Annotated in this window: 73 protein-coding genes and 4 pseudogenes; 46 read left to right on the top strand and 31 right to left on the bottom strand. The window is 41.9% G+C overall.

Annotation, left to right across the window (positions count from 1 at the left end; translation table 11 throughout):
• Nucleotides 1–145 precede the first annotated feature (145 nt).
• Both LKE01_RS04760 and LKE01_RS04755 read right to left on the bottom strand, forming a co-directional pair.
• On the bottom strand, nt 146–1132 hold the full coding sequence (locus tag LKE01_RS04760; RefSeq protein ID WP_056981815.1) for an ADP-ribosyltransferase: 987 nt from the start codon (nt 1130–1132) through the stop codon (nt 146–148).
• 191 nt (nt 1133–1323) lie between these two features.
• Nucleotides 1324–2193, bottom strand: coding sequence for an aldo/keto reductase (locus LKE01_RS04755; RefSeq protein WP_054769221.1), 870 nt, complete (start codon nt 2191–2193; stop codon nt 1324–1326).
• Between the two features lie 210 nt (nt 2194–2403).
• Here LKE01_RS04755 and LKE01_RS04750 point away from each other — a divergent pair, with 210 nt between their 5' ends.
• The 3 genes from LKE01_RS04750 to ppx are packed head-to-tail and all read left to right on the top strand — an operon-like array spanning nt 2404 to nt 7081.
• Nucleotides 2404–3948: a Ppx/GppA phosphatase family protein gene (locus LKE01_RS04750; protein ID WP_056981817.1), complete on the top strand. Its 1545-nt coding sequence runs from the start codon at nt 2404–2406 to the stop codon at nt 3946–3948.
• A complete protein-coding gene (locus LKE01_RS04745; RefSeq protein WP_056981819.1) occupies nt 3945–6122 on the top strand; it encodes an RNA degradosome polyphosphate kinase in 2178 nt (725 codons plus the stop codon). The genes LKE01_RS04750 and LKE01_RS04745 overlap by 4 nt, the downstream gene beginning before the upstream one ends.
• Entirely contained in the window at nt 6122–7081 is a 960-nt protein-coding gene (ppx, locus tag LKE01_RS04740) for an exopolyphosphatase (RefSeq protein ID WP_054769220.1), read from the top strand. Before LKE01_RS04745 ends, ppx begins: the two co-directional genes overlap by 1 nt.
• A gap of 81 nt (nt 7082–7162) precedes the next feature.
• On the opposite strand, the gene LKE01_RS04735 is transcribed toward ppx, so the two are convergent.
• From LKE01_RS04735 to LKE01_RS04695, 9 genes and pseudogenes are all read right to left on the bottom strand, one after another.
• Complete coding sequence (locus tag LKE01_RS04735; protein WP_054769219.1) at nt 7163–8263, bottom strand: VanZ family protein; 1101 nt, start codon at nt 8261–8263, stop codon at nt 7163–7165.
• Nucleotides 8264–8280: 17 nt separating this feature from the next.
• Nucleotides 8281–9357, bottom strand: coding sequence for a YdcF family protein (locus LKE01_RS04730; RefSeq protein ID WP_483403604.1), 1077 nt, complete (start codon nt 9355–9357; stop codon nt 8281–8283).
• A 128-nt stretch (nt 9358–9485) separates the two neighbouring features.
• A complete protein-coding gene (gene spx, locus LKE01_RS04725) occupies nt 9486–9896 on the bottom strand; it encodes a transcriptional regulator Spx (RefSeq protein ID WP_054769218.1) in 411 nt (136 codons plus the stop codon).
• A gap of 634 nt (nt 9897–10530) precedes the next feature.
• Nucleotides 10531–11427, bottom strand: a complete 897-nt coding sequence (metF, locus tag LKE01_RS04720) for a methylenetetrahydrofolate reductase [NAD(P)H] (RefSeq protein ID WP_054769216.1) — start codon at nt 11425–11427, stop codon at nt 10531–10533.
• Complete coding sequence (gene metE, locus LKE01_RS04715) at nt 11405–13690, bottom strand: 5-methyltetrahydropteroyltriglutamate--homocysteine S-methyltransferase (protein ID WP_056981821.1); 2286 nt, start codon at nt 13688–13690, stop codon at nt 11405–11407. The genes metF and metE overlap by 23 nt, the downstream gene beginning before the upstream one ends.
• A gap of 185 nt (nt 13691–13875) precedes the next feature.
• Nucleotides 13876–14349: an S-ribosylhomocysteine lyase gene (locus LKE01_RS04710; protein ID WP_056981823.1), complete on the bottom strand. Its 474-nt coding sequence runs from the start codon at nt 14347–14349 to the stop codon at nt 13876–13878.
• Between the two features lie 419 nt (nt 14350–14768).
• Nucleotides 14769–15419 carry a TetR/AcrR family transcriptional regulator gene (locus tag LKE01_RS04705; RefSeq protein WP_056981825.1) on the bottom strand — a complete coding sequence of 217 codons (651 nt, stop codon included), beginning with the start codon at nt 15417–15419 and terminating at the stop codon, nt 14769–14771.
• Between the two features lie 9 nt (nt 15420–15428).
• Nucleotides 15429–16597 (bottom strand): annotated as a pseudogene (locus LKE01_RS04700) (ABC transporter permease).
• Nucleotides 16575–17312: an ABC transporter ATP-binding protein gene (locus LKE01_RS04695; protein WP_054769215.1), complete on the bottom strand. Its 738-nt coding sequence runs from the start codon at nt 17310–17312 to the stop codon at nt 16575–16577. The pseudogene LKE01_RS04700 and the gene LKE01_RS04695 overlap by 23 nt, the downstream one beginning before the upstream one ends.
• 320 nt (nt 17313–17632) lie before the next feature.
• On the opposite strand from LKE01_RS04695, the gene LKE01_RS04690 reads away from it, so the two are divergent.
• The 7 genes from LKE01_RS04690 to LKE01_RS04660 all read left to right on the top strand — a co-directional run bounded on the left by LKE01_RS04690 (nt 17633) and on the right by LKE01_RS04660 (nt 24759).
• Nucleotides 17633–19006 carry a cytosine permease gene (locus tag LKE01_RS04690; protein ID WP_056981827.1) on the top strand — a complete coding sequence of 458 codons (1374 nt, stop codon included), beginning with the start codon at nt 17633–17635 and terminating at the stop codon, nt 19004–19006.
• Nucleotide 19007: 1 nt separating this feature from the next.
• Nucleotides 19008–19607 (top strand): pentapeptide repeat-containing protein, encoded by a 600-nt coding sequence (locus LKE01_RS04685; protein ID WP_054769214.1) that lies wholly within the window; start codon nt 19008–19010, stop codon nt 19605–19607.
• Nucleotides 19608–19703: 96 nt separating this feature from the next.
• Entirely contained in the window at nt 19704–20603 is a 900-nt protein-coding gene (locus LKE01_RS04680; RefSeq protein ID WP_225364663.1) for an energy-coupling factor transporter transmembrane component T, read from the top strand.
• On the top strand, nt 20591–22255 hold the full coding sequence (locus LKE01_RS04675; protein ID WP_054769213.1) for an ABC transporter ATP-binding protein: 1665 nt from the start codon (nt 20591–20593) through the stop codon (nt 22253–22255). Before LKE01_RS04680 ends, LKE01_RS04675 begins: the two co-directional genes overlap by 13 nt.
• Nucleotides 22245–22967 (top strand): ECF transporter S component, encoded by a 723-nt coding sequence (locus LKE01_RS04670; protein ID WP_056981830.1) that lies wholly within the window; start codon nt 22245–22247, stop codon nt 22965–22967. The genes LKE01_RS04675 and LKE01_RS04670 overlap by 11 nt, the downstream gene beginning before the upstream one ends.
• 2 nt (nt 22968–22969) lie before the next feature.
• Nucleotides 22970–24016 (top strand): prenyltransferase/squalene oxidase repeat-containing protein, encoded by a 1047-nt coding sequence (locus LKE01_RS04665; RefSeq protein WP_054769212.1) that lies wholly within the window; start codon nt 22970–22972, stop codon nt 24014–24016.
• Nucleotides 24017–24033: 17 nt separating this feature from the next.
• Entirely contained in the window at nt 24034–24759 is a 726-nt protein-coding gene (locus LKE01_RS04660) for a DUF4430 domain-containing protein (protein WP_056981831.1), read from the top strand.
• Nucleotides 24760–24850: 91 nt separating this feature from the next.
• Here LKE01_RS04660 and LKE01_RS04655 read toward each other — a convergent pair whose 3' ends face one another.
• The 3 genes from LKE01_RS04655 to LKE01_RS04645 are packed head-to-tail and all read right to left on the bottom strand — an operon-like array spanning nt 24851 to nt 27735.
• Nucleotides 24851–25816: an electron transfer flavoprotein subunit alpha/FixB family protein gene (locus LKE01_RS04655; protein ID WP_054769211.1), complete on the bottom strand. Its 966-nt coding sequence runs from the start codon at nt 25814–25816 to the stop codon at nt 24851–24853.
• Between the two features lie 13 nt (nt 25817–25829).
• Nucleotides 25830–26603, bottom strand: coding sequence for an electron transfer flavoprotein subunit beta/FixA family protein (locus LKE01_RS04650; RefSeq protein WP_054769210.1), 774 nt, complete (start codon nt 26601–26603; stop codon nt 25830–25832).
• A 13-nt stretch (nt 26604–26616) separates the two neighbouring features.
• Complete coding sequence (locus LKE01_RS04645) at nt 26617–27735, bottom strand: acyl-CoA dehydrogenase family protein (RefSeq protein ID WP_056981833.1); 1119 nt, start codon at nt 27733–27735, stop codon at nt 26617–26619.
• Between the two features lie 177 nt (nt 27736–27912).
• On the opposite strand from LKE01_RS04645, the gene LKE01_RS04640 reads away from it, so the two are divergent.
• Entirely contained in the window at nt 27913–28767 is an 855-nt protein-coding gene (locus LKE01_RS04640) for a helix-turn-helix domain-containing protein (RefSeq protein ID WP_056981835.1), read from the top strand.
• Between the two features lie 50 nt (nt 28768–28817).
• Here LKE01_RS04640 and LKE01_RS04635 read toward each other — a convergent pair whose 3' ends face one another.
• Complete coding sequence (locus LKE01_RS04635; RefSeq protein ID WP_095344838.1) at nt 28818–29681, bottom strand: tyrosine-protein phosphatase; 864 nt, start codon at nt 29679–29681, stop codon at nt 28818–28820.
• 173 nt (nt 29682–29854) lie between these two features.
• On the opposite strand from LKE01_RS04635, the gene LKE01_RS04630 reads away from it, so the two are divergent.
• From LKE01_RS04630 to LKE01_RS04610, 5 genes are all read left to right on the top strand, one after another.
• Nucleotides 29855–30340 (top strand): MarR family winged helix-turn-helix transcriptional regulator, encoded by a 486-nt coding sequence (locus LKE01_RS04630; RefSeq protein ID WP_056981837.1) that lies wholly within the window; start codon nt 29855–29857, stop codon nt 30338–30340.
• Nucleotides 30341–30475: 135 nt separating this feature from the next.
• Nucleotides 30476–32077, top strand: a complete 1602-nt coding sequence (locus LKE01_RS04625) for an Nramp family divalent metal transporter (protein ID WP_056981840.1) — start codon at nt 30476–30478, stop codon at nt 32075–32077.
• 28 nt (nt 32078–32105) lie between these two features.
• Complete coding sequence (locus LKE01_RS04620) at nt 32106–32555, top strand: universal stress protein (RefSeq protein ID WP_054769208.1); 450 nt, start codon at nt 32106–32108, stop codon at nt 32553–32555.
• Between the two features lie 110 nt (nt 32556–32665).
• The gene (locus LKE01_RS04615) at nt 32666–34018 is read left to right on the top strand and encodes an MFS transporter (protein ID WP_056981842.1); all 1353 of its coding nucleotides are present in this window, start codon (nt 32666–32668) and stop codon (nt 34016–34018) included.
• Nucleotides 34019–34207: 189 nt separating this feature from the next.
• A complete protein-coding gene (locus LKE01_RS04610; protein WP_054769207.1) occupies nt 34208–35632 on the top strand; it encodes an NAD-dependent succinate-semialdehyde dehydrogenase in 1425 nt (474 codons plus the stop codon).
• A 71-nt stretch (nt 35633–35703) separates the two neighbouring features.
• Here LKE01_RS04610 and LKE01_RS04605 read toward each other — a convergent pair whose 3' ends face one another.
• The 4 genes from LKE01_RS04605 to LKE01_RS04595 all read right to left on the bottom strand — a co-directional run bounded on the left by LKE01_RS04605 (nt 35704) and on the right by LKE01_RS04595 (nt 38604).
• Entirely contained in the window at nt 35704–36342 is a 639-nt protein-coding gene (locus LKE01_RS04605) for a diacylglycerol/lipid kinase family protein (RefSeq protein ID WP_280541956.1), read from the bottom strand.
• Between the two features lie 55 nt (nt 36343–36397).
• Nucleotides 36398–36583, bottom strand: a complete 186-nt coding sequence (locus LKE01_RS12345; RefSeq protein WP_280541959.1) for a diacylglycerol kinase family protein — start codon at nt 36581–36583, stop codon at nt 36398–36400.
• A gap of 46 nt (nt 36584–36629) precedes the next feature.
• A complete protein-coding gene (locus LKE01_RS04600) occupies nt 36630–37121 on the bottom strand; it encodes an 8-oxo-dGTP diphosphatase (RefSeq protein ID WP_056981844.1) in 492 nt (163 codons plus the stop codon).
• Between the two features lie 148 nt (nt 37122–37269).
• Nucleotides 37270–38604: an ammonium transporter gene (locus LKE01_RS04595; RefSeq protein ID WP_054769206.1), complete on the bottom strand. Its 1335-nt coding sequence runs from the start codon at nt 38602–38604 to the stop codon at nt 37270–37272.
• Between the two features lie 491 nt (nt 38605–39095).
• On the opposite strand from LKE01_RS04595, the pseudogene LKE01_RS04590 reads away from it, so the two are divergent.
• Nucleotides 39096–41582 (top strand): annotated as a pseudogene (locus tag LKE01_RS04590) (DUF5695 domain-containing protein).
• A gap of 78 nt (nt 41583–41660) precedes the next feature.
• Here LKE01_RS04590 and LKE01_RS04585 read toward each other — a convergent pair.
• Entirely contained in the window at nt 41661–42293 is a 633-nt protein-coding gene (locus LKE01_RS04585) for an SDR family oxidoreductase (protein ID WP_054769203.1), read from the bottom strand.
• 151 nt (nt 42294–42444) lie between these two features.
• Between LKE01_RS04585 and LKE01_RS04580 the strand changes: the two genes are divergently transcribed.
• Genes LKE01_RS04580 through LKE01_RS04570 form a run of 3 tightly spaced genes read left to right on the top strand, consistent with a single transcriptional unit; the run spans nt 42445 to nt 45164 of the window.
• On the top strand, nt 42445–44364 hold the full coding sequence (locus tag LKE01_RS04580; RefSeq protein ID WP_056981848.1) for a heavy metal translocating P-type ATPase: 1920 nt from the start codon (nt 42445–42447) through the stop codon (nt 44362–44364).
• A 20-nt stretch (nt 44365–44384) separates the two neighbouring features.
• Nucleotides 44385–44606, top strand: coding sequence for a heavy-metal-associated domain-containing protein (locus LKE01_RS04575; RefSeq protein WP_003582479.1), 222 nt, complete (start codon nt 44385–44387; stop codon nt 44604–44606).
• 9 nt (nt 44607–44615) lie between these two features.
• Nucleotides 44616–45164, top strand: a complete 549-nt coding sequence (locus LKE01_RS04570) for a ferritin-like domain-containing protein (RefSeq protein WP_056981849.1) — start codon at nt 44616–44618, stop codon at nt 45162–45164.
• Between the two features lie 152 nt (nt 45165–45316).
• On the opposite strand, the gene LKE01_RS04565 is transcribed toward LKE01_RS04570, so the two are convergent.
• Nucleotides 45317–46294 carry an aldo/keto reductase gene (locus LKE01_RS04565; protein WP_054769202.1) on the bottom strand — a complete coding sequence of 326 codons (978 nt, stop codon included), beginning with the start codon at nt 46292–46294 and terminating at the stop codon, nt 45317–45319.
• A 266-nt stretch (nt 46295–46560) separates the two neighbouring features.
• Here LKE01_RS04565 and purE point away from each other — a divergent pair, with 266 nt between their 5' ends.
• The 12 genes from purE (at nt 46561) to LKE01_RS04505 (ending at nt 60483) form a co-directional block, all read left to right on the top strand.
• Complete coding sequence (purE, locus tag LKE01_RS04560) at nt 46561–47049, top strand: 5-(carboxyamino)imidazole ribonucleotide mutase (protein ID WP_056981851.1); 489 nt, start codon at nt 46561–46563, stop codon at nt 47047–47049.
• A complete protein-coding gene (gene purK, locus LKE01_RS04555; RefSeq protein ID WP_056981853.1) occupies nt 47030–48163 on the top strand; it encodes a 5-(carboxyamino)imidazole ribonucleotide synthase in 1134 nt (377 codons plus the stop codon). The genes purE and purK overlap by 20 nt, the downstream gene beginning before the upstream one ends.
• Nucleotide 48164: 1 nt before the next feature.
• A complete protein-coding gene (gene purC / locus LKE01_RS04550; protein WP_054769201.1) occupies nt 48165–48896 on the top strand; it encodes a phosphoribosylaminoimidazolesuccinocarboxamide synthase in 732 nt (243 codons plus the stop codon).
• A complete protein-coding gene (gene purS / locus LKE01_RS04545; RefSeq protein ID WP_054769200.1) occupies nt 48896–49159 on the top strand; it encodes a phosphoribosylformylglycinamidine synthase subunit PurS in 264 nt (87 codons plus the stop codon). The genes purC and purS overlap by 1 nt, the downstream gene beginning before the upstream one ends.
• The gene (gene purQ, locus LKE01_RS04540) at nt 49156–49839 is read left to right on the top strand and encodes a phosphoribosylformylglycinamidine synthase subunit PurQ (RefSeq protein WP_056981855.1); all 684 of its coding nucleotides are present in this window, start codon (nt 49156–49158) and stop codon (nt 49837–49839) included. Before purS ends, purQ begins: the two co-directional genes overlap by 4 nt.
• Nucleotides 49832–52066, top strand: coding sequence for a phosphoribosylformylglycinamidine synthase subunit PurL (purL, locus tag LKE01_RS04535; RefSeq protein ID WP_056981857.1), 2235 nt, complete (start codon nt 49832–49834; stop codon nt 52064–52066). The genes purQ and purL overlap by 8 nt, the downstream gene beginning before the upstream one ends.
• On the top strand, nt 52051–53493 hold the full coding sequence (purF, locus tag LKE01_RS04530; RefSeq protein ID WP_054769199.1) for an amidophosphoribosyltransferase: 1443 nt from the start codon (nt 52051–52053) through the stop codon (nt 53491–53493). Before purL ends, purF begins: the two co-directional genes overlap by 16 nt.
• Before the next feature lie 10 nt (nt 53494–53503).
• Nucleotides 53504–54520, top strand: a complete 1017-nt coding sequence (purM, locus tag LKE01_RS04525) for a phosphoribosylformylglycinamidine cyclo-ligase (protein WP_056981859.1) — start codon at nt 53504–53506, stop codon at nt 54518–54520.
• Nucleotides 54517–55104, top strand: coding sequence for a phosphoribosylglycinamide formyltransferase (purN, locus tag LKE01_RS04520; RefSeq protein ID WP_056981861.1), 588 nt, complete (start codon nt 54517–54519; stop codon nt 55102–55104). Before purM ends, purN begins: the two co-directional genes overlap by 4 nt.
• Complete coding sequence (gene purH / locus LKE01_RS04515; protein WP_054769197.1) at nt 55104–56633, top strand: bifunctional phosphoribosylaminoimidazolecarboxamide formyltransferase/IMP cyclohydrolase; 1530 nt, start codon at nt 55104–55106, stop codon at nt 56631–56633. The genes purN and purH overlap by 1 nt, the downstream gene beginning before the upstream one ends.
• A gap of 241 nt (nt 56634–56874) precedes the next feature.
• Nucleotides 56875–58107 (top strand): phosphoribosylamine--glycine ligase, encoded by a 1233-nt coding sequence (purD, locus tag LKE01_RS04510; RefSeq protein WP_056981863.1) that lies wholly within the window; start codon nt 56875–56877, stop codon nt 58105–58107.
• A 246-nt stretch (nt 58108–58353) separates the two neighbouring features.
• The gene (locus LKE01_RS04505) at nt 58354–60483 is read left to right on the top strand and encodes a polymer-forming cytoskeletal protein (protein WP_056981865.1); all 2130 of its coding nucleotides are present in this window, start codon (nt 58354–58356) and stop codon (nt 60481–60483) included.
• 92 nt (nt 60484–60575) lie between these two features.
• Here the strand turns inward: LKE01_RS04505 and yaaA are convergent, their stop codons facing one another.
• The 4 genes from yaaA to LKE01_RS04485 form a co-directional block, all read right to left on the bottom strand.
• Nucleotides 60576–61319, bottom strand: coding sequence for a peroxide stress protein YaaA (gene yaaA / locus LKE01_RS04500; RefSeq protein WP_056981896.1), 744 nt, complete (start codon nt 61317–61319; stop codon nt 60576–60578).
• Nucleotides 61320–61321: 2 nt separating this feature from the next.
• Entirely contained in the window at nt 61322–62200 is an 879-nt protein-coding gene (gene pepI / locus LKE01_RS04495; RefSeq protein ID WP_054769452.1) for a proline iminopeptidase, read from the bottom strand.
• A gap of 145 nt (nt 62201–62345) precedes the next feature.
• Nucleotides 62346–62981, bottom strand: a complete 636-nt coding sequence (locus LKE01_RS04490; RefSeq protein ID WP_179286789.1) for an HAD family hydrolase — start codon at nt 62979–62981, stop codon at nt 62346–62348.
• A gap of 178 nt (nt 62982–63159) precedes the next feature.
• Entirely contained in the window at nt 63160–64407 is a 1248-nt protein-coding gene (locus LKE01_RS04485) for an MFS transporter (RefSeq protein WP_056981867.1), read from the bottom strand.
• A gap of 340 nt (nt 64408–64747) precedes the next feature.
• Between LKE01_RS04485 and pyrF the strand changes: the two genes are divergently transcribed.
• The 6 genes and pseudogenes from pyrF (at nt 64748) to LKE01_RS04455 (ending at nt 71667) form a co-directional block, all read left to right on the top strand.
• Nucleotides 64748–65467 carry an orotidine-5'-phosphate decarboxylase gene (gene pyrF / locus LKE01_RS04480; RefSeq protein ID WP_054769454.1) on the top strand — a complete coding sequence of 240 codons (720 nt, stop codon included), beginning with the start codon at nt 64748–64750 and terminating at the stop codon, nt 65465–65467.
• Complete coding sequence (gene pyrE / locus LKE01_RS04475) at nt 65457–66104, top strand: orotate phosphoribosyltransferase (protein ID WP_054769455.1); 648 nt, start codon at nt 65457–65459, stop codon at nt 66102–66104. Before pyrF ends, pyrE begins: the two co-directional genes overlap by 11 nt.
• Nucleotides 66094–66958, top strand: a pseudogene (locus LKE01_RS04470) (dihydroorotate oxidase). Before pyrE ends, LKE01_RS04470 begins: the two are co-directional and overlap by 11 nt.
• 105 nt (nt 66959–67063) lie before the next feature.
• Complete coding sequence (locus LKE01_RS04465; protein ID WP_056981868.1) at nt 67064–69592, top strand: excinuclease ABC subunit UvrA; 2529 nt, start codon at nt 67064–67066, stop codon at nt 69590–69592.
• Between the two features lie 28 nt (nt 69593–69620).
• Nucleotides 69621–71131 (top strand): annotated as a pseudogene (gene xylB / locus LKE01_RS04460) (xylulokinase).
• A 152-nt stretch (nt 71132–71283) separates the two neighbouring features.
• On the top strand, nt 71284–71667 hold the full coding sequence (locus LKE01_RS04455) for an HsmA family protein (RefSeq protein ID WP_054769459.1): 384 nt from the start codon (nt 71284–71286) through the stop codon (nt 71665–71667).
• A 58-nt stretch (nt 71668–71725) separates the two neighbouring features.
• Here the strand turns inward: LKE01_RS04455 and LKE01_RS04450 are convergent, their stop codons facing one another.
• From LKE01_RS04450 to LKE01_RS04440, 3 genes are all read right to left on the bottom strand, one after another.
• Nucleotides 71726–72148: a hypothetical protein gene (locus LKE01_RS04450; RefSeq protein ID WP_056981871.1), complete on the bottom strand. Its 423-nt coding sequence runs from the start codon at nt 72146–72148 to the stop codon at nt 71726–71728.
• A gap of 109 nt (nt 72149–72257) precedes the next feature.
• The gene (locus LKE01_RS04445; RefSeq protein ID WP_056981873.1) at nt 72258–73658 is read right to left on the bottom strand and encodes an amino acid permease; all 1401 of its coding nucleotides are present in this window, start codon (nt 73656–73658) and stop codon (nt 72258–72260) included.
• Between the two features lie 203 nt (nt 73659–73861).
• A complete protein-coding gene (locus LKE01_RS04440) occupies nt 73862–74308 on the bottom strand; it encodes an Lrp/AsnC family transcriptional regulator (protein WP_056981875.1) in 447 nt (148 codons plus the stop codon).
• A gap of 294 nt (nt 74309–74602) precedes the next feature.
• Here LKE01_RS04440 and LKE01_RS04435 point away from each other — a divergent pair, with 294 nt between their 5' ends.
• From LKE01_RS04435 to LKE01_RS04405, 7 genes are all read left to right on the top strand, one after another.
• Nucleotides 74603–75253, top strand: coding sequence for a hypothetical protein (locus tag LKE01_RS04435; protein WP_056981877.1), 651 nt, complete (start codon nt 74603–74605; stop codon nt 75251–75253).
• Nucleotides 75254–75408: 155 nt separating this feature from the next.
• Nucleotides 75409–76632 carry an MFS transporter gene (locus LKE01_RS04430; protein ID WP_056981879.1) on the top strand — a complete coding sequence of 408 codons (1224 nt, stop codon included), beginning with the start codon at nt 75409–75411 and terminating at the stop codon, nt 76630–76632.
• A gap of 138 nt (nt 76633–76770) precedes the next feature.
• On the top strand, nt 76771–78729 hold the full coding sequence (locus tag LKE01_RS12035) for a DUF5776 domain-containing protein (RefSeq protein WP_082619725.1): 1959 nt from the start codon (nt 76771–76773) through the stop codon (nt 78727–78729).
• A 162-nt stretch (nt 78730–78891) separates the two neighbouring features.
• Nucleotides 78892–80199, top strand: coding sequence for a hypothetical protein (locus LKE01_RS04420; RefSeq protein ID WP_056981881.1), 1308 nt, complete (start codon nt 78892–78894; stop codon nt 80197–80199).
• A gap of 137 nt (nt 80200–80336) precedes the next feature.
• The gene (locus LKE01_RS04415; protein ID WP_056981883.1) at nt 80337–81161 is read left to right on the top strand and encodes an aldo/keto reductase; all 825 of its coding nucleotides are present in this window, start codon (nt 80337–80339) and stop codon (nt 81159–81161) included.
• A gap of 92 nt (nt 81162–81253) precedes the next feature.
• Nucleotides 81254–81895 (top strand): SDR family oxidoreductase, encoded by a 642-nt coding sequence (locus LKE01_RS04410; protein WP_054769464.1) that lies wholly within the window; start codon nt 81254–81256, stop codon nt 81893–81895.
• Nucleotides 81896–82191: 296 nt separating this feature from the next.
• A complete protein-coding gene (locus tag LKE01_RS04405; protein WP_054769465.1) occupies nt 82192–82626 on the top strand; it encodes a hypothetical protein in 435 nt (144 codons plus the stop codon).
• Nucleotides 82627–83460: 834 nt separating this feature from the next.
• On the opposite strand, the gene LKE01_RS04400 is transcribed toward LKE01_RS04405, so the two are convergent.
• The 3 genes from LKE01_RS04400 to LKE01_RS04390 all read right to left on the bottom strand — a co-directional run bounded on the left by LKE01_RS04400 (nt 83461) and on the right by LKE01_RS04390 (nt 85414).
• Nucleotides 83461–84261 carry a spore germination YkwD domain-containing protein gene (locus tag LKE01_RS04400; RefSeq protein ID WP_054769466.1) on the bottom strand — a complete coding sequence of 267 codons (801 nt, stop codon included), beginning with the start codon at nt 84259–84261 and terminating at the stop codon, nt 83461–83463.
• Nucleotides 84262–84430: 169 nt separating this feature from the next.
• Nucleotides 84431–84847: a hypothetical protein gene (locus tag LKE01_RS04395; protein WP_056981885.1), complete on the bottom strand. Its 417-nt coding sequence runs from the start codon at nt 84845–84847 to the stop codon at nt 84431–84433.
• Nucleotides 84848–85000: 153 nt separating this feature from the next.
• Nucleotides 85001–85414 (bottom strand): hypothetical protein, encoded by a 414-nt coding sequence (locus tag LKE01_RS04390; protein WP_056981887.1) that lies wholly within the window; start codon nt 85412–85414, stop codon nt 85001–85003.
• 289 nt (nt 85415–85703) lie between these two features.
• On the opposite strand from LKE01_RS04390, the gene LKE01_RS04385 reads away from it, so the two are divergent.
• Entirely contained in the window at nt 85704–87503 is a 1800-nt protein-coding gene (locus LKE01_RS04385; protein ID WP_082619726.1) for a DUF5776 domain-containing protein, read from the top strand.
• Nucleotides 87504–87528 lie beyond the last annotated feature (25 nt).

The raw sequence follows: 87528 nt of genomic DNA, 5'->3' as shown, positions 1-87528 counted from the left end.
TATAGTACGCCTCCAATCAGAAATCTATTCTATCTAGATTATAACAGTTCTAAACTGTAAAAGCGAATAACAGCTACATCCATTGGTACATAAGGGATTAATCAAAAAAGGATTTTTGAAATCTACCTTCAAAAATCCTTTTTGTTTATTGTTTTAAATTCAACGTGACCATTGTGTAATTGGTCCGAACGTTGCTGATTTGATGTTTTGCTGAATGACCGTGTTTCTTAACGGTAATGACAGTGTGAACCGTTGATTGGGCCTTTTGGTAATTGGTCACAATCAACTTTGAGCCGCTTTTAAGCAGGTATTCCTTTTCGCCCACATTGGTTGAAATTGGATCGATATAGGCGCCGTGATGTCCAGCGGGTAAGTTGATCTTTAAGACAACGTGTTGAGACGAGAATCCCAAAGCGATCATTTGACTAAGGGTACAGGAAGAATAGGCAGCATCCCGATAAGAGTCACCGACTTTAACCGATTTGCTTCCCAAGGATTTCTGTAAACCGGTCAATGAAGTGCCCCGATAAACGGTCAGTGGTTTTGATAAATTAAAAGTTGCGATGGCGGAATTAATCTTAGAAATACTACCATCTACTTTGTTGGAAGCTGCCTGATCAGGAAATCTCAAAGCAGAGTTGATTTTGCTGTAGCCTTTGTCGGTATAATAACGGATCGCTTTAACTTGAGACTTGGTCAATCCCTTTGACCATTTCTTGGATGCAGCGGCCAGACGCTTGGCGGTTTGTTTGTTGTTTTTAAAACCTGCAGCATTATAAACGTAACTTTTTGGCTTAGCCAGCAGATACTGCTGAGTGTTACCGGGAACCTTGACGACACTGCCCTTCTTGGAATAAACCTTGTTTTGAACGGTTAGGGCAGTGTTCTTCGAAACAGTGAGTGGCTTATGCCGGCTGATTTTGCCGGACGAAAAGCGATAAAGTTTGGCTGTCCTTTTGGTGACCAGTTGTTGATGGCCAATGGTTTTAAACTTTACCCGATAAGATTTCGAAACCTTGGTAGATGTATTGCCTTGAATCTCCGTTTCGACAGAGTCGGCACTTACCGGGAGCTGAATTGACAGTCCAAGAATTGCAGCTGCTAATAGCGCTGACCTTTTAATTGATAGCATCGGTGCTCATCCCCTCCAAATAATATGCATCATTCTACACTGATCAGAATGTATTTCAAGTCATGACATAAATTGATTGCAAATTGGTAATGATCAATTCAGTATGCAGGGCAGAATAAAAGGTCACAAAAAAACCGGATCATTACCCGGCATTGCCGAAATAATCCAGTTTTTAAATTTTATATTCGTTATTATTTGGAAAGGTTGGTTAATGCTTCAAAGTCGTCATCGCTTAATTTGACGTTTGCAGCAGCCACGTTGTCTTCCAAATGAGCAATTGAACTGGTTCCTGGAATTGGCAGAATGTTTGGTGAACGCTTCAACAACCATGCCAATGCAATTTGAGCTTCGGAAACATTGTATTTCTTGGCAATTGCACTAAGTGGACTGTTTGCGCCGACTAATTTACCAGTGTCCAGTGGGAACCATGGTACAAAGGCCATATGTTGGCTCTCAGCGTAGTCAACGACATCATCGTCACCGTGGTTACCTACATTGTATAAGTTCTCTACAGCGTCAATTTTGGCGTATTTCTGAGCTTCCTTAATTTGGTCAACAGTTACTTGGCTCAAACCAATGTGCTTGATTTTTCCTTCGTCCTGCATCTTCTTTAGTTCACCAACTTGGTCGGCAACTGGGAAGTGGCTGTCAATTCGGTGAAGAAAGACCAAGTCTTCGTGGTCAAGCCCTAAAGTCATCATTGAAACCTCGACTTGCTGACGGAGATAGTTGGGTTCACCATGTGGTGTCCAGACATTTGGGCCTTGGCGGGTCTGACCAACTTTATCAGAGATAAAAATCTTGTCACGGTTGGCGGCGCCCTTCAAGCCTTCTGCCAAATAACGGTCCGCAAACCATGGGCCATATGAATCAGCCGTATCAAAGAAATTGATTCCAAGTTGGGTTGCTCGGGTAACGACATCTGCTGCCTTTGCAGGATCTGGGTATGGACCCCAGGTACCTTTGCCAGTCAGTTGCATTGTGCCGTAACCTAATCGATTCACAATAAACTGATCATCAAATTTATAAGTTCCAGAATTTGCTGCATTAAGTTCAGTCATCAATTCCACTTCTTTCTGGTGAATAAAATTTGGTACGTTTATATTTTCAATCGTGAAGGAATTGATGTCAATCAAACTGTTTAGAAATATAAGTATGCAAATTAATGATACGAACTGTAAAAATTCCGGCAAAGAATATTGTATACTTACATTGTTAGAATGAAGTATTATTGAAAATTTATAATGAGAATTCATACAGAAGGTGAAGAAATGGCAGCAAAATATTATGGCGTTATGATGGTCAACGTTCAAGGATTGGAACTGTTGATCGTGAATCTAAAGAACTTAAAGCCTTTAGAGCACGTCAAAAAAGATATCAATTTGGGCGATGATGTCTATCAAGACCAACCGGTTAAGTATGAATCAGTGAACAAAGTATCCGAAGCCTTGACCGGTTTTGTCCAGATCTTAAATGATTATGGTGTTGATAATTACAAATTATTTGGAAGCAGTGCCTTACACCAGGCCATTAATTCAGACTTTATTGCGGACCAACTATTTCTACATACTGGTCTTAATATTGAGTGGCTTTCAAGCAGTGAAGAAACATTTTATCGCAATCAAAATATTACTACCGAGCTGCGCAAAGATGGTGTGGATGATAAGCAAACTGTCTTTTTGGTGGGAATTACTTCTGGGAATACGGCAATTACCGAGTTCAACGATGGTAAATTTATCGGGTCAACCAGTTTTGCCTTAGGACCAATTAAGATTGCCGAAGATCTTCAAAGTTTGCGGGAAACCGCGCCAAATTCAATTGGACTGTTAAATGATTATATCGATTCCAAGTTGAATGATTTTTATATTGGTAATCCTGCCAGTGTGGTATCCAACAAGGTCCCAACAAAGATTATTTTACTTGGGTCGTTACCGATGCAGCGGCTGGTTGAAAACTACAATCATTCAGAAGTTGGCGAAACAATTACTGCTGCCCGCTTCGATGATATGGTTGATGATTTAGTGGATGCTTCAGACCAATACCTGATTGAAAGATTGCAAGTCGAACCGGACTATATTCCATTGGTTCTTCCAGAGCTTTTACTTACACGAAGAATTTTACGATTAACCAATGCCGTTGAAATCGGCTTTTCAGATTCTGGTGTGGTTGATGGGCTTGTTAATCAGGAAGCACTTGAACGTGGTTATTCAAAGCTTGATTTCACATCTGAAATTGTTCGACTGGCACTTAACTTGTCGGAACATTATGATGTTGAGCCGGTCCACCGGGATTTGGTCACCAAATTTTGCCTGCATCTATTCGATCAATTGAAGCCGCTTCACCAATTGGGACGTCATGAACGACTCCTTTTGGAAATTGCTTCAATTTTGCATGATTCCGGTAATTATATTGGGATCCATGAACATTATCTGCATTCGGAATACATCATTCTTCATTCAGAAATTATTGGTTTGTCAAAGGATGACATTCGGGTTATTGCCGCAATTGCCCGGTATCACAGCTCAACGACGCCTAACGAAGATTTGATTCACTTCCAGCATATTTCAGCTGATAGCCGACGTTTGATTGCCAAGTTAGCCGCAATTCTGCGTTTGGCTGATGCTTTGGACGACGATCGTCAGCAAAAGATTAAGAAGATTTCAGTTTCAATTAAAGAAACCAAAGTTGTTATTACCGTCTTCAGCAATGCAAACTTGGCTTATGAAAATTGGATTTTTAATACCAAAAGTCATTTCTTCACGGAAGCATATGGCTATAACGCGGTTCTCAAACAAAGGGGAGTTAAAGCGAAATGACAGAACAAATTGATTTTAAAAACCCGGCATACTTTGATAACCGGGAACTCAGTTGGCTAGATTTTAACGAACGTGTTTTGGAAGAAGCACGTGACAAGAATAATCCGTTGCTTGAACGGGCAAAGTTCTTGGGAATTACTCAAAGCAACCTTGATGAATGGGTCATGGTCCGAGTGGCTTCACTGGCAAAACTGGTCGAAGTTAAGTGGGATGGCCGGGATTCATCCGGACGAACACCTGAGGAACAATTGCGGGATGTAAACGCCAAGGCGCATAAGATGCTGATTCGTCAATACAGCACTTTGAACCGTTCATTGCTCCCGGCACTGAGCCAAGTTGGTATCCGACTGCTCAAGATAGAAGACCTCAATGCGGAACAGTATCAGTTCATCAAAGGGTACTTCCATGATGAACTTTATCCTGTTTTGACACCAATGGCGGACGACAGTTCACGACCATTTCCGTTCATTAACAACGATTCACTTAATTTATCACTTCGATTAAATAAAAAAGATGATGAAGGCGGCAAGACATTGTATGCCACCCTTCAAGTTCCAAGTATTTTCTCACGGGTGGTTAAGCTGCCTGGCGGTGAAAACGACTTTATTTTGATTGAAGATATTATCAAGGAATTTGTTGATCAGCTGTTTATCAACTATAAAATTAAAGAAGTCTCAGTCTTCCGGGTTATCCGTGATATGGATTTGGATGTTGCTGAAGAAGATACTTCCGATCTGCTTAAGAAAGTGCAACAACAACTTAAGCTCCGTGAACACGGCCAGGTCATTCGACTGGAAGTCGACTCAACCATCAGTAACAAGCTTCGCAAGCGTTTGGTTAAAGAGCTCCAGACCGCTGAAGATTCTGTCTATGAAGTCAACGGTCCTCTGGATCTGACCTTCATGACCAAGTTGGCCAGCAAGGTTGTTAACCATGACGACTTGAAATATCAACCATACGAACCTTATCAACCTGCTGCTTTGAATTCAGATCATAATATTTTTGAAGCTATTCAAAAACATGACTGGTTGATGCAGCACCCATACGATAAATTTGATTCAGTTGTTGAATTTATCCGTCAGGCATCAATTGACAGTGAAGTTCTTGCCATTAAGATGACCTTGTACCGGGTTTCCGGTGATTCACCAATCATCAAGTACTTGGGACGAGCCGCTCAAAATGGTAAGCAGGTTACTGTATTAGTTGAAGTTAAAGCTCGGTTTGACGAGGAAAATAACGTTCACTGGGCCCGTCAACTTGAAAAGATGGGTTGTCATGTAATTTATGGCCTGGTTGGTCTGAAGACCCACTCCAAGCTGTCGTTAGTTGTTCGTCGTGAAGAAAATGGGATTCGCCGTTATGTTCACATGGGAACTGGTAACTATAACGATGTTACCGCCCACTTCTACACTGATTTGGCATTATTAACCTGCAACACAGATATCGGTATTGATGTCACAAATATCTTTAATATGCTTTCAGGATATTCACGGCCACCATACTTCCATCAACTTCACATTTCACCAAATGGAATCCGTGAGTTTATCACTGATCGACTTGATGAAGCAATTAAATACGCCAAAGACGGCCGGCCAGCTCATGTTCAAATGAAGATGAACTCACTGTCAGACCAAGAAATGATTTCCAAATTGTATGAAGCATCTCATGCCGGCGTTAAAATTGATCTGATTGTTCGTGGAATTTGCTGCTTAAGAACCGGTATCAAAGATGTCAGTGAAAACATCACGGTTCATTCAATCGTTGGCCGTTTCCTCGAACACAGCCGAATTTACATGTTTAATTATGATGGTGAACAGTCAGTTTATCTGTCCAGTGCCGACTTAATGACCCGGAACTTGAACCGACGAGTTGAGCAGTTGTTCCCAGTTCTCCAGCCTGATTTGGCAAAGAGAGTGGTAGACATCTACACAACAATGTGGAATGATAATGTTAAGACCAGAACATTGGATAAAGATGGTGTTTACAAACGAGTCGACCGAAGAGGCCGTGAACCATTGGACTGCCAGGAATACTTTGCAGCTCAAGCAACTAAATTATCAAAGGCTCAACAACGCGAAGCCCGTCCAAAGAGCGATACGCATTTTCAACCAATGATGAGTCCGCAGAATCAACCTGATCCGTTAAACGATGAAGATGGGAGAGACAAGGACTAATGGAAAATCTAGCAGTAATTGATTTGGGATCCAACTCAGTTCGAATGACAATCAATCGAATCAGTAACGATGGCTCTTATGAGACGGTTACCGAAGAAAAGGAATACGTTCGTTTGTCTGAGAATATGGGTGTCAAAAAAATTCTTCAACCAGAAGCAATCGAGAGAACAATCTCCGCTTTGAAAGGTTTCAAAGCGATCTATTCGAAACTTAATCACTTGAAAATTGTTGCAGTTGCAACTGCGGCTGTTCGACAGGCGACTAACCAGAAACAATTTTTGAAGCGGGTCAAAAACGATATTGGCATTAGTTTGAATGTCATTTCCGGAACTCGCGAAGCTTATTTGGATTATGTCGGTGTCAGTGAAACTTTACCTGCTACCAACGCGGTGATTCTTGATACCGGTGGTGCCAGCGCGGAGATTGTCCTGGTTCAAAATGGTAAAGTCAGCAATTTGATTAGTATCCCAATCGGTTCTGTTACTTTATCTTCTAAGTTCGACTTAGCTGATGAGATTTCACCAGCAGAGGTTTTCAAAGCAATGATCTTTGTAAATAAGATTTTTCAAAGTGTTTGGTGGCTGCGTAACGGCTTGAACCTGCCAATTATTGGGTTGGGCGGAAGCAACCGCACACTTGCCAAAATTAATCGGCGCTTTAATAACCTGTTGGATACCAACGATATTCACGGCTATCAGCTTAGGGATGATTCCATTAATCAAACCTTTGAAAAGATCATTGGAATGAATCTTGTGGAACGCAAAAAGGTTCCCGGCATCAATAAAGAACGGGCCGACATTATTGTTGGCGGCTTAATTCCCGTTATTTTGTTGATGAACTACTTGGATTCGGACCGGATTATGTTTTCAAAGAGTGGTTTGCGTGAAGGAATTCTATCTGAAAGACTTCATGAAATTATTCAGGAAAATATTAAAGAACAAGAGAAACAACAAAGTTGAGTTCGGACTTGTTCAAAACGACATTTAAAAAGGACTTCCAGCAAAATCTGCATTTTGTTGGAAGTCCTTTTTGGTTAGCAATTATTTAGTTGTTTTAGTATCGGTGCCACTCAGTCTTTCAAAGAATAACAAATGCTTCTTAGAGAACCAGTCGATGAGTAAATCAACGAAAACGAGAAGGAGCAGAAATGACATGATCAAAAGCCAATGCATAATGTCAGTTAATTGAGGAGTGGGTGCGGTACCTGTCATGTTCAAGAGTCGGATCACGGTGGCAAACAAACCGCCGATGATGCCGTAACCAAAGAAATTCCGAATTAATAGCCTGAACCAACCGGCTTTTTGTCCCTGAAGGTTGACAATCTTGAGGCCAACCAGCCGCATTCCGATTGTTCGTTGAGTGAGGAATTCAAATCCTAGAATAAAGATGACGAAACAAATCAGGGTGCTTATCCAGTCAACTTTGATAACCGTATCCAAAATGCCACTGATGATACCAATAATGATCCAGTCAACCAGCAGGGCGGCCGTTCTCCTAATCGGTGAAACATTCTTGCTGAGGGCCATGGTTCGCGCTGTAACGGCTTGTTTGGTAGGTAAAAAGCGGCCAAGCAGCTGGGCACCCCAGGCTCCGATAATCCCACCAGTCGTGTTTAACAGCAGATCATCGACATCGAATAAACGGTATGGCCGTGGGTAGATGCCATAAAGACCAGTTATTTGAGTAACTTCAAAGAACAGTGAGAGGCAAAAACTCAGCAGAATGGTCTGCTTCCATGAACGTTGGAAATAGTAATGCAGATAAAAACCGAATGGAACCGTCAGAAAAATATTAAAGACCGGTTGAATGACCGTGGGTGCCTTTAAGGCCGCAACCCAAGTTCCGGGATGCGTTAAAGAGAACGGATTGTATTTCATGAATTCTCTAACAAATGTAAATGGAACAAAATTATGTGTTGGTGTCGTCAAGTGAGCCACATACGACTGAGAAGGCAGTGGTAAAATCGTTAAAAAGTAGGCACACATCATGTAGAAAACAAATGTATAAAGCATGAAGATACTCCACTTTGGTAAGGCACCATATTTGTGATAATTAATCAGTAACATGGGTAAGGTAATAAAAATGGCTAATATTGGAAAAAGAATTGCAGCAGTATAAATAACGTTAATATATGATGACATAAAAATCTCCTGAACTTTTATTTAATTGGGCTGATTGGTGAAAACGCAGCAGTGACTCCCATGAGAATTGCGATTATGATGATTAAGCTAAAAATGGCAATGTTCCAACGCTTGTTCATCACAAGAAATGCCAAGTGTTCCCGGATGACGGCATTGGGAAGAAAGTAAAACGGTGTTGGAGCGCCAACCCCAAAAGCCGGGAACTTAAGCTTCCGAGCATAAATTCCGGCACGCAAAGTGTGGTAATTGTTGCTGACAAAAATGACTTTACTGTTCTTTTTACCGGAGTCTTTCTCGATGATTTCCCGTGAGAACTTGAGGTTTTGCAGGGTATTGACCGATTTGGCTTCAATCAGCGTATCACTTTCGGGAATTCCGTGATCCAAGGCATACTTTTGCATTGCTTCACCCTCAGGCAACAGTTCGTCACCGCCTTGGCCACCGGAAAAGACAAGCTTGGGGTGTTTGCCGGTTTCTTTAATTTCTTGTTGATAAAACTGAATTGCTTTATCGATTCGGTTTCCCAACAGTCGACCGACTTTGTAGCCGTCAATTAAGCCGGCACCCAAAACGATGATGTAATCCTTGTCTTTCTTAGGAAAATACAGTCGGTACAATAAAATTGATGTGATCGTATTCCACACTGTCAATAAAACATAACCAATCAACAGTGTTAAGAAGGTTGTCATAAAGGCTTGTAATGGAGCTGGTCCAAATGAGGGATAAAACAGTAAAAGGGCATCTACACCGACAACCCCGATGCCGGCGATTAAGGTCAGGGAACTGCTAAGACTGTGGCCTTCACGTTTCCAGACGATAAAAGCGTTGATAAAGAAAAAAATAAAACTTAACGTCAGTCCTAAAAAGACAGCCAGGCCAACGACAATAATCACGGTACTGAAGACCACAACCCAGAACCAATTGTTATTATACAAAGAAATCAGTTGCACCAGGGCAATTAACAGGACCAGCAAGGTCAGGTTGGCAAGTGCACCCAACATTAAGGAATTCCTTCGTTTAATTAAATATGTACAGAATAGTCCAATCAATACAGCCAGAACAACCAACGTTGGCAATAGGATCGACATTGACATTAGAGACACCTCGTTTTTACGGTGTAATGAAACCCACCATTTTTGCTACACAATAATAACATATTATCTATAATAACAGAAAAAAACACCAGGCACTCAATTAAGGTGCTTGGTGAATGTGTATCCGATTATGCTGTTATGTCTGTGTTCCGCTGTTCAAGTAAGTCGGTAAGCAGCGTCTTTCTGGCTTCTCTTGGTAGGAAGCTGCGGATTCCCTCTTCACTAAAGCCGACCTGCAGCTGCCGATCGTCAAAGATCAACGGCCGTCTAATGAGATCAGGATATTTGACCATTAAGTCAATTAGTTGAGACACACGTAAATTATCAAAGTTGATCTTAAGCTTCTTAAAGCTGTGACAGCGTTTGGAAATCAGATCATCACTGCCGTTTTCAGATAGTCGTAGAATTTGCTTCAAGTCTTCAGCGCTTAACGGTCGTTTTGAGATATCCCGTTTCTTAAACTGAATATCATGACTCTTCAGCCACTTTTCTGCTCGTCTGCTTGAAGAACTACTGGGTGCTACATATAAATTTAGCATTGTTGTCAACTCCTTTAAATGCTGTGACGACAATTCGATTCATCCATCGGTTCATGAACCTATCCCCACTTTAATTATATCATATACATAATTAAAGTCAAATGCACACTATAAGATATTAATTAAATTAGTATTGTCAAAGATTAGGCTTCAATCATGAAATATTTCCGGCGTTTTACAAAATAGTAGCGTTTTTCTTAAGACTCAGCAGCGAATTGGAAAGATTGATTCAATTTAAGCTTGAGTTAAGTTGGCGACAGTAATCTATAAACAATCAAATGAGAAGGAAGGGATGCAGGCATCATTACCAGTCATTAAGGATAAAGTGAATGACATCTCAATTGAATTTGAGAATATCGAAGAAAGTCTCCTCCAAGATTTCTTTCTTCAAGTAAATAGTTACCTAAAAATATCGTTGAAAGGAAGGATTTAAATGAATCGAAAAAGGATTTATTATACGTCGGGGATTACCGCTGCTGCGGTTGTGATGGTTATTGCAGGTAGGATGATGCGTCGCCCACGTTTAAATGCTCATGCTAACTAAGCCCACTCTTCTCCCCCAAGTTGAATGGCCACAGAAAAAGCGCTGTGTCACTTAATTGTTCAAGCCAATTAAATGATGCAGCGCTTTTAATTATGCATTTTCAGTCTGCTTTGATAAGTTTGATGCTTCAAAGACTGATTGGGTTTCGTCCCAGATTCGTTTGGCAATTTTAGATTTATTCATGGTGTAAAGATGAATTCCGTCAACACCTTGAGAGACCAAATCAATTATTTGATCAACTGCGAAGGCAATACCGGCGTCAAGCATTGCTTCTTTACTATTCTGGTAGCGATCCATGATTGCAGCGAATTTTTTAGGAATCGGAACGCCTGAAATTTGAGTAATCCGTTCGATTTGATTCTTATTCGTACAGGGCATAATGCCGGCTTCAATTGGAACGTGAATTCCAGCAATCTCGGTTTTTTCTTTGAAATCATAGAAAGCTTGGTTATCAAAGAAGAGTTGGCTGATCAAGTGATCGGCTCCGGCATCAACCTTTTCCTTTAAATGGGTGATGTCGTCGACAAAGTCGGGGGCTTCAGTATGGCAGTTGGGATAACACGCACTGGCAATGCTGAAGTCGGGACGATTTTCATGGACAAATTTAACCAGTTCATTGGCGTGATTGAAAACACCAACCGGTTCTTTGCCGGGAATCTTATCCCCGCGAAGGGCAAGAATGTTCTTCACGTTGATACTGTCCAAACGGTCCAGTAATGCCAAAACTTGCTCTTGGGTCTGATAAAGGCCTGGTACATGGGCAACTGCCGGAATATCCAGCTTATTTTGAATCAGGTTGGCAATTTCAACAGTTCCATCACAATGGGCAGTACCCCCCGCACCCAAAGTTACCGATATAAAATCCGGGTTAATTGATTGGAGACGCTTGAGGGTTGGAAGAATTGCCTCGGTTGGCGAACTTTTCTTTGGTGGAAAGACTTCCAGTGAAAAGACGGTTTTAGTTTTAAATAACTCCGTTAGGCTCATTGATTTCACTCCTAACCTTCTTAGTCGCATCAACAATATTTTTAAGGCTTTCAAACGATTCTTCCTCTGAACGGGTCTTCAAGCCACAATCAGGGTTGATCCAAACTTTATCAACCGGCAGCTTGGCGACTAATTGTTTGATCAGTCCTTCAATCTCTTGCTCTGATGGAATTCGAGGTGAGTGAATATCGTAAACGCCGGGACCAACTTCTGTCTGGAACTTGGCTGCGACTAATTGGTCGATCAGGGTAAAGTCGGCACGAGAGGCTTCAAACGAGATAACATCGGCGTCTAAAGCATCAATGGCTTTAATAATATCGCCAAATTCGCTGTAGCACATATGGGTATGAATTTGGGTACTTGCCTGAACTTTACTGTGAACAAGTCGGAATGCCGGAACTGCCCAATCCAAGTATTCAGAATACCAGTTGGATTTTCTAAGTGGCAGATTTTCTCGTAATGCAGGTTCATCGATTTGAATAATCTTGATGTCATGCTTTTCCAAATCAAGGACTTCATCTTGAAGAGCCAAGGCAATTTGAGTAACTGATTCTTTTGGTGTGACGTCTTCACGTGGGAACGACCAGTTGAAAATCGTCACTGGTCCGGTCAGCATGCCCTTCATTGGCTTATCAGTCAGGTTCTTTGCGAACACTGAAGCGGCAACGGTGATTGGCGCAGTTCGACTAATATCGCCCCAAATAATTGGTGGTTTAACACCACGAGTACCGTAAGATTGAACCCAGCCGTTTTGAGTGAAGACAAAGCCGTCGAGTTTTTCTCCGAAGTATTCAACCATGTCGTTACGTTCGTATTCACCATGAACCAGAACGTCCAAACCAATTTCTTCTTGGATTTTAACGATCCGGCGAATTTTATCTTCATTAAACTTGTCGTATTGTTCCTTGGTGATTTCACCTTTACGTAATTTGGAACGATTTTGACGAACATCTTTTGTCTGTGGGAATGAACCAATTGTGGTTGTTGGCAGGATTGGCAGATTGAATTCCTTCTTTTGGATCTTTTCCCGTTCTGCTCGTTCCGGAAGGCGGGTGTAGTCAGATTCGGTCAGGCCGGCAATTCTGTCACGAACGGCTTCATTGAATGGATGTTTGACGCTGCGGAATAAAGTGTCGTTCTTTTCCAAAGCGGCCTTGCCATCTGCTTCATCGCGGTAGATGTTATCGAGTTCCTTGATTTCATCAAGCTTTTCAATCGCAAAAGCCAAATGCTGTTTAACGTCTGAAGGAACCTTGGTTTCATCTGCTGCACTATAAGGAACGTGAAGAAGAGAAGCCGAACTGCTCAGGATAACTTGGGCTTTGGTATTCAAGCCGTTAAGTAATTTAATGGTCTTTTCATAATGGTTGCGCCAAATATTTTTACCATTTACAACACCGGCAAAGAGAACTTTGTCAGCGGGGAAGCCGTTTTGTTTAACGAGTTCCAAGTTATATTTGCCTTCAACAAAATCCAATCCAATTCCATCAAAATCAAGGCTGGTAACATCGTTATAAACATCGCGAATATCGCCAAAGTAGTTTTGTAAAAGAATTTTGGCTGATCCCTTGCTGGCTAAAATGCCTTTGTATAATTTGTCAAAGATGGTCTTTTCAGCAGAATCAACATCAAAGCTGAGAGCCGGCTCATCGATTTGAATCCAAGCAACCCCTTGTTGGTTGAGATGCTTAATAACGTCAGAGTATGCAGAAATGAGGGCATCAACAAAATCTTTAGGTGTTGGACCGTCAATAAAACGGCTTAACTTGAGAAGTGTGTATGGACCTGTGATGACGGCCTTGGCGTTGATCCCAAGCTTGAGGGCTTCGTCAACTTCGTCAAATAGTTTGCTGCCAACCAACTTAATGTCAGTGGCTTTGGAGAATTCCGGCACAATGTAGTGATAGTTGGTATTGAACCATTTTTTCATTGGGAGTGCTTTAACTGTTTCGGAACCATTTTGGTATCCACGGGCTTGGGCAAAGTATTCGTCGAGCGGTGATAAATTAAGTTCCTTGTATCGTTCCGGGATGATGTTTAAAAGATTGGCAGTATCTAAAACGCCGTCAAAGAATGAAAAATCACCTACTGGAATCAAGTCGATGCCGGCAGCTTGTTGTGCCTGCCAGTGATTCTTGCGGATGCCGTAAGCTGTTTTGAGTAACTCAACTTGGTCAATCTTGTTTTTCCAATAGTGTTCTGTAGCAAATTTTAATTCACGGTGATGGCCGATACGTGGAAATCCAATAATTGTAGTTGTCATGTGGGTAGCCTCCTAAGCTTTAGAGTGCGAGCCAAGCCGGTTAGTTCCTGAGCATTTATTTAACAATGAGTTTTGATGCGTTTCTTGCATCGTGGGCTCATTGTTGGATAAAGCGGAGGGGGCTGGTTTGGGGAGCACGTTTTGTTAGTAATAGTAAGAAACGAAAAAACAAAGCACTGAAAAATCTAGATAACATGTCTTTCGTAAGGATCATTTGAAATTCCCTCATCGAGAATCTTCTTGCTCCATTCTTTGGCTGAGAATAAAGAGTGGTCACGATAATTTCCGCAGCTGTATTTATCCACGCCCGGAACATCTTTCCATTCCACTTTATTGGCAATTTCATCAAGGGATCCCTTTAAGGCCTTGGCAACTTCGGTGGTGCTGTGTTCGCCCCAGGTAATCAAGTGAAATCCAGTCCGACAGCCAAATGGTGAACAGTCAATCACGCCATCGAGGCGATCTCTGAGCAGGCTTGCCAATAAATGTTCGATGGTATGCAACCCGGCAGTTGGAACAGCAGTTTCGTTGGGCTGAGTTAACCGCAAGTCGAAGTTGGAAACGACATCGCCTTTAGGACCGGTTTCTGTTTTAATTAAACGAACGTAAGGTGCTTTAACCTTTGTGTGATCCAATGTAAAACTTTCTACTTTTGCCATAAATAATCTATCTCCTCATCCAATATTGTTTTCATTTATTCTTAATGCCAGCATTGTTTTTTAATTTATAGAAACAAAAAAACATTCGTCCCTCGTGTCAGAATTAATCTGACCGAGGGGCGAATGTTTCGCTTTACCACCCTGAATTTGTATTGATTTCGCAACCAACACCTCTGAAAGTACCAGACTTCGATACTCGGCGATGTAACGGTCGCACCCGGGTTTCAAGCGTTAACTTGAAATCGCTATTCAGAGTTCATCTTCATTAACTTATGAACCATCCTTTTTCACCAACCGGATTCTCTAAGGGTTCATTCGCCAACTACTCTTCTCTTCAGAGCTTTAATTTACTAGCATTAAAATTTAATGATAATAATAGTCGCAGTTCTAATGTTTGTCAACCGCATATCAAAATTAAATTATTTTTCGGGCGAAAGTCCTTTGACCAAAAACTCGACTGCCTGGTCAATGACCGTATCCAAATCGAGTTTTCGATCGAATAAAACAATTTGGGCACCATAGCCCGCTCCAATTGATAAAACGTACTCCATGATTCTTGCAGTATCCCAGTCGACGAGTAGGTGTTCTTCTTTCAACTTGTCGATCACTTTTGGGATTGTATTTGTCAGCACGGATTTGACAGATTTGACTAATTCAGCCAGTAACTGGGGATCGCTTATCGCCTGCATGAACAAGATTTTGATAATTTGCTTGTTCTCGGTGGCAAATGTCAATCGGTTTCGTAGAGTTGGTTTTAAAAATTCGGCCAAGTTGTCATATTGAAAATGATTAATATCGTAGGAGAATTCCTTGGCTGCTCTTGGAATGGTTTTCGAAAATAATGGTTGAACAACTGCCTGTAAAAGCTGTTCCTTAGTATTGAAACGCTTGTAGACCGTTCCCTGACTGACACCGGCTTTTTTGGCAATGTCAGCTGTCGTTGTGGCTTCGAATCCCTTTGAGGCAAATAGTTCCAGGCAGGCTTTAAGAACCTGCTTTTGCTTTTGTGGTAAATCCTTTGTGGAATCAATGTCTTCTGAATAAAATGACTCAATTGAAGTTGATGCCATATCTTTCACCTACACTTTCCGATATTTCCGCATGCCAATCATGTTCAACACGATGAAGACAAGTAAGAATATGAGTATAGCAGAGAATTGGGGGATGATTGCCGAAAAGCTGGCCTGTTTTTGAATAACGTCGGTTAGGGCACTGGCACCATAATAAAGCGGCATGATGTGGGCAATGACCTGCAGCCATCCGGCCATGTTGGCAACTGGAATCAAACCTGAGAAGAAAATTTGTGGATGACGACGATCGGGATGAATTGCACCATCTGAAATTCCGATGCTGCAAACGTTGAAACAAATAATCCCATCGAAAGGGCAACCATCGCCAAAGCAAAACAAATCAACAGGACGATTGCAATGTTGCCTAAAATCTCAATTCCTAATACATAAATACAGAAGAGAACGATAATGGCGGTTTGAATGATCGCAACTGCACCGTAACCAGTCAGGTAGCCATAGATAATTTCACTTCGCTTAACCGGCGTTGCAAGTAAGCGATCCAACGTTCTTGAATTTCGTTCGTTTAAAAGCGAGATGCCTGATATTAGGAAAACAAAGAAGAAGACCATGAATCCCAAGAATACCGGCAGCATCGTCGTAAAGAACGAAGAGTTGCTCTTGCCGTAAAGATAATGCTGACTCAGCTTGAGACTGCTTGGCTTTTGCATATTCTTTGGGGTTGAAGGAGCTGGAATTCGACCACTGATGGTTGACGGTAGTTGCTTTTTGATCTGCTGCAACTGAGCTTGCATCTTCATCAAACCGGCTTTCGATTTTTTAGTAGCAGCTGCCAGTTGTTTGATTTGAGTTTTGATTAACGCCATCTGAACGGATTTCTTGATAATTGCCATTTTATTTTGGTCGGCATTTTGGTAGGTCACAATTAATTTGCCGTTGGTCTTTTTGATGAAGCCAGCGTAATCCTTATCACGAATTGTTTGTTTTGCCGAAGCATTTGCGGACATCTTATGAATTGTGATGTGCTTGTTATCAATTGCTTTGATCAGTGAGCTGGAGACGTTGTTTGTCCCAATGTCTGCCACCGTATTGGTGTTTGATTGAAATAGAAAATACATTAATGACAAAATAAATAGGGGAGCAATGAACATTAACGCCAGTGTCCGCTTATCACGAAACATCTCAACGAAGATTCGTTTAGTTATTGTCAGTATTCTCATTTGATTTCCCCGCTTTCAAAAAGACTTGTTCCAAATTATCAACCTGATACTTTTTCTCCAAACTATCGGGAGAGCCGTGGGTAATGATGTGGCCATCACGAATCATTAGAAGCTCGTCACATTCGGCGGCATCCTCCATCACGTGGGTTGTGATGATAATTGATTTGCCGTCCTTGGCGTACTTCCTCAATTCGTCCCAGATTTGCCGACGCAGTTCAGGATCGATTCCAACAGTCGGTTCGTCCAGAACCAGTAAGTCAGGATCTTGAATCAAACTGATTGCTAAGGACAAACGGCGCTTCATTCCACCTGAGTAATTGCTGACCCGTTTATCCAAATCCTGGTTGAGGTTAACGACTCCGGCGGTGTATTCGATCCGCTCATTTAGCTGATCTTTTTTCACACCAAACAGTTGAGCAAAGAACTTGAGATTCTCACGACCGGTCAAACTTTCATATAGTGCATCGTCCTGAGCCATAAATCCGATTCTTTGCAGGACTTGTCGGTTAGGCATTTCTTTGCCGAAAATGGTCACTTTACCGTCATCTGGCTGTTCCATCCCCATGATATTTTTAATAATGGTGGTCTTACCCGCACCGGAAGGGCCAATCAGGCCTAATATTTCGTGACCTGATGCCGTTAAATTCACATCGTGCAGGATTCGCTTTTTATTAAAGCTTTTATCAACGTGTGTCACTGTTACGACTGCATCCATCATGATTCCTCCCCTTGTGAGTGAGTACTAACTCACTTATGCCTTTAGTATACGTCATCTGAGGTGAGTGTCAACTCACAAATTGCAATTTTCCCTTGCCTCACGTATAATGACATTAAAATTTAGTCCTTTAAATAGTCCAGCGAGTCTGTCAAGGAAGCCATTAATGAATGTTGTTTTTACCGGTAATTACACCGGGAAAAATGCACTTCGACTCTGTCTGAGACGAAGTGCATTTTTCTTTGTCGACAACTCATTTCAACTTAAAAATCAATTGAGACGACACGACAACTTTAAAGGATGATCAGAGGAGATTAATTATGGAAGATAAGAGTTTTGGTCGCGTTGAATCAATCCCCAAGGAACATCGTCATCAATCATATTGGGATATGTTTGCGACTTGGGTTGGTGCTAATGCGAATAACGGAACTTGGTACGTTGGTGGGGTGATTGCAGCCTGTGGTTTCGTAACCGCATCGACCACGCTCATTATTGTTGGCGTCATTACATATTTTTTACTGGCCTTATCAGGTTACATGGGCTACAAGACCGGATTACCGGCAATGGCATTGACTCGGGCATCCTTTGGACTCAAGGGCAGTTATTTGCCTTCTGTCATTAACGTGGTGCAGTTCATCGGCTGGGCAGCCGTGAACACGTTTATTGCCGCCACCTCTATCAGTTATATTCTTCACGATGTTCTGGGTTGGCCGGTTTATGGTAAACCGGGCGGACTTAAAGGCCTGGTGTCTGGAATCGTTGTGATGAGCATTTTACATTTACTGAGTATTTCAATGGGTGAAAAATCAGTTCGGATCATTGAACGAATTGGTATTATTCTGGTCTTTATCCTGGTTATCTGGGAATCGATTGTCGTTTTCCAAAATGTTTCGTTATCAGAAATCGTTTCCTGGCACGCACCGGCTGCTCTTAAGATGACCCCGGGGCAGGCGGTTGACGTTCTGGCTGCTTTTAATCTAGCTTGGGTGACAGCTGCCAGTGACTTTACCCGCTTTTCCAAAAAGCGTTCCAGTTCAACTTGGGCACCGTTTTTTGGCGCTAACCTGGGGTTGATTTGGTTTGCCATGATTGGTATTATCTCAACAATTGCGACCGCGATTACCCTGAATCACTTTGATGCCAACAATTCAGATCCTTCGACTATTGCCAGCAAGTTGGGGCTGGGAGTTCTGGCAATGCTGGTCATTATCATTACCAGTACGACGGCCAACGCGGTTAACCTGATGTCGGCCGGATCCGCTTTGACCAACATGACCAAGCGGCTGTCATTAACATTCAGCATCGTTTCGGTCACGCTGGTTGCGGTGGTTGTCACCTTTATTCCGATTTTTTATTCCACTTTTCTCAATGTTTTTACAGCGTTTCTGGATGGAATCGGCATGTTCTTGGGACCTGAAATTGCCATTTTCTTGGTTGATTTCTATGTTGTTGCCAAACGAAAATATAACGCTGCTCATTTTGCCTCACGAACCGGGAAATATTGGTATACTGGTGGCATTAACTGGATTGCAATCGCTTCGTGGCTGATTGCGGTTCTGGCATATGGATATATTAAAACCGTGGCCGTCGTTGCAGACTCCGTTGGTGCAACCTTTATTTCGATGCTCATCGCCGCAATCATTTATTTGGCCGGCAGTTCGTTGATCTCACGCGGCCACATTCAGGAGGATTAGCTTGGCAACAATTACAAAGCAAACGTTGAGTTTGGACGATGTCGAACCGGATAATACGTATTCAAATTGTACGTTCACGGTTTCAAATGAACTGATTCGGATTAACGATGTGGTTTTTGATCACTGTCAATTTGAGCAAAGTAACTTTGACCGCAGTGACTGGGGATACGTGGAATTCAAGGGATGCGACTTATTGAACGCAACTTTTCATAAAAGCTACTTATCGAACTGTAAGTTCACCAACGTGCAACTGATGAGGGCCGACTTTTCGATGGAAACGTTAATCAAGAAGTGTCAATTTCACGACTCTAACCTTCACTATGCGAATTTTAGTGAAACCAAGATGGAAGATAGTTTCTTTGTTGACTCTAATTTGGTGGAAAGCAGTTTTCAGGCTGTGACCGTCAAAAAAGATTTGTCATTTAACAACTGTGAAATCAATCAAATTGATTTTCTGGATACCCACATGAAAGGGATCGACTTATCAAAGGCAACTTTTGATGATTTGATTGTTAATCCGGAACTGATCAAAGGGTTAAAAATTAATCCCTGGCAGGCCGGACAGATTGTCGCAATGCTGGGCGTGATTGTCGAAGATTAAGGCACCTAAAATGTTTTTTGAATCCACCAAATTTCAAACGGTTGCTGATGATATAATAATCATTCAGGGAATTTTAGATTTGAAAGGAGTGGTGCAATGATGAATAAATTACCGATTCGAATGACCTTCTTTTATCAGGCTCATCCGGTTGTTGCGGCAATTTATTTTTTGGAAGTTATTATTGCACTGCTTCTTTTTAATCATCCCGCCGTTGCGATATTTGGATTTGTTGGATTGACGGTCACGTCAATTCTTTATTTGGGATCGACAGCGGTGTGGCGCCAATTTAAAATGAGCCTGTTTTTATTTATCACGATTGTGTTGTTCAACTGCCTGTTAAATCAGCGATTTGGTCCCATATTGTGGCAATTTTCAGTTGCCGGCGCAACCTTTAAGTTAACGGCTCCGGCACTGCTATATGGTGCGGTAATGGGCCTTATGCTTGTTCAAATGCTAATGGCTTTTGGACTGCTGAACGTGATTCTGCCACCCAATAAATTAGTCTATGTATTTTCTTCAGTGACACCTCGAATCGGCTTATTGGTGGTTATCTCGGCCAATTTGGTTAAGGCGTTTGTCCGCAACTTTCATCAGCTGTCGATGCTTCAAAAAACACGCAACGTTGATTTGACCAAAGGGTCACTCTTGAGCCGCATTAAAAGTGGTGGGCATCTGCTGCAGATTTTACTGGAAGATTCGTTGGCATCAGGGATGGAAACAGCCAGACTGATGGATGCCAGGGGATTTGGAGCTGCCAAACGAACTCATTATCATACATATCGTTGGCACCCCACAGATTGGGCCTTTTTGTGTTCGGCAACCGTTCTGTTTTCAGTTATCGTCATTGCGCGATTGAATCAAATTGGTTGGTCGGGCTCGGTTGCCCAATATACAAATTTTTGGATGAATGGTGATATTTTGGGGGTTACGTTGCTGATGGGGATGCTGATTTTGCCGATGATTGCCGAAGGAGTTTATCACTTATGCACGAATTAATAAGAGTCGATCACCTGACATTTAAATACCCCGTGCAAAAATCGCCAGTTATAAGCGATATCAATCTAAAAATCAGCCAGGGCCAGTTCGTTGTCATTGCCGGTGCAACCGGGAGCGGCAAAACCACCTTGATGAATCACTTTAAGAAGGAACTGACGCCCAATGGCCACCGGCAGGGGCAGGTTTTAATTAACCAGAAGCCCATTAACGAATTATCAAAACTTGAAAGTGCCAAAACAATTGGATACGTTGGCCAGGATCCAACCGTACAGCCGATTATGTCGACGGTTATCGATGAACTGGCTTTTTCCTTGGAAAATGTGGGCGAACCCAGTGCGGAAATTGAACGACGAATTGCTGAACTGGCCAATTACTTGGGCCTTGATCAGTTGCTGCATAAAAGTATTGATGCCCTTTCGGGTGGCCAGTTGCAGTTGGTCAATCTGGCCTCAGTACTGATTCTACGGCCAAAAGTGATTCTGCTGGATGAGCCGGCTGCGCAATTGGATCCGTTATCAACGCAACACTTCTTTGAAGTTCTTAACCGGGTTCATGAAGAATTGGGAATCACAATTGTGCTGACAGAACACAACTTGGATGGGGTATTGTCCTTGGCGGACCGGTTGATTTTATTACAAAACCAAGGGATATCTTTTGATGGTCGTCCACGAAATGGACTGGAAACCATGACGGCAGATCCAAAACTAAAATATTTTGTTCCACAAGTTTCACAAGTATTTTTGAAGAAGGATCGCCACTTTCCAGATCTGCCAATCTCAGTTGCCGAAGGGCAGCGACTCATTTCAAATCAACAGTTAAAGTTTACTTATGTAGGAACGTCAACATCCGCATCAGTTGGCGAAACCAATGTCTTGGCCGCCAAAAACTTAACCTTCTCTTTTGACCGCCAATCCAATGTGATTGACCACTTGGATTTAAATTTACCATCCGGTGACTGGTTATCAATCGTTGGTAAGAATGGTTCCGGAAAATCCACATTGTTAAGCATTTTAGCTGGCTTACGGATTCCCCAACACGGCAAGGCCCGGTTCCACAAAAAGCTTGTCTGGAAGATTCCCAATGCCGGCCGAATCAAAGCCATTTCATTTCTTTCACAAACGCCTTCACTGCAGTTCGGTGAAGAAACGGTTGAAAAGGAACTGATGAGACAAGCCGAGGCACTTCAGCTGGAATTTCCGGACAAACAAGTTAAAATGATGGTTGATCGACTGCATTTATCTTCGTTGGTCGATCAAAGTCCGTTTGACATCAGTGGCGGCCAGCAGCAATTGCTGGGTGTCGCGTTGGCACTGCTGGTGGATCCGGAATTATTAATTCTGGATGAACCGACCAAGGGACTTGATCCATATACCAAACGATTCTTAGGCCAAATTTTAAAGGACGTTAACGAGTCTGGTACCACAATTTTGATGGCCAGCCATGACATGAAATTTAGTGCTGAATATTCCAAGCACTGTGCATTTATGTTTGACGGTCACTTGAATACGGTGCTTCCAACCCGCAGTTTTTTCGGCAATAACTTTTTCTTTACGACACCGATCAATCGATTATTGAGGAATCAAGTACCAATGGCAATTTTGCCGAATGATGTTAATCTGGCTTCAGAAGGGACAAGTAAGCATGTTTCATAAATCAAAGGCCGTCTTTTATAGTCGGCTGTTGTTTGTTTTCATATTGATTGGCGTATTTTTAACGTTAATGATGCTGCTTCATAACAAGCATTATTTGATGTTTAGCTTCATGGTTCTACTGTGCAGCATCCTGCCGGCGTATTGGAAATTCGAAAAGCAGCCTTTAACCACCCAAACACTGATGTTTGTTGCAATCTTGATTGCCTTGGCGGTTGCTGGACGGGTGCCCTTTGCCGCTCTTCCGAGTATCCAGGCAGCCAGCTTTGTCATTATTGTCGGTGGCGTTTCATTGGGACCTGAACTGGGATTTGTGACTGGAAGTACCACCGCCTTGGTATCCAATATGTTTATGGGCCAGGGGCCCTGGACTCCTTGGCAAATGTTTGCCTGGGGATTGATGGGGCTGTCCGCCGGTCTCATTGGGATGACCAAGCTTAAAAAGAGTTTGATCTTTATGATCATTTTTGGTGGTGTTTGGGGATTTCTGTTTGGCTGGATTATGGATCTCTGGTACGCCTTGCAGTACGTTTCGCCAATGACTCTCAAAAGTTTCATTTTGGCATTTGCCAGCAGCGCGCTGTTTGATTTGTACCATGGACTTTCAAACATTGTTTTGATTGCACTGCTTTATCGACCTTGGGAAAAGTTGTTTACAAGGCTGGATCGTAAGTATCGATTTTTACCAACAAAACAAAATAAAGGGATGGACTAATGATGAAACGAATGAATAAATTAATCACTTTATCAATGACCGGATTGTTATTGGCAGGTGTTGCCGCACCGCTTTCAACTGTGAACGCCGCCCAAATTAAGACTGCTTCAAGTGCTTATCAGTCATCAAAGGCGAAAGCAACCTATAAGTATGCCAAAAAGATGCTGGTCAAAAATCGAACTGGCTTTTCCGGCAAGACGAGTTACATATTTAGCAAGAAGGCTTATCCAGATAGTGGTGCTGCCTATGGCTATTCAGACCTTCTCCTGGGGCTGAAAGGATTTGGCTACAAGTTTACCAAGACGCAGCAGAATCGGGTTAAAAACAGCCTTATATTGAATAAGAAGAGTACGCCAGCTAATTTGGCCAACGCAATCATTGCGGTCAGAGCCGTTGGACTGAATCCGCAAAAATTACGTAAAACCGGCGCCAAAACAACTTTGAACCTGGTAAGTGCCTTATATCACCGTTCAATGACCAAGCAGACGGTTAACGTTCAAAGCCAAGCCCTGATTGCATTGTCGACTGGTTCATATAAACGTCCAAGTAATGCCAAATTTACCAAGAATGGGTTAAGCAACCTGATTGTTAAGAACCAATTGGGCAATCATGGCTGGGCATATAACAACCAAGCTGCAAGTGCGGATAGTGATACAACTGCTATGGCGGTTACCGCTCTTGCCAGAGGAAAATCAACCAGTTCCGCAGTGAAGTCGGCAATCGTAAAGGGTCAAAGCTTTTTGAAGGACGCCGTTCGTCCCAATGGTGCATTTGGATATACATTTAAGGACAAGGTTTATACCAACGCCAACTCAACCGCGGAAGCCATTATTGCTTTCTCCACGAAACAAAGTACGGTCAAGCTGGTGAATGGTTACTTCAAATCAAATCAAACCACTTCACCTATGCGGGCAATGTTAAGTTATGTCCGTTCAACGGGATCGATTAAGGGTGCCACAACGCAAACTTTGGGTGTTGGTCAGGTGAACTTGGCCAACGCAGCATATCGTCAAGCTTTGGCACACCGTTCAATTTATTCAATTAAGTAATATTAAAGGATGAGTTTATGAAAAAAGGTATCGGCATTGTCATCGGCCTTTTGTTGGTTCTGGGGTTGGCCTTTGGCTTTAGAGAAGTGATCGCCAATCAGCACCAGCGCCATGCAAGAACTGAAAAGGTTGCGAAAATGGATTCCGGCAGTCAGCCCAAAGCCGCGTCAAGTTCAGAGGCTACGAGTACGAAACAGCCAAAGGCTAAAAAGGCGACGAGCAAATCTGCCAAGAAACATCACAATTCTGCCAATAAGGGTACTTCAGCGACGAAGGCTTCTCAGTCAGCCAAGCCTGCCACTGCAAAAAGCAGCCGGGAACATGCGACTGCTTCAAAGCAAAGCCCAAGTTCTAAAAAGTCGGCTGCGTCGAAGCAAAGTCATCACTCAGTAAAGCAGCGGGTTACTCGAAAAAGAGCCTCGAAGTACACCGGGAAAGCCTATTTAAAGGTGTCCGGATACAAAAAGTTGTTTTATTCGGGTAATCTCCATATCACGAAAAAAACGACTGCGTTCACGTTGTTGGAGCAAACCAACTTAAAAGTGAAGTACACCAGCAGTCCAGCCATTTATGTCAGTTCGATCAATGGATTGAAAGAAAATGACGTCAAACCGGGCAGCGGATGGATGTATTCAGTCAACGGTAAATACGTTGATAAATCTGCCGGGGATAAGGCGATTAAGCCAGGCGACAAGGTTCACTGGTACTTTACGGTGAATGGATGGAGTCCGTCGGATCATTAAGGCTGGTTAGCGTTAGTGAAACAGTATGATTGATTCAAAAAATAAGCAGGCCCAAAACATGAAGTTTTTGGACCTGCTTATTTTTTATGGTTTATTTTACTTGATTCATTAAGGCATTTAAAAAGTCGGTTACATCACCAACATAGGCAAAATCTGAATCATCAAAGATTGGGGCATCCTTGTCAATGTTGACTGAAACGATCTTCTTGGCGTTTTTAATTCCAACAGTGTATTGAACAGCACCAGAAATTCCCAAATTAATTAGAAGATCAGCTGAAAGGCTTGCGCCACCGATACCAATTTGATCATCATGACTAAATTCGGCTTCATCGGTTAATGGACGAGAAACCCCAACCATTCCACCAAGCTTTGCTGCCAACTTCTGAGCCAGTTTAATATTTTTCTCGCTATAAGCACCACGACCAAGGGCAATCACAACTTTTGCGTCATCCAACTTAGATGAACTATTGATAATGGGGTCAGTGGCAATTATTTTACTATTTTTGTTCTTATGGAAGGTAAATTCAGCCTGAACAATTTCTGTTTGGCTGTTGTTCACTTTCTTAGCTCTAAAAGTATTCGGCCTAACTGTGACCATTTGTGGACGCTTGTCAGGGCAAACAATATCACACATGACATTATCACCGTAAGTTGGCTTTACCTGTACCAGCAGGTCATTTTCATAATAAATATCAAGACTGTCACCGGTCAAACCGGTTTGGAGTTTTGCTTGAAGGCGAGGGGCAATTGATCGTCCCAAAATTGTTGCAGGGAAGAGCAAACTATTTGGTCGATTTTGGTCAGTTACTTGAAATAAGGCATCGGCAAGTTCTTCATCGGTTGCTTCATCAAATTGGTCGTCTACTAATGATTCAATCCGATCAGGGCCATATTCTTTAATGATTGTTTCTGCTTGAGTTTTAGAAGTCTCTGGTACGACGGCTACGACTTTACGGCCATCTGCAATTTGTTTGGCTTTGGTAATCAGCTGCAAGCTGGTTGGCTCAATTTTTGAACCGGTTATTTCGACATATACCCAAATTTCGTTGTTATCCATAAGTTTGCTCCTCTCAGTCCAATTTGCTAAGCAGTTCGGAAACTGCTTCAGTTGGATCCACTGGCAAGACGGTCGTTTGTTTTAATTCTTTGGTTGGTTCATAAACCTTGGTGACTTTTGTAGGGGACCCAGATTGACCAATTTTTGAGAAATCGATATTTAGATCGTTTTCAGTCCAAGTGGTAATCTGCTTTTCAAAGCTTTCTTTAATATTCAACGGTGTTTCGTAACGTGGGGTATTTAATTCTTTTCTAACCGTAACCACTGCCGGCAGGGTTACCTGGACGTCTTGGACGGCAGAATCAAGCTGACGTTTAGCCACAATGGTATTTTCCGATTCCAGACTGACTGTTTCGGCAAAAGTTACCTGGGGGAAATTCAATAGCTCGGCCACAATCGGACCTACCTGACCGGTATCAGCATCGACGGATTGACGTCCAAACAACACCAAGTCAACATCACCGATAGCTTCAATCGCTTTTGCAAGGGTATAGCCGGTTGCCAGTGTGTCAGCACCACCAAATGCTCGAGAGCTTACCAGAACGGCACTATCGGCACCCATCGCCATTCCATCTCGAAGGGAAGTAGTATAACTATCAGGGCCCATACTTAAGAGGATGACTTCACCACCAGCTTGATCACGAAGCTGAAGGGCGGCCTCAATTGCATTCTTATCAAATGGATTGATAATTCCCTGAATTCCTGAACGAACTAGGTTGTTTGTTTTCGGGTCAATTTTAACGGAATCTGTTTCTGGTACTTGTTTAACTCCAACAACAATTTTCATGAGTTATGCTCCTTTACTTCGCAATCTCAGCGTTAGTGATTTCAAAATTCATTTTTTCAATTGTCCCTTCGGCTAGTTCCATGGCTCTGGCATCTCGAATCAGGTGTTCAACCGGATATTCATGGCTGTAACCATAACCGCCAAGAATTTGAAGTGCTTTGTCACTCGCAGCAACTGCTGATCGACTGCCATAGGATTTGGCCATTGCGGCAACTTCAGCATACGGGCGACCGGTAATTTTATTTTGGGCACCTTTTTGATAAAGTGCTTGGGTGTTTTGCTTGGCAATTGCAATGTCAGCAATTTTTTCTTGAGTGACCTGTAATTGATACAGCGGTGTATCCAATGCTTTTCGCTCTTTGGAATAGCTGACTGCGGTTTGCAATGCATGATCAGTGATTCCAGTTAGTACCGCACCCATCAAAACTCGTGCATCGGCATGGGCATTGTCACCAATTTCCAAGCCTTCACCAATGGTTCCTAATAAATGACTTTCGGGAACGACCACATGGTTGAGAACAATTTCGCCAACTGGTACACCTTTCAGCCCAATGAAATCCTCTCGTTTGCCAAATTTAAAACCAGGCATATCTTTATCGACTACAAAGACAGCCATTTGGTCATCCTGGGTTTTGGATAAGACACAGTAAACTTCTGCAAGCCCACCGTTTGTGATCATAATTTTGTCACCTGTAATAACCCAGTTGTGGCCCTGCTTGATAGCTCGGGTGGCGATTCCTTTCGGGTTGGACCCGCCTGATGGTTCAGTCATAGAGAAGGCAAAAATTCGTTTGACAGCACTTGGAAGATACTTCTCATTCAATTCCTTATTTCCATATTTAATAAATTGTTCAATGGTTTTGAAATGGCCTTCAAGGGTAACGGCCATGCTAGCGTTGCCGACAGCAATTTTTTCAAGTGCTTCAGCTGCAGCAACGTAGTCAAAACCGGCACCACCGTATTCCCTTGGGAGAGTGATTCCCAGTAGACCAGTGTCGATGACTTTTTGTAATAAGCCGTCAGGATAATCGCCGTTGGCATCGATGGTCATATCTAGTGGGGCCAACTCGTTTGTGGTGAATTCCTTGATCATTTGAATAAGCATTTGGTTTTGATCGTTAGTTATCGACATATTAAGTCCTCCTGTGCATACTTTCACAATACTTTATATTCCAAAATTATATATTCATATATTCCAAAAGTCAATATAAATGTTTATATATTTTGAGTATAATTTGGTGTTAACTAATATAATATGGTAATATTAGTTTATAAATTAATGTGGAACTGGTTGGGAGGCATGGTATAAGTGAATATTCAAAAATTCGTTGAACGCAGGAAAAAGCTTGGATATTCCCAAAGCGAGCTTGCTAAAGGCATTTGCACACAAGCTACTATTAGTAAGTTTGAAAACAATGGGAAAATGATTTCAACCAAGATTTTAACTCAGTTGTGTCAGCGGTTGGGGTTATCATTGAGTGACATTTTTCCCAGTGAGTCTGATAAGGACTCTGCGGTGCGGGATGATTTGCGCAGGGCTGAATTTGATCTGATTATTACCGAATATGATGAAGCATTGAGTATTTTAAAATCCCTTAATGTTAAGGAGATTTCGGATAAACAAATTCAGATGGAATATTTGTTTATTCGCGGATATGCGTTGGCACTTAGCCAGCAGGATACGGATGAAGCGGTTTTTTGTTTCGATCAGATTTTAAATGGCTATGATGAGGAACATGCGACTGTCTATTCCCCGTTGGCATATGTCGGTATGGGAATTTCATATCAACAGGCCGGCAATTTTGATAAGGCTGAATTTTATTTTTCAAAAATGCCTCAACGATTGAAGACGATGTCTAATAATGATGTTGATTCTGTTTGGAAATCTCTGACCATGTTGTTTTATACCGGAAGCTTTTATTCCGCCACAAATGATGTTGAAACCAGCAATATGCTGCTGCAGTCACTTGTTAATCTAAGTTCAGCCAGGCATGTGACTTTCTACGTTGCCAGGGCGAAGTTTGAGATGGCAGTTAATGAGCGTGATACCCATGGTAAAACTTCGGATTTTAATGAATTACTGAATGATGCCATGGCATTTGCACGATTTAATAACAATAAACACTTGATCATGCAAATTAATACCTATTTAAAAAGTATCTAAAAAGCATCAGAATCATTTCACGCCATTTGGGGTGGAATAATCCTGATGCTTTATTTTGTTAAATAATTTTTTCTAAGTTGTTGGATATCCTTATTTGATAATCTCATCTGCGTATGGAGATAATGCTTCATTGATCCGGAATGGTGATAAATAGCAGCGTAGGCTGCATTTAAGTAAGCTGTTTTGGCTGTCCGGGATCGTTTTAAATTGGTCAGTACTTTTCGATTATGCGTGTGGCGCTTCATCAGTCGGTACTCATGCCGGGTAGTTGACTTCAGATAATGATTGGATGCCAGGTAGTTTCTCATAATGGTGGTCTTTGGAACACCAAGACTCGACAAAATCAACATTGTTGCAATGCCGGTTCGGTCTTTACCATAGGTACAGTGGTATAAGATCGCACCGGATTTTTGTTTAAGCAGATAGTGGAACATTGACCTATAGGCCTTGATACTGTGGGGCTGGACAACCATTTTTTCGTAAAACAATTCCATGTTATTCGGTTGTTTGGCTGCGAGCTGTTGGATATATTGCGCAGTTGTGTGGACTCCAAATTTGGGATCAGCCATAACACTTAAACGGTGATATCGAGTTCCGTGCAGTTTGGCGTCAGGGGCTTGCTTAATTTCGCTCTTGGATCGGAAGTCCAAAATGACTTTAACATTGGCTCGTTTTGACAGTTTCCATTTGTCATGGCCACTGAGGTGAGTGAGGGCCGATGAGCGAATTAAACGATTGCTTTTGATGTGTTGGCCATTTTTAGCTCGAATGCCTCCGAGGTCGCGTACGTTTGGAACTTTCGTTAATTTAATTTGGTTTCCAATCGGCGACGTTTTTTTAGCGGCTACAGTCGGGAGAAAGCAAATTGTTGCTAATAAGGTTACTGAAATTGTTTTAATAAGTTTGCGTTTCATGATGTCCTCCCGATAGTTCATTATATGTCTATTCTGGCATGTATACATAGATTTATAGAACGATTAGCTCCGTTCTATTCGAAACTTCGACTTTGCAAATTATATTCCATGGAATATAATCGTCCTAATACCTATTTTAGTAACACACAAATATATATTCCGAGGAATGCAAAATGAAAAGAAAAACAGTGATCGAAATAATCAAAGACGAACTTGATTTGTTTAATACCTATAATAATGATCAGGAAATACTTGGATTTATCAAAGAAAGCGATCAGTTGGATTCGAGACTGACTTCAGGATTAACAACCAGTGATCTCAAAGTTTTAAGTACAGCCGACCAATTGGGAGAAACTAAAATCTCCGATATTGTCGACCAAGTGCCGTTAACCCAGGGAGCCGTTTCAAAAATTATCAGCAAGCTTGTCAGAAGGGGCATTGTGGCCAAATTTCATCAGCTGGGCAATCATAAAGATAGTTTTGTCAAACTAACCGAATCAGGCACCGGGATTAATAACATCTATCGTCATTATCATAAGCAGGAAGAGGCTGAATTTAAGAAAATATCCGAGAGCTTTTCAAAGGACGATTTGGAGAAGATTACCAAATTTCTAAAACAGGTTAACGAAATACGAAAAAAAAAAAGTAAAAAGCAGTAACCGTTTTCTTTCTTATGGGAGCGAAAGTCTGAGTCTATCGCGTTTAAAAACAAAGTTAGGTTTCCCTAATTTTAGATTTACAAAGTGCAAAATTATGCTAATATTAATTTGTACAAAACATAAGGAGGTACTTTGATGCCAAAGGAAAAACAACCAAAGAAGCAGCATTTGATTCACTATGCAAATGGTCCTTCGTTGGAAGAAATTAACGGAACTATTGAAGTTCCGAAGGGTCGCGGATTCTGGAAAACTTTATTTATGTATTCAGGACCTGGTGCATTAGTTGCCGTTGGATACATGGATCCCGGTAACTGGTCAACTTCAATTACAGGTGGTCAAAATTTTGAATACCTGTTAATGTCTGTTATCTTACTATCGAGTTTAATTGCCATGTTACTGCAATATATGGCGGCTAAACTGGGTATTGTGTCTCAGATGGATTTGGCTCAGGCCATTCGTGCCAGAACCAGTAAAACACTTGGAATTGTATTATGGATTTTGACTGAGTTAGCTATTATGGCTACTGATATCGCGGAAGTTATTGGTGCTGCGATTGCCCTTTATCTTCTGTTCCATATTCCACTAGTGTATGCCGTATTTATTACCGTATTTGATGTTTTACTTTTGCTATTATTAACCAAAGTTGGTTTCAGAAAGATCGAAGCAATCGTTGTTTGTTTGATCTTAGTTATCCTGTTTGTCTTCATCTACGAAGTTGCTTTGTCAGAACCAGATTTCGGTGCAATGGTTAAGGGATTAATCCCAACTGGTCAAACATTCTCAAGTGCTGACCACGTTAACGGTGACACACCATTAACCGGTGCCTTAGGTATCATTGGTGCTACTGTTATGCCCCATAACCTGTATCTGCATTCAGCTATTTCTCAAACACGTAAAGTTGATCATAACGATCAAGACGATGTTGCACGTACCGTACGTTTCTCAACTTGGGATTCAAACATCCAGTTGTCATTCGCATGGGTTATCAACTCACTCTTGTTAGTTATGGGTGTTGCTGTGTTCAAGACTGGTGCTGTTAAGGATCCTTCATTCTTCGGATTGTTCGATGCCTTATCAAACACTTCTATGTTAAGTAACGGTATCTTAATCGCCGTTGCCAAGTCTGGAATTCTTTCAATCCTGTTTGCCGTTGCCCTGTTGGCTTCAGGTCAAAATTCAACCATTACCGGTACTTTAACTGGTCAGGTTATCATGGAAGGTTTCATTCACATGAAGATGCCACTATGGCTTCGTCGTTTAGTTACCCGTTTGATTTCTGTTATTCCTGTTTTGATTTGTGTTGCCATGACTAGTAACGAAACTCCAATCAAGCAACATGAGGCGTTAAACACGTTAATGAACAACTCACAGGTATTCTTGGCGTTCGCTCTGCCATTCTCAATGCTTCCATTATTGATGATGACTGATAATGCCAAAGAAATGGGTGAACGTTTCAAGAACACACTTTGGGTTAAGGTTCTTGGCTGGGTATCAGTATTGGCCTTGACATTCCTTAACATGAAGGGTCTTCCTGATAACATTACCAGTTTCTTCGGTGCTGCTCCTTCCGCAAGTCAAGTTTCACTTGCCCACACAATTGCTTATGTAATTATTGTTGCGATTGTATTATTACTTCTTTGGACAGTTTACGATCTGTACTCAAGCAGAAACAAGATGCCTCAACGTTTCGAAACAACTGCTGAGCATTATGATGAAAGTAAAAAGGATAAAGAGTAATATATAACTAGAAGGAGGGTCAGATTAGATGCAAAATGATAATACTCCACACACAAAATTTAAGAGAATTTTAGTTGGTGTTGATGATTCACCTGATGCTCAATTAGCATTTCGGTATGCAATTTCTGAAGCTCGTCTTTCAGGCGCTTCATTAGTAATTGCTTCTGTTCTTGAATCTGATAATGTCAACGTCTTCCAAGCACTTAACAAAGACTTTGTTCATGGTGAGCGTAAAGATTTGGCAGAACATCTTAACCAATATCGTGAATTAGCACTTCGAGCAGGTGTCAAGACCGTTGATACTGTTGTCGAAGAAGGAGATCCTGGTGAGGTAATTGTTAAGACAATTATCCCAGCTGTCCATGCTGACTTACTGATCGTTGGATCATTATCTAAGACTGGTGTTCGTAAGTACTTCGGTTCACAAGCTGCATATATGGCTAAGTACTCACCAATCTCAGTAATGGTTGTACGTTAATACTGAGCTTTACGGAAACATTGCTTAAAATTTAAGTGTATTATTAACAGGATCGGAAATTTTATTTCCGGTCCTGTTTTAGCAAGAAATTATTGAAGGGGGAAATTCGTTTGGAACTCACAGAAAAAAGCCGCAAGTGGTTTATTGCGACATTACTTTTGGGAACATTCACGATGTCCATTAGTCAGTCTTCACTTTCAACTGCTTATCCGACATTCATGAAGTACTTTAATTTACCTGCTAGTACAATTGCTTGGTTAACAACAGGTTTCATGCTGATCATGTCGGTTGTTATGCCACTGTCGCCATGGTTGATGAAGAACTTTAGATTCAAGCCATTATACCTGACATTACTAATCAACTTCGTTATTGGTACCTTAATTATTATTTGGGCGCCCAACTTTCTGATTATGATGGTTGGTCGTTTAATGGAAGGATTTAGTGTTGGTGTTTTGTTCCCATCATATCAGTCAATTATTTTGGAGATCACACCAACTGATCACCGTGGCTCCGTTATGGGAACCGTTGGTTTGGTCATGGGTTCTGCGCTTGCAGTTGGCCCGATCATTTCTGGAGTTCTGCTGCAATTCTTCCCTTGGGAAGCAATTTTTGCCTTCTTCTTAATTGTTTTGACAGTTGTATTCTTGCTGGCTCTCAAAACGGTTATTAGTCCGTTGAAGATTGAATCCACCAAGTTTGATTTTATTTCAGTATTCATGTCATTAGGAATTATTGGGTTACTGTACTTTATCAACGAAATTTCTCATATGACTCCTACTACCACCTACCTGAACTGGGGTATTCTGATTGTTTCACTGATATTATTGTTCATGTTTGTTCGTCGTCAATTGAAGATGCCACAGCCACTATTGCGATTGGATATTCTTTCAATCACCAACTTTGACTTGGGTGTCGCATTGACATCACTTTCATACATGTCCTTAATTACAGTTACTATTATTATGCCATTGTATTATCAACAGATTCTTGGCTTAACACCGTTATGGTCTGGCCTTGCACTGGTACCAGCCGCTGCAATTCTTTCATGGTTAAATCGACGTAGTGGCCGTTTGGCTGATCGAATTGGGTTTAAGCCGGTTATTATGATTGGCTTTGGTTTGTTTATTGTTGGATGGGCCGCTCTGCTATTGTTCTCATCACTGAACAGTATCTGGATTGCCGTTATCTGCTCAATTATCATTGAGTCTGGAAATGCGTTTGCAATGATGCCAGCCACCACATTAGGTGCCAATTCACTGACCAACGATTTGATCCCGCATGGTTCTTCCATTATTTCGACTATTCGTCAGATTATGGGTTCAACCGCGATTGTTATTGCGACCGTTGTACTCGGAAACAAGAACTTCAATGCGGTGTTCCTGACATTCCTTATTTTGGAAATCATTGCGATCGTTTTGGTATTCAAGATTAAAGATACCAAGAAAGAGCCGGCTAATGCCTAGTTTGAATTGTGAATCCTAATATATTTTCATAAGTAACATGCGTTGACTATTGAATTGGTTAACCATTATGAAAATCACAATGTATTTTGTTGTAACTATTTTCATGTCATGATATTCTATATTTGGATGTTGAAATATCTGTATCGGTTTTGAAGCATACAGGTTTATCCAAATTTAGGAGGTTATATAATGGCATATCGTACTGTTAATCCTTACAACAACGAAGTTGTTAAGGAATATCCAAATGCTACCGATGATGAGTTGCAAGCTGCATTAGCAACTGGTCACGATTTATATGAATCAATGAAGAAACAAGATATTTCCGAAAGAGCTAAGATTCTTCACAACGTTGCTGATAAGTTGCGTGAACATGAAGATGAATTAGCCAAAGCTTGTACGATTGATATGGGTAAATTAATTGGTGAATCACGAGGCGAAGTTGAGCTTGTTGCTCTGATTGCCGATTGGTTTGCTGATCATGGCGAAGACTTATTAAAGCCTGAAAAGATTGATACAATTGCAACTGGTGAAGCCGAAGTTCAACACCACGCAACCGGGGTTGTCATGATGGTTGAACCATGGAACTTCCCTTACTACCAAATTATGCGTGTATTTGCACCTAACTTTATGGTAGGGAACCCAATGATTCTGAAGCATGCTTCAAATACACCAACATCAGCTCAAATGTTTGCGGATGTGGTTGCTGAAGCTGGTGCTCCTAAGGGATCATTGACCAATTTGTTCCTTTCATATGATCAAGTTACTGAAGCAATTGACGATCCTCGTGTTCAAGGAGTTGCTTTAACTGGTTCCGAACGTGGCGGTACTGCCGTTGCTTCAGCTGCTGGTAAGGCACTTAAGAAGAACACAATGGAGCTTGGTGGAATGGATCCATTTGTTGTATTGGGTGACGCTAACATGGATGATGTGAATGACATTGCATGGCGGGCACGGATTTACAATGATGGTCAGGTATGTACTTCATCCAAGCGTTTCATCGTGATGGACAATGTGTACGATGAATTCGTTGAAAACTTAAAGAAGAAGTTTGCTGCACTGAAGCCTGGCGATCCAATGGATCCTAAGACAACTTTGGCTCCAATGAACACTGAACGTGCCAAGAACAAACTGCAGAAACAATTGGACGGCGCAATCGCTGCCGGTGCCAAAGTTGTTTATGGTAATGAACCAATTGATCTTCCTGGTCAGTTCTTCAAACCAACAATTTTGACCGATGTCACTAAAGACAATCCAGCATACAGCGAAGAAATGTTTGGCCCAATCGCCGTTGTCTACAAGGTTCACAGTGAACAAGAAGCGATTGATCTTGCAAACGATAACCCTTACGGACTTGGCGGAATTGTTTTTGCCGGTGATGCTGATCACGGTGCTGAAGTTGCATCACAAATTGAAACTGGAATGGTCTTTGTTAACAACTTTATGTCAACATTGCCTGAAATTCCATTTGGCGGTGTTAAATTATCAGGATACGGCCGTGAAATGAGTCATATTGGTCAAATGGCCTTTGTCAACGAGCAGTTGATTGTTAAGGCTGACAAGCCTAACATGAATAACCTTGCCGGTGGCTTGGTTGCCGTTGACCCTGCTGACTAATTAGCCGATTAAACCAATTTGAATTTAATATATGAAAAAAGTCATCAATCACTGTTGTGGTTGATGACTTTTTATGTTTTCGGGACAATGACCTGTAAAAAATCAGGCTGCGTCTGAACTGTGAATGGGACACACATTGCCGGATCACCGTCAATTCGAGCCTCAATTGTTTGGTCGGATAAACCTTCAATTTTGACTGATTTTGTTTTAAAGTATCGAACCCCACTGGCGTTTTTGAGGTTACCCGTCACAAAGTACCGCAGGTAAGTGATCAGAGACAGAGGTGAAAAGCGTTTCAGCCAGAAGACGTGAAGGTAATCATCATCGTAGGAAGCTTCAGGATTAAAAGAGATGAAACCGCCAACTGAATTGGTTGTCGTGATGAGTAGAATCTGTGCTCGAAAAGCCTTTGATCGGCCATTTGCCGTCAATTTGAGCTTATAAGAGTGGTTGGAATAAAGTTCTTTAAAGCCCTTAATTAGATAGATGATTTTTCCAAACTTCTTCTTTTCCTCGTCTTTCACATTTCTCGCAATGTCTGCCAATCTTCCAAGGGTGAGACTGCTGACCACCGGCGTTTTCCCGATGGCCCCCAGATCGACTTCGGTCGGATTGCCATGGATGAGATTTTTGATGGCATCTGTTGTATTCAGGGGAATCTTCAATGCTCGAGCAAAGTTATTCACTGTCCCACCGGGAATGATACCCAAAGGAATTGATTTTCCAGCCTTTAGGAAGCCTTCACAGGCCGTGTTGATTGAGCCATCACATCAGGCAATCAAATCCTTCAACCGACTGTTTGACTTGGCTCACTGCATCTTCTCGCGACTGGGTCGGACTTAAAACAGCTGAGCGGCCGTGTTCCTCCAAATATAACTTTGTCTGTTCAGCAATCTTTTTATTATCACTGGTTCCAGCATTGCCATTATAAATAATCAGGTATTTTTTCATGGGGCACCTCCTCCGTTAGATTGCTGCGGATTATGGCTTAATTATATTATGAATGCCCGTTTGAGTCGTCTTTGGGGATTATGGTTAAGGAACCATTCATGACTGCGGAAGCGGCATCCACAGTATGCGGATCGGTGAAAATTTTGAGGAACTTCATGAAGCTTTCTGCGGTATTGTCTTCGTTTAAATCTTTCAAAGGCATCCAGAGGTTTTTCCCTTCATCGGATTGTTTGAGGGTACCGGTAAAATCGCTGGTCCGGTATAAGAAACCAATTCGGCGATAAGCTGGTTCTTCGTTAAACCATTCAACGGTTCCGCAGGACTGTAAATGACTGACAATTAAGCCGGTTTCTTCAAAGACTTCCCGAACCATCGCATCGTAGAGGCTTTCTCCTTTTTCAACGTGACCGCCTGGAAAGGTATGACCGAATTTCCAAGCGACGTCGGTTTTATCTTCAACTAGCACTTCTTTGGTTTCTTCATTGTAAATCATGCACATATTAACCATTTCAATTGATTCGCTTCTCGAATATGTCATTTTGACCTCCTACAAGTTCTTTCATTTAATATGTCTAAATTATATCTCACGTTGGTCGTTTCAAATATTTTTTAAGCGAATATAAAAGAGCCTTCAATTCATCGGCTTGAATTGAAGACCCAACTTTTTATTGTTATGAATGTTTAAATCAATGTAAATGGGGATCCTTATTGGTGTCCAGTCCACCAAGCTGACCTCTGAATTCCTTTGAATAGAGGTTCAAATCGGATCTGTACTCGTCGAGATTTTCACTCATGTCAACGGTGTAATCAGCTTCCTCACCGTGTTCACCTTTATCCAAGCCCATCTTTTCTTCTTTCCGGTTAACCCGCATTGGCATTACCAAGCTCAACAGCTTAATGATGATTGATGCAGCAATCGTAACGAAGACGATAGTAGCAAGTGTTGCAATGATTTGAACACCTAACTGATGGAAACCACCACCATAGAAGGCACCATTATGAGCAACGATTGGGTTGACTGATTTGGTAGCAAATAGTCCGGTTGCAATTGAACCCACAATTCCACTGACACCATGGCATCCAAATGCATCCAAAGCATCATCAACACCAATTCGATCTTTGAGATAGTTTACAAAGAAGTAGCTGGCAAATGTTGAGAACATGCCAATCCAAAATGATCCGGCGATAGTGACAAACCCACAGGCAGGGGTGACACCAACTAATCCACAAAGGGTACCGGTACAAACACCAACCAAGGTTGGCTTACCGTTGATAATCATGTCCAAAATCATCCAGGTTACCATTGCGGTACCAGTGGACATTGTGGTTGTGATAGTTGCTTGAGCGGCAATGTTGTCAACACCCATTGCTGATCCGGCGTTAAACCCATACCAACCAATCCAAAGAATGGTGGCACCAAGTAAAACCCAAGGTAAGTTGTAGTGGGTATGAGGAATATCACCAAATTTAACTCGTTTGCCCAAGAAGGCTGAAAGAACAAATGCCGTAACACCAGCGTTGATATGAACAACGGTTCCACCGGCGAAATCCAAGGTTCCAAGTCCGGCAAGCAATCCGTTGGGACTCCAAACCAGATGGACCATTGGATAGTAAATGATGATTGACCATAGAATTAAGAATACCAACAAGAAGTTGAATTTAATCCGGCCAACAACCGCACCAACGAATAGTGCAGGAGTGATAATTGCAAACATCATTTCAAAGACTGAGAAGATCCCGGTTGGAATCTTGGTTGCGGTCAGTGAAGTTAAGTCGACACCATTCATGAAGAAATTCTTGACGTCACCAACAACACCGCCAATATTTCCTGAGAATGACAATGAATAGCCGATCACAATCCAAAGAACAATTGCGACACCAGTCATAATGAAGACAGACAGCATCGTGTTAACAACGTTTCGCTTTGAAACCAGGCCCCCATAGAAAAACGCTAATCCGGGAGTCATGAATAATACCAAAATACTGGATAAAATCATGAACGAGGTATTTGCAGCATTCATAACATCGCTTCCTTCTCTTTTAATGTCATAAATTCTAACATCATCTTTTTGAAACGTCCAGTACATTTTGAAATTGGTTAGAAAATTATAAAAGCACTCATTAATTTGGAAACGGTGCCAACGCCAGTGATAAAGCAATTGTATTTGGCCAATTTAAGATGAAAAAAGTTTCTGAATTGGATTGGTATATGTAATTAAACCTAACATATTCGACTAAAAAACTGACGGCAACGTGACATGATTGATGATCCCATTTCAGAATTGAGTCCTCGAATTATTTGAATCTGAGACCTTGAATGAAAAATGTCCGTTTTTTCTACCAGAAATGTGGCTTTAACTATTTTATAATAACGTTGTAACCGTTATCATAGAAGATGTATTTATATGATCGTTTTTGGTGAAAATGATTGGAAACACAGGATCATCAACCAAAACGACATCTCAGATTAACTTTGACAAACCATTCTTAATTACTTGAATAAAGGAGCGAAATGATGAAAAGAAAATTTGAACTTGAGAAATCTACCGCTAATGATGCAATCCTCAATAAGCTTGCAGTTACAAACAGTGACGGCAGCTTTGACTTCGGTATGAGTAAATCCAAAGTTAAGCGACAAGGCAAAGGCTATTACCAACTTGGAGATATCACGATTTCCTTACGAACCATCTTCAACCCTTGGGACACCTATAGAACGGCTTTTGACGAAGAACTAAAAGACTGTCCACTGGATGTGTCACGTGAGTGGAAAACTTCAGAAGATGGCACTGAAACCACCTTTACAATTAAACTTAACAATCCGACCAAAGAAGAATATGAAGTCGGCGGTTTGGGCGTTGCCATGATTTTTAACCAAATTCTGACAGACAACACTTTGGATGAAAGCCACCAAAACTGTGTCTTTTCCGATCCATATATCGGCAATGATGCCGGATATGTTCAGGTAACTCGGCTAAGCGGCGATGAACCGACACTACTGGTTACTCCTGGAAAGAACGCTCATTTTGAGGCTTACCGGCCATTGAATGACGATAAGACGCCACGAAGAGTGACGTTTGAAGGATTTTACGAGTGGACAATTCTCTCATTTGCCTATGCTGAAAGTGACTGGTTCGATCAGAAACATTGGAATAAGCCGACTTCATTGATTTTAAAGCCGGGTGAAGGCCAGGAATATTCACTTCGATTCACAGTCATTGATAACCAGGCTGACGTGCCCGAAGAACTTCATCGTTTGGGTATGCCAGTTGTTGATAGTGTTCCAGGCTACACAATTCACGGAACTGAAACCGCTCATTTGACGATTAACGCGAAGAGTCCAATCACTTCGATCAAAGTTTCTCCTGAAAATGCCTTGGACATTTATCAAGCCGGAGACGGTTCGTATAAGCTCGTTGGCACCGGTGATTACTATGGGTATGCCGACGTCTTGGTTGAGTACGAAGACGGCACTCACCAGACGATTAATTACTTTGTATTGGACGCTGCCGATAAGGCCGTTAAAAAACTAGCTGATTTCCATGTTAAAAATCAGTGGCTTGAGGATGATGACAAATATGGGAGAAAACATGCATTTATCACTTATGACCGGGATGCAAAACAAAAGGTCTTAAATGAACGGCGCACGTTTATCTCTGGGGTATCTGACGAAGTTGGTGCCGGGCCAAACTTATTGATGGCTTCGAAAAACCTGCTGATGCCGGATAAACATCAAGTTCAGTTGTTGGAAGAATACGTTGACGATGTTTTGTGGGGAAAGTTGCAAAATAAAGACGACTATTCGGTCCGAGCCAGCCTTTACTATACGGATGAGAACTCCCCATATAGTTGGGCATCATGGGACAAGTCTCGATCCGAGGAAACGTGGCGGGCATATAATTATGTTCACCAGGCAGCCATTTATTGGATGATGTATCGCTTAGCCCGAAATTACGATGGCTTGGTTACTAATCACGACTGGCAGTGGTATTTGGATCATGCTTATCACACAGTGATGGCAATGCATAAGTTTGCCACCAAGGATAAATTTATGTATTTGGAACAGTTTGGCTTGATGGTCGGCAGCGTTCATTTGTGGATCTTAAAGGATTTGGAATATGAAGGCTGGGATGAAAAAGCCAAGAAATATGAGGCATATATGCGTCTCCGTTACCAAATTTGGGCAAGCCTGAAGTACCCATAAGGCAGTGAAATGCCTTGGGATTCAACTGGCCAAGAAGAAATCTATGTTTGGTGTGATTACTTTGGTGATGAAGAGAAGGCCAAGCAGACGGTTGATGCCGTAAAAGCATACACACCTTCAATCCCTAATTGGGGTTATAACGGCGCTGCACGACGTTACTTTGATTCCGCTGTTTATGGTAAGCGGGAAGTCATGGGCAGGCTGTTTGGCCATTATGGTTCGCCTTTGAACGCAATTCCACTTCTTCAGAGTTACAAGGAGCACCATTCAGATGATTTGTATCTGCTGAAAGTGGGTTATGCTGCTTCAACCAGTGCTTTGACAACAATTAACCAAGACGGCTTTGGTTCAATGGGATATTTGGCAAATCCCGATATCATGGACTTTGAACCTTATACCGGAGATTACGGCCAGTCATTTTATGGTTATATGCACGAAGCTGGTCAATTTGTTCACTTCGATCCACAAGCTGGTTGGCTATCATTTGGCGGTGAAGTCGAAGACAATGGGAATATGATTTTAACCATGAAACCAACGGATGCCTTTCACAAGCGACTGTTTGTTCACGGCGAAGAGACTGACTTTGAGATTATTTCGGAAACAGTTCCGATTAAGGATGTTGTCTACGATTTTGCGAATGACAAAATATTCGTTAACTTCTCAGAACCAAAGGTTGCGCCAAGAAATCTCCGAATTCGAACTTCAGAGAATGTTCGGCCAACTGAAAATGGCCAAATGGTTCGTGGGGCATATGAGTTTGATCCACTCGCACGTCAGCTGACATTTAAAATTAAATAATTTTGTATGCAAAAACCGACCAAAGATAAAGCTTATTTTATCTTTGGCCGGTTTTATTTTAAATTGATTATTCAAATATTAATTAAGATCGCTGATGGCATCCGGAATTGGTTCGTTTCCAGTGCTCATCTCAATGACTTCTTTAGCGCCAGCGTGATTCTCAGTAAGACCGATCAGAACATCGGCAACATTATCGATACTGTTTTCGTTGGTGCTGTATGATCCCAGCGTGACTTTTCCAGAACCACTTTTTTCAACCAGGGCAGTCGGCTGGAGGATTGTGTAATCCAAATGGGTATTATGAATGAGCCACTCATCTGCGTAATATTTGGCGATCAGGTAATTTTCCAATGGCGAATTACCAAATTCGTCAGGAGATAGTGAACCTTTGGAACTCAGCATGATGAATCGGTTAATGCCTTTTTCTTCCGCAGCTTCCATTGTCTTAACGGCACCATGAAGGTCAATCTTCAACAAATCCCGACCACCGGAACCGGCCGCAAAGATAATGGCATCGGCTTCTGGCAATGCTTCCTTGATATCATCCATGTGATCACTTAAATCCAACTTAAATGGGGTGACGTTATCATGAACAGGAACTTTTTCAGGATGACGGGCAGCAGCGTACACTTCGTCTTTGTGACTTTTCGACAGCTTTTCAACAACATTTGAGCCAACTCGTCCGGTTGCACCAATTACGATAATTTTCATTTTCGAATCCTCCTCTGCTCTTGTTAACTCAATTATGGTTGATATAAGGGTGGAATGCAAAAGAAAAATTCAAAACTTGATACAGGTCAATTCTTTACCACGGCTTTCTCCATATAATTAAGACATAAATTAAGAAACGGAGCGGGAAATTATGAAATTTCAACGATATATAAATCAACATACAAATCAAATTACATTGGTAACCGCAATCCTGATTGGCCTTGGGTTACTAGGAAAAATGATTAACAGCGATATGATTTACACAGTTTCATTTATCGCCGCTTCAATCATTTCCGCAGTCCCAATTGTCCTACGGGCAGTTTCAGCACTGCGGTTTAAGACAATTAGTATTGAGTTACTTGTCAGTATTGCCGTTATTGGTGCCTTCATCATTGGCGAGTATAACGAATCGGCAATTGTGACCTTTCTATTCTTATTTGGAACCTTTTTGGAAGACAAGACTCTGGCCAAAACCCGTCATTCAATTAAAGATCTGACGGAGATGGCCCCAACCACCGCCTTGGTGATTGATGATGACGGTAAAACGGAAAAAACTGACGTTGATTTTGTCGACGTTGACGATGTCGTTTTGGTTAAAGCCGGCGGTCAAATCCCAGTGGATGGTGAAATTGTTGACGGCTCAGGTCATATCAACGAAGCCAGTATTACCGGTGAATCCAAATTAGTTACTAAGAAAGCCGGCGACCAAGTCTTTTCTGGAACCATTCTGGATAATGGAACGGTCAAAGTCCGGGCAACCAAAGTCGGGGATGACACAACCTTCGGTAAGATTGTTGAACTGGTCGAAGATGCTCAAGATACCAAGTCACCTGCAGAAAAGTTTATTGATAAATTTGCCACTTACTACACACCTGCCGTTTTAATCATTGCCCTGATTGTTGGGTTAATTACCAAAGACTTTAGGTTGGCGATTACCGTTCTGGTACTTGGATGCCCAGGTGCTTTGGTTATTGGTGCCCCAGTTTCAAACGTTGCCGGAATTGGGAATGGTGCCAAGAATGGTGTCTTGATCAAGGGTGGCGAAGTGATGAATACTTTTGCCAACGTTGATACATTGGTCTTTGACAAGACTGGTACGTTAACTGAAGGTAAGACCGCCGTTACTACCATTAAAGATTATTCGAACGATCAATTGGGACTTCAGATTGCTGCCGCGGTTGAAAAGCAGTCCGATCACCCATTGGCTCAGGCGGTTGTATCATTTACCAATGCTCATCAGATTGATTTTGATTCCGTTAAAGTAACGGATGCCAATACCGTTAAAGGCCGTGGCGTGAAAGCCAACGCTGATACTCACCAGGTTTTGATTGGAAATCTCAGGATGATGAATGATGAACAAGTTGATCTGACAACGATTCAGCATCGCGATTTGGAAAACATTCAAAATCAGGGCAGCTCAACTGTGATTGTTGCATTTGATGGTCAGGTTCAAGCGATCTTTGGGATTTCGGACGTTATTCGTCAGGGCGTCAAAGAAAGCTTGGCACAGCTTAAATCACTGGGCATTAAGAAGACGGTGATGCTGACTGGAGATAACCTTCAGACAGCTAATGCCGTTGCCAAACAAATTGGGATTGATGAAGTTCATGCAGAATTATTGCCTGAACAAAAAGTGGACTATGTTAAAAAGTACCAGCAGGAAGGTCACAAAGTTGCCTTCGTTGGTGATGGAATCAACGATAGTCCGTCATTGGTAACTGCTGACATCGGGATTGCCATGGGCAGTGGAACCGACGTTGCGGTTGAAACGTCCGATGTTGTCTTAATGTCATCCGGATTTAATGAATTGATTCATGCATATGGTTTGTCCAAGAAGACGGTGATGAATACCAAAGAAAATATCATCATTGCTATTGGAACAGTTGCCGCATTGCTGGTCGGATTGATTCTCGGCTTTATTTACATGGCCAGCGGGATGTTTGTCCATGAAGCAAGTATTCTGGTTGTGATTTTCAATGCCATGAGATTAATTAATTATCGACCGAAAATGCCAAAACTTGACGCAGATCAATTATCTGTAAACGAATACGATTTATCATTAAAACAGTAAATGAGATGGAGGTTATTAATATGAGTAAAGCAATTTTACAATTAGACGCATTATCATGCCCGTCATGCATGCAAAAGATCAAGGGTGCTTTGGAAAAACAGGATGGCGTGGAAAACGTCAAAGTGTTGTTCAATGCAGCCAAGGTCAAGACAGATTTCGATGGGGACAAAATCTCTGCCGACAAGCTGTCGGATACGGTAACTGATTTAGGTTATGAAGTTCAATCAATGAAAGTGAAATAGGTGAAGAATATGACAACAGCAACTCCAGAACAATTATTTGAAGCAGAAGTAAAGCAAGCAGATATTGATCATCACACGCCAACTGCCGGTGCCATGACTGGTCATATCGTTTCCAATTTGGTCGTATTATCAGACAAGCTCCAGATGGCTAAGTGGTATGTCAAAGGGATGCAGGCTGAACAGCTGAAAGATTTATTCGGCAAACTGTTGCACCAGGCATATGCTCAAAAGGATGCTTTGGGCGCAGTCTTAATTGACGAAGCCTTAGTAACCCCAAGTACCCAAAAAGAATTTGGCGAATACGCCATGCTCGAAGAAAATGGTCAAAACAAGTATGAATCTGCAGAATGGATCATTAACGACTTGGTTCATGATTATGATACTGAGAACATGTTTGTCACCCGTGCCATCAAATTGGCGGACAAAGAAGACCGTCCAGTTCTGGCTCAGCATTTAATTGGTTTGTTACGGGATAACAACCATAACATTGCCAGACTTCAGGCTTTACTTGGCAATACACCACGTGAAGGCTTGGATGAAGAAGACGACGAAGACTAGTCTTAAATGAACATTGTGTATGTAAAAAGGTTTCGAAGCATTGATTGCTCCGGAACCTTTTTTGGATATTATCGCATAACTGATCGAAAAAAGACTCATCAATTATTTAAGTTGATGAGCCTTTTTTTATAACTTAGTTTGAATCGGGGTGATTACCAGAGATAATCGACCGGGTTCTTAATGTATTTGTCGTAAACGTTGCGGACAATCTGCATTTGCTCGTCAGTTAAAGCTGGCAAGTCGGCAGCCGTTGTGTTCCGTTCGATTTGAGTTGGATTGCTTGCACCGGGGATGACTGCTGAGACAGCATCATACATTAGGATAAAACGTAAAGCCATTGCAGCAAGATTATCTGTCCCAAGGCGTTGCTTTAATTCATTTGCAGCTTTAACACCAGTCAGGTAATCAACACCGGAGAAAGTTTCACCCTTATCAAATTGTTCTCCGTGACGGTTGGTTGTTCTGTGGTCTTCGGGAGCAAATTTGGTATCGGCGGTGTACTTACCGGTCAAAAGCCCACTGGCAAGGGGAACCCGAGCCAAAATGCCGACATTGTTCTTCTTGGCTAAATCGAAGAAGAGGTTGGCTGGACGTAAGCGGAACATATTGAAGATAATTTCAACAGCTGAAATATCATAGCTTAAAGCTTTGATTCCTTCTTCAACCCGTTCGACACTGACACCATAATTCTTAATCTTGCCGGCTTTTTTCAACTTGTCCAGTTCAAAGAAAGTTTCCGGCATGTAGTAATTCATCATTGGTGGACAGTGGAGAAGAACCATATCCAAGGAATCGACACCCATATTTTGCAGTGATTCATCAACGTAGCGATCAACGTGGGCAGGATCGAAATGCTTGAGGTCCAGAGGCATTTCTTTTCGACCAATCTTGGTTGTGTAGTGAACATCTGGATGTTTCTGAACGAATTCACCAACCGCCTTTTCACTTTGGCCATCTTGATACCCATCTGCTGTATCGAAGAAGTTAACACCACGATCATAAGCTTCTTGAAGTGTATCCCGAGCATCTTTCGGGTCAAATGGAGTCCCCCATTTTCCACCAAGCTGCCAAGTACCTAAAGAAACTTCACTGATTTTAAAACCTGTTTTACCAAGCGTTCTAAATTTCATTTGTATTCCTCCAATTAAACTCATCGATACATTAATCATAACATGTTCAACCCACTGACTGGGAAAGATGAAATTGGTCAAATACCGAATTATCATAAAAAAATCATAACAGTTTAAAGACAAAACGATTAAAATACGGAAATTAATTAAAAAAATTACGTAAAAAGTGGCATATATCGTTTTAAACACGAACATTAACGTTGACTTCCATTATGATGTCAAGTATATTGTAGACACTAAATAAATTGAAAAGGTGAGTGGTTGGAATGGCAAACGCTGTCGGCGTAGCAATGGGATCAATATCTGATTGGCCAACAATGAAGCTGGCTTGTGAACAACTTGAAAGTCTTGGGATCCCTTATGAGAAGCACGTTATCTCAGCACATCGGATGCCTGATGAACTTCAAGAATTTGGCAAGACGGCTCGTGACAAGGGATTGAAAGTAATCATTGCAGGAGCTGGCGGTGCCGCCCATTTACCAGGAATGATTGCAGCAAACACGACACTTCCCGTTATTGGCTGCCCGATGAAAACACGAACATTAAATGGTGTTGATTCATTACTCTCAATTGTCCAAATGCCATTTGGCGCTCCGGTTGCCACAGTCAGCATTGGTGAAGCTGGTGCTAAAAACGCCGCTTTACTGGCAGCTCAAATTATTGGGGTAACTGATCCGGCGGTTGCCAAGAAGCTTGCCGATCTCAAGGAAAAACAAAGAGTGGAGGCCAAAAACAGTGAGCAGCAGTTCGATTAAAACAATTTTGCCACCAGCCACGATTGGAATTGTCGGTGGTGGTCAGCTTGGACAGATGATGGCATTGATTGCCAAATCAATGGGATATCACGTTGGTATTCTTGATCCAACGCCGCAAGCACCTGCAGATCAGGTGGCCGATTTCCAAATTGTCGCTGAATATGATGATGTTGATTCATTAATGAAACTGGCAGAAAAAAGTGATGTTTTAACTTATGAGTTTGAAAACGTTGATGAGAATTCACTGCTCAAAGCTAAAAAGGTTGCCGAACTTCCACAAGGTGTTCATTTACTTCACATTACCGGCCAACGGTTAAACGAAAAGAACTTCATTAAAGATTGTGGAATTCCGGTTACCAATTTTGCAGCGGTTACCGACGAAGATTCATTAAAGGCCGCAATTGAAAAAGTTGGTTATCCCGCCATTCTAAAAACCGTTTCCGGCGGTTATGACGGTCATGGTCAGGTGGACATCAACTCCGATGCTGATATTGAAAAAGCTTCAGAATTATATTCCAAAACCGAATGTATTTTGGAAGCTCGTCAGGACTTCATTGCCGAAGCATCTGTGATGGTTACCCGCGATTTGAATGGCAAGGTTATTACTTTCCCACTTGTTGAAAATCGTCATAAGAATCATATCCTTCACACAACCATTGCACCTGGAAGATTTTCCAAGACGGTTCATGCCAAAGCCAAGCAATATGCTGAAACGATTGCCAACCGGCTTGATTTATACGGGGTCCTTGGAATTGAACTTTTCGTTATTGATGATAAAGATGTCATGGTTAACGAACTTGCACCTCGTCCACATAACTCCGGTCATTACACGATCGAAGCCTGCAACATTTCTCAATTTGAAGCTCACATAAGAAGTATCTGCGGTTTACCAATTCCTGAAATTGTTCAAGAAAAGCCCGCAGTTATGCGTAACCTGTTAGGAACGGATTTAACCCTTGCCCGCAAGCTGCTTACGGAACATCCAGAGTGGCATTTCCATGATTATGGTAAGGCTGAAATTAGACCACAACGTAAGATGGGCCACGTTACCGTTGTTGGTGACGACATTGACCAGTTACTGAAATCCACAGACATGTTAAAGGGAGAAAATTAAAATGACTGAAATTGTTAAAAAAGATTTGTTGTATAAAGGTAAAGCTAAGGAAATGTACACAACTAACGAGCCTAACACAATGTGGGTTCACTACATGGACCAAGTTACCGCATTCAATGGTAAGAAGAAGGTTCAGATGGAAGGTAAAGGCCAAACCAACTGTGAAATTTCATCTTTGATCTTTAAAGACCTTGCCAACCACGGCATTAAGAATCACTTCATCAAACAAATCGATTCAAACAATCAATTAGTTAAACGCGTTAAGATCATTCCACTTGAAACAGTTGTCCGTAACTTTGCTTCAGGAAGTTTTGAAAAGAAATTCGCTGTTAAGCATTTAATGAAGTTCGACAAGCCGGTTCAAGAATTCTTCTTTAAGAGTGATGAACTGGACGACCCATTCATCAATGATTTCCAAGCTGAAGCATTGAATGTTGCAACTGAAAATCAAATGAACAAGATGCGAGCAATTGCCTTGAAGGTTAATGACCGTCTCAAGGAAATCTTCTCCGAAATGAATATTGACCTGGTTGACTTCAAAGTTGAATTTGGAATTGATTCCGACAACGAATTAATCTTAGCCGATGAAATTTCTCCAGACAGCTGCCGTTTGATTGACCGTGACACTAAAAAGTCACTCGACAAAGATGTCTTCAGAAAAGGCCTTGGCGCTTTGGTCCCTGTTTATAAAGAAATTCTTGGTCGTTTGGAAAAAGTGGAGGACGTTAAATAATGGCTCTTGCAAAAGTTTATGTTAATTACAAAAAATCAATTTTAAACCCTGAAGCAGAAGCAGTTCACAAGGCTCTTAAGCGTTTGGGTTATGACAACGTTGAAGACGTTAAGCTTGGCAAGTATTTTGAATTAACCGTTGCTGACGGCAAATCAAAAGATGAGCTCGACAAAGAAATTAACGAAATTTGTGACAAGCTCCTCGCCAATTACAACATGGAAAATTATCACTACGAGATTGAAGAAACGGAGGCTGCTCAATGAAATTTGCCGTCCTTGCATTTCCAGGATCAAATTGCGAAATGGATTTATATAACGCAATTAAAGACATCATCAAAGAAGATGTCGAACTGGTTTCTTATAAGAAGAACACACTCGAAGGTTTTGACGCCGTACTTATTCCCGGCGGTTTCTCTTATGGCGATTATCTAAGAAGTGGTGCGATTGCCCGCTTCTCACCAATTATTCCTGATTTACAGGAATTCGCCAAAAGCGGCAAACCAGTTCTTGGAATTTGCAACGGATTTCAAATTCTGACTGAAGCGGGATTACTTCCCGGCAGCCTGCAGAAAAATGTTTCAGCTAAGTTTATCTGCAAGACAGAACCATTAGTTGTTAATAATAATCATTCAATGTTTAGTTCCGAATACCAGGAAGGCCAAATGATCAACCTGCCGATTGCGCATGGTGACGGTAATTATTACTGTGATCAGGATACATTGCGTGAATTGATTGCCAATGATCAAATTGTCTTCAAATATGACAGCAATCCTAACGGAAGTATTGATAATATTGCCGGTATCATTAATAAGCAGGGAAACGTGCTTGGAATGATGCCTCATCCTGAACGAGCTGTTGAAGCAGTACTTGGTTCCGACGATGGTAAAGGAGTTTTCCAATCAATCGTCAATCACATTAAGAGTCGAGGGGTTATTTATGAATAGTGTAATGGATCAAACAACCGAAGCCACACCAGAACAAATCCGCGACAACAAGCTTTACAAATCAATGGGCTTGACTGATCACGAATATGGATTAATCAAAGATGATGTTTTACATCGACTTCCCAACTATACCGAAGTTGGTTTGTTCTCAGGAATGTGGAGTGAACATTGTTCTTACAAGAATTCCAAGCCGGTTCTCAAAAAGTTCTTTACCAAGGGTAAGCACGTTGTTAAAGGTCCCGGTGAAGGTGCCGGAATCATTGACATTGGTGACAACCAAGGTGTTGTATTCAAGGCCGAAAGTCATAATCATCCATCTGCCGTTGAACCTTTCCAAGGCGCAACAACCGGTGTTGGTGGTATTTTGCGGGACATCTTCTCAATGGGTGCCCGTCCAATTGCCAGCATGGACAGCTTGAGATTTGCCGAACCTAAGACAGATGCCGACAAATACTTCATTCAGCAAATTGTTGCTGGTATCAGTGCTTACGGTAACTGTATCGGAATTCCAACTGTTGGTGGTGATACCGCATTTGACGATGCATATGCTCATAACCCATTGGTCAACGTGATGTCTGTTGGTTTGATGGATTTGGATAAGATTGAAGTTGGTGCCGCTGCCGGTGTCGGCAACAGTATTATCTACGTTGGTCATAAAACCGGCCGTGATGGTATTAACGGTGCATCATTTGCTTCATTCCAATTTGATTCAGAACACGAAAGCCAACGTTCAGCTGTTCAAGTAGGTGATCCATTCGAAGAAAAACTAGTAATGGAAGGCTGCTTGGATGTTATCAATAATCATTCCGATTCTTTAGTTGGTATCCAAGATATGGGTGCTGCCGGACTGGTTTCATCATCTGCAGAAATGGGTTCCAAAGCTGGTGGAAACGGGATGGAACTTAACCTCGATCTCGTTCCTCAACGTGAAGCCGGAATGTCTGCATTTGAATTAATGCTTTCCGAATCTCAGGAACGGATGCTCTTATGTGTTAAAGCCGGTCACGAAGATGAAGTATTAAAAGTCTTCGCTGACCATGGTGTTAATGCCGTTGTCATTGGTCATGTGACTGAAGGTCATAATTATAAGCTCATGCATCACGGTAAATTGGTTGCAGATGTTCCAGTTGATTCATTAGCATCACAAGCACCTGTTTATCACCGTGAATCAGAAATGCCTGAACATTTAAAGAATGTTGATACAAACCAGTATCAACCAAAAATCACCAACCCAACCGAAACTTTAAAAGAAATGTTGAGTCAATTAACAATTGCTTCCAAAGAAAGTATCTATGAAACATATGATACTCAGGTTCAGACCAACACCATTGTTGCACCTGGTTCAGATGCAGCCGTTGTCCGGGTTCGTCATCATGACAAAGCTTTGGCAATCACAACGGATGTGAATGGTCGTTACCTTTACTTGAACCCTCGAGAAGGCGGCGCCATGGCAGTTGCTGAAGCGGCTCGAAACATTGTAGCATCAGGAGCTGTTCCACTGGGAATTACCGACTGCCTGAACTTTGGTAACCCTGAAAAGCCTGATCAATTTTATGAATTGGATCAAGCAGTTATGGGAATGACAGAGGCTTGTGAAAAATTTGAAGCACCGGTTATTTCCGGAAATGTTTCATTGAACAACGAATACGATAATATTCCAATCTACCCAACCCCAATGGTCGGCATGGTTGGTTTAATCAAGGGCTTGGATCACATTACGACTCAAGACTTTAAGCACGCTGGCGACGCAGTTTACGTTGTCGGCAAGACTGAACCAGGTTTCAATGGTTCACAGATTCAAAAGATGCAAACCGGTAACATTTCCGGCAAGCTCTTCGATTTTGATTTAGATTATGAAGTTAAAATTCAAAAATTAGTAACTGCTGCTATTCAACAAAAGTTATTGAACTCAGCTCATGATATTTCCGAAGGTGGCTTAATTACAGCCATTGCCGAAAGTACATTTGGCAATCAACTCGGAGTTGATTTGACCGCCGACTTAACCGTCGCCGACTTCTTCTCCGAAAGTCAATCAAGATTCATTGTTTCAGTACCACAAGAAAAGCAAGCCGAATTTGAACAATTAGTTGGAAATGACGCACAAAAGCTTGGAAAGGTAGTCGATGACAATCACCTATTTGTCCAAGCCAACGATGGTTACTTTGATATTGATGTTGATAAAGCGTTTGGTATTTGGAAAGGGGCATTGTCATGCCGTCTGAAGTAAAAAGTTTAAATGAAGAATGTGGGATCTTTGGCGTTTGGGGAACTCCCGATGCAGCCAAATTAACTTACATTGGCCTATTTGCCCTTCAACATCGTGGACAAGAAGGCGCTGGGATCACCGTTAATAATGATGGTCATTTGACAACCAAACGTGGCTTTGGCTTGTTAACAGATGTCTTTGATTCACCTAATGCGGTTGATGAAATGACAGGTTCTGCCGCCATTGGTCATGTTCGTTACTCGACTGCCGGCAGCAACTTGCTGGAAAATATTCAGCCACTCCCATTTAACTTTAGTGATACCCAATTTGCCTTGGCACATAATGGTAACTTAACCAATGCCATTTCAATTCGTAAGAAGTTGGAAGACCGCGGTGCAATTTATCATTCCAGCTCAGACACTGAAAATTTGATGCACTTAATTCGATTGAGCCGGGAAGACAACCTAGATGATCAAATGAAGGAAGCCTTAAATATCATCAAGGGTGGCTTTGCCTACCTTGTGATGACTAAAGACCGTTTGTATGCAGCGCTTGATCCAAATGGCTTTCGACCATTGGTTGTCGGCCAACTTCCAAACGGCGCATACGTTGTCTGCAGTGAAACCTGTGCCTTGGATGCCGTTGGTGTCAAATTCAAATTTGACGTTCAACCTGGTCAGTTAATTAAAATTGATGATTCAGGCATTACCGTTGATAAATATACCGATGATACTCAGTTGGCAATCTGCTCAATGGAATTCATCTACTTTGCCCGTCCTGATTCAGACATCTACGGGGTAAACGTTCATTCTGCCCGAAAGCGAATGGGTGCGCGGCTTGCACAGGAACAACCCGTTAAAAATGCCGATATGGTTATTGGGGTTCCTAATTCATCTCTTTCAGCGGCAATGGGTTATGCAGAAGAATCCGGCCTGCCTTATGAAATGGGGCTGGTTAAGAATCAATATTCTGCCAGAACCTTTATCGAGCCTACCCAAGAATTGCGTGAACAAGGCGTCAACATGAAGCTTTCCGCAGTTAAGGGTGTTGTTCGCGGCAAGAACCTTGTCCTAGTTGATGATTCAATTGTTCGTGGAACAACCAGTCGTCGAATTGTTAAATTGCTTAAGGATGCCGGTGCCGCTTCAGTTCATTTGCGGATTGCTTCACCGCCACTTCGTTACCCATGCTTCTATGGAATTGATATTCAACACGTTCGTGAATTGATCGCCGCCAATAAGACGATTGAACAAATGCGTCAAATCTTTGGTGCTGATTCATTAGGCTTCTTGAGTGTCAAAGGGGTTGTCGATTCAGTTAATTTGAAGACTGATGCTCCTAATAAAGGCCTTTGTGTCGCTTACTTTGACGGCAAATACCCAACACCACTTTATGATTACGAAGAAGAATATGATCGCGATCAAGCCCAACTACAATCAATGAGATGAGGTAATTCGAATGGACGCCTACAAAAAAGCCGGCGTGGATATTAATGCCGGTTACAAGTTAGTCGATGATATTAAGAATTTATCCAAAAATAGTGACCTTGGCTCATTTGGCGGTTTGTTCCCGCTGGCATTAGGTACTTACAAGAACCCAGTGTTAGTTTCCGGAACCGACGGTGTTGGTACTAAGCTGCTGATCGCAATTAAAGCCAATTTACACAAGACAATTGGCATTGATTTGGTTGCCATGTGTGTCAATGATGTTTTGGCACAGGGAGCTAAACCTTTGTTCTTCTTGGATTATCTTGGCGTTGGTCATTTGGATAACGAAAAAGCAAAAGATATTTTAACCGGTGTGGTTGAAGGTGTTTCCCAAGCCCAATCCAAATTGGTTGGTGGTGAAACTGCCGAAATGCCTGATATGTATACCCATGGTCATTACGACCTTGCCGGGTTTGCGGTAGGAATTGCCGACCAGGATAAATTACTGAGTTCGGATAATCTGCATGAAGGCGATATCTTGTTGGGACTTGCTTCCAACGGTCTTCATTCAAATGGCTTCAGCTTGGTAAGAGACATCTTATTTAAACAAAATTCCTATTCCTTGAATGACACCCTTTCCGGTTGTGATCTTGATTTGAAGCATGAACTTTTGCGACCAACCAAGATTTACGTTAAGTCCGTCCTACCACTGGTAGAGCAGGGAAAAATTGCCTCAATTGCTCATATCACTGGTGGTGGACTTCCAGAAAATGTTGCCCGGATATTACCTGAAGGCCTTTCTGCGGAATTCAATTATGGAAGTTGGAAAGTTCCAGCTATCATGAAGAATCTGCAGGAAATTGGTCATTTATCTTTTGATGATATGAAACATACCTTCAACCTTGGATTAGGAATGGTTGTTGCGGTTCATCCAGAAGATGCTGACGATATTCAAAGTCAGTTGACTGCTGCAGGTGAAACTGTTAGCCGTGTAGGTAAGCTTATTTCCGGAGACAAACAAGTTATCATTCGAAAGGACCAGCAATGAAATCTGACGTAAAAAACATAGCGATATTTGCATCTGGTGAAGGAACCAATTTCACTGCATTAACGGAATCTTTCAAGAAAGAAAAATTACCGCTCAATGTTAAATTATTGGTCTGTGATCATAGTAATGTTCACGTCCTTGACCGGGCACATAAAGAATCTGTTCCAACCTTTGTCATTAATTTTAAGTATTATCCTAACAAGGCCGCTGCCGAAACGGTGATTGCCAAGAAGCTCGAAGATGAGCAGATTGACTTCATTATTTTAGCTGGTTATATGCGGATTATTGGACCAACCTTATTAGATAAGTATGAAGGCAAAATTATCAATATTCATCCAGCACTATTGCCTAAATTTCCTGGTCGCCACGGAATTGAAGATGCCTATGAAGCCGGTGTTGATACCACTGGTGTCACAGTTCATTGGGTTGACTCAGGAATTGATTCAGGCAAGATCATTGCCCAACGTGAAGTCCCAGTTCATAAGGATGACAAGTTGAGCGATCTCGAGAAGCGGATTCACGCTACTGAGCATGTTTTATATCCAAGCGTTGTCAAACAATTATTAGAAAGAGGAGAAATTTAATGTCTAGAAGAGCCCTTTTAAGTGTTTCTGATAAAAGTAATTTGGTTGATTTTGCTAAGCAATTAAAAGATTTGGATTTTGAAATTGTTTCGACCGGTGGAACCAAAAAGGCACTGGAAGATGCTGGCGTTGAAGTAACCGGTGTTGAAGAAGTGACCGGATTTCCAGAAATGCTGGATGGCCGTGTTAAGACCCTTCATCCAAAGATTCACGCAGGGATTCTTGCCAAGCGTGATAATCCAGACCATATGAAACAGTTAAAAGATGCTGGCATTACCCCAATTGATTTGGTTGCGGTTAATCTTTACCCCTTCAAGCAAACCATTGAGAAGCCTGAAACAACTATGGCTGAAGCAATTGAACAAATCGATATTGGTGGCCCATCAATGCTTCGTGCAGCCGCAAAAAACTTTGCTGGTGTACTGACTGTCGTTGATCCAGCTGATTACCAACCGGTAATTGACGCTCTTAAAGAACATAAAGATGACGCCGATTTCAGAAAACATTTGGCAGCCAAAGTATTCCGTCACACCGCTGCTTATGATGCTTTAATTTCCAATTACTTAACTGAAGAAGAGTTCCCTGAAAAGTTAACTTTGACTTATGAGAAACAACAAAGTCTTCGTTACGGTGAAAACAGTCATCAAAAGGCTGCCTTCTATCGTAAAGCATTACCTTCAAAACTGACGATTATTCCCGATCAGCTTCATGGTAAGGAATTGTCATACAACAACATTAAGGATGCCAATGCCGCATTGAACATGGTTGCAGAATTTGACCAACCAACTGTTATTGCAATGAAGCATATGAATCCATGTGGTGTTGGTGTTGCCGACACTATCGAAAAGGCTTGGGATGAAGCTTACGAATCAGACCCAATGTCAATCTTTGGTGGAATCATTGCGGTTAACCGTGAAATCGATGCCGCAACTGCCGAAAAGATGCACAAGATTTTCTTGGAAATCGTGATTGCACCTTCATACACTGATGAAGCCTTTGAAATTCTTGCCAAAAAGAAGAATATTCGTTTATTGAAAGCTGACTTGAGTCATCGTGATCAACCTGACCGCTTCGAAGAAATTACCGTTAGTGGTGGTATGTTGATGCAGGAAAGTGACCACGAAATCGATCAGATTCCTGACTTTAAGGTGGTTACCAAGGTTCAACCTACTGAACAACAATTAAAGGCTTTGCAATTTGGTCAACACGTTGTTAAACATGTTAAGAGTAACGCGGTTGTCGTAACCACTGATACCAAGACTTTGGGTGTTGGTATGGGACAACCAAACCGAATTGATTCTGCCAAGATTGCTATTCAAAAGGCAATGCCAAAAGATGGTTACGAAAATGCCATTATGGCCTCAGATGCCTTCTTCCCAATGCCAGATTGTGTTGAATATGCTGCAAAGCATGACATTAAGGCAATTATCCAACCTGGTGGAAGTATCCGTGATAAGGATTCAATTGCGATGGCCGATAAATTTGGTATCGCAATGGTAACAACCGGAGTAAGACATTTTAGACATTAGAAGCAGAGTGCGACGAGACCCGGGAGATGCGGTTTCTAAGGCGAATTTGGTTTAAGCCCCGCTCTTGGGGTTGAACCAAAGTTGACTTAGAAGTTAGCATCTGGGTCGTCGGAGCACGTTTCAGCTAGGATGCCTAAAACCCTCTAAATTCAAAAGTACCACACACAAACCGCACAACAAGGCTGCCCTTGCAGCCTTCATACATAGAATAAATATTACCAATCAAAAAGGAGATCACATCATGGCAAACGTTCTGGTTATCGGTTCTGGTGCACGTGAACATGCAATTGCAGCAACAATGTTGAAAAGTCCTCAAGTTACAAATGTTTATTGCGCCCCAGGAAACCCAGGGATGAAAAGGGACAACATCCAGATTGTAGATATTGATGAAATGGATTTTCCTAAATTAGTTGAATTTGCCAAAGAACATCTTGTCGATTTAACATTCGTTGGACCTGAAGTACCACTTTCCAAAGGAATTGTTGATGCCTTCATTTCTGCTCGCTTACGAGTATTTGGCCCTGATGAATCAGCTGCTCGTCTTGAAAGCGACAAAAACTTTGCTAAAGGGTTTATGCAGCGGAATGGCATTCCAACTGCTGGTTTCAAAACCTTTACAGACTTTGATGAAGCTAAAAAATATGCTCATTCATTATCATTGCCACTGGTTGTTAAGGAAAACGGCTTGGCTGCCGGTAAAGGGGTTACCATCGTCAAAGATGCCAGTGATCTTGATACCACAATTAAGACGGCGTTGGATAAATCCGGTGAAATCTTGATTGAAGAATTCCTCGAAGGTGAAGAATTTTCACTGATGTTATTTGTTGGTGGCGACAAGAAAGTCATCTTCCCAATTTCACAAGACCACAAAAAGATTCACGAAGGGGAGACCGGTCCCAACACAGGTGGGATGGGTGCTTATTCGCCAGTCCCTCATATTACCCAAAGTGTTTTGGATACGACTGTTCAAAAGATTGTCGAACCAACTATGGCTGGTCTTGCCAAAGAGGATTTGGAATTCGCTGGGATCATCTACATTGGCTGCATGCTGACCAAGCAGGGTCCTAAAGTGATTGAATATAACTTACGACTAGGTGATCCCGAGACCCAAGTCTTGTTACCACAACTTAAGAGTGACTTTTATCAAATGACATCTGATCTGATTGATAACAAGATGCCAAAAGTTGAATGGCAGCAAGGAGAATTTTATCTTGGCGTTGTTGTGACAGCTCCCGGATACCCAACTTCTCCAAAGCAACACATCACACTACCTGATGATTTACCAGGCAATGTTTTCTATGCCGGGGTTACTGAAGAAAACGGCAAGCTTTACAGTTCAGGCGGCCGAATCTTTACGTTATACAATCATGCTTCAACCCTTGAGTGTGCTCAGGCAAAGGTATATGCAGAGTTGAGCCGACTCGATTTGTCAGGCTTCTATTATCGAAAAGATATTGGCTTTAGAGATCTTTAATTTAAATGTATGTATGAGACGTCTACTATGTAGGCGTCTTTTTTTATGAGAATTTTCGAATGGTCAACAACTCAAAATGGAGAATCATTTAGACCGCCAATGATCCTGATTATCCTCTCTTTTTGGGATGTCGTGATGTATTGGAACATAAAAGTTCAAGCAACATTAATCTAATTTAATATTAATGTTTACTTAATATCCTAATCATTTTATAATATTATTTAAATAAAAAATGGAGGTAATTCTATGGAGAATCAGGAACATACATATAAAAGTACTAAGCAGTTGGGATTTTTAGTCGTTTTGATGTTCGCCTTAGTTGCAATATTGTCATTTAAGCCAGCCTTCGCAAGCGGTGAGACTAGTTCTGATGCGACAACCAGTGAACTGAATACGAATTTAACCGTTCGGCCTTTTAAGCTGGGGAACACAACAATTGATCAAAATAATGCGCACCATTACGAAACCGCGCATTTTAACTTCTATTGGGGTGACTCTGACAATGCATCCAAGGTAACCCAATCATATTTAAAAGAAGCCGGAACCTTAATGGAGCAAATTTGGCAAGTATATATCGGTGAAATGAAAATGACCCCACCGGTATATGCAATTAACAAGCCATATAGTCAGCAGAAGCCATACAAAATTAACGTTTTATTGATTGACACCGGTTTTAAGGACTTACAACAGGGCTGGGCATACGCAGATAGAGATTCCCAATCTTATCCATACTTTGTTGCCCAAGTTGCCGCATTGACGCCTAACAAGGATTGGTGGGGCTCTGCGGTTCCTCATGAGTTCGGTCATGACTTTCAATTTGCTCAAGGTAACAACAGCTGGAATGACGGGATCTATTTAACAGCATGGTATGAGCCGGTGGCAAATTGGTTCAGAGAAGAATACGCCTACAGTGATGTTTATCGAAATTCAGGCAACCATTTAGGGACTTCTTTGAGTGAAATGTATCTCAGAGCAACGATGCTGACGCCGGTTAATGGACGGGCATTTTATGAAGCCTGGCCGTTGCTGTTATTCTTGCAACATAATCCGGATCACCTTGATATGTCTACAAATTTGATGAAGGCTTTGTTGACAAATGGTGATAAGAGCAACCCCAACCAGACGTTTTATCAAATTCTTCGGGCAAATACACCTAAAGTGGACCAAAAAACGCTCTTTGGTGATTATGCCAGTCGAGTTGCCAGCCTTGAATGGGCAGGGTCAGCCACAAAATCTTATTCTCCAAAAAAGTTGTATCAAACAGCCTTTAAGAAGTTGCTGAAAAACAGAAACTTATATTGGCAGCAATTCTACACACAAATGAATAAGGTATCCAAGACTTCAAACTTGTACAGAGTTCCGAATGAACGGGCACCACAAGGAAATGCCTTTAACGTGATTCAACTTCACCCTGAGTTTAAGAAGGGAAAATCCAGTACGTCTGTTGGTGTTAAATTGACTGGCTTATCCAAAAAGGCTGGAGCTGATTGGCGGGCAAGATTGATCGTTCAGCCTAAAGATGGATCTGCAGCAAAATATTCGTCACTATTTAAGAGCGGTCAAACAAAGTCCATTAAAGCTAAGACAAGCGACAAAGTTTATTTGAGTGTTGCCGCAACGCCAAGTACGCAAGATATTGATGACAACACCTTTGGACTTCCAATTGATAGTGAAAAATTTACTGAAATGAACCATCCGTATAGCACGAAAGCTCGTTATCCTTATCAGATTCGATTGAGTCATGCCGCACCGGCAACCCGGCCAAACATTTCCACTAAGGGTATTAAGGGTCATCACACCAAACAGGGTGGCTTTGTTGCCAACACCGCATCGGTTTCCAAGACGGTCAAAGTATCCAAAGGCAGTGCTGTTTTGGGGAACGCTAAAGTTAGTGGCCATGTGAAGTTGACGGGTCATGCAACTGTTCGGGATAATGCAACCGTGAAGGGAAATGTTCGTCTATCCGGCCATGCGTTGGTTGAAGGGAAATCTAAAGTATCCGACAACGTCAAAGTAAAGGACTATGGGATTGTGGACGGCCAAGCAATTGTGTCCGGCAATGCCCAAATTACCAAGATGGCCATCGTTAAAGATGGTGCACATGTGAGTGACCATGCTGTCGTAACCGATAGTGCCCTTGTTTCTGGAAATTATTCTGTATTGGACCACGCCCGAATGGAGGGGATGGCAATTGGTGGCGGTGGTACAGGCAAATCTGAAAGTGGCCTTGCCGGAACTGCCGAAGCAACAGGTGATTTCTTCGATGACAGTGGTTACCTGGTCCAAGCTGGAACGCTGTCAGGTTATGAAGTAATCTCAACCTCATTGGATCAATATAAGAATGGCTACATCAATCCTAAAAACGCCAGTAAGTAAATTTGGTCAACATGAACAATTTTTAACTGCAACGCTACAATTGATACAAAATAAAACGGCTATCCAATTGGATAGCCGTTTTTTGTTGATAATTATTTTTGACGCAAAAAAACTAAATGCGTTTTAGTTGAATATGAATCGGCAAATTGATAATTTGGTGAATCAAACTGCTTTAGTTCGTCAATGTTAGTCACCTGATGTTCAGCCATAAATCGGACCATTTCCCCACGCGCCATTTTGGCAAACGTTGCCCGAGTCTTAATGTTGCTGTCAACCAGATGACCAAATGTGATGTTGATAAATTGATCATCAGTTTTTAAAAAGCGGGTAACGGTCTTCGAATATTCTTGGGATGCCAAGTTGATGATTGGCTGATCACCGATCAACGTTTGATAAATCCGGTCACCCCAATAGTCATACATGTTCTTGGCCGGAGGAATTGCTAATCTTGAATCCATGTCAAAGCGGTAGGGTGATACGCCGTCGAATGGTCTTAAAATGCCATAAAGGCCTGACAGGATTCGAAGATGGTCCTGCAAATAGTTCAGTGCATCTTCACTCAACAGATCCGGTGCCATATATTGGTACTGAATTCCTGAAAAGCTCAAAATGGCAGGCGTTAGTTGGTGCTCTAAGTCAATGTGCTTCAGTTGTTCATAGCTGGCTTGGGTCAGCTTTTCGCTGGCGTGCCAAAGTTTTTTGAGCTGTTCGTAATCAAGTTGGCGCAAGGCATTTAGAATTTCAGTTGCCTGGTCAAGATACACCGGCTTTGCTTGAACATCAAAGTCGTCTTGATTGACGATCATTTTTTTAGCAGGTGAAATAATCACTTTCATCATTAGTCATTCTCGTTAAGCCAGTGATCAAGCACACTAATAAATTCATCATGCTGATCAAGTAAGGCCAGATGGCGACTGTTGGCGAACAGATGCCATTTAGCACCAGGAATATGATCGTATACCGTTTTGGCGATTAATGGCGTACAGAGGTCGTCAGTACCGTTTGTGACCAGGACTGGGACGTGAATGTTCTTTAAATCATCGGTGACATCAAAGTCGCTGATTGTCCCATTTTCGGTAAATTCGTTTGGTCCTTCGGCAATTAAGCTGGCTCGCTTACCGTTGGTAGGTCGACGCAAAGGTTCCGGTGAATTTTCATCAGGATCGTCCCAGCAGTAACGCTCCATATAACGATCGTTGGCGGCCAAGTATTTGGGCCCGCTAAAATCGCCAGTTCGTTCTGCTTCGGCGATTGCCTGACGGTCTTCGTAGCTCAAATATTTGATCAGCCGATGCTGTTCGGCAATCCACAACTTAATTGAGGATGGCGATCCATCGATCATGACACTTTTGACGCCCTCTTGGCTGTAATGGGTCAGGTAGAGCATTTCCAGCATCCCGCCCCATGATTGGCCAAGCATATGTACTTCATCCAAATGCAGGTATTTTCTCAGGGCAATTAATTCTTCGGCCCAAGTTTCCTTCACGTAAATGGATTCGTCTTCTGGAAGAGAAGATTTTCCACAGCCAACTTGATCATACATAATCAGCTGGCGGCCGGTGTTGGCGTAATCATCAAGTAATTCAAAATAGTTGTGAGAAGAGCCGGGGCCACCGTGAATCAGCAGTAAGGGAGCTTTCCCAGGGGTCTTTTCACCAACAATTCGATAGTAAGTTTTGTAGCCTTTAAATGGCATGTAGCCTTCTTCAATCTTCATGAATGAATCATCCTTTCCATTATGAAATGTGTTATTGGCTTAAATTATACTCCTGTTAATGGTCAATTATTAGAGTGTCTTTAATAATATAAACAAAAAACGGCTGCGTGTCATTATCCACGCAGTCGTCGTTTAGCCAATTTAATTATTCGTTTATTAACTTTTCTCTCAGTTGATCGACGGATGTGTAAATCTCATCCGGGTTGAGCTTTTCGAGTTCCTTGGTTTTGGCATTAATCGACCAGGCAGCTGAGTAACATTTGATGCCGGCTTCTTGGCAGGCGGTCACGTCGGTTGGCGCATCACCGATATATGCCATATCTTCTTTGGTAACGCCAAATTGTTTGATGACGTCACCGAACTGCTTGGCTTTTATCGAGCCGTCGGGTGAACCGGACAGAACGGGTGAGAAGGAATCTGTCAGGCCAAGTGAATCAAGGCTGACTTGAAGGCTTTGTTTGCCTTTACCGGTAATCATTGGAGTAATGACATCGCGTTCGTGAAGTTCTTTGAGTAATTTTTCAATTCCTTCAAATGGGTGACGTAACTGAAGATGTGCCCGGCGATAGTTTTCATGGAAGCTTTCCAAAACTTCGTCAGAGTAATCGGGAATCAACTCTTTTAACATCCCAACTTCATTTGCTCCAAAAGTGGCAAGGATGACCTGGTTACTGATCCATTTACCAGTATAGTCGTGAACGGTTCTTCTAAATGAATCAAAGATAACCGGGAAAGTCTCGGCGACCGTTCCATCCATATCAAACGCAATAATTTTTTCCATTACTAATTTTGACCTACCTTTCGAAGTACATGACAAGAATTCTACCCCTGAACAGTGTCTTCCCCACAGGATTCATAAATGTGTCTATACAACCATTATCGGCTACTAAGTCAGAATATTCAAATGAATAAAAAAATCGCCAACTTGGAGTCGACGATTTATTAAGCAGGTTAAGTTATTATGCTTGCTTCAAGCCCAGCTTTTTGAGGCCTGGTAAAGTGATCATTGTGATAAAGCTAATCACATACAGGATTGACAGGAAGCCCATGACAACAGTCAATGAGTAGTTATCCATCAAGATTCCGATAACAACTGATGAGAAACCACCAACTGCCCGGCCAATGTTAACGATCACGTTGTTGGCAGTTGAACGAATCTCAGTTGGGTAAAGGCGGCTGATGACGGCACCGTAACCACCAAACATCCCGTTTGAGAAGAACCCAACGATGGCACCAATGATAAGCAGTGAAATAGTATTGTGAGCCAAAGTAATTGTGAAGACCATGGCTGCTGAAGCAATCAGGAAGATTCCAAATGCTCGGCGTGGTCCGAAGTAGTCAAGGATTGAACCGAAAGTAATCATTCCAAGGCTCATTCCGATGATTGTTGAAATCATCCAAAGTGATGAACCGGAAACGTTTAAGCTAAGTTGCTTTTGAACGATGATTGGCAGCCAGTTCATTAAGCCGAAGTATCCGGCAATTTGAACGGTGGTCATAATCATTAATGCAAAGCTTTGGTAAGCTAATTTGGGTGAACTGAACATGTATTTGAAGACGGCGCTGGTTGTTGATTCTTTCTTTTCTGCTTCAACTTTCTTTGCTTCAACGAATTCCTGAGTTTCGCTCAAGTGTCGACGTACGAAGTAGGTTAAAACAACTGGAACGATTCCAACAAGGAACAGTGCGTGCCAGCCCAGGTGAGGGATGACGATGGCAGCTGTGATGGCTGCTAGGATGGCACCGATTTGACCGCCGATTGCGGCAACCGATGTCATCTTTCCGATTTGATTTTTGTGGAATGATTCGGCAATCATTGAGATGCCGACACCATATTCACCACCGGCACCGATACCGGCTAAGAATCTTAATATGTAAATCAATGTAATGTTATTTGCAAAAGCCATCATTGCGGTTGCAAATGCAAAGATGAAGATTGTGTAGGTGAAGGTCTTTACCCGACAAAATCGGTCACCGATAAGACCAAACATAATCCCGCCAAATAACATTCCCAAGTTCGTGATTGAACCAATCAATCCGGCAGCGCCACCGCTAAGATGAAGTTGGCTGATCATTGAACTCATTGCAAAGGATAAAAATAGCACATCCATATTTTCCAATGCGAATCCAGAACTGGTAGAAGCAATTACCCATTTCTGATTCTTCGTAAAAGTATGGCTGTGCGTAAGTGTATTTGTATTTTCCATGTCCGTTCCTCCAAATGAATGCTCGCTGACATTCTTTATTTTTTGCTGTCAACATTATTACACGGATATGTTGGGAATGCAAGGCGGGCTATTAAAGATTCCCTACTTAAGTATTAGTTTGACAACCGCATATTTAGGCGGGCAAAAATTATCTCCTTGAACTCCTTTACCTAACGTGATAAAGTAATAAACAAATAAAAGAGCTTTAATTTGGTTCAGAGAGGCCAAAAGCGGACGACAAATTAATCAAAGAGTCCGTGATTTTGCAGGGATTAGTGCAGAGATGTGCTGAGTTCTACAGTCTCGGGCTCTTTTTCTGTAATCAACCAGGAGGGTAATTATGCGAGGACCGTTAATTGTATCACTTGATGTTTGGAATCGAGAAGGGCTGTTTAAGATTATTGACCAGTTTCCAACTGATGAAGGAATGACCGTTAAGATCGGCATGGAGCTGTTTTATGGTGAAGGACCTGAAATTGTTCAGGAACTGCTAAACAAAGGTTTCAAAATCTTCTTGGATCTCAAGCTTCAAGATATTCCCAACACCGTTAAAATGGGAATGATGCAGATTGGGCGAATGGGGGTCACTTATACGACTGTCCACGCCCTTGGCGGTTCGGAAATGATTGCCGCAGCCAAGGAAGGCTTGGAACTGGGGAGTGAAGAAGCTGGTGTTCCGACACCCAAGTTACTCGCAGTTACCGAGTTGACCTCAATTACAGAAGACGCTTTGGAAAATGAGCAAAACTGTAAGTTGGATATGGTTGACCAAGTTGTGTCCCTTGCCAAATTAGCAAAGCGATCAGGTGCCGACGGTGTTATCACTTCACCACTTGAAGTGAGTTCATTGAAGGAACAGGTTGGGGATGACTTCCTATATGTAACCCCAGGAATTCGACCAGCCAACTTCCCCAAGGATGACCAGTCACGGACTGCAACTCCTAAGCAGGCTGCCGAGTACGGTAGTTCAGCTTTAGTTGTCGGCCGGCCAATCATCCGAGCTGAAGACCCAGTTGCCGCATATCACAAAATGTTGGAGGAATGGAATTATGCAAACTAATCAAATTATTCAATCATTAATTGATAACCAAATTGTCAGTATCAACCTTGAGAAACCATTTAGATATGCAAGTGGCATTTTATCACCTATCTATACAGACTTCAGATTAACAATTTCCATTCCATCATTAAGAGACATGATTGCTGATGGATTGGCTGAAAACATCAAGAAAAACTATCCGGATGCAACGGTCATTGGCGGAGTTGCCACAGCTGGAATTCCCCATGCCGCATGGGTTGCTGAACGACTTAATCTGCCCCTGATCTATGTTCGGGCAAAGCCAAAGGATCATGGTGCCGGAAAGCAGATTGAAGGTCGGATTTCCAAGGATGACAAAGTTGTTTTGATCGATGATTTGATTTCAACTGGCGGCAGTGTTCTGGGAGCTGTTAAAGCAGTTCGCAATGAAGGCGTTAATGTGATTGGCGTGGCTTCCGTATTTACATACGGCTTGCCGGATGCCGACAAGAACTTCGCCGATGCCGACACCAAGCTGGTTCCATTGCTTAGTTACGCTGATCTGATTGCGCAAGGTCATAAAGAAAACAAGTTCTCAGATGAAGAATATTCACGTTTATCAACTTGGCACAAAGCCCCTTGGGACTGGACAAAACGGGAGGAAGCAAATGCAAAATAATATCTCACTCGCCTCACATATTGGCGACTATCAATTCGATAATTTACTGTTAAATGCGGCTGGAGTTCGTTGTTCAACTACTGACGAACTTAACAAAACATTGGATTCAATGGCCGGTGGCTGTGTTACCAAGAGTGCCACTCCGGAAGAACGGGCCGGAAACGAAAGCCCACGGATGAAGGCATTGCCACTTGGAAGCATTAACTCAATGGGATTACCCAACCACGGAATTGATTATTATTTGAAATTTGCCGAAGAAAGTTCAAGAAAGCTCATTCAACGGCTTGACCGAACTGAATCTCTCATGCCCAAACGTTGCCGGAAAGTCACAAGTCGGTTATGACTTTGACGCTGTCCGGGATGTTTTAACTGCTACTTTCAAGTTCTTTAAGAAGCCGCTTGGCTTGAAGCTGCCACCTTACTTTGATTTCAATCAATTTAATGGTATCGCTGAAGTTCTCAATGATTTCCCGGTTACCTACATTAACGTTATCAACTCAATTGGTAACGGTCTGGTCGTTGATCCGGAAACTGAATCAGTTGTTATCAAGCCTAAGGGCGGTTTTGGCGGTCTTGGTGGTGACTATGTTAAGCCAACTGCATTGGCTAACGTCCGTGCTCTTCGTCAACGTTTGAATCCAGAAATTCCCATCATTGGGACCGGTGGTATCAAGTCTGGAATGGATGTTTTCGAACATGTCCTCTGTGGTGCCAACTTGGTTCAAATTGGAACTGCATTTGGTTATGAAGGAACACCAATCTTCGAACGCATTTCCAAAGAATTAAAAGAAATTATGGATAAAAAAGGTTATAAGACTCTGGATGATTTCAGAGGAAAACTGAAGACAATTTAAGTTTTAATAAGGGTCAAGCCAGAAATGGCTTGACCCTTTTTCATCTCCGTGGTTATTTATCTGCGTTACAATTAAACCAACAACATTCCCGAAAGGAGTCATCATATGCCAGCAGCTAAGTTACCCGATCATATTGAAGTGATTGGTGGAAAAGTGAATAATTTAAAGAATATTAACGTTAATATTCCCTTACATAAATTTGTCGCGATTTCGGGACTTTCAGGTTCCGGGAAGTCTTCTCTTGCGATGGGAATTCTCTATTCAGAAGGTGCCAGACGTTATCTTGACTCATTGGCCACCTACACTCGGCGACGAATCAGTCAAGTTGGCCGGGCTGATGTTGATTCGGTTAAACACATTCCGTCTGCGCTGGCATTACGTCAGCGGCCAACGGTTCCCGGTGCCCGTTCGACTGTCGGGACGATGACTGAAATCTTTAACGTTTTGCGGCTCATGTATTCCCGTCTTGGATCACCTAAGTGTCCAAACGGCCATCAAGTTCCACCAACGATTAAGATTGCCGAAGCGATGGACGTGATGGGTGACCAAATGGGCGTGATTACCTGTCCAACTTGTGGCGTTAAATTTCATGCGTTCAGTGCTGAAGACTTTGCCTTTAATTCGGATGGTGCCTGTCCTAAGTGTGAGGGATTGGGAATTACCAAACAAATTGACCCGGATACCTTGATTGGTGATGAAAGCAAGACGATTCGTGACGGTGCCGTGGCAGCTTGGCGGACACCGGGCCGAAACTTTATGCCAATTGTGGCGCAGGCTGCCGGCGTAAGAATCGATGTTCCTTACAATCAATTAACCGACAAAGAAAAAGACATGGTCCTGCATGGTCAGCAAAAGCACTATGCCATTGATATCCCCAGCAAAAACGGCCGGGTCTTTCATATGGACAACGCTTTGTATGAAAATGCCTATAACGCCATTGAAGATAGCATGAAGACGACTAAAAGTGAGATCGCATTGAAACGGCTGAACCGCTTCTACCGTTTCTTCACCTGCCCAATGTGTCATGGTACCCGAATCAATCCCAGCCGATTAAGTCAGTTAATTGATGGGACGAATATTGCCCAGGCAAGTCACATGCCAATTGGTGAGCTGCCGGCATTTGTTGAGCGAATTAAGAAGTGGCTTCCGGATAACATGCAAAAATTGGCCAACAATTTGACCACTGAATTGTTAAATCAAACTCAGCCATTGCTTGATTTGGGACTGGACTATTTGACGATGGATCGGGCCGGTGCTTCGCTTTCAACCGGCGAACTTCAACGAATTCAGCTTGGCCGGACATTAAGAACCCAGACGACTGGTGTCTTGTATGTTTTGGATGAACCCTCAGTAGGGCTTCATCCGGACAATGTTTCAGGCTTGATTAAAATCTTTCATCAACTGGTTGAACAGGGTAATTCACTGGTCGTTGTTGATCATGAGACGGCTATTATCAATTCTGCTGATTATATTATTGAAATCGGACCAGGTTCCGGTGTCAATGGCGGTCAAGTCATCGACCAGGGGACGCCCGCCCAGATTCGTCAAAGCAGTCATTCATTAATTGGACCGTTTCTGACGGGTAAAGCGCAGTTAATGACCCGTCAGGTTTCCAATGAGGATGTATTTGCCAAAGGGTCCATGACGCTGACGATTAAGCAGCGCTTTAATTTGAATAACGTGACTGCCGACTTTCCAATTAATCGCCTGATTGCGGTTACTGGATTTTCCGGAGCCGGTAAAACGACGCTGGTCTTGGATGGCCTGCTGGATGCCTTTAACGCCAAGTTCCATAACCATTCATTGCCAAGCTATATTGGTCAATTTGAACCGGGGAAAATGAAACACATTGTCAGTGTTGATGCGACACCTGTTGGTAAGAATGCCCGATCAACTCTGGCCACTTATACCAATATTATGGATAATTTACGAAAAAAGTTTGCCCAACTGCCCGATGCCAAAAAGCATCACTATACCCCAAGCTATTTTTCCTATAATAACAAGCAGGGGGCCTGTCCATCATGTGGTGGAACCGGTGAAATCTCACTGGATATTCAATATCTGCCGGATATGGTTGAGACTTGTCCAACGTGTCACGGGAAACGGTTCAACCAGGATATTTTGAAAATTAAATGGCAGGGGATGTCGATTGCCGACGTTCTTGACTATGATGTTGATCATGCAATTAAGCTTTTCAAAGACGATGAATCAATTTTGAAAACCCTTCAGGTTCTCCAGCAAATGGGGCTGGGATACTTACATCTTGGTGAAGCAACGCCAAGTCTTTCAGGTGGTGAAGCTCAACGATTAAAGCTGACATCTCACATGAAGAGCCGCCAAAATGACACACTGTTCATATTTGATGAACCAACAGTCGGCCTGCATCCACTGGACGTGCATGTATTGCTGAAGGTATTTTCACAACTGATCGACCAAGGGGCAACGGTCTTAATGATTACTCATGATTTGGATTTGATGGCCAATGCGGACTACCTGATTGACATGGGTCCCCGCGGTGGAGATCAGGGTGGCCGAATTGTTGCCAAGGGCCGACCGCAGGATTTAATTCAAAATCCTCAAAGCTTAACCACAAAGTACTTGGCTGAACATTTTAAGAAATTTGATTCAAAATAAACTCGATTGTTTTTGAGGAGGAGCTTACATGACTGATTGTGTGTTGGGCATTGACCTGGGAACGAGTTCCGTGAAGGTCACTGCCGTTACCAGAACTGGTAAAATTATTGCTCAAGAGCAAATGGACTTTCCGATCAGCCAGCCCCAACCAGGATATGCTGAGCAGGATCCTGAAGATTGGGTCAGTGCCACAACTGTTTCAATCGTGCGGTTAATCTTACAAACAAGCTCAAGCCGGAACAGATTGTTGGTGTTAGCTATTCCGGTCAGATGCACGGTCTGGTGTTATTGGATAAGCAGCAGCGGGTTATACGGCCAGCGATGCTCTGGAATGACACCAGGTCTTCCAAGCAGCGCCAGGAAATTATGGCCAAGATGGGTCACCGGTTTGTGGAAATTACCCATAATCAACCGCTGGAAGGTTTTACCCTGCCTAAACTATTGTGGGTTAAGGAAAATCAACCAGAAATATTTAAACAGGCTGAAACAATGCTGCTGCCAAAAGATTATTTGCGTTTTCGAATGACAGGCAAGCTGGCGATTGACTATTCGGATGCAACTGGAACTGTTATGTTGGATGTGAATACCCAAACTTGGAGTCAAGAAATCCTTGATGCGTTTGAAATTCCGAGAACCCTGTGTCCGCAACTTGTTCGTTCCGTTGATGAGACGGGTCATATTGATGACTGGTATGCCGGCTACTCTGGTTTATCCACCAATACCCAAACATTTGCCGGTGGCGCTGATAACGCTTGTGGCGCGGTTGGTGCTGGCATCGACAGTCCTAATAAAGTGTTATCCAGTATTGGGACTTCAGGCGTGATTTTAAAGTATGAACCCCAAAAAGAAACCAATTATGATGGGGTTCTCCAATACGAAGATCATGCCATTCCGGATGCGTATTATTCGATGGGAGTCACATTAGCAGCCGGCTATTCACTCAGCTGGTTCAAAAAGACATTTGCTTCTGAGGAGGACTTCACTGAAGTCGTTCAAAGTGCTTCCAAGTCTTCTGTTGGGGCAAATGGGCTTTTGTTTGCGCCATACATTGTTGGGGAACGAGCTCCCTATGCCGATCCTGACATTCGCGGCAGCTTTATCGGCGTCGACAGCAGTCAGAAGCGTCATGATTTTGTCCGGGCAGTGTTGGAAGGCATCACCTTTTCCTTTAAAGATATTCTTGATTTGTACGAAAAGAAGGGCAATCAATTTGATACAGTTGTGTCAATTGGTGGTGGCGCTAAGAGCCCGCTGTGGCAGCAGATTCAAGCCGATGTTTTTAATGTAAGAGTGATCTCTTTGAAAAATGAACAGGGCCCAGGACTGGGTGCTGCCATGATTGCGGCAGTCGGTATGAAATGGTTCAATAATTTCCACGAATGCGCTCAAACCTTCGTTCATTTTAAAGATGTCTTTTTACCGCAGCCGGACAATGTTGCCAAATACCAAAAGCTACACAGGATTTATCAAAAAATTTATCCAAGTACAAAAGAAATTAGTCGCGATTTAGTGAATTTTCGTCGTGAAAACAGGGATTAACAATCTTTATAAGCCATCCGAAAATGGATGGTTTATTTTTTTATCCAAAATTAGTGACACAGTGTCACTGATATGTTATTCTTAATTCATCAAGAAAAGTGACACGATGTCACTAATGAAAAATCATTTTAATAATAATGGAGGAACAAATTATGAACATCAAATTAATTGCGGCAATCATCACTATTTCCCTGGCACTGGTCTTTTATACAATCGGCGTTTTCTCGGAACGAAAGGCCGGTTCTCTCAGACTCAAGCAAATTCTGTTCTTTGGCATGGGATTGGTATTTGATACTACCGGAACAACGATCATGTCTTCGATTGCCAGCTCATCCAGCGCTGCCACGCCTGCTTTACATCTGGTCACCGGCGTTGCGGCAATTGTCCTGATGGCATTTCATTTTCTTTGGGCAGCGTATGTGCTTGGGGTGGGCAGTCAGAAGTCCAAAACCAATTTCCACAAGTTTAGCTTGGTTGTCTGGATGTTTTGGTTAATTTCATATGTGGCCGGCTTGGTTATGGGGATGACCAGCTAAGAACGCACAAAAAAATCCGCTCAATACGAGCGAATTTTTATTATGATGCTATTTAACTTTAATATCTCGTGTAAACGCGGTTTAAACTATGTGAGTGTTGACCGAGTAATTTGAAATAAATCTTGTGATGATTGTAGACTTTGATTTTCATGGCCTTTTTAATCCCACTAGCTGGGGCGTTATCATACATTCGACCAACAATAGTGTAGATTCGGCCGGACTTTGAATACTTGGTTTTGAAAATTGATTCCCGACGAATGCCATGGACATCGTTATAAGTTACATGGTGGCCGCGAATACTTAATGTGCTGTGGCCTTTAAATCGACCGGATCCACTAATATAACTGGACTTCCATTTGCCATGTAATGCAGCTGGTGTCCCATAATGAACTGCTGCTTGAGTAGAGTGGACTAAGAACATCCCGCTAAACAGCAACAACAAACTTGCGATAACCCCAACAAAGATTTTACGTATCTTCACGCTGATTTCCTCCAATAAATAATACAGTTTTTTGGAACAAATTCAGCATAGCACAACACGGTAAAAGCGGATTAAAATTTCAGAAATTTGTTATTTCCAGCTGACTTTGTTAATTGTTGTCAGCATTGGCAAGTGCCATACTGCGTTGATGCAGGTAGGTAACACCACCAAAAACAATGGTCCAAACGATGGCACCGACAGCTCCGATAATGTCTTCAGGGATGAAGAACAATGTGACGAAGATAATAGCGAAGAAGGCGATTGTCAGTGGGCTGGTGAAATTGTACCATAGCATCTTAAAGCCATCCGGCAGAAAGTCACTTGATTCACGATATTTCCGGTGAGCAATCATTGCCAAGGCATACACGATGATGTACATGTCGTTTGATGAACCAGCGACGATGGTAAAGACTGACGCGGTGGCATTGGTTAAGCTCATCAGTGGTGTGATGAGAAGGCACAGAGCGGAAAAGGTGATGGCAGCGGCAGGTACACCATTCTTGGAGATCTTGGCGAAATGGCGATTCATGAAGCTGTCCTTTGGGGTTTCTGTTGCGAGCTGGTAGAAATGGCGACCGGCTGAGAAGATAAAACTGTTTAATGAAGATGAAGCAGATGTCAAAACAACAAAGTTAATAATGGCAGCTGCTGCAGGGAATCCGGCCAGCTTGAATACTTGAACGAATGGGCTGCTGGCAGGAGTCAAATGAGTCCAAGGAATGATTCCCATGATAACGATCAGGGCACCAAAATAGAAGATTAAAATTTTGAGCAGCGTTTCATTAACGGCTTTTTTGATAATTCGATGTGGCGTTTCGGCTTCACCAATGGTGATTGAAACAAATTCGATTCCTTGAAAGGCGAAGAAAACCATTGGAAAGGCTGAAATGAAGCTTAAGCCGCCGTGTGGGAACATGCTGAAGTTCTGGAAAATGTTTTGAACTGAAGCATGGCCAAGTGGGGTTACTGAATGACTGAACATCATAAAGACACCGGTCGCAATCAATGCCAGAATGGCAACGATTTTGATGAGGGCGAACCAGAATTCGGCTTCACCAAAGACCTTTGCGGCAATTAAGTTGACACATGCCAAAGTTCCCAAGAAGACTAATTGGATAATCCACGATGGAATGTTTGGAAACCAAAATTGAACGTATGTAGAGATGGCAGTGATTTCAGCCATCGCACAAAACGATAGGCCCAACCAGTAAGTCCAGCCGGTAAAGTGACCGACTGTCGGTCCAAGATAACGGGTGATGAAGAAAACAAAGGTGTGTTGTGATGGATCGGAATAAAGCATTTCACCAATTGCCCGCATCATTAAGAAGAAAAAGATACCTAAAACTAAATAAACTAATAATATTGATGGACCGGTTTTACTAATGGTTGTTCCTGAACCTAAGAACAGCCCAGTTCCAATCGTGCCTCCGATTGCGATCATTTGGACGTTGCGATTGCTTAATGAGCGCATCGTGCCGTCGGCATTTTCGGTTACTTCATTTTTTTGCATTAAAAATCTTCCTCTCTGTAAAATGGTTAACTCAATTAGAGGCCTCTAATTAATTTGCCATTATACTAACACCACCGTGTGCGATTTCGATGGTTTTGGGAGGAAGTTTTCACATCATTTTGTGATTTTGATTATTTTTTCATGAAAATAAGGCAGAAGTACCAATTTGCCTATGAAAATAAAAAACTTTTTTCAAGTTGTTCTTACTTGTCATCTTCAGGTAACTTGAGTGGCCGGGGCCCGATATTCGTTGTAAAAGTAACGTTTGTATGACTGTAACCAAAGTCTTTCAGAGAAGCATTGAATTCATTCAGTTCAGTCATAGTCTTATAGAAGACCTTTAACTGAACCGATGCATCCCCAGTAATATAGTTACATTCCACCACGTTGGGAATCTTCGAAATGAATTCGACGAACTTGGGCATTTCAACATAGCTGACATCGATTCGAACAAATGCTTTGATGAGATAGCCCAGCTTTTCATAGTTCACGTTGGCAGTGTAGCCATTAATGAAACCGTGACTTTCAAGATTCTGCAAACGGACGGACGCCGAGGGAGCTGAAATGAAACATTTTTCAGCGATGCTTTTGACAGAAGCCCGGCCGTCTTCTTGAATGATGTTTAAAATTTTGCGATCTAATTTGTCCATTCGAATTCTCCTTAAAATATTTTGCGTACATTATACCATTCAGGACAATACCAGCTGCTGTGGAAGTATTCACGAATTTAAATTAACAGTTGAGTGGGTGCATGCAATCACGTACAATAGTTACTGTTCTGCTTAGAATCAGTTTATACATATGCTGGTGAAATTTACACAAATACAATAAACAGCTTCAATGACCCCCACAAGTATTTGGTAAAGAGTAATTATGTAGACTGACGTTATTAACGTGATAGATGTTCTGAGGGGACATATATTTTATTGTTGGAGGATCATTGAATGAAGAGAATTATTAGTTGGATAAAATCTGGAAGCCCAAAAGAAATTAAAATTGGTGTGACGGTTCTGATTGTTGCCGTAATGGCTTTTGGAATCGCGGGAATTACCGAGGTAGTTAATCGGCATGAATATGCATCTGAACCACAGGTTGTAGATAATTCAATGTCTGATTCTGAGGACATGTCTAATGAGGATGATGAATCTGAAGAAAGCACCGATGAAGATGACGAGGATTCTTATCAAGATACGCTTAACGAGTTTCAACCTTTGGCATATGAAATTGCTGATGAGTTGGAGACAATGAATAACAAGACGACAAAAGTCTGGAATTCCGCTATTTATGATGATTATGTGACTGTAAATGGCGCAACATATACTGATTTCAACAAGGCGTTAGAAGCTTTATTCGAACAATGGACTGAATCTGGTAGATTGACAAAACTGCAAGACAAAAAAGAAAAGCTCGACAATTTATTTGACGATTTGGCGCAAAATGCTTCTGACTATTCCTCAGATTTTGAAAATCGAAAGCAATTATATGATGATATTAAATCTTATTATCAGTTAGTTACCGACCCCAATGGGAACTATCAGACGTACATGGATAACACAACGGAAGCCAATAATAAAGTTGGTACTGATTTCCAATAATGACCGCATAAATGATTAATTAAAGCCGCCGGAAATTCGCATATGATTTCTGGCGGCTTTGTTTGTCCGCTAATTGATAATTGCCATATACAACATGAATAGCTATAATGAATTTTGTATCTAAAATTCGAATTTAGTAAGGGTCTTGAAAAATCATGACAAAATCTGTAACACCGCAATGGAGGAAAAACTTGTGGGCACTTTGGTTCGGTAACTTTGCCACGGGTGCCGGAGCGAGTATGTCAATGCCGTTTCTTCCATTGTTTATCAGTACAATGGGGCACTTCCCCAAGTGGGAATTAACGCTGTATGCCGGACTGGCATTCTCAGGAGTCTTTTTAAGTCAGGCCATCGTTTCGCCTTTGTGGGGGAACTTGGCTGATAAGACTGGAAGAAAGCCGATGCTGTTGCGGGCGGCTATCGGGATGACGATTAGTGCGACGCTAACCGGCTTGTCGCCTAATGTGTGGTTCCTGATCATTATCCGGTTTATCCAGGGAACCTTCTCTGGTTACATTAATAATGCATACGCACTGATTGCCAGTGAGGTACCCACCCAAGATAGCGGGAAGACAATGGGTACTTTGACGACTGGAAATGTCGGTGGTCAGCTGGTTGGTCCAATTATCGGTGGGTATCTGTCGGGAATCTTTGGTTATCGACTGCTATTTTACATGTTTGGATTCATGATGTTCTTGGCATCAATGTCGACACTGTTCTTCGTTAAAGAAGACTTCACACCCGTTAAGAAGGGTGCCAAGACAGGATTAAGAGATGCCTTTAAGGGGATCCAGCATAAACGGGTTGTCTGGGCAATGATCATTTCTTCAATGCTCATCATGGCCGCTACGACTTCAATTAACCCAATCATCAGTTTGTTTGTTAAAGAGTTGATGCACGATCATGGGAACGTTGCCTTTACAAGTGGTGTGATTGCGGCACTGCCTGGTATTGCGACAATATTGGTTGCCCCTTCGCTTGGAAGGCTGGGGGATCATATTGGCCCAGAGAAAATTTTACTTGTTGGTCTGATTTTCTCCGTAGTCGTGTACTTCCCAATGTTCTTCGTTACCACCGTTTTAATGTTGGGAATTCTTCGATTCATGATTGGCCTTGCCAATGCGGCACTTCTGCCAATCACTCAAACCGTTATGACCTTGGAAGCTCCGTCGAGATCAGTCAGCCGGATCTTCAGTTATAATCAGTCGTTCCAAGCGATGGGTGCCGTGATTGGACCAATGTTGGCATCCGGGGTCGCCGGAATTTTGGATTATCGTTATGTATTTCTGATGACCGCCATCCTGGTTTTGATTAACATTGGGGTTGTCATTGTGGCTTACAAAAAAGACCACGTTGAAGTCGTCAATCATTCAAAATAAATGTTTGTTTAAGCATTCCTGGGTGGGATGCTTTTTTATTTTATTTGGACATAAATTTAGCGTTTGCTGAGTGCCCACTGGTATAATTAAGAGGTAAATAAAACAGAATTAAAATGGTTATATTGAGGGGGTATGATGATGTCAAAAAGTATTCGCAAACGGATCAAATATCTGTTGTTAATGATGGCATTTGGAATCATAGGTCTATTTACTTTTACTGGGGGTGTACACGCAGCTTCGATTCTTTATAACGGTGGTACCAGATACACTACGCCAGCTAAGTACCAGAATGGTTTGGAACACGCAGTGTATATTTCTGTTGGAGGAGAGAATTCAAACTTCAGCGGCTCCCCCGTAGGTACAATTATTAGCAATGATGCTTGGCCGTTAAGAAACAATCCATATTTTTATGAACATTTATATCTGAAAAATAGTAATCCTTCTGGTGGAGCAGATATATCGGTTGCACAGTTTTTGAGATTTCCCAAGGACTTAACCAGTGGCTCTGCACCATTTCTCCCAGTTGGTGATCCTGCGCAATCTGCTGTGATTACGGGAGCAAATTCTCCAAGTCAATTCAATATTACGACGCCATATGGTAATAGTAATATTGTCATTAATGGTACCTTGAAGCCTCAACAGTCGATTGACGTTTCAGTTCCAATGGAATACGTCAAAGGCGAAGACGCACAGTTTAATGAAAATTATCCGGTTCGAGAAAATAACTGGCAATTTGATGGGACAACGCTCAATTTTCAGATAGGAATGCCGATAGATGTCACAACGTATCCCGACTTTATGAAGGGACAGTATCTTGTCACCTATAAAGATAAAGATGGCTATTACCAACAAGCTACGGACGTTCAATCATTGATGCCTGAATTCAATTTCAGCAATGATATTGAAACTGATAACTTTTATCGCGGATTAGGCACAAGTGATGGCTCAACATTGTTTGTGAATAAGGAATACCGAGTGGTTGGCGATAAGATGAACGCTAACAATGGACAAAAATTCTGGGATATGTTGCAGACAAAAGACTATGCACCTGTCTGGCGTTACAATAATCTGTTAACCTATGAAACATTCACTGCACGTTTGGGCGGTGGAATAAGCGACATTTCAAATCCTGATTATTTCAAATATGCACGTAAAATTATGGCTAATAATGGAATTGGCGGTATTAATTGGCAGGTCGTTAAGGTTTTAGTTGCTGATAATGCGACGGTTAATCAAGGTGCAAAATGGAATCCACTAGATCATGTAACCCTCTATGATCCTAAACAGGAAGATAATTCTGATACATCCAAAATTCCGGTTACTAAAGATAATGTGAAAGTAACGTCTAATAATGGCCGGATCAATGCTGATGGTACTTTGAATACCAGTACACCCGGAGTTTATAATGTGACATACACTTATGAAGCAGTTTACTCAGATTCTGTAAAGCGGACGATTAGTAAGACGATTCAGGTCACTGTTCCAGGAAGAAGCAATAATGGCGGTAAGACTGTAAATCCGACGACAAATCCAACACCTACACCAACGCCAAGCAACCCTAACTGGAATCCAACGACTCCAACCAATGGGAATGGCAGCACAGGTTTACCAAACTACGCTGCAGTTAAAGGTTCAGCGGTATACGCAACCAAGAAGCTTTATATGTACAAGCATGCGACCTTTAGGAAGTCACAGCGAATTGCCACATATCCCAAAGCAGCTAGAACAAACCGGCCAATGTTTGTCATCATTGGGTATGATCGTTCAAACGGTGGGGCTTTGAGATATAAAGTTCGGGATGTTAACCACCATCAGAAGACTGCCGGCAAAGTTGGCTATATCACTGCCAACCGGAAATATGTCGTCAATGTTTACTACAAATCAATTCCAAAGAATAAGACAATTACCGTTATTTCCAAGAAGGGTGTCCACACTTACAAGAATAAGAATTTGACTGGTAAAACCAAGTCATACAAGAAGGGCACTCATTTGAAAGTTAAGAAGTTGGTTGGTCATAATCTGACAAGCCGTTATCAATTATCAAATGGCTACTATGTCACCGCCAACAAGAAATTGGTCATTCAAGGTAAATATTAATTTCAATAAAAGCTGGAGTTCACTCCGGCTTTTTTGTGTCTTCCGCGTTACAACCTCAAGTCGATTTGATTAATTCAGTCAAGAAATGTACCATATTAAATTTCAAAATGGTAACATTTAATTAATATGTTGTTCGAAGAAAGAATATGGGGAGTGAATTTCATGATTTTGAACTTAAAGAAATCATTTTATTTTGGACTGGCTGCGGCATCAATGTTTGCCGCAAGTGGCCTTTTGACCAGCAATGCCAGTGCCAAATCATACGCTAAAATAACGTCTAATGAAGTCATGCAGACGGCACCACAAAACCGCAACGTTACCACAAACGGAACCAACGCCCTGTACACAAAGGCTGGGACCCTTCGTGGCGCTCGAATTATTGCTTCAAAATATACTTTGCAGCGATATGGTTCATCAAAGGACTCAAGCCAATATTTCCGGGCTTACCGAGTTGCAACCACCAACCGTGGCGCAGTTTACTACAAGGTGGTTTCTTTTAACGGTGTTTATCGGGGCTGGATTTATGGCGGCCGAACGACCGGAACCTTTGGCGGGGGCTTGAACCTTGCCAACACAATGGGCAATTCCGATCTGCCACTGCAAAAGACCGGCTATACGCTGAGCAACCCTAAGAAATACACTTTATGGGTTGATCCCAAATGGTCCCAATATAAAGCCAAAAAAGTTGATATGAGTACTTACAATCCAGGTGACACGTTTACGATTACGGACGCTGCCGTCAAGACTCGGGAACAGTATTTGTATTATAAAGTGACCGACGATAAGAATTCCGCAATTGTCGGCTGGGTTTATTCCGGGGGTGTCAGTGCACCGGATTCTCAACAGGCTACCAAAGATAATAGTGTCAAAATCAACTATGTTAATTCTGCCGGTCAATCTGTCGGTGCTTATACCTGGATTATCCAGAAAACTGATTTAAAGGCCGGTGCCAGCTTAAGCAACGGTGCCAAATTAGGTGACATTCTTCAAAACGCTACTCAGTTAACTGACATTGCTACCAAGAACGTCCCAACCGGTTATAAGATTAGCGGTACCCAAAGTCCTACTAATCAACCGGCAAATGTGACAATCGGAACTGACGACTATCTGATTTACGTTGATCCGATAAAGCCTAATTTTTTGTCGCCAGTTGCATATTACCTGACGAATACCGGCCAGCAGATTAGTCCATCGCAGTTGAAAGGTAATACCTATCCAATCTTAACCGATGCCCAGATGACAATCTTCTCAAGTCAAACGCAAGGAGCCGTTCCGGCAAAGGTCTTTGAAAACGCACTTTTCTCAGATCCCAACAAGTTGTCGTCATTGACCGGGGTAACGGTCACCAACGCTGATGGTTCATTAACAACACCGATTTATTATTTCAACAAACAAGCAACAATTTCCGCCAACACAAATGCCAAGTATGGTGATACATTAAAGCTGTACTATACATTGCCGCAGCGATAAAAGTGATGACGTTCAAATTCATTTCCGAATTTGAACGTCATTTTTTCACATCTTTAATTTAAAGGTGTTTTGCTTACCTTTTTGTGACAACTAGCTCATAATATAATTACTCGCAAAATTAAAAGGAGGCATTTTAAATGTCGATTTTAACTGATACCTATGAATTAAATAATGGTATTCAAATTCCCAAAGTGGGCTTTGGTACCTGGCAGATTCCAGGCGGCCAAGACACCTATGACGCTGTCAGCATGGCACTCAAAGCTGGCTACCGTCACATTGATACCGCAAAAGCATATCGAAATGAAAAGAGTGTTGGCGAAGCAATTCTTGATTCTGACGTGGATCGGGAAAACGTCTTCGTGACATCAAAATTACCAGCCGCAACCAAGTCCTATGATGGGGCGATTGCGGATTTTCGTTCCACAATGAAGGCCTTGAACCTCTCATACTTGGACTTGTACCTGATTCACGCACCATGGCCATGGGGTGAGCGTGGCTCAACCAACTATGACGCAGCTAACGTGGAAGTTTGGAAAGCCATGCAGGACATCTATGCCAGTGGCCAGGTTAAAGCAATTGGGGTTTCCAACTTTAATGTCCATGATCTTCAAAATATTTTGGATCATGCGGATGTCAAACCGATGGTCGACCAGATTCGTTACTTTGTCGGTTATACGGAACCACAAATTACGCAGTTTGCCAAGGATAACGGGATGCTGGTCGAAGCCTATTCACCATTGGCAACTGGCGGCATCCTTGAAAATGTTGATATTAAAAAGATTGCCGACAAATACGGTGTCAGCGTTGCTCAACTGGCAATTAAGTTTGTCCTTCAAAATGGCGTACTGCCATTACCAAAGGCAACCCATCAAGCTCATATTAAAAATAACACGCAGTTGGGCTTTGAAATTAGTCCGGATGATATGGCCATTTTAAATGGTTTAACTGCCACTGATATGTAACAAATTGACGGATCGCAAGCTTTTGCGGCCCGTTTTTTGCTGTAATTTGGTACAGTAGAAACAGATACTGTTTGAAAAGAGGAACGTCATTTATGACAAATGTATTGATTTTAGGTGCGAATGGGCAAATTGCAAAGTTGGTCGAAAAGCAATTGCTGGATGAGACCGATGACCATTTGACGCTATTTTTGAGAAACGCGGGTCGTTTGAAAGTAACCGATCCTAAACGAGAGACCGTTGTTGAGGGGGATGCCACTAATAAACAGGCAATCATTAAAGCTCTTGACGGAATCGACATTGTTTATGCTAATTTGAGTGGCAAAAACATTGAAGATGAAGCTAAAACCGTTGTTGGCGCAATTGATCGGACCACCTTACAACGCTTGATCTGGATCTCAACCTTGGGAATTTACGATGAAGTTCCGGGCGAGTTTGGTAAATGGAATCACCAACAACTTGATGGTGGTTATCTGCAGACCTATGCTGCAGCAGCCAAGGTGATTGAAGGGTCCGACCTGGATTACACGATTATTCGGCCGGCTTGGTTATCCAATAAGGACATTGTCAGTTACGAAACGACTCAGAAGGGTGAACCCTTTAAAGGAACCGAAGTTTCACGAAAGAGTATTGCCGATTTTGTCGTTAAAATTATTAATGATCCAAGTAAAGAGATTCGCCATTCAGTTGGTGTCAATCAACCGAATACGGATGGTGACAAGCCTTCTTGGTATTAAATTAAGTTAGCTGCATCTTAGTGATCGTGGCCCACAAAGCATTAAGAATGCTGGATTCAAGCGGAAACGCTGGTCCAGCATTTTTTTGTCTAATTTTTGCGATTATCTAAAATGATTTGCGTTTTAATTAAGGAATTTCGTTCATTGTCGATTTTAAGTTTGGATTAAGCCCCCAACGATAATCTGTAACCATTCAATAACGAAGGGAGCGATGCCAATGAACAATCACCCGCATCACTAATTTCACTATTTAAGTATCAAATCAACATATTCTTAACCAAGAAGGGATTGATAGATTGGACATAAAGAAAATCGGTTATATGGCCGGCGCGGTTATGACAATCTTTGGAACAACATTTTTACCAACGATAGTCGCTGACGCGTCTGCGGTTCGAACTGAAACCATGAGAAAAGTAGCACTTTCAGATCAAAGTCCATTCGAGTATCGGCAGACTAAATCCACAAGTCAGGCCGTCAAATTTAAGGAAAAAGTTGAAGCTCTCCAAAATAACACCGTTTTGAAATATCACGTGACAGAAATTGAAGCCCGCGGTGACGAGAGCAATCAACCATTTAAAATTAGGATCTATAAAAACGGTAGTGTCTACAAAACCATTGATGTTGATTCAGGAACCGCCAGTGGTTCTATGAACGTCAATCAAGGCACTTACACAATTGAAGTTATTGGAAGTTACCCCGGCAATTACCAAGGAGGCCTGACAGTTGAATGATAAAATTGAAATTTATTTTTCCATTTAAGCTTCGTTTAAGATGGATGCGATAATCTGTAGACAATCAAATAAGAAAGGAGGCGAGCGGAACACAACTCAAACAACTGCACCAAACTCCTAATATGATTTCCCAATCAGCTCCACGACAAATGACGATGCGAAAGGAAGGATCACTTGCACAAACTAATGAAGACTCAGTTAAAAACCAAGTATCACTATGAGCGTCACAGTTCCAACCGGCATACGAGGTTTGTTGTTTGGAGCTGCTATTAAAACCGAAAGTATCACAACGAGTTAATTTAAGACCGTGCGCTGAAACTCACGAAGATATTGAAAGGACTGATGCGATGGAGAATCCCTGGTATCACTCATATCTCACAAAAATATAATATTCACCCCTCAAATAATTACTAAGAATTACCCAACAAAATAAAATTCTTAACTTCATGAAATACCCCTCAATATGAAATATAAAATTTCCCTTGGAAAGTCCTGTATGCGAGCAGGACTTTTCTTTTTGTTCTTAATGATCTAAATTTTGAATTTTAAGGTCCATTTAAGCTAAATGAAGTATTCTTAAATCAATCGAAAATGAAGGCACAAAGCATTTGGCTCTGTGTTGGATTAAGAGATTACCCCAACAAGAATTACTAAGAAACCCCAACAATTTCTTAGCTTCATGAAATACCCCTCAATATGAATTTCCCTGAAAAAGGTCCTGTATGCGAGCAGGGCCTTTTTTGTGCGTTCTGAATTATTTAGTAGGGATGATTTTTTTGTAAAACAAAAAAAGTTCGAACAAAACTGATTGTTTTGCTCGAACCTCCTTCATTCTTACATTTTAGTATTTGGATTGTTGGCCATTTCAAATAATTGAGCCATCTTTGCTGATCCATCATCGTGGAAGCTGAAAGCAACTTCGCTATAAGTTGCCCAGTTGTTTAATTCGGTGTCACGGTGAAGCGCATCACAGGTTAATAACTCATGACTGGCAGTTTTAGCGGTCTTTTTATATGAAACATAACCGTTGGAATTGTATGTCAAAATTGCACCCTGGCCGGAATTGTAAGTGGTGATACCGGTTGGTAGGAAGTACGCTGGCAAAACTGCCATGCATTCAGCGTAACCACTATTGTTGGAATTGTATGATTGGCCGTTTGGTCGAACATGGCTCAACTTTTGCCATAATTCTTTTGAACGGACAACGGTTTTAGCTTTAAGAGATGCATTGTGTTTGAACGCCTTGAGTCCCTTTGTCTTTCGATAAGCATTAATTTGCTTGAGATATTGTTTATCGACTTTCTTGGCAAGCGTTGACTCTTTTATGTACGTCACGTTGAGTGAGGTTGGCATGTTGCTGGCAGAGTAAGTTTGAGGAACCTTGTGTGGCAGGTAACCCGGGATCTTTTTGATATATCCGGCTCCGCTGGTTGGATAACTTGCTTTTGGATTGTAATAATAACTTGATTTTGTTGATTTGGTTGTATAAGTAATTGGTGCTCTTAATACTTTTCCGGTTGTTGATACATAGTTAACCGTGGTTGTTTTGGCTTGGGCATTGATCCCGAAGGCGGATGCGCCAATCAGGCCAAGCGACAAGCTGAGAATTGTTAATAATTTACTTGTTGATTTCATTGATATCCCCCCAATATGGACATGAAATTCTTAAGATTTTCTTAAGCTACATTTTCATTGTAGCAAAGAATTAGGGAGACGTTTAGAAATAAATCTGAATTTTGAAATTAAATTGGATTTTTGGAAATAAAAAAGTCACTGGCAAAGATGTCAGTGACCGAAATAATTGTTATTTACCACGGTACCAAAGTTGTTGCGAACCAGTTTTATTGAAGAAGCCTGTATGCTCGATCAAAACTTTCTTGCCCTTGTAATGGCTGGCTTTGAATGCAGAATAAGCATCGGAATTCTTCAATCCGATATCGTAGAAGCCTTTCTTGGTGCGGTTGACATAAAGCTGCTTTGGATTGACATAACGCTTATTAACAACTTTGTGGAGTTTCTTGCTGTAACGCCAAGTGGTCATTGATTGCTTCTTTAAGATCATCACATAACGTGACTTAGTTGTTGTTCGATGCCAAGCACCCCGGACACTTGTTGGCGTAGTGGCATTCTTGGCGATTGCCGGTTGTTGTCCGGCAAATCCAGCAACCAATGTAAGTGAAAATGCTGAAGCTGCGAATAAAAATAATTGCTTAAGTTTCATAATATTAGCCCCCTTACGCCACAAATATAGCATGAAAGACTGCAATTGTTGCCTAATATGCTTGGTTATTGATTTGCGTAATGCTATAGGGTTGATAGAGCACTCATTGGAACCGTCAGAAAAAGCCACCGGAATGTCCAGTGGCTTAAATCACTATTTTCCACGATACCAAATCTGGTGGCGATGACCATAATTAAAATAGCCAAGGTGTTCATATAGAACCTTCTTACCATGGTAGTGCATTGGCTTGAAGTCTGAAACCGCGTCACTTTCGGCAATTCCAATTTCATAATAGCCTTTGCCAATGTAATGGCTGTACAAGTGACTGCCGGTAACCGTGCTGTGGTTGACTGTGCGATGGAGCTTTTTACTGTATCGGTAACCAGACATTGAATGTTTGGTAATCTTCATGACATAACGTGATTTGCTGGTTGTTGAATGCCATGTGCCGCGGAGAGCGACTGGTGTGGTACCATTCTTGGCCATGGCAGGTTGTGATGCGATCCCTAAAAATAGGGTAACGGACAAGGCTGCCAGGATTGTCCAGAGTAATTTTCTTGCTTTCATGCTGGGACTCCTTTGTATGTATGAATTTTTCTATTACTATTCATTTATATTCTATGATTCATTGAATGTGGGCGCAAGGAGAAATTGAAGCTAATGGATTAATTTGGTTGTTTTTCTCATGTATTAATTATATTGACAAAATGCATTGTCAACTGGATGAAAAAATAATCTAACGATTAAATAAATGATAATCATGTTGTTTAATTTGTTGTGCTAAAATTAACTTGTATCGATATTCACTCACCAAATTGAAATGAATAACGACATGGCTAATAGGGGGGGACTTTTTATGATAAATAAGGTACAGAGTGTAGTTACAGGCTCACTGCGGTTAATCGTTGTTGTGGCAACGTTTGTTTTAGTTGGCATTTTATCTGGGCAAACCGCAAGTGTTTCTGCGGACACACCACAATTGCAAGGATCTATTTCATTTACTGCGACTAATAAGCAAGGTAATAAACAAACCATTGGGGAAAGTAAAGCTTCTGACGGTGCTACATATGCTAATCCTGCACAAGTCTATTACAATACTCAAAAATACTCAGACTTGATTGAGAACTATACCTTGACTAATAACACTGGTGTAACAGCAAATGTCGAAAGTATTCTGAATCTACCTCAGATAACTAATACTGTTCCACCAACTGATCCTAAGTATGATCCACTAACATTAATTTACGATTCCAGCAGACAATCAGATCTGCAAATCAACGTTCCAAGTACGTTTGACAAGGGATATAGTTATGCAAACAGTCACTACACTAAGACTTTTAGCAATACATCGCCATTGTTGGCTTTATACGCTGGAAAGCTTAGTAATGCAGGTATAACATCTTGGCAATTTCTAACTAGTGGCAATTCAATTCAGATGCAAGTGCCACTGATACCTAATCCCAATTATGATTACAGTAATCCCAAGTCTGGTTACACCAGGGATACTGTTCCTATTAATGGAAATAACGTGGCTTACAATACTCATTTAAATGTTCGGATCACAGCATTTAAGAGCATTATTTTAAATCAAGAATCACTTTCTGCAGCTACTTATAATGATTTGCTAAATGCTGCTAAGAGCAATATTAAAAAGTTATTTAAGGATAATGCAACTGAAGAAGCCGATCACAGTAAAGCCACTATCGTTGTTGAGCCAACTAATACACCAGGTAGTTGGGATGTCACATATACTTATGATGGTGTCACAATCAAGATTCCTGGAACAACAACGGAACTGTCTTCTATGTCCACTAAAGATTTTAGTGTTAGTTATGGTAGCAATTGGAATTCACAAAAGTTCAATGGTATTACCATATTGAAAGATGCAAATGGTAATGGAGTAACACCTTCAAATACTAATGTGACAACAACTATTAAAAATTCTGATGGTAATACTGTTAATGCTGTAAATACTTCAGATGCTGGTGCCGTTTATTACATCTCATATACGTATAAAGGTATTACTCAGACTGTCAAAGTTACCGTCGGTCAACGCGGTGTCACACCGAATACGCCAACGAGTCCAACGACACCCGTTACCCCAACCAACCCAACCAACCCGAACTGGAACCCATCCAAGCCGAATGGTTTGAACGGAACCGGTTTACCAAACTACGCTGCCACTAAAGGCTCCGCAGTATACTCAACCAAGGGTATTTACATGTACAAGAATGCTAACTTCAAGAAGTCTCAACGAATGGCCTATTATCCTATCAGCAAGCGGGTTAACCGCCACATGTTCGTTGTCTTAGGTTATGCCCGTTCCAACGGTGGTGCATTGCGTTACAAAGTGCGGGATGTTAACCATGGAACCAAGACAGATGGTAAGATCGGCTACATTACAGCTAACAAGAAGTATGTTGAAAGCGTCTATTACAAGACTTTGCCAAAGAATCGCAAGATTACGGTTATCTCCAAGCGAGGGATTCATTCATATAAACACGTCAACCTCACTGGCAGAACCGGAACTTACAAGACTGGCAAGCACTTAAGAGTTAAGAAGATTGTTAAGCACAATTTAACCACTCGTTATCAACTGACCAACGGTGATTACATTACTGCCAACAAGAAATTAGTGATTAAAGGTAATTATTAATCCAAAATTAAAGAGCGCTCCAACA

The sequence above is a fragment of the Lentilactobacillus kefiri genome, assembly GCF_007989105.1.
In the GTDB taxonomy this organism is placed as follows: domain Bacteria; phylum Bacillota; class Bacilli; order Lactobacillales; family Lactobacillaceae; genus Lentilactobacillus; species Lentilactobacillus kefiri.
The sequence above is the reverse complement of the archived record's forward strand: the minus strand, read 5'-3'. Positions and strand labels throughout refer to the sequence as shown.

Coding starts and splice junctions, on each gene's coding strand:
- purD (WP_056981863.1), top strand. CDS start 56,875: ATGGCAAACGTTCTGGTTATCGGTTCTGGTGCACGTGAACATGCAATT.
- LKE01_RS04440 (WP_056981875.1), bottom strand. CDS start 74,308: ATGGACAAATTAGATCGCAAAATTTTAAACATCATTCAAGAAGACGGC.
- LKE01_RS04760 (WP_056981815.1), bottom strand. CDS start 1,132: ATGCTATCAATTAAAAGGTCAGCGCTATTAGCAGCTGCAATTCTTGGA.
- LKE01_RS04410 (WP_054769464.1), top strand. CDS start 81,254: ATGACAAATGTATTGATTTTAGGTGCGAATGGGCAAATTGCAAAGTTG.
- LKE01_RS04620 (WP_054769208.1), top strand. CDS start 32,106: ATGCAAAATGATAATACTCCACACACAAAATTTAAGAGAATTTTAGTT.
- LKE01_RS04435 (WP_056981877.1), top strand. CDS start 74,603: ATGAAGAGAATTATTAGTTGGATAAAATCTGGAAGCCCAAAAGAAATT.
- LKE01_RS04395 (WP_056981885.1), bottom strand. CDS start 84,847: ATGAAACTTAAGCAATTATTTTTATTCGCAGCTTCAGCATTTTCACTT.
- LKE01_RS04650 (WP_054769210.1), bottom strand. CDS start 26,603: ATGAAAATTGTTGTTGGAGTTAAACAAGTACCAGAAACAGATTCCGTT.
- LKE01_RS04610 (WP_054769207.1), top strand. CDS start 34,208: ATGGCATATCGTACTGTTAATCCTTACAACAACGAAGTTGTTAAGGAA.
- LKE01_RS04735 (WP_054769219.1), bottom strand. CDS start 8,263: ATGTCATCATATATTAACGTTATTTATACTGCTGCAATTCTTTTTCCA.
- LKE01_RS12035 (WP_082619725.1), top strand. CDS start 76,771: ATGTCAAAAAGTATTCGCAAACGGATCAAATATCTGTTGTTAATGATG.
- pepI (WP_054769452.1), bottom strand. CDS start 62,200: ATGAAGATTGAAGAAGGCTACATGCCATTTAAAGGCTACAAAACTTAC.
- purC (WP_054769201.1), top strand. CDS start 48,165: ATGACTGAAATTGTTAAAAAAGATTTGTTGTATAAAGGTAAAGCTAAG.
- LKE01_RS04595 (WP_054769206.1), bottom strand. CDS start 38,604: ATGAATGCTGCAAATACCTCGTTCATGATTTTATCCAGTATTTTGGTA.
- LKE01_RS04385 (WP_082619726.1), top strand. CDS start 85,704: ATGATAAATAAGGTACAGAGTGTAGTTACAGGCTCACTGCGGTTAATC.
- LKE01_RS04670 (WP_056981830.1), top strand. CDS start 22,245: ATGTTTCATAAATCAAAGGCCGTCTTTTATAGTCGGCTGTTGTTTGTT.
- LKE01_RS04635 (WP_095344838.1), bottom strand. CDS start 29,681: ATGAAACGCAAACTTATTAAAACAATTTCAGTAACCTTATTAGCAACA.
- LKE01_RS04485 (WP_056981867.1), bottom strand. CDS start 64,407: ATGGAAAATACAAATACACTTACGCACAGCCATACTTTTACGAAGAAT.
- LKE01_RS04755 (WP_054769221.1), bottom strand. CDS start 2,193: ATGACTGAACTTAATGCAGCAAATTCTGGAACTTATAAATTTGATGAT.
- LKE01_RS04675 (WP_054769213.1), top strand. CDS start 20,591: ATGCACGAATTAATAAGAGTCGATCACCTGACATTTAAATACCCCGTG.
- LKE01_RS04695 (WP_054769215.1), bottom strand. CDS start 17,312: ATGGATGCAGTCGTAACAGTGACACACGTTGATAAAAGCTTTAATAAA.
- LKE01_RS04625 (WP_056981840.1), top strand. CDS start 30,476: ATGCCAAAGGAAAAACAACCAAAGAAGCAGCATTTGATTCACTATGCA.
- LKE01_RS04730 (WP_483403604.1), bottom strand. CDS start 9,357: ATGTCAATGTCGATCCTATTGCCAACGTTGGTTGTTCTGGCTGTATTG.
- pyrF (WP_054769454.1), top strand. CDS start 64,748: ATGCGAGGACCGTTAATTGTATCACTTGATGTTTGGAATCGAGAAGGG.
- LKE01_RS04415 (WP_056981883.1), top strand. CDS start 80,337: ATGTCGATTTTAACTGATACCTATGAATTAAATAATGGTATTCAAATT.
- purN (WP_056981861.1), top strand. CDS start 54,517: ATGAAATCTGACGTAAAAAACATAGCGATATTTGCATCTGGTGAAGGA.
- LKE01_RS04660 (WP_056981831.1), top strand. CDS start 24,034: ATGAAAAAAGGTATCGGCATTGTCATCGGCCTTTTGTTGGTTCTGGGG.
- ppx (WP_054769220.1), top strand. CDS start 6,122: ATGGAAAATCTAGCAGTAATTGATTTGGGATCCAACTCAGTTCGAATG.
- pyrE (WP_054769455.1), top strand. CDS start 65,457: ATGCAAACTAATCAAATTATTCAATCATTAATTGATAACCAAATTGTC.
- LKE01_RS04390 (WP_056981887.1), bottom strand. CDS start 85,414: ATGAAAGCAAGAAAATTACTCTGGACAATCCTGGCAGCCTTGTCCGTT.
- LKE01_RS04505 (WP_056981865.1), top strand. CDS start 58,354: ATGGAGAATCAGGAACATACATATAAAAGTACTAAGCAGTTGGGATTT.
- LKE01_RS04750 (WP_056981817.1), top strand. CDS start 2,404: ATGGCAGCAAAATATTATGGCGTTATGATGGTCAACGTTCAAGGATTG.
- LKE01_RS04630 (WP_056981837.1), top strand. CDS start 29,855: ATGAAAAGAAAAACAGTGATCGAAATAATCAAAGACGAACTTGATTTG.
- LKE01_RS04710 (WP_056981823.1), bottom strand. CDS start 14,349: ATGGCAAAAGTAGAAAGTTTTACATTGGATCACACAAAGGTTAAAGCA.
- LKE01_RS04655 (WP_054769211.1), bottom strand. CDS start 25,816: ATGGATAACAACGAAATTTGGGTATATGTCGAAATAACCGGTTCAAAA.
- LKE01_RS04575 (WP_003582479.1), top strand. CDS start 44,385: ATGAGTAAAGCAATTTTACAATTAGACGCATTATCATGCCCGTCATGC.
- LKE01_RS04565 (WP_054769202.1), bottom strand. CDS start 46,294: ATGAAATTTAGAACGCTTGGTAAAACAGGTTTTAAAATCAGTGAAGTT.
- purS (WP_054769200.1), top strand. CDS start 48,896: ATGGCTCTTGCAAAAGTTTATGTTAATTACAAAAAATCAATTTTAAAC.
- LKE01_RS04600 (WP_056981844.1), bottom strand. CDS start 37,121: ATGACATATTCGAGAAGCGAATCAATTGAAATGGTTAATATGTGCATG.
- LKE01_RS04680 (WP_225364663.1), top strand. CDS start 19,704: ATGATGAATAAATTACCGATTCGAATGACCTTCTTTTATCAGGCTCAT.
- LKE01_RS04665 (WP_054769212.1), top strand. CDS start 22,970: ATGAAACGAATGAATAAATTAATCACTTTATCAATGACCGGATTGTTA.
- LKE01_RS04745 (WP_056981819.1), top strand. CDS start 3,945: ATGACAGAACAAATTGATTTTAAAAACCCGGCATACTTTGATAACCGG.
- LKE01_RS04585 (WP_054769203.1), bottom strand. CDS start 42,293: ATGAAAATTATCGTAATTGGTGCAACCGGACGAGTTGGCTCAAATGTT.
- LKE01_RS04570 (WP_056981849.1), top strand. CDS start 44,616: ATGACAACAGCAACTCCAGAACAATTATTTGAAGCAGAAGTAAAGCAA.
- spx (WP_054769218.1), bottom strand. CDS start 9,896: ATGCTAAATTTATATGTAGCACCCAGTAGTTCTTCAAGCAGACGAGCA.
- metE (WP_056981821.1), bottom strand. CDS start 13,690: ATGACAACTACAATTATTGGATTTCCACGTATCGGCCATCACCGTGAA.
- purE (WP_056981851.1), top strand. CDS start 46,561: ATGGCAAACGCTGTCGGCGTAGCAATGGGATCAATATCTGATTGGCCA.
- purM (WP_056981859.1), top strand. CDS start 53,504: ATGGACGCCTACAAAAAAGCCGGCGTGGATATTAATGCCGGTTACAAG.
- LKE01_RS04430 (WP_056981879.1), top strand. CDS start 75,409: ATGACAAAATCTGTAACACCGCAATGGAGGAAAAACTTGTGGGCACTT.
- LKE01_RS04445 (WP_056981873.1), bottom strand. CDS start 73,658: ATGCAAAAAAATGAAGTAACCGAAAATGCCGACGGCACGATGCGCTCA.
- LKE01_RS04705 (WP_056981825.1), bottom strand. CDS start 15,419: ATGGCATCAACTTCAATTGAGTCATTTTATTCAGAAGACATTGATTCC.
- LKE01_RS12345 (WP_280541959.1), bottom strand. CDS start 36,583: ATGAAAAAATACCTGATTATTTATAATGGCAATGCTGGAACCAGTGAT.
- purF (WP_054769199.1), top strand. CDS start 52,051: ATGCCGTCTGAAGTAAAAAGTTTAAATGAAGAATGTGGGATCTTTGGC.
- purL (WP_056981857.1), top strand. CDS start 49,832: ATGAATAGTGTAATGGATCAAACAACCGAAGCCACACCAGAACAAATC.
- LKE01_RS04455 (WP_054769459.1), top strand. CDS start 71,284: ATGAACATCAAATTAATTGCGGCAATCATCACTATTTCCCTGGCACTG.
- LKE01_RS04400 (WP_054769466.1), bottom strand. CDS start 84,261: ATGAAATCAACAAGTAAATTATTAACAATTCTCAGCTTGTCGCTTGGC.
- LKE01_RS04490 (WP_179286789.1), bottom strand. CDS start 62,981: ATGGAAAAAATTATTGCGTTTGATATGGATGGAACGGTCGCCGAGACT.
- metF (WP_054769216.1), bottom strand. CDS start 11,427: ATGAGCCTAACGGAGTTATTTAAAACTAAAACCGTCTTTTCACTGGAA.
- LKE01_RS04690 (WP_056981827.1), top strand. CDS start 17,633: ATGGAAGATAAGAGTTTTGGTCGCGTTGAATCAATCCCCAAGGAACAT.
- yaaA (WP_056981896.1), bottom strand. CDS start 61,319: ATGAAAGTGATTATTTCACCTGCTAAAAAAATGATCGTCAATCAAGAC.
- purQ (WP_056981855.1), top strand. CDS start 49,156: ATGAAATTTGCCGTCCTTGCATTTCCAGGATCAAATTGCGAAATGGAT.
- LKE01_RS04465 (WP_056981868.1), top strand. CDS start 67,064: ATGCCAGCAGCTAAGTTACCCGATCATATTGAAGTGATTGGTGGAAAA.
- LKE01_RS04420 (WP_056981881.1), top strand. CDS start 78,892: ATGATTTTGAACTTAAAGAAATCATTTTATTTTGGACTGGCTGCGGCA.
- LKE01_RS04580 (WP_056981848.1), top strand. CDS start 42,445: ATGAAATTTCAACGATATATAAATCAACATACAAATCAAATTACATTG.
- purH (WP_054769197.1), top strand. CDS start 55,104: ATGTCTAGAAGAGCCCTTTTAAGTGTTTCTGATAAAAGTAATTTGGTT.
- LKE01_RS04645 (WP_056981833.1), bottom strand. CDS start 27,735: ATGTCGATAACTAACGATCAAAACCAAATGCTTATTCAAATGATCAAG.